General features: G+C 59.9%; 81 protein-coding genes and 5 pseudogenes. 39 read left to right on the plus strand and 47 right to left on the minus strand.

Translation table 11 applies throughout. The features are described from left to right. Positions 1-4: 4 nt before the first annotated feature. Positions 5-1,483, minus strand: coding sequence for an MAC/perforin domain-containing protein (locus tag ABDZ89_RS10390; protein ID WP_343778840.1), 1,479 nt, complete (start codon positions 1,481-1,483; stop codon positions 5-7). Positions 1,484-1,679: 196 nt separating this feature from the next. Here ABDZ89_RS10390 and ABDZ89_RS10395 point away from each other — a divergent pair, with 196 nt between their 5' ends. Together ABDZ89_RS10395 and ABDZ89_RS10400 are read left to right on the plus strand one after the other, a co-directional pair. Beyond that, positions 1,680-2,771, plus strand: a complete 1,092-nt coding sequence (locus ABDZ89_RS10395) for a hypothetical protein (RefSeq protein WP_343778841.1) — start codon at positions 1,680-1,682, stop codon at positions 2,769-2,771. A 219-nt stretch (positions 2,772-2,990) separates the two neighbouring features. Further along, positions 2,991-4,295, plus strand: a complete 1,305-nt coding sequence (locus ABDZ89_RS10400) for an FAD-dependent oxidoreductase (protein WP_343778843.1) — start codon at positions 2,991-2,993, stop codon at positions 4,293-4,295. A 207-nt stretch (positions 4,296-4,502) separates the two neighbouring features. Here the strand turns inward: ABDZ89_RS10400 and ABDZ89_RS17120 are convergent, their stop codons facing one another. Both ABDZ89_RS17120 and ABDZ89_RS10405 read right to left on the minus strand, forming a co-directional pair. Then, complete coding sequence (locus ABDZ89_RS17120; protein ID WP_425544610.1) at positions 4,503-4,697, minus strand: DUF7501 family protein; 195 nt, start codon at positions 4,695-4,697, stop codon at positions 4,503-4,505. 5 nt (positions 4,698-4,702) lie between these two features. Further along, on the minus strand, positions 4,703-5,008 hold the full coding sequence (locus ABDZ89_RS10405; protein WP_049911817.1) for a DUF7130 family rubredoxin-like protein: 306 nt from the start codon (positions 5,006-5,008) through the stop codon (positions 4,703-4,705). A gap of 217 nt (positions 5,009-5,225) precedes the next feature. Here ABDZ89_RS10405 and ABDZ89_RS10410 point away from each other — a divergent pair, with 217 nt between their 5' ends. The 3 genes from ABDZ89_RS10410 (at position 5,226) to ABDZ89_RS10420 (ending at position 9,134) form a co-directional block, all read left to right on the plus strand. After that, positions 5,226-5,651, plus strand: coding sequence for a DUF7522 family protein (locus ABDZ89_RS10410; RefSeq protein ID WP_008847019.1), 426 nt, complete (start codon positions 5,226-5,228; stop codon positions 5,649-5,651). A gap of 384 nt (positions 5,652-6,035) precedes the next feature. After that, positions 6,036-8,570 carry a CARDB domain-containing protein gene (locus ABDZ89_RS10415; RefSeq protein WP_343778845.1) on the plus strand — a complete coding sequence of 845 codons (2,535 nt, stop codon included), beginning with the start codon at positions 6,036-6,038 and terminating at the stop codon, positions 8,568-8,570. A 267-nt stretch (positions 8,571-8,837) separates the two neighbouring features. Continuing rightward, the gene (locus ABDZ89_RS10420; protein WP_343778847.1) at positions 8,838-9,134 is read left to right on the plus strand and encodes a DUF8152 family protein; all 297 of its coding nucleotides are present in this window, start codon (positions 8,838-8,840) and stop codon (positions 9,132-9,134) included. A 125-nt stretch (positions 9,135-9,259) separates the two neighbouring features. Here ABDZ89_RS10420 and ABDZ89_RS10425 read toward each other — a convergent pair whose 3' ends face one another. After that, a complete protein-coding gene (locus ABDZ89_RS10425; protein ID WP_343778959.1) occupies positions 9,260-10,366 on the minus strand; it encodes a pentapeptide repeat-containing protein in 1,107 nt (368 codons plus the stop codon). A gap of 130 nt (positions 10,367-10,496) precedes the next feature. On the opposite strand from ABDZ89_RS10425, the gene ABDZ89_RS10430 reads away from it, so the two are divergent. The 5 genes and pseudogenes from ABDZ89_RS10430 to ABDZ89_RS10445 all read left to right on the plus strand — a co-directional run. Further along, positions 10,497-11,327 carry an IS5 family transposase gene (locus ABDZ89_RS10430; protein ID WP_100050285.1) on the plus strand — a complete coding sequence of 277 codons (831 nt, stop codon included), beginning with the start codon at positions 10,497-10,499 and terminating at the stop codon, positions 11,325-11,327. A 511-nt stretch (positions 11,328-11,838) separates the two neighbouring features. Then, entirely contained in the window at positions 11,839-13,269 is a 1,431-nt protein-coding gene (sufB, locus tag ABDZ89_RS10435) for a Fe-S cluster assembly protein SufB (RefSeq protein ID WP_343778848.1), read from the plus strand. Between the two features lie 4 nt (positions 13,270-13,273). Further along, on the plus strand, positions 13,274-13,414 hold the full coding sequence (locus tag ABDZ89_RS17125) for a DUF7563 family protein (protein ID WP_425544611.1): 141 nt from the start codon (positions 13,274-13,276) through the stop codon (positions 13,412-13,414). 637 nt (positions 13,415-14,051) lie between these two features. Next, positions 14,052-14,924: a transcription initiation factor IIB gene (locus tag ABDZ89_RS10440; RefSeq protein ID WP_371153059.1), complete on the plus strand. Its 873-nt coding sequence runs from the start codon at positions 14,052-14,054 to the stop codon at positions 14,922-14,924. 66 nt (positions 14,925-14,990) lie between these two features. Next, positions 14,991-15,553, plus strand: a pseudogene (locus tag ABDZ89_RS10445) (transposase); the annotation flags it as partial. Between the two features lie 234 nt (positions 15,554-15,787). Here ABDZ89_RS10445 and ABDZ89_RS10450 read toward each other — a convergent pair. The 5 genes from ABDZ89_RS10450 to ABDZ89_RS10470 form a co-directional block, all read right to left on the minus strand. Beyond that, entirely contained in the window at positions 15,788-16,561 is a 774-nt protein-coding gene (locus ABDZ89_RS10450; protein ID WP_343778850.1) for an SDR family oxidoreductase, read from the minus strand. A gap of 267 nt (positions 16,562-16,828) precedes the next feature. Further along, entirely contained in the window at positions 16,829-17,620 is a 792-nt protein-coding gene (locus tag ABDZ89_RS10455) for a 2-oxo acid dehydrogenase subunit E2 (RefSeq protein WP_343778852.1), read from the minus strand. 358 nt (positions 17,621-17,978) lie between these two features. Continuing rightward, positions 17,979-18,347 (minus strand): UPF0175 family protein, encoded by a 369-nt coding sequence (locus ABDZ89_RS10460; protein ID WP_343778854.1) that lies wholly within the window; start codon positions 18,345-18,347, stop codon positions 17,979-17,981. A 156-nt stretch (positions 18,348-18,503) separates the two neighbouring features. Beyond that, the gene (locus ABDZ89_RS10465) at positions 18,504-18,854 is read right to left on the minus strand and encodes a type II toxin-antitoxin system PemK/MazF family toxin (protein WP_268105792.1); all 351 of its coding nucleotides are present in this window, start codon (positions 18,852-18,854) and stop codon (positions 18,504-18,506) included. Further along, positions 18,851-19,222: a MarR family transcriptional regulator gene (locus tag ABDZ89_RS10470; protein WP_343778856.1), complete on the minus strand. Its 372-nt coding sequence runs from the start codon at positions 19,220-19,222 to the stop codon at positions 18,851-18,853. The genes ABDZ89_RS10465 and ABDZ89_RS10470 overlap by 4 nt, the downstream gene beginning before the upstream one ends. 354 nt (positions 19,223-19,576) lie before the next feature. Between ABDZ89_RS10470 and ABDZ89_RS10475 the strand changes: the two genes are divergently transcribed. After that, on the plus strand, positions 19,577-21,259 hold the full coding sequence (locus ABDZ89_RS10475) for an NAD+ synthase (RefSeq protein ID WP_343778858.1): 1,683 nt from the start codon (positions 19,577-19,579) through the stop codon (positions 21,257-21,259). 345 nt (positions 21,260-21,604) lie between these two features. Here the strand turns inward: ABDZ89_RS10475 and ABDZ89_RS10480 are convergent, their stop codons facing one another. The 4 genes from ABDZ89_RS10480 to ABDZ89_RS10495 all read right to left on the minus strand — a co-directional run bounded on the left by ABDZ89_RS10480 (position 21,605) and on the right by ABDZ89_RS10495 (position 26,199). After that, positions 21,605-22,015, minus strand: a complete 411-nt coding sequence (locus ABDZ89_RS10480; RefSeq protein WP_343778860.1) for a CBS domain-containing protein — start codon at positions 22,013-22,015, stop codon at positions 21,605-21,607. Positions 22,016-22,283: 268 nt separating this feature from the next. Next, positions 22,284-22,892, minus strand: coding sequence for a rod-determining factor RdfA (gene rdfA / locus ABDZ89_RS10485; RefSeq protein WP_343778862.1), 609 nt, complete (start codon positions 22,890-22,892; stop codon positions 22,284-22,286). Positions 22,893-22,987: 95 nt separating this feature from the next. Then, positions 22,988-24,931, minus strand: coding sequence for an archaea-specific SMC-related protein (locus ABDZ89_RS10490; protein WP_343778863.1), 1,944 nt, complete (start codon positions 24,929-24,931; stop codon positions 22,988-22,990). Positions 24,932-25,221: 290 nt separating this feature from the next. Then, positions 25,222-26,199 carry a DUF368 domain-containing protein gene (locus ABDZ89_RS10495; RefSeq protein ID WP_371153055.1) on the minus strand — a complete coding sequence of 326 codons (978 nt, stop codon included), beginning with the start codon at positions 26,197-26,199 and terminating at the stop codon, positions 25,222-25,224. A 199-nt stretch (positions 26,200-26,398) separates the two neighbouring features. Between ABDZ89_RS10495 and ABDZ89_RS10500 the strand changes: the two genes are divergently transcribed. From ABDZ89_RS10500 to ABDZ89_RS10510, 3 genes are all read left to right on the plus strand, one after another. Next, positions 26,399-26,911 carry a metal-dependent hydrolase gene (locus tag ABDZ89_RS10500; protein WP_343778866.1) on the plus strand — a complete coding sequence of 171 codons (513 nt, stop codon included), beginning with the start codon at positions 26,399-26,401 and terminating at the stop codon, positions 26,909-26,911. A 1,554-nt stretch (positions 26,912-28,465) separates the two neighbouring features. Beyond that, on the plus strand, positions 28,466-29,554 hold the full coding sequence (locus tag ABDZ89_RS10505; protein ID WP_343778868.1) for a dipeptidase: 1,089 nt from the start codon (positions 28,466-28,468) through the stop codon (positions 29,552-29,554). Positions 29,555-29,695: 141 nt separating this feature from the next. Continuing rightward, complete coding sequence (locus ABDZ89_RS10510) at positions 29,696-30,487, plus strand: cyclase family protein (protein ID WP_343778870.1); 792 nt, start codon at positions 29,696-29,698, stop codon at positions 30,485-30,487. 86 nt (positions 30,488-30,573) lie between these two features. Here ABDZ89_RS10510 and ABDZ89_RS10515 read toward each other — a convergent pair whose 3' ends face one another. The 6 genes from ABDZ89_RS10515 to ABDZ89_RS10540 form a co-directional block, all read right to left on the minus strand. Then, complete coding sequence (locus ABDZ89_RS10515; protein WP_343778871.1) at positions 30,574-31,350, minus strand: SDR family NAD(P)-dependent oxidoreductase; 777 nt, start codon at positions 31,348-31,350, stop codon at positions 30,574-30,576. Between the two features lie 150 nt (positions 31,351-31,500). Next, a complete protein-coding gene (locus ABDZ89_RS10520) occupies positions 31,501-32,274 on the minus strand; it encodes an SDR family NAD(P)-dependent oxidoreductase (RefSeq protein ID WP_343778873.1) in 774 nt (257 codons plus the stop codon). Positions 32,275-32,406: 132 nt separating this feature from the next. After that, the gene (locus ABDZ89_RS10525) at positions 32,407-33,528 is read right to left on the minus strand and encodes a phosphotriesterase family protein (RefSeq protein ID WP_343778874.1); all 1,122 of its coding nucleotides are present in this window, start codon (positions 33,526-33,528) and stop codon (positions 32,407-32,409) included. Between the two features lie 105 nt (positions 33,529-33,633). Beyond that, positions 33,634-33,903 carry a creatininase family protein gene (locus ABDZ89_RS10530; RefSeq protein ID WP_343778875.1) on the minus strand — a complete coding sequence of 90 codons (270 nt, stop codon included), beginning with the start codon at positions 33,901-33,903 and terminating at the stop codon, positions 33,634-33,636. 14 nt (positions 33,904-33,917) lie between these two features. After that, a complete protein-coding gene (locus ABDZ89_RS10535) occupies positions 33,918-35,471 on the minus strand; it encodes an amidase family protein (RefSeq protein WP_343778876.1) in 1,554 nt (517 codons plus the stop codon). 113 nt (positions 35,472-35,584) lie between these two features. Then, positions 35,585-36,505 (minus strand): alpha/beta fold hydrolase, encoded by a 921-nt coding sequence (locus ABDZ89_RS10540; RefSeq protein WP_343778878.1) that lies wholly within the window; start codon positions 36,503-36,505, stop codon positions 35,585-35,587. A gap of 167 nt (positions 36,506-36,672) precedes the next feature. Here ABDZ89_RS10540 and ABDZ89_RS10545 point away from each other — a divergent pair, with 167 nt between their 5' ends. Beyond that, positions 36,673-37,668 carry a succinylglutamate desuccinylase/aspartoacylase family protein gene (locus tag ABDZ89_RS10545; protein ID WP_343778880.1) on the plus strand — a complete coding sequence of 332 codons (996 nt, stop codon included), beginning with the start codon at positions 36,673-36,675 and terminating at the stop codon, positions 37,666-37,668. A gap of 201 nt (positions 37,669-37,869) precedes the next feature. Next, positions 37,870-38,994 (plus strand): phosphotriesterase family protein, encoded by a 1,125-nt coding sequence (locus ABDZ89_RS10550; RefSeq protein ID WP_343778881.1) that lies wholly within the window; start codon positions 37,870-37,872, stop codon positions 38,992-38,994. Positions 38,995-39,090: 96 nt separating this feature from the next. On the opposite strand, the gene ABDZ89_RS10555 is transcribed toward ABDZ89_RS10550, so the two are convergent. Then, entirely contained in the window at positions 39,091-39,879 is a 789-nt protein-coding gene (locus ABDZ89_RS10555; protein ID WP_343778882.1) for a cyclase family protein, read from the minus strand. A 121-nt stretch (positions 39,880-40,000) separates the two neighbouring features. Between ABDZ89_RS10555 and ABDZ89_RS10560 the strand changes: the two genes are divergently transcribed. Further along, the gene (locus ABDZ89_RS10560; RefSeq protein ID WP_343778884.1) at positions 40,001-41,188 is read left to right on the plus strand and encodes an MFS transporter; all 1,188 of its coding nucleotides are present in this window, start codon (positions 40,001-40,003) and stop codon (positions 41,186-41,188) included. A gap of 69 nt (positions 41,189-41,257) precedes the next feature. On the opposite strand, the gene ABDZ89_RS10565 is transcribed toward ABDZ89_RS10560, so the two are convergent. Next, positions 41,258-42,250 (minus strand): NAD-dependent epimerase/dehydratase family protein, encoded by a 993-nt coding sequence (locus ABDZ89_RS10565; protein ID WP_343778886.1) that lies wholly within the window; start codon positions 42,248-42,250, stop codon positions 41,258-41,260. A gap of 335 nt (positions 42,251-42,585) precedes the next feature. On the opposite strand from ABDZ89_RS10565, the gene ABDZ89_RS10570 reads away from it, so the two are divergent. From ABDZ89_RS10570 to ABDZ89_RS10605, 8 genes are all read left to right on the plus strand, one after another. Next, complete coding sequence (locus tag ABDZ89_RS10570) at positions 42,586-44,394, plus strand: ABC transporter substrate-binding protein (protein ID WP_343778888.1); 1,809 nt, start codon at positions 42,586-42,588, stop codon at positions 44,392-44,394. Between the two features lie 394 nt (positions 44,395-44,788). Beyond that, positions 44,789-45,745 carry an ABC transporter permease gene (locus ABDZ89_RS10575; protein ID WP_343778890.1) on the plus strand — a complete coding sequence of 319 codons (957 nt, stop codon included), beginning with the start codon at positions 44,789-44,791 and terminating at the stop codon, positions 45,743-45,745. After that, on the plus strand, positions 45,742-46,725 hold the full coding sequence (locus ABDZ89_RS10580; protein ID WP_343778891.1) for an ABC transporter permease: 984 nt from the start codon (positions 45,742-45,744) through the stop codon (positions 46,723-46,725). The genes ABDZ89_RS10575 and ABDZ89_RS10580 overlap by 4 nt, the downstream gene beginning before the upstream one ends. Beyond that, positions 46,722-47,804, plus strand: a complete 1,083-nt coding sequence (locus tag ABDZ89_RS10585; protein WP_343778892.1) for an ABC transporter ATP-binding protein — start codon at positions 46,722-46,724, stop codon at positions 47,802-47,804. The genes ABDZ89_RS10580 and ABDZ89_RS10585 overlap by 4 nt, the downstream gene beginning before the upstream one ends. After that, on the plus strand, positions 47,801-49,147 hold the full coding sequence (locus tag ABDZ89_RS10590) for an ABC transporter ATP-binding protein (RefSeq protein ID WP_343778893.1): 1,347 nt from the start codon (positions 47,801-47,803) through the stop codon (positions 49,145-49,147). The genes ABDZ89_RS10585 and ABDZ89_RS10590 overlap by 4 nt, the downstream gene beginning before the upstream one ends. 240 nt (positions 49,148-49,387) lie before the next feature. Next, on the plus strand, positions 49,388-49,675 hold the full coding sequence (locus tag ABDZ89_RS10595) for a hypothetical protein (protein WP_343778894.1): 288 nt from the start codon (positions 49,388-49,390) through the stop codon (positions 49,673-49,675). Between the two features lie 260 nt (positions 49,676-49,935). Then, positions 49,936-50,586 carry an amidohydrolase family protein gene (locus ABDZ89_RS10600; RefSeq protein ID WP_343778895.1) on the plus strand — a complete coding sequence of 217 codons (651 nt, stop codon included), beginning with the start codon at positions 49,936-49,938 and terminating at the stop codon, positions 50,584-50,586. A gap of 229 nt (positions 50,587-50,815) precedes the next feature. Next, positions 50,816-51,775, plus strand: coding sequence for an acetamidase/formamidase family protein (locus ABDZ89_RS10605; protein ID WP_343778897.1), 960 nt, complete (start codon positions 50,816-50,818; stop codon positions 51,773-51,775). Positions 51,776-51,967: 192 nt separating this feature from the next. On the opposite strand, the gene ABDZ89_RS10610 is transcribed toward ABDZ89_RS10605, so the two are convergent. Beyond that, the gene (locus tag ABDZ89_RS10610; RefSeq protein WP_343778899.1) at positions 51,968-52,393 is read right to left on the minus strand and encodes an SDR family oxidoreductase; all 426 of its coding nucleotides are present in this window, start codon (positions 52,391-52,393) and stop codon (positions 51,968-51,970) included. Positions 52,394-52,586: 193 nt separating this feature from the next. On the opposite strand from ABDZ89_RS10610, the gene ABDZ89_RS10615 reads away from it, so the two are divergent. Beyond that, positions 52,587-52,934, plus strand: a complete 348-nt coding sequence (locus ABDZ89_RS10615; protein WP_343778900.1) for a cupin domain-containing protein — start codon at positions 52,587-52,589, stop codon at positions 52,932-52,934. A 117-nt stretch (positions 52,935-53,051) separates the two neighbouring features. On the opposite strand, the gene ABDZ89_RS10620 is transcribed toward ABDZ89_RS10615, so the two are convergent. Then, the gene (locus ABDZ89_RS10620; protein WP_343778901.1) at positions 53,052-54,617 is read right to left on the minus strand and encodes a tryptophan 7-halogenase; all 1,566 of its coding nucleotides are present in this window, start codon (positions 54,615-54,617) and stop codon (positions 53,052-53,054) included. A gap of 431 nt (positions 54,618-55,048) precedes the next feature. On the opposite strand from ABDZ89_RS10620, the pseudogene ABDZ89_RS10625 reads away from it, so the two are divergent. Next, positions 55,049-56,032, plus strand: a pseudogene (locus ABDZ89_RS10625) (aldo/keto reductase). A gap of 93 nt (positions 56,033-56,125) precedes the next feature. Here ABDZ89_RS10625 and ABDZ89_RS10630 read toward each other — a convergent pair. The 4 genes from ABDZ89_RS10630 to ABDZ89_RS10645 all read right to left on the minus strand — a co-directional run bounded on the left by ABDZ89_RS10630 (position 56,126) and on the right by ABDZ89_RS10645 (position 60,425). Then, positions 56,126-57,664 (minus strand): carboxypeptidase M32, encoded by a 1,539-nt coding sequence (locus tag ABDZ89_RS10630; RefSeq protein ID WP_343778902.1) that lies wholly within the window; start codon positions 57,662-57,664, stop codon positions 56,126-56,128. A gap of 197 nt (positions 57,665-57,861) precedes the next feature. Next, positions 57,862-58,245, minus strand: a complete 384-nt coding sequence (locus ABDZ89_RS10635) for a RidA family protein (protein WP_343778904.1) — start codon at positions 58,243-58,245, stop codon at positions 57,862-57,864. A gap of 186 nt (positions 58,246-58,431) precedes the next feature. After that, positions 58,432-59,445, minus strand: coding sequence for a D-2-hydroxyacid dehydrogenase (locus ABDZ89_RS10640; protein WP_343778906.1), 1,014 nt, complete (start codon positions 59,443-59,445; stop codon positions 58,432-58,434). 182 nt (positions 59,446-59,627) lie between these two features. Then, positions 59,628-60,425 carry a cyclase family protein gene (locus ABDZ89_RS10645; protein WP_343778907.1) on the minus strand — a complete coding sequence of 266 codons (798 nt, stop codon included), beginning with the start codon at positions 60,423-60,425 and terminating at the stop codon, positions 59,628-59,630. A 147-nt stretch (positions 60,426-60,572) separates the two neighbouring features. Between ABDZ89_RS10645 and ABDZ89_RS10650 the strand changes: the two genes are divergently transcribed. Continuing rightward, on the plus strand, positions 60,573-62,552 hold the full coding sequence (locus ABDZ89_RS10650; RefSeq protein ID WP_343778909.1) for a S9 family peptidase: 1,980 nt from the start codon (positions 60,573-60,575) through the stop codon (positions 62,550-62,552). A gap of 111 nt (positions 62,553-62,663) precedes the next feature. Here the strand turns inward: ABDZ89_RS10650 and ABDZ89_RS17130 are convergent. After that, a pseudogene (locus ABDZ89_RS17130) lies at positions 62,664-63,396 on the minus strand (DUF7260 family protein). 108 nt (positions 63,397-63,504) lie between these two features. Here ABDZ89_RS17130 and ABDZ89_RS10660 point away from each other — a divergent pair. Continuing rightward, positions 63,505-64,734, plus strand: a complete 1,230-nt coding sequence (locus ABDZ89_RS10660) for a metal-dependent hydrolase family protein (protein ID WP_343778912.1) — start codon at positions 63,505-63,507, stop codon at positions 64,732-64,734. Between the two features lie 74 nt (positions 64,735-64,808). Here ABDZ89_RS10660 and ABDZ89_RS10665 read toward each other — a convergent pair whose 3' ends face one another. Further along, positions 64,809-65,984: a M24 family metallopeptidase gene (locus ABDZ89_RS10665; RefSeq protein WP_343778962.1), complete on the minus strand. Its 1,176-nt coding sequence runs from the start codon at positions 65,982-65,984 to the stop codon at positions 64,809-64,811. Between the two features lie 508 nt (positions 65,985-66,492). Between ABDZ89_RS10665 and ABDZ89_RS10670 the strand changes: the two genes are divergently transcribed. The 3 genes from ABDZ89_RS10670 (at position 66,493) to ABDZ89_RS10680 (ending at position 69,426) form a co-directional block, all read left to right on the plus strand. Beyond that, the gene (locus ABDZ89_RS10670) at positions 66,493-67,254 is read left to right on the plus strand and encodes an IclR family transcriptional regulator (protein ID WP_343778914.1); all 762 of its coding nucleotides are present in this window, start codon (positions 66,493-66,495) and stop codon (positions 67,252-67,254) included. 831 nt (positions 67,255-68,085) lie between these two features. Beyond that, positions 68,086-68,361, plus strand: a complete 276-nt coding sequence (locus ABDZ89_RS10675) for a DUF8044 family membrane protein (RefSeq protein ID WP_343778916.1) — start codon at positions 68,086-68,088, stop codon at positions 68,359-68,361. 3 nt (positions 68,362-68,364) lie between these two features. Then, positions 68,365-69,426, plus strand: a complete 1,062-nt coding sequence (locus tag ABDZ89_RS10680) for a DUF4350 domain-containing protein (RefSeq protein WP_343778918.1) — start codon at positions 68,365-68,367, stop codon at positions 69,424-69,426. 23 nt (positions 69,427-69,449) lie between these two features. Here ABDZ89_RS10680 and ABDZ89_RS10685 read toward each other — a convergent pair whose 3' ends face one another. After that, entirely contained in the window at positions 69,450-70,547 is a 1,098-nt protein-coding gene (locus ABDZ89_RS10685) for a DUF1616 domain-containing protein (RefSeq protein ID WP_343778920.1), read from the minus strand. After that, the gene (locus tag ABDZ89_RS10690; RefSeq protein ID WP_343778922.1) at positions 70,540-72,141 is read right to left on the minus strand and encodes a hypothetical protein; all 1,602 of its coding nucleotides are present in this window, start codon (positions 72,139-72,141) and stop codon (positions 70,540-70,542) included. The genes ABDZ89_RS10685 and ABDZ89_RS10690 overlap by 8 nt, the downstream gene beginning before the upstream one ends. A 654-nt stretch (positions 72,142-72,795) precedes the next feature. Between ABDZ89_RS10690 and ABDZ89_RS10695 the strand changes: the two genes are divergently transcribed. Next, positions 72,796-73,752, plus strand: coding sequence for a DUF7982 domain-containing protein (locus ABDZ89_RS10695; protein ID WP_343778924.1), 957 nt, complete (start codon positions 72,796-72,798; stop codon positions 73,750-73,752). A 59-nt stretch (positions 73,753-73,811) separates the two neighbouring features. Here ABDZ89_RS10695 and ABDZ89_RS10700 read toward each other — a convergent pair whose 3' ends face one another. From ABDZ89_RS10700 to ABDZ89_RS10720, 5 genes are all read right to left on the minus strand, one after another. After that, on the minus strand, positions 73,812-74,960 hold the full coding sequence (locus ABDZ89_RS10700) for a winged helix-turn-helix transcriptional regulator (protein WP_343778926.1): 1,149 nt from the start codon (positions 74,958-74,960) through the stop codon (positions 73,812-73,814). Positions 74,961-75,238: 278 nt separating this feature from the next. Beyond that, on the minus strand, positions 75,239-76,462 hold the full coding sequence (locus tag ABDZ89_RS10705; protein WP_343778928.1) for an ABC transporter permease: 1,224 nt from the start codon (positions 76,460-76,462) through the stop codon (positions 75,239-75,241). Then, positions 76,463-77,698 (minus strand): ABC transporter permease, encoded by a 1,236-nt coding sequence (locus ABDZ89_RS10710; protein WP_343778930.1) that lies wholly within the window; start codon positions 77,696-77,698, stop codon positions 76,463-76,465. After that, complete coding sequence (locus tag ABDZ89_RS10715) at positions 77,691-78,425, minus strand: ABC transporter ATP-binding protein (protein ID WP_343778932.1); 735 nt, start codon at positions 78,423-78,425, stop codon at positions 77,691-77,693. The genes ABDZ89_RS10710 and ABDZ89_RS10715 overlap by 8 nt, the downstream gene beginning before the upstream one ends. 178 nt (positions 78,426-78,603) lie before the next feature. Then, on the minus strand, positions 78,604-80,904 hold the full coding sequence (locus ABDZ89_RS10720) for a PGF-pre-PGF domain-containing protein (RefSeq protein WP_343778933.1): 2,301 nt from the start codon (positions 80,902-80,904) through the stop codon (positions 78,604-78,606). 162 nt (positions 80,905-81,066) lie between these two features. Here ABDZ89_RS10720 and ABDZ89_RS10725 point away from each other — a divergent pair, with 162 nt between their 5' ends. Then, positions 81,067-82,008 (plus strand): hypothetical protein, encoded by a 942-nt coding sequence (locus ABDZ89_RS10725; RefSeq protein ID WP_343778935.1) that lies wholly within the window; start codon positions 81,067-81,069, stop codon positions 82,006-82,008. A gap of 82 nt (positions 82,009-82,090) precedes the next feature. On the opposite strand, the gene ABDZ89_RS10730 is transcribed toward ABDZ89_RS10725, so the two are convergent. Next, positions 82,091-83,269, minus strand: coding sequence for a glycosyltransferase family 4 protein (locus tag ABDZ89_RS10730; RefSeq protein ID WP_343778937.1), 1,179 nt, complete (start codon positions 83,267-83,269; stop codon positions 82,091-82,093). A gap of 470 nt (positions 83,270-83,739) precedes the next feature. Here ABDZ89_RS10730 and ABDZ89_RS10735 point away from each other — a divergent pair, with 470 nt between their 5' ends. Further along, positions 83,740-85,020 carry a sulfatase gene (locus ABDZ89_RS10735; protein ID WP_343778938.1) on the plus strand — a complete coding sequence of 427 codons (1,281 nt, stop codon included), beginning with the start codon at positions 83,740-83,742 and terminating at the stop codon, positions 85,018-85,020. Between the two features lie 3 nt (positions 85,021-85,023). Then, positions 85,024-86,232: a glycosyltransferase family 4 protein gene (locus ABDZ89_RS10740; RefSeq protein WP_343778939.1), complete on the plus strand. Its 1,209-nt coding sequence runs from the start codon at positions 85,024-85,026 to the stop codon at positions 86,230-86,232. A gap of 32 nt (positions 86,233-86,264) precedes the next feature. On the opposite strand, the gene ABDZ89_RS10745 is transcribed toward ABDZ89_RS10740, so the two are convergent. The 8 genes from ABDZ89_RS10745 to ABDZ89_RS10775 form a co-directional block, all read right to left on the minus strand. Next, entirely contained in the window at positions 86,265-88,433 is a 2,169-nt protein-coding gene (locus tag ABDZ89_RS10745; RefSeq protein WP_343778941.1) for a DUF2206 domain-containing protein, read from the minus strand. Between the two features lie 122 nt (positions 88,434-88,555). Further along, positions 88,556-89,647: a glycosyltransferase family 4 protein gene (locus ABDZ89_RS10750; protein WP_343778943.1), complete on the minus strand. Its 1,092-nt coding sequence runs from the start codon at positions 89,645-89,647 to the stop codon at positions 88,556-88,558. A 141-nt stretch (positions 89,648-89,788) separates the two neighbouring features. Further along, positions 89,789-90,127, minus strand: coding sequence for a hypothetical protein (locus ABDZ89_RS10755; RefSeq protein ID WP_343778945.1), 339 nt, complete (start codon positions 90,125-90,127; stop codon positions 89,789-89,791). Beyond that, positions 90,124-90,954: an IS5 family transposase gene (locus ABDZ89_RS10760; RefSeq protein ID WP_343778946.1), complete on the minus strand. Its 831-nt coding sequence runs from the start codon at positions 90,952-90,954 to the stop codon at positions 90,124-90,126. Before ABDZ89_RS10760 ends, ABDZ89_RS10755 begins: the two co-directional genes overlap by 4 nt. 62 nt (positions 90,955-91,016) lie before the next feature. Beyond that, the gene (locus tag ABDZ89_RS10765) at positions 91,017-91,913 is read right to left on the minus strand and encodes a sulfatase-like hydrolase/transferase (protein WP_343778964.1); all 897 of its coding nucleotides are present in this window, start codon (positions 91,911-91,913) and stop codon (positions 91,017-91,019) included. Positions 91,914-92,549: 636 nt separating this feature from the next. Continuing rightward, positions 92,550-93,281, minus strand: a complete 732-nt coding sequence (locus ABDZ89_RS17135; RefSeq protein WP_371153056.1) for a glycosyltransferase family 2 protein — start codon at positions 93,279-93,281, stop codon at positions 92,550-92,552. 240 nt (positions 93,282-93,521) lie between these two features. After that, entirely contained in the window at positions 93,522-95,063 is a 1,542-nt protein-coding gene (locus tag ABDZ89_RS10770) for a hypothetical protein (protein ID WP_343778948.1), read from the minus strand. Positions 95,064-95,244: 181 nt separating this feature from the next. After that, the gene (locus tag ABDZ89_RS10775) at positions 95,245-96,705 is read right to left on the minus strand and encodes an oligosaccharide flippase family protein (protein WP_343778950.1); all 1,461 of its coding nucleotides are present in this window, start codon (positions 96,703-96,705) and stop codon (positions 95,245-95,247) included. A gap of 266 nt (positions 96,706-96,971) precedes the next feature. Between ABDZ89_RS10775 and ABDZ89_RS10780 the strand changes: the two are divergent. Then, a pseudogene (locus ABDZ89_RS10780) lies at positions 96,972-97,295 on the plus strand (UDP binding domain-containing protein); the annotation flags it as partial. A gap of 536 nt (positions 97,296-97,831) precedes the next feature. Next, entirely contained in the window at positions 97,832-98,857 is a 1,026-nt protein-coding gene (locus tag ABDZ89_RS10785; RefSeq protein ID WP_343778952.1) for a fibronectin type III domain-containing protein, read from the plus strand. Between the two features lie 82 nt (positions 98,858-98,939). On the opposite strand, the gene ABDZ89_RS10790 is transcribed toward ABDZ89_RS10785, so the two are convergent. Together ABDZ89_RS10790 and ABDZ89_RS10795 are read right to left on the minus strand one after the other, a co-directional pair. Next, the gene (locus ABDZ89_RS10790; RefSeq protein WP_343778954.1) at positions 98,940-100,625 is read right to left on the minus strand and encodes a MinD/ParA family ATP-binding protein; all 1,686 of its coding nucleotides are present in this window, start codon (positions 100,623-100,625) and stop codon (positions 98,940-98,942) included. Positions 100,626-100,691: 66 nt separating this feature from the next. After that, a complete protein-coding gene (locus ABDZ89_RS10795; RefSeq protein ID WP_343778956.1) occupies positions 100,692-101,030 on the minus strand; it encodes a DUF5658 family protein in 339 nt (112 codons plus the stop codon). Between the two features lie 294 nt (positions 101,031-101,324). Here ABDZ89_RS10795 and ABDZ89_RS10800 point away from each other — a divergent pair. Beyond that, positions 101,325-102,031 (plus strand): annotated as a pseudogene (locus tag ABDZ89_RS10800) (IS5 family transposase). Positions 102,032-102,309: the final 278 nt, after the last annotated feature.

Raw genomic sequence — 102,309 nt, forward strand, 5'->3', positions numbered from 1 at the left:
CTGTCTACTCACCGAATTTCGCCACGTCGGCGTAGAAGGTCAGCTCCTCACTGTCCCATCCGTGCGCTCGATCGCGTGTATTGTAATACCAGCCCGACACGCCTTTGTGGCTTTTGTTCGGGTTCGTGTGGCCGAATATCGGGACCCCTCCCGATTCGACGCCCGAGTTTGGGTGGTAGGCGTACCAGACTGGGTCGGGCCGGTGAAGCGACCAGCCGTGGTCCTCTTTCGGGTTGACAGAGAGCTTGAACCGAAGCGGCTCCCGCGCCGAGTGCAAGTAGACGGGTACCCTGTCATCTTCGGGTTCCGTGGAGACGTAAAAGAACGGGTGGGGCTGCAGGACCCAGCCCCCGCTGCCCATCTCGGATCGGCTCCGGGAGAAGTACCAGCGTTTCGGCTCTTTGACGGAGTAGCCGTTCTTCGGTTTCTTCGTCGAGTACGCGTAGACCGGCGCGATGGTCGGCTCGGGTAGCGACTCGAACCGCTCCGCGTACTTCTTGAACGCCGCCTCGATTTCCTCCCGACGTTGGTCGTCGTCACAGAGCTCCCAGATCGGCTGGAGGGGACGGTTGCTGTTCGAGGGGTCTGGGTCGTTGGTGTGCGGGAGCGCGACGACGGCCAGGTTCCCCTCAATACTCTCGGTCCACTGCTCGTAAGTACCCTTTTCGATGATACCGTTGCCGTACTCCACCTTCCCGCCCCGTGTCACCAGGTGGAGGAGGGAGTGCCGCTGCAATTCCCGATGGCGCTCGCGGTACTCGGCGGCCGCCTCGGCCTTTACCCGCCCAGTGAGGTATTCGTATGACATTTTAGCTGCCACATCGATATCCATGTCGTCGCTTATCTCTGCCGTGTTGGTCGTGACCCTGAGCTCGGCCTGTGCCCCGATGATCAGACTGCGGAGGAAGTGCGTGCCGTACTTGTCGAACAGGTCCATGGGGGGCATCCGGGCCAAGTCCGACCTGGCCTCGTCGGTGAGCAGGTTCCGGAAGCCGCTGGGCAGGCGCAACGTGGCCTTGTGGATGTTATTGTGGCGCGAAAGGAAGTACGCCGAGGCAAGCTGCATGTGCGACGTCGCGAACTGGGCGCTGATGGCCCCGCTCAACAGCCCGAACCCGACCGCGGACTCCCCCTCAATGCCGACCGACACTGCGAGGTTCCGCTGGTATTCCTGTACGGTTAGCCCCTCAGTCTTCGTGAACTCTCCCAGGCCTCTCGGCAGTACGTCCACTCGCTCCCGCTTGTAGTACTTCCGATCGTTCAGCGTCGAGTCCTCCTCGTACTCCCCCAGGTCGAAGAGGGGTTCCCTCATCGCGTTCGCGTCCGGCAGGTAGTCGCCCTCGAAGACGTTGTAGCCGCGTCCAACCTGATCCGTCCCCGGAAGTTTGACGCCGTCGCGCCAGCTCTCGAGATCCTCGGGCGGTTTGTACTCGGAACTCACTCCGGATTCTATCACACTCATATTCAGAGCCCTAAATGTCATACTACTAAATGAACTTAGCGTCGGAAAAGTGGACGAGATATCCATCCGACACCGGGCTACAAGGTCGAAAACCTACTGGGAAGCCGCGAGCCGCGGAGGGGTGATCGCGCTGGAGTCGCGTATGGAGTTCGTGGCGGTCGAGCGTATCTAACGCGGACGATACGGTTATGCTGTGTGATGACGTATCTATCGAATCATGAGTCCCCCCGATCAGGCATCGGCTATACAGAAACGGCCTCTTTCTGCCACGGGGTCGGGCACGCCCGTCGACGCACGAGACCGGTTCACGGGGCCAAGATTCCTGACCAGGGGATTCGTCAACAGAGCAGCCTATGTGAGACTCCATGCCGAACTCTCCACGGCTCGCCCGGAGTTCGAGCTCTTGGCCGAGCGGACCCGCTCGGAAGACGATTCGTGGGTCGCGTACGGGCGTGAACTGCTGGCGATGGCTGAAGCGGACTTACGTTCGGGCGCCCTCGACGAGGCGTGGCGCCATCTCCACACCGCGAAACGGCTCGAAGTCTACGGCCTCGAGAAGCTCGAGGGAATAGACAGTAACCACGACCGTGGCTCGGAACTCAGGACTCGGGCTGCCGTCATCCGCGGGGAGGCACTCGATGCGCTCGGCGGCTGGCCGAGACAGGCAGTGGTTGATCTGCTCTGTGACGAGACGGAAGCTCTCAAGGACGAGATCACCGGCGCGGAGCTCCGAGCGGCGAGCCGGATCCTCGACGATCAGTACGAGAGTGTCTACTTGAACCGGAGCGAGCGACAGCGTCAGTTCAACCAACTCGTACTGATGGGTGCGCTCTCCGGACTGACGTTGCTCGCGCTCACGCTGCTCGACTGGGTGTGGAACGGAACGTCGGGGCTCACCGGCAGCGTGGCATCCCTGCTCGAAACACCGTGGGGAGAACCAGCGACTGCAACTCCGGGGTTCGCGGTGTTCATGATCATCGCCGGTGTGATGGGTGCGTCCCTGTTCGGGATGCGTTCGCTCAGGAACCGATCACTCTCGACGAAGATCCCACAACAGATCAATCAACTCACTGTTACGGGCGCTCGTGGTGTGATCGGAGCGATCTCCGCGCTCCTGTTCTACTTCGTCCTCCAGACGCCCCTGTTGCAGAACGGGACGATCATCGCGGACGACGTGATTACCGCACCGATAATGGTTGTTATCGGGTTTGCGGCAGGGTACGCAGAGCGGATGGCTCCGAATGTGGTCGCAACAGTCGCCTCAGTAACGGAGCCGAGCGAAACTGCAGAGCAGAACTCGAATCAGTAACGTCCGAATGAGAGATCAAGCATCGCTGTCGAACTGATTGTCCCGAGTTCGGTGGTCTCGTTGCCGTCATGCTTATTGACGGCGAGACTCGTTGTTCGAGAGGGGTTTTTGATACGAGGGTGCATCTCACACTACCCGTGATTCCGCAACTCAGGACTGCAATTACTGCGTATATGTGTATTCGGTTGATTGATAGCCAAACGCTGCTTATGCAATTCGATGACTTCACGCACGATCGGAATTATCGGGTCGGGAATCGCCGGATGCTCAATGGCGTACCAGGTCGGGACACAGTCCGGAGAGCCCGCGGAGATTGTGGTCTTGGAGCGAGCACCAGAGATCGGGGGACGAATCAAACGGATCTCCGTAGGTGGCCAGTCCATTAATGCAGGAGGAAAGTACATCCACTCGTCAAACGAGTTGTTGCTAGGACTGGCGAACACACTTGGACTGAAACTTTCGAAACCGATGAAGCCCAAACACGGGCCAAGTGGAATCTGGAACGGACACCGGTTCGTCGTCCGAACCGACGGTCCTGCGTGGCGAGCGAATGCGTCTATTGTCAGGCGGTACGGCCTCTCGATTCTGAGAATCCACTGGGTGACTCAGGCGTTCTTACGCCGGTTTAGACGCGTGTATCGTCTCCCGGTTTCGACGGCCGGATTCGAAACCCCAACGGATTTGTTACACGCGATTGGTCTCGATCACCTGCTCTGGATCCCAGGTGACGAATACCTCAGGGATAAGGGAATCTCAGACCGGGCAATCGACGAATTCGTGAGTGCAATCACACGAAATTTTTATGCACAGAACGCCTCTGAAATCCACGCCTTCGCCTGTCTCGTCGCGCTCGTGGGGGGAGGGACGGTCGGATCGGTGTACACAGTGGACGGAGGGACGATCCAGTTCTGTCAGCAGCTCCTCGAACGGTCGAACGCCACGGTAAAAACCGACATGGAGATTCGCTCGATCGAAGCGGATGGTTCCACCGTCTCTGTTGCAACCGACACAGAAGACTTCGAATTCGACGTATTATGTATCGCGGCGCCGCTGGAACCGGCTGATATCTCGATCGGTAGGTCCCTCGAGGGGGTCGACTTCCCGGAGGATATCGGCTTCGTGCGGCTGGAATCGCAGTTCGTAGCCGGGGAGTGCTCACCGGAATACTTCGGGAGTACCGATGCTCCACCCGGATCCGTAGTTACGACGGCGGATTCGACGGAACCATTCTACGACCTACACCGCCAGCCTACCGATGGAGAAACCGGAACGTACGTTTTCGCCCTAGCATCGCGAGAACCATCGGTCCCGGTAACCGAAACGGATATATTCTACGACGTCACCGAAGTGCAGACGATTCCATGGAATGCATATCCGGAGTTCACGCCACGGTCGGACACCGCTCCGTTCCGGCTCCACCCCAACGTCTATTACATAAACGCGATGGAGCCGGTTATCTCGGCGATGGAGACGCAGGTAATCGCGAGCCGGAACGTATGGAATTTGATGAAAGAGACCGATTAGTCGCACATAGTTGGCACACAGACCGCCTGACGGTCGTCCGACGACGCTGGTTTATGAAAGTTCGGGTGCGATAGGCCTCGTGTTCACTCGGGGACTCATCGCCGAACAAGCTCTCTGTATCTTGCACGTCTCACTTCGACCTATATTGGAATGTGTCAGCAATCACTGTGCAAGACTCAGAGGATAGATACAGCAGGCAAACCGCAGTTACCCACCCCATTCCCCACCGATGTCGTCTCGAATTTGTCCTCGCCAAGCTTCGAATCGCTCTTCACATCTGGGGGCGTCCGCAATGTGATCGATAAATCCGACCCCGCCGTCCGACAGGGCCGCACCACAAAACGGACACAGGTCAGGGTTGTTCCACTCCGGCGAATCGCGTGGGGGGTGATCCTCTGACATACGTGTTAATCCTCTAGGTAGGCGTAGAGGGTTTCTCTGCTAGCTCCACAGCTTGGACAGTGGTCGGGAATCTGGTCGATATCACCCAACTCCCCACACTCGCTGCACCGCCACACAAGATATCCCTCGCCGAGATTAACGGTGGGAGCGCGCCTGAGCGACAACGTGTCAACGTCACTGTTGGTGTTGACTTCGACCCCAGTTTCCGTGATGGCAGAGATGACGCCGATGGTCCGGCCGTTCCCGTCGTACACCTGCTGTCCCGGTTTGAGTATTCGGTCCTGAGATACTACCTCACTGTCTTCGGGCATACACAGTATTGGAGCGGACTCTACCTAACTGTTACTTCGTCTATAATTACACAAGTTTTCGGTTCCAATGGGGCGATTAGAACCGAATACGCCATCATGGGAGCAGCTCTCGATGCGGAAGACAGTGTGTACAGCAGATCTCGCCGGAACGCCAGGGCTGATTTTCGGATATCGCCGTAGAAATGCTTCTTATCACCGGACGCGATTGCTACGTTGTATGAACTCAGAGACATTCGATACGAGTATCAGTGACGAGACGGCCAAACAGATCCTCAGTGCCACCCGAACTAGCCTCGGGGACACCCTCCGGAGCGTCATGTATTTCACACCGTCGTCGTTCGATCTGTTGTACGTACGGCGGGACCTCTACCCGTCTGATGAGGCCGCGCAAGAACGGAAAGCGCAATTGGTCCAACTCGAACAAGTGGGGTTCGCGGAACGGTCAGCCCGAACCGAAATCGCACACAGTGACGACGGTTCGAACATCGGCCCGTACAACTTCACCGTCCGATTCCACGACAACGGATTCGTCGTCAGGGTGCTTGAGGGCGATGTTGGCGTCCTCTTTACTGCTGACTCCATGGACGTTCGTTCGTTCAGAGAGGCAGTCAGCGCGATCCGAGGAGTGCTCAGCGGCGAGTGATACCTGTGACAAGCCTGGTTAGAGACGGGGAGTAGTTTTTTCGCACTCCCTTGCTTGTCCGACCTGTACTGAACGAGCCACCTATTCTGACGAAGGCCTTGTGCGAGATACGTACCCTGTATGCAGCACGACCGCTGAAACCTATCACCGATTAATGATTTCAACGGAGCCGTTTATTCGAGTCTCGATTTTGAAAGCGTTCTCCGTAGATAAGTATATCTTCGATTAAGCCGTTCTACACGTGTCAATTGCTACCAGTCGTAGTTCGACACGGAGTTCGCAGCCATGTCCGATTCAACACGCCGTGAGGCGCTCCAGAGGAGAGGTACAAGCCGTACGAACGTCATCCGGGCCGCAGTAGTAGTCCTCGTGACTTTAGGGGTCGTGACAGGCGGGTTCGTCGGGCTGGCCACGCCGGTCGCGGCCGCCACCACCGACGTCACTACCTGCCGAGTCATCGACTCGCCGGGAGTCTACCTCGTGCAGAACGACCTCTCCGTCCTGCAAAACGGAATTATCCTCGACGACGGGACGGACGTCTGCATCGACATCCGATCCTCGGACGTCGTCTTGAATGGACAGGGGTACGCCCTAACGGGCACAAACTTACCGTTCGACCCGTCGATCGGCGTGCTCGTAGACGGGACGACTGCCGGTCCCTACACGAACGTCACGGTCCGGAATGTCACCACGAGCGGCTTCACCGTCAACACGTTCCAGTTCGTCGAGACCACCGATGTCCGACTCGAAAACGTCGTCATGCAGGGTAACAGAGCATCCTTCGAGGCGAGCACCGACGTGACGGTCGCCGGCGTTACCCTCCGTCGGGCCGCCGTTGTCGGGTTGTCCGACATCGATGGGGCAGTGATCACGAATATCGTCGAGGAGACGTCAACGTCGAACGGCATCGTCGAGGGCGGTGGTGCCGTGGAGCTTCGCGCCGTCCGGAACGCGGCATTCACCGATAGCAAACTCTCTCTCGGGGATATCACCGCGAGCGGACTCGGAGGCAGCCCGCTCGACAGCGCGCTCACAGTGGTCGGGAGCGACGGCGTCTCGGTGCGGAACGTCGCGGTCTCGAACACCCTCATCGGTGTCGACATCGGGAACAACGCGAACGCGGCGTTCGAGGACCTCTCTATCACCGATGTCAACACGGGGGTTAGCGCCAGAGACGGCACGTTCGGCGCACCTTCTCACAACGTCGCCGTCCGGAACGTCGGGGTCTCTGACGCCCTCGTAGGCGTCTCCATCCGGAACAGCGCGAACACCACGCTCGAGGGCCTCTCGGTTAGCAACGCCCAGACCGGGATCAGTGTCGGGGACGATAGCGTGGGGGAACCCTCCGACAATGTCACTGTACGGAACAGCACCGTCGTGAACAGCGGGTTCGAGGACGTTCGCGTCGGTAGCAATCCCTCGCTATTCGACAACAACTCGACGGCGATCGCCTTCGAGAGCTTGGAGTTGTCGTCGGCGACGGTTTCCTTTACGGGCCAAGACGTTCGCGTCAGCGACGTCGAGGCCTTGCCGGCGACGCCCACTGACCGGACGAACGTGGGCGGGTTCTTCAACGCGACCGCGACCAGCACGACTGGCCTGAGTTCGTCACTCCTCAACATCACCGTCTCCTACGACGACGCCGACGTGCTCGCCAGGGACATCACCGAATCGACGCTCGAACTGTGGCAGTACGACGGGGCGGCCTGGGCGCCGGTCCCTGGGTCGATGGTCGACACGACGAACGACACCGTCTCGGCAAGCATCACCGACTTCAGTGTCTTCGCCCCGCTCGGGACCACCGGGCCGACGGTCGACGTAGACGACTCGGGTGACGGCTCGAACGTCACCGTCATCGGCGCCATCACGGACGAGCCGGTGACGATTCCGCTTGACGACCCGGTGACCGAGAACGTCACCCTCGATTCGCTCGCGGTCACCACCGCGCTCGATACGACTTACGCGCTCAACGTGACGACGGGCGAGACGGCCCCGCCTGGCACGACCGACCTCGCCGTCGTTGGCCCGAACGGGACCGTCCCGTTCGGCTACCTTACGGTCGAGACGAGTCTTCTCGACGCCGAGGTCTCTGAGGTCGTGTTCCGCTTCAGTGTCGACGCGGACGCGCTCGCCACGGCGGGCGTCGCCCCCAACAACGTGGCGCTGTTCCGCTACGACGATACCACGGGAACGCCCGAGGCGCTCCCCACGACGGCCCTCGGGCTGAACGCCACGTCGGATGCGTACGAGTACAAGGCCGTCTCGCCCGGCCTATCGGTGTTCGCGATCGGCGGGCTGGTCCCCCAGATCGTCGTCATCGACGCCTCGGTCGACGAGAGCGAAGTACTCGTCGGTGACACGGTCGCTGTGACGGCCACCGCGAGAAACGGCGGCGGCGCCGCCGGCTCCGAGACGCTGAACCTCACGGTCGACGGGGCGGTGGTGGACTCGAGGGCGGTCACGCTCGGCGTCGGGGAGAAGACGACCGTGACGTTCGACTACACCGTCACCGCTGCGGGGACGTTCGATCTCGCCGTCGAGAGCGCCGCTGTCGGCACGGTACTCGTCAAGCTCCCCGTCGAGGTCGACGTCCGGCCGGGCGATACGGCGAACAAACTCCCGCCGAGCCAACGCGCGGCAGTCCCCGTTGCCGTCCTCGGGAACGCGGACTTCGACCCGACCACTATCGACGACTCGACGCTCAGGTTCGGGTCCGAGACGACGGTCGCCGCCGGCGGCGGGGCGACAGCGTTCGCAACCGACGTCGAGGACGTAAACGGCGACGGATACGCCGACCTTGTCGCGGTCTTCCGCCTCTCCGACGCCGGTTTCGAGGCTGACGACACAATCGCCGTCTTCACCGGCCGAACGACCGGAGGACTGACAGTGTACGGGACCGACTCGGTGGTGATCAGGTAGCAGGGAGCGCGACGAGCACGTCACCCTCTCCTCGCTCGCTCACCGACCACACAACGAAGTCGGGGAGATCGACTTCCACCATACTCGACGTTCTCGGCCGCGTATGGGTTTGTGTCGTCTGGTGTGGCTCTCGAACGATACCGGACAGACACTGAGGACACGTTGCCACTGACTGACAAGGGGTTGTGCTAGGCTGGAGACGTTCTCAAGAGTCTGGAGTGTCGCTTGGGACAACAATTCTTCACAGTGGGTGTCAATACACTAACGATGACGGACGAAATCGACATCCCAACCGAGCCGCGGGCTGCAGTCGACGCACTGGCGACTCATCTCACTGCGACCGCAGATCGCCCAGTACCGCCAGCGACGAACCGATGGCTCGGAGAGGCTGAAGCCGTCGCCCGCGACGCTACCAGTGACGATCTTGACACTCAAACCAGACAGAAACGGGTTCGTCAGGTTGCCACACTGCTTGAATCGGCTGACGAAACGGACGATGTGATCGCCGACCGCCACATCGAAGCAGCGATTGAGTGCTGTCGAGTCGTTCTCGCTAACGAGTGATTTTGATCCGGATTGTACGGAATGGCCCTCAATGCCACATATTAATAGGGATTAGCAAAAGTCCTCATATTTCCAACGTAACAGGGCTCTGACTTGCTAAGATTGGCGTGCGAGATGCAGAGTGTCTATCTTGCAGCGCGACGGCCCAACACAAAGATCAGCAGCGCGAGGAGGATTGGCCCTGTGGCGCGTAAAGATATTGTCAGTACCTGTCCGAGCGTTCCGGTCGGAGAGAGGGGGCCAGTACCGGCAAAGAACACTGAGAGGCTGTGGTACAACGTTTCCCAGACCAGCAGCTGATCGTCAACGACAGCCCCAGCGGTCACGGCTGTTCCGTCGGTCGTCTCGATGGTCCCCGTCGTGGTGAACAACCCCCAGAACAGGCTGACAACGAGCGCCGATATTGAGAGGACGCGACGAAAGCTTTCTCCGTAGACGAATAGCCCCCGCTGGAGCTCGGCGAAGAGCCAGCGCGTGCGCTCTCCCTGTTCACGAAGCAGGTGTCGGCGCATCTCCTGGCGGCGCTTGAACATCCGACTCTGAAGGGTTGGAAATCCGTTCTGCCGGCCCAACCCCTCTAATCGTTGGTAGACGCTACGGGCGCGGCGTAACTGGATAACCCGCGGTGAGTCGGGGGTTGCCTTGAGATCCTCCGGGTCCATCGCCAGCGACGCCTCCGGTCCCTCTGGCGGCGCGTCGGGATCGTACCGGCACCGCTCGGTCACCGTCACATCGCCGACGCCACCCTCTACGACAAGTTGAGTCGCACTATCAATACGTGCTCCTCCTAATCGAGCCCCGAACAGGTAGGCACTCGTAAGATTCGTGTCTACGAGGTCTGCATTCTCTAGTGATGCGCGAACCAGCACTGCATTCTCGAATTCCGCGCTTTCGCAGTCCGCTCCCACCAGTGATGCTTCTGCTAGATTCGCGCTGACAAAATCTGCGCCATCTACATCGGCTTGCTGTAGTACCGCTTCTTGTAGGTCCGCATTCGAGAGGTCGGCGTCCACGAGATGCGCGTTCGAGAGTTTAGCACCCCGGAGATCTGCACTCGAAAGGTCGGCGTCCCAGAGGTTCGCATCCGAGAGGTCAGCAGACATGAGCTCCGCGTCCGAGAAGTCGATATGCATGAGGCTTGCGTCCGAGAGATCGGCACGATTGAGGTTCGCATCTGAGAGGTCCGCATCTCTGAGATCACTTTCACGAAGTGCGACATGGTAGAAATTAATCCGGTCTTTTAGGTCAAGACCAGATAGTTTAGCTCCATCGAGTAATTCAGAGTGAGCTGCTCTGTTGAATTCGCAGAAGGCAAAGGGATAGCGTCGCTCTGAAGGTGGAAGCGAAGCGGAAGAGCCGAATGTGACTAACCTACTCTTCCGCTTCGTTAAGCAAGCCGCGTCGCTGGCTCAAAAGCGCTGTGCCGCCAGTCCAACGGCGGTGAGTGATCCGACTGGCAACGGATTTCCCGGGTGGAAGCATGTCACGCTCCACTTTTTGCGGGTTCACATGGATGCGACGTACCGCGAGATCGTCGATTGGGCGAGTGAAATGGATCGTGTTCGTGGTCTGTTACAGCTCGCTCGAACGGCATTTCCCGCACCCTCAACGCTGTACCGGTCGTTTGAGAGGGTGCCCATGTCCGTGTGGCGCGGGTTCCTTCGGGAGTCTGCGACCATCTGCGATCCGGGCTCGCACGGTGCCATCGATGCCACGTTCTTCGACCGCGAAACGGCATCGAGACACTACCAACACCGCTCGGATCGCCACATACGCACGCTCAAAACGACGGCACTCGTCGATACAGATTCGTGTGCCATCCTCGATATTCACTGCTCGGCACACTGGCCTCACGACACCCAAACTGGCCGTCGAGTTGCCCTTCGCAACACCGAGAAAATCGAGAGTCTCGCCGGCGACAAAGGCTATGACGACCAATCTCTCCGGGACGCCCTCCGTTCAGAGGGCGTCCGGCCGTTGCTGCGTCACCGGTTGTTCGCTGCGTACGATCACGCGCACAACGCACGGTTGGACAGCGAGCTATACGGCCAGCGGTGGATGGCCGAGACCGCCTTTTCGGCCATCAAGCGTCGGTTCGGCCCCGCTGTCCACCCTCGCGCGTGGTACCGCGAGTTCCGCGAACTTGTGTTGACCGCCGCAGTCTACAACCTCGAACAGGCTCTCAAACAGTGACCCCGACGCCGTCATCGGATTCAACAAAGCAGAGTGAGCCGAATTCTGCTCACGAATCTCTGGTGGGGCGCGTGCTTCCCGTAACGTTTCAACCGACTTCGAGACTTCGTTTGAATCGGCGTGCCAGATACAGGAGTCGCTTTCTTCCATCGTCTCCCGCCAGCAGCAACTTTGGGGACTTGGATTGTGAACAACTCCATTATCTTCAGGCCACGTGTATCCGCATCGGTCTGATGATAATTCATCCATATTCGCTTTCTTTCAGTCCAGTCTAAGAATTCTTGCTCTGATGGATGTGCGCGTTGTATCTATCACGTCGGTTCTGACAGGGATTCGAGAGTAGTTGATTCTATGTGCGGACTCTTTTGCTAATCCCAATAAGTTCCATCAAGTAGTGAAACCAAATTAAATCTCATAAAGTTATCTTCTCCCATTAAAGAAACCAATATAGGTTACAAAATTATATTCTAACGCATCACACTTATATTCGTAGTCTCTGAAGAATACTTTGATGAGTTCAAAACAAGACGATCTCAAGGAGACGAACACCGAGGCCCGCTTCGAGTTTAAGAAGGAGGAGAAATCCGCCTTCCAGACCGAGAAGGGTCTCACCGAGGAGACGGTCCGCGTCATCTCGGAGGACAAGGACGAACCGGAGTGGATGCTGGAGCGGCGCCTGCGCGCGCTCAAGCAGTTCCAGGAGATGCCGATGCCGACCGACTGGCCCGGCCAGCCCGACCTCAGCGAGGTCGACGTCGACGAGATCATCCCGTACATCCGGCCGGACGTCGACGTCCGCGCCGGCGTCGACGACTGGACGGAGCTCCCGGACGAGATCAAGGACACCTTCGACAAGCTGGGCATCCCCGAGGCCGAGAAGAACGCGCTCTCGGGCGTCGGCGCCCAGTACGAGTCCGAGGTCGTCTACCAGAACATGCAGGAGCGCTGGGAGGAGAAGGGCGTCATCTTCTGTAACATGGACGAGGCCGTCCAAGAGCACGAGGAGCTCGTCCGCGAGCACTTCATGACGAAGTGCGTCCCCCCGAGCGACAACAAGTTCGCGGCGCTCCACGGCGCGATCTGGTCCGGCGGCTCGTTCGTCTACGTGCCGGAGAACACCACCGTCGACATGCCGGTACAGGCGTACTTCCGGATGAACTCCGAGGGGATGGGCCAGTTCGAGCACACGCTCATCATCGCCGAGGAGGGCTCGGAAGTCCACTACATCGAGGGCTGCTCGGCGCCGAAGTACTCGGCGTTCAACCTCCACTCCGGTGGCGTCGAAGTGTTCGTCGGCGAGGACGCCCACGTCCAGTACTCGACCGTACAGAACTGGTCGAAGAACACGTACAACCTGAACACGAAACGCGCCATCGCCGAGAAGGGCGGGCGCATGGAGTGGATTTCGGGATCGATGGGGTCGAAGGCGACGATGCTGTACCCGTCGACGATCCTGAAGGGCCGCGGCGCCTCCGACAACCACATCACCATCGCCTTTGCGGGCGAAGGCCAGAACATCGACACCGGCGCGAAGGTGTACCACAACGCGCCGGACACCAAGTCGACCGTCGAGTCGAAGTCGATCGCGAAAGACGGCGGCCGTACAAACTACCGCGGGCTCGTCCACATCGCCGACGGGGCAGAAAACTCCTCGACCGCGGTGGAGTGCGACGCGCTGATGTTCGACAACGAGTCGACGTCGGACACGATGCCGTACATGGAGATCAACGAGTCGAAGGTCGACGTCGCCCACGAGGCGACCGTCGGCAAGATCGGCGACGAGGACATCTTCTACCTGCAGTCGCGGGGCCTCGACGACGACGACGCCAAGCAGATGATCGTCTCGGGCTTCATCGAGCCCATCACGGAGGAGCTGCCCATCGAGTACGCCGTCGAGCTCAACCGGCTCGTCGAACTCGAAATGGAGGGCTCGCTGGGGTGATCTGATGCCGGAGTGTACACATTGTGGAGCACACGTCTCACAACAGTTTGTGACCGTGTTCGGGTTAGACGATGGTGACGTAGTTGCCTGTCCAGCATGTTCTAATAAGGCGAACATCGCAGAGACAGTGCTAGCCCGTCGCTGACAGCGAACTATGGAACACTGCTTCGCGTGTGACACCGACTATGGGTACCTTGGAACGACGCCGCACGAAGGGTCCTGTCCAGCCTGCGGCTCATCGGTCGTTACGCCAGCAGGCGACCTCAATATCGCCGACACGACAACGTGGGAGAGTGCGAACGGGCTCTCAACGATTCACGTGACAGCGACCGACGACCGGTCACGTTGTTTCGAATTTGTCATTGCGGCGCGGCGGGGACAAGGGAAGCTCGTCTGTCTCGCGATTGATGGGGTAACCGTACCCACCGAGACAGTGTGGTCAGTTCCATCTGCCGTCGCTACGAGAGTTACCGCGCACGGAATCAGGATCAGCGACTCGACGCCGGCTCAGATCCCATGATGAACAGTACAGGTCAGACACGCGGTGGAATGCGTCTGTTCCGTCCCGGTCACGAGGGTGATGCCACGTGATGAACGAGCGCACTGACGGAGAGCAACCGGACACCGTTTCTCGCAGCGATAGGACCCACGGGGCCTCATCGAGCGAAACCGGCGACGGACAATCTGTTACCGACTCCGTTTCCGAGGAGAATAGGGACGGACGGCACGGTCGGACCACGTGTCCGGAGTGTCACGGACGACTTCGTCGAGCCGATGATGGCGTGGATGCGGTCTGTGACGACTGTGGACTCGTCGTTTCAGACGCGACGCTTGATACGAGTGTCACGCTGTACACGCCGAACGGCACCGGCGATCAGGACTCTCGCGTCGGACCAGCAAGCACGAACCTCTTACACGATAAGGGGTTGTCAACGATGATCGGGTGGCAGAACACCGATGCGAAGGGGAACGCGCTGTCTGGAGAACGGCGACAACAGATGCGTCGCCTTCGACGGTGGGATGAGCGCTTCCGACGACGCTCATCTACGGATAGAAATCTCATGCATGCGCTTGGTGAGATTGATCGCATGGCTTCCGCGCTCGGCGTGCCCGACAGCACCCGAGAGACGGCAGGCGTCATCTACCGTCGTGCACTCGCGGACGGACTCCTTCCGGGTCGAGCTGTTGAAAGCGTCGCCACTGCGGCGCTATACGCGGCGAGTCGCATAGACGGTGTCCCGCGCTCTATCGACGAGGTCTCGGCAGTGAGCCGCGTCGAACAAATTCGCGTTGAGCGGGCATACCGACACGTCTCACGTGAACTCGGGTTGGAAATTGCTCCACCAGATCCCCGCTCGTTCATCGGACGGATCGCGTCGGACGTGGGGTGTACGGACGCGACAGAGCGAGAGGCACGACGTCTCGCCGGAATAGCGGTTGAAAACGGCGTTCACAGCGGGAAACATCCGGTAGGCATCGCCGCTGGGGCGCTGTACGCGGCTGCTAAACGATGCGATGAGTCTCTCCGACAGGCAGATATCGCTCATGCTACAGGCGTGAGCGAGATGACGATACGGAACCGGTATCCTGAGATTTTGGCCGCAGCGGATACTGAGGATGAGCCTTGTTTAGACGAGGAGAGTCGCTCAGTCTGAATGATGTGTGACTAGTGTCGTCTTGCTAGTAGCTCCGACAAAGTACCAAATCTACTAGGAAGTCCGATGAAGCGGTGGCGAGCGATCCTCGACGGGTCGGTCGGACTATATGAACTCGGAGATATTCAGGCAATCGACGCAACCGACGTGGATCGTATTCAAGCGAGCCAGCACTACGCGAAACGGACGGATTACACCTTTGAGTCGGTGAAGACCACGCTGCTCATCGGTTGTAAAACGAGTGCGATTCTAGACATACACTGTTCGATGAAACAACCGCACGATACACAGGTCAGCTGGCAATGTTAGTGCGGAATCTCGACGATCTGACGGCTGTAGCGGCTGATTAAGGATACGACTGGGAAGCACTTCGGACGAGGTTGCTTGCTGAAAGTATCACACCGTTGATTCCGCAACGCGGCCCAGGTTTCCGAGGATGGGCGAGAAACTTACTCATCCATGATCGGGCGTATAACCAGCGTTCGAATGCTTATTCCGTGTTTTTCGGATTTCGGTAGCGATACGGTGAGACGTTGTGGGTGAGAACGTGGTTCGGTCAATTCCGCGAACTTGTTATGAAATCAGCGGTGCGAAACCTCGAACGCGCGATCGAGGGGACAGACCGCTGAACGCTGGCGTCTAAACAAGGCCCAGAGGATGTAGTCAGCACAAGAGCTTCGATATTTTCTCTAAATTAATCCTGAATCAGCCGAGAGAATGTCCCTGCGAATCGATTACTGAGTTCCGACCAGAAATGGCTGACCTCCGTCTGTAAATCGACGGTAAATAGCGGCCCACGTGATACGGTGATAGGAGAGAATAATCCGACGGCCACTCCCTTCTTTGTGGCCGTTGTTTCGTATCTACTGTGTATTCGTCATCCCGCCGTCAACGACGAGCGATTCACCGTTCACGTAGTCTGAGAGATCACTTGCGAGATACAGCGCTGCATCCGCGACGTCTTCAGGCTGGCCCGCCCGCCGCGATGGGATTGCCTGTAAGAACTCTTCTTCAGCATCCGTCCCCATAATCGGGTAGTCATCGGTCGTCATCGTCGTCTCGATCAGCCCCGGATGGATAGCGTTCACCCGAACGCCATCGGGCCCCAGCTTCGCCGCCATCGAGTACGTGAGTAGTCGCACGGCACCTTTCGTCCCACAGTACGTGATGAACTCGCCGGAGCCCTCGAGACCGGCGACCGACGAGAGGTTGATTATCCGCCCGCCCCCGGCTTCGACCATCCGCTTTGCGGCCGCCTGTGCGCCGAAATAGACACCTTTGACGTTGATGTCCATCATCCGATCGAACGCATCTTCGTCGACTTCCAGGAACTCCTCGCCGTGGAAGATCCCCGCGTTGTTCACCATCACGGTGATCCCACCGAACTCCTCGGCAGCCTCGACCGCCGCCTCGAGATCGTCGACGTTCGTGACGTCACACTCGACGAACGTCGCCCTCGCCTCCGTTTCGGCCTCGATCAGTTCGTGCGTCGGGTCCCCGCCCTCGCGAGGCGACTCCTGAATATCCGCGATAACGATGTCGGCCCCTTCCGAAGCGAACCGACGGGCAATCGCGCGTCCATTTCCGCTGGAGCCACCGGTAACAACCGCCACGTTGTCTTTGAGTAATGTGGACATCACACACAATCTTGGTCAGGAGAAGAAATAACTGTATCTCAACTGTGCCCTGTTGAATCCGCATAACGCCGCGGCCTAAAACTGTACTCACGATTGAGAAATACGAGGACAATGTTGATCGGTCCAACATAGATCGAATCAAGAGATACTTGTGTGTGAGAGAAGCGCTCTGTATGCAGCAGCGCCGTTTCGAACTCTCTCCCGCCAGTCAGTAAGGGTGTGACCGATACAGAGGGTATACCCAGCAAACCGGAATCGATAGCTCAATCATTCGGTGGATATAGTATCAAGCCCGTGACTGGCTTCTATGTGTTCGCAGAGGCGTTGGACGAATCGTGTGGCTGGCGCTCCGTCAACGACATCGTGGTCGAACGTGGCGGTCAGGCTCAGGAACTCCCTGGAACACAGTTCGCCGTCTATCAAGCGTGGTTTGGTGCCGATCCCGCCGACGGTTAGTTGGAGGGTGTAGTTAGTGGGACTAATAGCCCAGCCGTTTCCGGTGCCGAACATGCCGATAGAGGTGACCGCGACACTGCCAGCGATGTGCTTCCAACGTGTCGGGAACCACTGGGGAAGCCGCCATATTTGACGGCGCAGAAAGCCGGGAAGGCGGCGTGCGAATCTGGCGACGCGGGCCTCTGGACGGTTCGTCGTGTCTGCTTTGACACGTCGAATTTCGTCGTGAATCGACCGAATCGTCCGCTGGTTCGCTTGGCGAATGACATACGGGATGCCGATTTGGTCACCATCGGTTTCCCGTTCGATGAGGACGTTCACATCGACATCCTCGAACTCGTAGATTCGCCCTCGCCAATCACGGTACCGTTGAACGTGAGGCTGTTCATCAACAGTGGCGGCCAAACAGGATACGATGAAAGCAGTGAACGAGAGTTTTGTTCCGGTCTCTTCCTCGATGGTCCGGATGCGCTCTCTGGCATCGGTAACGTCAATCTCGACGAGTCCGTGAATGTTGCTCCGGTGTCCCGCCATCTGCATGTAATCCACCGTCAGCTGCTGCTGTGAAGTCACACGCTCGCGGTCAGTGCCAACTTTGCTCATAGTTGATCATGAAGCGCCAGGACTAAATCCGTACTCGCCTGCGAAAGTCACGCCCTCGAGAACCAGTTGAACACCAATGTCACCCCTCACCATACTTTGATGTTACATCTCCTTATCAGTCACGATGTGCCGGAAAACGACCGGCAGCATGAGGAGTCGTCCTTCTGCGTTGGTCATTTAGACTGTGTCAGTCAGCGTTGAAGTGGGATTTATTTCGAGAGCGCTCATTGGTAGAGGAACGACCGGCACCGTACATATTCCTGAGAGTCCTGAAACCACCCACAACTGGTCAATGCATGCAAAGTTCGAGAGAACGGTCGTATTGAGAACGCTTGGGTCCACAGAATATCGGTAGTCGTCATTGCGAGTCCGAGTTATCGTTATCAGCAGGCTCATCATCGAATTCGAGTTCCGTCGCCGCCTCCGCTTCGTAGGCCGCATCCTCCTCATCCACGAGCCCGAGCCGGAGTTCTACACCGTGCTCACAGAGAATATCCCGCATCGTCCAGCGATCGACATGGGCGAGTCTCGCAGCATCACCGAGCGTAATCCGCTCGCGTTCGTAGAGGGCGACTGCAGCAGCGGTGCGTTCGTTTTCGTGGTCCTCGAAGTACTCACGCACGAATTCACGCAACGCATCGCTCTTGCCCCCAAACACACCAGCCTCGACAGCACCCTCGATGAGGAGGTCGAGATCGTCTGGATAGGAACCGGTGATTCGTGCCATCGTTCTATCCCAAACTACGTCTTCATACTATTTATGAACTGCGCCAGACTGCCATATGCCTTGAGAAAGCTGGCCTCAACTACTGTGCAACGGTGGGGAAGTTGAGACTATGGTCAGGAATGGATGTACACGTCGCACGTGAGTGCTCGAAAGTGGCTACCGAAGTTCGTCGACGAGAGCAGTAGTTGCGGTATCGACGAAATCGTCTGTGAGACGGCCCTGCCAGAAATCGATGTCCTCGTGGCCAATCGATTGTACACCCCATGGAACGACCCGGCTCTCGTCTGGCGTACCGCCACGAAGCCAACTCTCTTCGGGAATGTCGATGAGGCCGTCCATCCAGGATTTCGACGTCAACGTCAGCGCGATGTATTGTTCGCCGTAAAACGGCCGTCCCTTGTGGTTCGAGAGAATGAGCCAGGGTCGAGCGTCCTCGTCACCTTTGAACGGATCATCGCCGTAGACGACGTCTCCACGCTCGAAAATCGGAGCGCCTCCGTCCGTCACTGTTCGTCCTCGACATTGGGGTGCGGCTCGCTGGGCGCGTGTTCCCGCCAAGACTCCTTGTCTTCTGTATCGAGTCGCTGGTTGAACAGGGCGGTCGCTCGTTCGTACCCGCTGTATCCGTCGAGTCGCTCTGTGTCGTCGGTTATCGCCCAGTACGTCGCTTTGTGTTCGACGAGATCGCGGTCCTTCAGTCTCGAGAGCGCGGTGCTGACCGCGCCCTCATCGAGACCGATCTGAGAGGCGATTTCGCGGGCCTTGAACGCGCGATCATCGTTGGCGGCGAGAAATCCGAGGACCTGATCCGGGACGGACAGTTCCTCGAGTTCGTCCTCGCTCGTCTTCTCGAAGGTATCTCGGTCGATGGACATCGTTGAACAGAAATACGGTGTCAATCGTAATGAGTGTTAGGTGTGAAAGCGACGAAATTGCTGAAGGGGATACTCCGCCCGTAGCCTCGTCGAAGCAGTTCGAGAATCGTATACATTGAGACGGCCAGTCTCAACTACCATGACTACGGTGAAATTCCATACTTTCGGAGGATGGGCCAGTATTGAATCGAATCAACATGAGTTCGTGGTGATTCGAACCGTCTAGCTTCGAGTTTGAATCTATACTGCTGAACTACAGGGCGGGCGAACTGACAAGGGGGAACTCAGTAATTGACTATACACACCAACCTATTCTAGTTTTTATTAGTGTTCAGTCAAACTTTCTCTAGAAGGATGGAAAAAGAGCTAAAGATAGGCATTATACAACACAATCCGATAATTGGAGATGTCCGCGGGAATTGTAACAAGGTCACTGACGAGTACGGAGAGCTACTGGCTACTGATCCGGATCTCGTTGTCACACCCGAGCTCTCGTTGCTGGGGTATCCACCCCGCGACCTGCTCCACCGGTCGGGGATACTCGATGCGCAGGAATCTACACTCAACGACCTCGCTTCAGAGACCGAGGACGGACCACCACTGATTGTTGGGGCTGCGGTCAGGACGGACTACGAGACCGGCGCACCGATCCACAACGCGGCGATCGTGTTACGCGATGGGGAATGGAGTGAGACGTATCACAAGCGCTTACTCCCGACCTACGACGTCTTCGACGAACATCGCTACTTCCGCCGCGGGAGCGAGCCGTTGGTCGTGGACGTTGGCGGAACATCGGTGGGAGTCACGATTTGTGAAGACGCGTGGCAAGACGCCAAGGTAACCGGAACACAGCGCCACGACGAGACGCCGCTACAGGACACAGCTGCGAGCGGCGCGGAACTCATCGTCACGCTATCAGCGAGCCCGTTCAGTCTCAACAAACCGTCTCGCCGTGAGAACCGCTTCACGACCCACGCGGCCGAGACGGGGTGCCCGGTCGTCTTCGCCAATCAGGTCGGCGGCAACGACGAGTTGATTTTTGACGGCCACTCGCTAGTCACCGTTGACGGGGCAGTCCACGAGCGGCTCGCGGGATTCGACTCCGACACAGCGGTGGTAGATGTTCCGATCACTGGTAGCGCGGCCGCTCGGACGGGCGAGTCAGAAACTCGTGCTGCGCAGGCTCGCGAGGCACTCATGCTTGGGGTGCGTGATTACTTCGAAAAGACCGGGTTTGAGGAAGCGGTAATTGGCTTATCAGGTGGAATCGATTCCGCCGTCGCAGCCGCGCTCGCGGTTGCCGCGCTCGGCAAGGACAGCGTCTACGGCGTGTCGCTTCCGAGCGAGATCACGAGCGAACAGAGCGTCGCTGACGCCCGCGCAGTGGCGGCGAACCTAGAGATTGAATTCGACGTAATCCCAATCGGGGCGATGGTAGAGACGATATCCGGGACGCTCGAAGCGAACGACGCATCGCTCACCGGTGTCGCAGCTGAAAACATCCAAGCGCGGATCCGTGGCGCCATCCTCATGGGGATCGCAAATCAGCGCGATGCCCTCGTGCTTACGCCCGATAACAAGAGTGAGGCCGCCGTCGGCTACTGTACGCTGTACGGCGACGCCGTGGGTGCGCTCGCCCCGCTCGGTGACTGTTACAAGCAACTGGTGTACGAACTCGCAGAGGTGTTTAACCGGACGCTTGCGTCGGCCGGGACGTCTCCGGTCATCCCGAGGTCAGTAATCGAGAAGGAACCGACCGCAGAGCTACGCGCGGGGCAGGCTGACGAGGAGGAAATTCCGGCGTATGAGGTTCTAGATCCCATTCTAAAACAGTACATCGAGGGGGGTGGTAACGCCGAATCGATCCAGCGTGGGTATCCTGACCACGTCGTTGACGAAGCCCTCAGACGGGTAACGCACGCCGAATTCAAACGACGACAGACACCGCCGCCGCTCCGTATCACGCAGAAGGCACTCGGACGCGGGTGGAACTATCCGATCGCCGCGACGTACGACCACGTGCTCGACGGTCACTGAGGCACCTACCTCTGGGTGTACAGGCGGTCGAGGCGACTGCCCCGGGGCTAGACTCCGGGGTGAGTTCACAACCGTGTTGTCGGGTCGTTTTCGGCAGAGTTCGGCCACACGTCTGGAAGCGGTGGCTCAGTATGCGAACCCCCTCGGGTCAAGCCCCGGGTCACTCGGCCTGCTCAGGCCGTAGAATGACGACTTAGAAACAAAGCTTAGATATTCGTCTAAGACTACTATCTTAGATTCTCAACTTAGATCTGTAGTCGGTTACACGCGGCCGACCTGTCGGACCCCGCCCGCGAAATCAACATGAGCAACTCCGAGACGTGCGTGAGAGTAGTCTCAGAACAGTTAATCGGTTCCACTGCTGCCCATGTACGTCAGTTGCGCCGTGAGATCCGTCGCAGACAGCATTCCCACGATTTCGTTGCCGTCACCGGCGACGGGGAGGTGCTGGACGTCTTCTCGTATCATCTTGACCGCGGCATTGTAGAGCGTGGCCGAAGAGGGAACCGTGAGAACGTCTTCCGTCATGTAATCGCCGACGACCCCAGTGTACGAGGAGTGGTTTGTCGAGACGACTGTAACGAAATCAGTGCTTGTCAGTACTCCTGCGAGGTTATCGTCGGCGTCTAAGACGATCAGTGACCCGACACCCTCGTCGAGCAAGATATCTGCGGCTTTGTTGATGTCGGTGTCGGGTGTAACGGTCAGAAGGTCAGTGCTCATCAATTTTTCAACCGGAGTGTTGTCTACACCCATGGTACTGGTACACGTACTGCTGCTGTATACTAATTGCGGTCGATCAGTTGAGACTCTCTCAGCGTACCGGACGCGGGCTTGCTTATTATACAGTATTAATCAATATAGTTGGACGAGTACGGAGAAAGTGCGGGACCCTCAGTAGGAGTGGACTCAAACGGCTTGTCAGATTGCCGGCCACCCGCCGCAAATCAATCATATAGATATTTTGTTATATTTTTTATCAGCTAAGGCATAATAATTGAGAGAGTATATATTGCGAGCTTTGCTACGCCGAGTCCCCGCAGTCACAGCCACCCTGACGCAGGAGTTCACCGGCATCGTACGTCGAGCCGCAGGCCGAACAGACGACTTGCACGTCCACGATGACGTCGTAATCGACACGGTTCAGTTCTTCATCAGGGAGTGTCGATTCGATCGATGCCTCGGTCACCACTGCGGTGCGGCCCTCTAACTTCTCGATTGTCTCCGTGCGCCGTTCGACCGCGTCTTCGCCCTGGTCTGGAAGCGACGCGTTACGGGCGTCCGTGAGATACGTGTGTACGGACTGGTGCGTTACGAAGTCGCCGGTGAGTTCCTCAACGTCGACTCCCTCCCGTTCGAGCCGTCGACGAGCGCGGGTTTCGTCAGATCCAGACCCGTGCCGAAGCGCCTCATACGTCCCGGCGACCTCGAAGTTGGAGAGCGATATTCCGTTTTCTTTGAGTGTCGACCGGAGGACCGTCTCGTTGAATTCGTCGGCGAGGTCGCGGAGGCTCGTTCGCTCGCCGTCGTCACCGATCCACGCTGCCTCTAGCTCTGCCCCCTTTCCCGATAGCTCGTACTTCTCGATGAGCCGCGCGACTTTCGTCCCGCGCTTGCGTGACTCGTTGCTCATGTCTAATGTACCGTATCGAGCGTTACAAGCTTACCGATGTAATTTGTCGGAGTGCTGGTAGTACTGCGCCCACGGACCCGCAGGACCAGCGGGCGTTAGGAGTCGATGCTAGTGATGTAGGTGTAATCGTCTGAGAGCGCGGCGGCGTCCTCGGGAAGGAGCGCTACCGTAATGTAGGGGGCATGAGTCCGGAAGTACTCGACGAGCCGCGCGATCCGGTTCGAATCGATCGCCTCCAGCGAGTCGAGCAGGATGAACGGCAGCTGTTCGTGGACGTCATGGACTAGGTACCCGGCCAGAGCGAACACCAGTCCCGTCACTTCACGTTCGCTCTCCGAGAGGTGCTCGATAGTGTCTTCATACGCCGTACCGTCGGTAGCCGACCGCACGATATGGAGATCGAATCGGGTCTTCTCGACTTTCCGACGGCCTTCCCTGACCCGTTCCTGACGTCGTTCGATCCAGATCCGGTCGAGGTTCTCGTACTCGAGGATATCGAGAAGGGTCTCCATGTGCGTGTTGAACGCTTCGACCGCCTCCGCTTCGAGATCCTCGATGCGCGTTCGGAGGTCAGTGAGCCGCTGTGAGACGTCCTCGCGGTCGGCTTCTAGCTCGTCGCGCTTCTGGATCGCCTCCTCCCGTTCAGCGATCTTCGTATCGAGCGTTTCGAGATCTGACTCGAGATTTTCGACTCTGAGCTCCAGTTCGTTCGACTCGCGGTGGAGTTCGAGCAGGTCCTCGTGGTCGTCGACCTCGATCGACTCGGTTTCGGCTTCGAGCTCCGCTACCTCCTCCTGTTTGGATTCGATGCGCGATTCGAGATCGCTGATCCGCTCTTGCGTGGCCTCGATTTCGGACTCGACGGTCTCTAGTCGGTCTTCGGCCTGCTCTAGGGCGTTGCGCTGTTCGCGAAGGTCGGACCGCTTCTCGGAGAGTTCATCGATGTCTGATTCGACCCCTCGGCGTTCGTCGAGCTTGTCGGCCCGAAGGCTGCGGAGCCGATCGAGCGTGGTAGAGAGTTCGTCAGCGGAGACCGACGACCCACAGGTCCAACACGTCATTTCGTCGGCGGCGAGGAGCTCGTCCGTCGGAGCCCCGCTCGAGTCCTCGTCAGCTAACTCCACGCTAACGCCCTCGTCCTCGAGCATCTCCTCGTTGAAATTAATGACACTGCCGAGCTCGCTGATCGTATCGTCGATCTTGCGCTTCCGGTCTCGTAGCTCTTGAATACGACCGGTCAGGCGGTCGGGACTCTCTTCAGGTTCGTCGGCAGTGGCCAGCGTATCCTCGAGGTCTGCCTGTTCGGATTCGAGTTCTTCGAGCGTCGACCGATCCGTTTCGAGGTCGAACTCGAGGTCTTCGAGCTCCGATCTCGCGTCCCGAACGCGCTGAAACGCCGCTTCGAGCTCTTGTTTCTGCGAACGGCTCTGTTCAATGTCTTTGTCGTACGCGTCTATCTCGTCTTGAACCGCGTCAAGCTCTTCCAGCGTCGAGTCGAGCTCTTCTTTCGTCTCTTGCCGTTCTTCCTCGAGCTCGGGGAGCTCATTCTCGATCCGGTCTAGCCGTTCCAGCTCGTCATCGATCTCGTCGCGTTCGCGTTTACAGGAGTCTATTTCGGCGTCGATCCGGTCGGTGTCGACGGGACGCATGATGAGTTCGCGGAGGTCATCGCCCCTCGCGATGGTCCGTCGCGCTTCGTTGCTCTCGAGGAGGAACGCGAAGAGTTCGGCGAGCTCCGGGTCGTCGAGGAACGGGTCGCCCCCGAATGTGACCGTCTCTCCCTGTCGCTCCACCGTTCGGGTGTACGTCGTGCCGTCGATTTCGAGCGTGACTGAACCGCGCTCGGCGTCGCCTTTCAGCGATGCCCGTTCACTCCCGAGACCGGCCATGATGGCGGTGAGAAACGATGTCCGATTCGTCGCGTTCTCACCGGTGAGCACCGAAACACCGGGTGGGAGGGTACTGCTCGCTTCGTCGATTCCACCGATGTTTTCGACTTCGACGCGAACGGCGGACTCGGTGACTTGATTCGTAGCCATGTACCCTATGCTAAATTCTTCTCATAATTGAATGTGTTTATGTCTGAGTGGCTGAGCGACTCACGAGACGTATAATTCAAATATACTCACATAGAAAGGAGAGACTATTTCTAATCTATAATGTAGAGTACTGTTTTAGTATTTTTATTTTGTCATAAGCTAGCGTGGGCGCGACACGACAGTGGCCCTCCGACTCCGGCATCAGGCGTTGATATCAATATTGGTCAATACACACAAGACAATAAAAAGTAGTCACCCAAGACGGTCAGTTTGGATAGTCAGGAAGACGTTCACTCGGCTTGGTGCTCCGTAACCGACGCAAACTGTACATCTCGAGTTGAGACCCATTCGAAGATGACGACGAGGCCGACGCCCACAATTGCGAACAGAATGAACGACTGAATCCAATACCGCGTCCAGTTCAGTCCCATCGCGGCTAGCTCAACGGACGCCTGTTCGACGGGGGCTCGGAGTGCGCCGAAGATCAGGCTAACGAGGAAAGCAACGGTCATCTCACGGTTCCGTTTGAACGCGGCCCGAACCGCATGGGCAACGGATAGCAGCCCGACGACCGCACCGAGGAGGAAAGTCACGACGGGAACGGCGCTCTGGTAGACGGCTTCGGCGCCGCCACCCTGTAGCGCGGCAAGAAGCGCGTCGGTGAATCGACTCAGCGCCGTCGACATGTACTCGTACTGGCCAAGGACGAGGAGCAACAGCGATCCGGACAGTCCCGGGAGGACCATCGCGCTGATCGCAACGGTGCCAGCGAGAAACAACACCGGGAGCGACGTGCTGATCCCCGTCGCCGCGTAGCCGGAACCGACGAAGGCGAGGAAGAATCCGACGATGACAGCGGCTCGCTTCCCCCAGGTCTCCAGCGAGACGTCCCGGTAGAGGATGATGGCGGAAGCACCGATCAACCCGAAAAAGAATCCGTACACCTCAACCGGCGAAACGGTCAGTAACCAACTGATGAGTCGCAAGACGCTCACGACGGCGGTAGCGATTCCTGTTCCGAGGACAACGAGGAACCCGATATCCAGCTCAGTGAGGGTCCGAACGACGGCCTGACGATTTCCGTCGCGGGCGTCGTGAGCGAGTCGGCGAATCCTACTCACGGTGAGAGCCGTGATGGCGGTGATGAGTCGCTCGTAGATGCCGGTGAGGAGTGCTATCGTCCCGCCGGAGACGCCAGGGACGGCGTCGGCGGCCCCCATACAGAATCCTCGGAGATAGATCCCGAGTATCCGACGCGTAGTCGTCATGGTCACAAATCCACGGTGGAATCGGACATAGCTATTGGGGTTGTACGCGACGAATCCAACGGAGCGGCATTGTGTGGATCGGAGATGAACTCGACGAGGTGGCGTCACACGGTATCGACGGCACGATGGGTGGGAGTCGTAGAGAGTCTAAATCGGATCAACGATGACGTTTTTATCGTTGAAATGAACAGGTGAAACGATGCGACCGATCGAACACCTAATTGTCGCGCTTCTATGCGTGGGCTGTTACGTGGCTCTCGTGGCGCGACGATTCCCGTCGCTCGAGCTCGCGGCCGTGGCGTTCGTTGGGAGTCAGTTCCCGGATATCATCGATAAACCGCTCGCGCTGGAGCTGGGTGTGTTACCGACCGGCCGCGTCGGTATGCACTCGCTGCCAGTTGCCGTTCCAATCTGGACACTTGCCGTTCTATACGGGTGGAAGACCGACAGGTTCCGAGCAGGGATCGCGTTTGCCATCGCGTACGCCTCGCATCTCGTCGCGGACAATTACGCTGCGCTATCAGCAGGTCAGATTCCGAGTGATCTATTTTGGCCGCTCACTCCACCGGTCCCGAGACCCGCGATCCCGTATTGGGCCGGTCCGCGGTCGATTAACATCCATCTGTTCACGCTGTTTTCCGTCGGATTCCTCGTCGTCACGGGGTATTATATTCTCGTAGACGTGTTTCGTCACGCTCAAGCAGGAACCTGATCCGTGGTGCGGTGCTTCGCAACCGGGACGAGCACATACGCAAATTGGTATAACCAAACATTACATTGGCTAGCTCAGCCATTGTGGCCTTTCAGTCGCAAAAAAAGGTTTGGCCTCCATGAATACCTCACGAACTGGGTGAACGCGGACCGTCAGGCCGGAAGCGCGAGTTCGACTGTGACAAACAGTTGGTTACTACCGTATTCTCCGCGGTATTTCAGTGACTGATCTCTTATGCGACGATGGTAATAGAATCTCCACTTTATTTCTCATACACCAGTATTTGTCTTCTCAAGATTGTATCGAACCGCCAACAGATTATGATTTGATCATTTACGCTACTACAGGCGTAATAGTTATATTGATTATATTGTCGCCACAGCTATCTTTACACGGATACAGATGTAATGTATAACCATGTAGCTAGTTAACACCAGTCAGATAACATATAGTTGTGAACGCTGGCGGGAGTCCCATCGGGTACGTAACACATTAACGCCGATATATTTCCCGAACATGCTGGACAAACACCGTACAAACGTCGTTTTATTCACCCCTTGCGCGCTCCGCGCAGACCACCTCCGGTGTTACGGCCACGGCCGCGACACCTCGCCGGTGCTTGACGAGTTCGCGGCTAAGAGCCTTCGCTGCTACTACAAACACCCGCGCTACCTCCACGACGAGATCACCCACGTACCACTGTTCGTCCTATTCCCAGACAGGTCGAACACCGTAAGCTATGGCTCAGGCCGTGGCAGCGCTTGGTCGAAAGATAGGTACACCATCTCGACGAGGCGGACCAAACATTCATCGCGGCGTCCGGCCCGCTCAGGATTTAGTAACAAGTGTTTTTCTCTTCCAAACAAATGAACGATCAGTTCTGGAATGGCAGGGGCGTCTTAGGGCTAATTCGACCGTGAGAGGCCCAAATGGTGGGTTTTATCGCTATCGATCCTTGTTAACTCCCAACACAGTTGTTTCACTCATCCAAACAAAATATGTCGTTGGTACCGGTCCGTAGCTCTCCGTCGGCCCCGGGATCGACACCGGGTCGGTGGGGCGCCGACGGGCCACACCCGACTCCGAACAGCCCGGGGCGGTACCGGTCGGAGCTAGAGGGTTCTGGGGGCACCCGGTCACTGCGGGTCGACACGGCCCTCGACGGCCAGTCGAGCGGTATCTGTCCAGTGCGACGGAGGAAGATCACCGTCCCTCCGGTGAGGTGGATAGCTCCTACCGTCGGCCCAGGGAACGCCCCAGGATCGCGGGGGGGCTTCGAGGTTATGAGGGGGTCACCGCACGCCGGTTCCGAGATGCCTCCATGCTCCGAACGAGGCTGGACACGTCGGGTGATCCGTTCCCCAGGTCCAAACGTCGTCCCTGCCCGCGATTGGCAAGTCCGGGGCCTCTGTCGGGCGGTGACCCAAGCGAGCGTACCGACGTCGGTTCCGCCGGATCAGGTACATCGCCTCCGGGCGGCCGGTGACATCGATCAGCCGGCACCTGGATCTCCCGGGCACCTGGTTTTAGGTGCTCCGGGGAGATAGGATAGCTATGGCGACCACTACCCCCGACGACAGCCGAGAGTTTTTCGAACTGACCGACGAGGAACAGGCCCGAGCGGACGAACTCCACCGCAGTACGACCATCGTGGACGGCCTAATCGCCGGGACCTACTACCTCGACGATTCCGACTACCGCGACCGCCTGCCCGAGGCAGGGATCGCCGCGGGGAACCTCACCGTCGGCGGGTCGGACGACGACTTCGAGGCGACGGTCGACGGCGTCTGCGAGGTGCGGGAACGGATCCGAGCTAACGCCGACAACTACTTTTTGATCGAGTCGGTCGAGGATATCGATAGCGCCGGAGACCGGACCGGGATCGTCCTCGGGTTCCAGGGGGCAAACTGGGTCGGAACTGACCTCGACCGGATCCGGGTCGTCGACGAACTCGACGTGAAGGTGATTGACCTCGCGTACAACCGGGCCAACACGCTCGGCGACGGCTGCTGCGAGGGCCGCGACGCCGGACTCACCATGCTCGGTCGGGAGGCCGTCGAGGAGCTCAACGACAGGGGGATACTACTGGACGTCTCCCACACAAACGACGCGACGACGATGGATGTCGTTGAGCACTCGGCGGACCCGGTTATCGCCTCCCACATCGGCTGTCGGGCCTTGGCGAACTCCCAAGGGCGGGCCAAGACCGACGAGCAGTTGCGCGCCGTCGCCGAAGCCGGTGGTGTCAACTGTATCACGCCGTTTCCGCCAGTGATCAAACGTGACCCGGATACTCACGAGGTCCAGCCGGCGACGGTCCACGACGTCCTCGACCACGTCGACCACGCGGTTGAGGTTGGCGGCATCGACAGCGTCGCCTTTGGGGGCGACATGAGCGACCGGACCCTGAATTCGGGGTCGATCCACCAAGGGTCGAACCTCAACGTCTGGCGCAAGACGCACCCCGAGGTGTACGGCGACGGCCCGACCGACCGGATGGACCCCTACCCGGAGGGCCTGAACCGGTACACGAGACTCGGGAACCTGACCCGGGGCTTGGTCGACAGGGGCTACGACGACGACGAGGTGCGGAAGATCCTCGGGGGCAACCTCCAGCGCGTGTTCGAGTCGGTCTGGGAGTGAGTCCCGGCGCGTCGGTCGGTCGGGGTCCAGATGATCCGGAACGCGTTCGGGGGAGTTCGGCGGCGTACCTTCTGGTCCCGGTTGTGTTCGGGCCCGACCCGGGGTGTGGAGTTATGTACCGGGCCGTCGTGGGTGGGTTCGATGTCCGAGCTGATAGACCTCTCCGGGTACATCGAAGAGAGTCAACCACTAGCGGAGTCGGCCGACGAGACCCAGCTGTTCACCGGCTACACCCACGCCGAACGCGCCTTCGAGGTCAAAAAGAAGCGTGAGGAAGCGGGCTACGAGGGCGAGAACGAGTACGTCGAGCGCCACATGCGCGGGGTGCGGGCCGGCCAGGACGAGAAGCCGATCAACCAGACGCTGTACGTCAGCGAGCACGGCCCGACCCACGTCGACTCGATCGACCACCTCGACCCCACCTCCGACCTCTCCATCGACGAGATGCCCCTGGAGTGGTTCCGCGGTCCGGCGGTCTGCCTGGACGTCTCGGACGTGACCTACCCGGACCCGATCACGCCCGGGGACATAGAGCGGGCGCTTGAGGCGTCGGGGCTGGAGATCCGGGAGGGAGACATCGTCCTGCTGGACACCGGGAACTACCGACGGAACTACTCCCTCGAGGACCGGGAGCGAAAGCGCCGGTACGAGTCGAAGTTCGTTGGGATGGAGGGCTCCGCGGGTGAATTCCTGATCGAGGGGGGCGCGAAGGCCATCGGCATCGATGCCATCAGCGTCGACCACCCGCCGAACATCTTCCCGACCTACGACTTCCCCATCCACTCGCTGTGTGCTGGCGAGGAGGTCGTCATCTATGAGAACCTCGCGAACCTCGACACCGTCGCCGGCCGGCGGTTCACCTTTTCCGGGCTCCCAATGAAGGTTCGCGAGGGGACCGGGTCGCCGGTCCGGGCCCACGCGATCCTCGATTGAGGGGGTTAGAAGGGTCCAGTCCGACCACGAGGATCCGACACATCAACCCGAAACCCAGGGACTGAGACACTCTCCGATGTGGTCGATCAGCTGTAGAAGTCCCCGGCCAGCCACCCGCCGTCGACCAGCAGGTTGTGGCCGGTGATGTAGCGGGCATCCTCGGAGGCCAGGAACACTGCCGCCCGACCAATGTCCTGAGGTTCGCCTGTGAACGAGGTCAGCGTCTTCTCGTCGTATCGGTGGCTGATCTCGTAGTCGCGGTGTTCCTCCTTAGCGTTTTTCGTCCGGATCGGCCCCGGACAGATTGCGTTGACCCGGATATCGTACTCGGCGAGGTCGACCGCCATCTGCCGGGTGAAATGCGAGAGCGCACCTTTCAGCGTGTCGTAGGCCGCGTTGCCGGGCCAGGCGACGAAGGCGACCTGCGAGGAGATGTTGATGATCCGCGGTTGGTCGCTCTCCCGGAGGTACGGCACCGCGAACTTCGAGCCCATGAACGGGCCCGTCAGGAGGACGCCGATCATGGTGTTCCAGTCCTCTAGGGAGAGCTCCTCGACTCTGCCACGCAGGTTTATCGCCGCGTTATTGACGAGGATGTCGATGCCGCCGAACTCCTCGCCGGCGGTCTCGATAAGCGCCCGTACGTCGGCTTCCTTCGAGACGTCACACTCGCAGTAGACAGCGTCTCGACCGAGGTCTCGGACCACCTCGGCGGTCGTCTCGTCCTCGTCGGCCCCGAGCGGGGTCTCCCGGACGTCACCGACGACCACGTCGGCGCCCTCCTTGGCCATCTCGATCGCCGTGCCGCGGCCGATGCCCGAGGCCCCGCCGGTGATCACGACGGTTCTGTCTTCGAGTCTCATTGTGGTTCTTCAGATCCCCCTTCCCCGGTTCGAAACAAAAGTGTACTGGTGCCCCTGACGCCACTACCGAAGCGAGGCCACCGTGGCTGGACCCGGCGGCCGTCTCGACCGTCCCGCGAGCCACGAGTACCGCGTTCTCTACTCATCGATTCACTCCGCGAGGTCGTTGACGGTCCAGCCGCCGTCGACGACGAGGTTGTGTCCCGTGACGTACCTAGCGTCCTCGGAGGCCAGGTACACCGCCGCTCTCCCGATGTCCTTCGGTTCCCCGACTGTTGAGAGGACGACCCTGTTGTCCATCCGGGACGGCAGGATCCACTCCTGGGTTGTCTCTTTCATCCGTTCAGTCTTGACCGGTCCCGGGGCGATTGCGTTGACGGTGACGTCATCCGAGCCCAGATCGACCGCCATCTGTCGGGTGAGGTGTGACACCGCGGCCATCGTCGTCGCGTAGGCCGCGCTCCGGGGGCGGCTCACGAACGCGACCTGCGAGGAGACGTTGATGATCCGGGGCTGGTCGCTCTCTCGGAGGTGGGGGATGGCGTACTTCGAACAGAGGAACTTCCCGGTGAGATTCACCGCGATGGACTCGTGCCACTCCTCCATCGAGAGGTGCTCGACGGTGCCGGGTCGGGAGATGGAGAGGTTGTTCACGAGCACGTCGATGCCGCCGAACTCCTCGGCGGCGGTCTCTATCAGCGCCTCGGCCTCGAGTTGGTCCGAGACGTCGCACTCGACGAAGGTAGCCTCCGCACCGAGGTCCCGGAGTTCCTCGACGGTCGTCGCCTGGTCGGACCCCGGCGGGGCCTCGTCCGTGTCGGAGACGACGACGTCCGCGCCCTCCCTGGCGAGTTCGATCGCGATCCCGCGGCCGATGCCCGAGGCCGCGCCCGTCACTACTGCAGTCCTGGTATCTAGTTTCATCGTCCGGCCTGGGTGCTGGTACTCCCGTCCCGATCATAAGTGTACTGCTCGGTCCGCCGACGGACGGCGCGGTCCCACCCGGGGAGCCGCGCTAGTCTCGGCCGGCTACGAGGAGGGATCTCGGGAGATCGGTCACGACTCTGGCTCTTGGAAGGTTAGGACCCGCTGGGGGTTATCTATGAGCATCGTGTCGAGGACCGACCGCTCGACGCCCATCTCCGAAAGCAGCGGCACGATGTTCTCGAGGATGTGGGAGTAGCCGTAGCCGCCGTACTTCTTCAGGAGGTACTTCAGGAACACGTCGTGGGAGAGCAACATCCGGTCGGCGTAGCCGTCGTCGATCATCCCGATGAGGGCCTTGACTCGGTCCAGATCCGAGGGCTGGGCGTCGTCGACCGCGGCGTGGTAGAGGTCGTCGTGACCGAACAGGTCGAACTCGACGTAGGCCCCGCGTTCGGCGATCTCCGTGCGGTAGGTCCGATCGGTTTCCTGCCACTTCGACTGGTCGCGGTGACAGAGGATCAGCCGCTCCATCGGGAGGCCCTCCTCGCTGGCCACGTCGAGCACCTCTAAGGTCCGCCGGGAGGTGGGATACTCCGGGTCCCGCTTGGAGGGCGGGTGGACGCTGACCGAGGCCCCGGTGCGGAGTGCGGCCCGGACCCCGCCCCGAAGGACCTTCTCCTCTTGGGGGTGGATCCAGTCGCAGTACGCGTTGTCGTCCTGTTCGTGGCCGGTGATCCCGATCTCGCCGATGACCCCTGCCCGCACGTCGGTGTCGCCGATGCCCTCCCGGACGTCGGCGACGAACTCTTCGGCAATCTCGTCGGCGGTCATCTCCGCCACGCGGTCCGGGTGCGAATCGCGGGTGTAGAAGGCCGTGCCGTGGACAAACGTGACCCCCGTCTCCCGGGCGACGGCCCTGACATCCTCCGGGTTGCGGCCCGTGCCCTTGGGGGAGACGTCCACGATGGCGTCGCCGCCCGCGCGGTGGTAATGGCCTACCTCCTCGACGGCGTCCTCGAAGGAGTCGAGCACGAGGTTGTCCTTGTGGTTCCAAGGGTTACGCCTGACCCACCAGTAGTTTTCCAGGGAGATCGGTTCCTCGGCGATCCGTCGCTCGACCGCCGAATCCGGCGGTTCGTAGAGGCTGTCGACTGCGTTCCCGAATAGGTGCTCGTGGGGCAACGTGACCCCGAGTTCCTCTGGATCGATGCGACCCTCGACGGTGACGACCGTACCGGTGTCCTCACTCATGGGGGTTCCGTAGAGCGAATCACTCCGGGCCCTCGTATAGTTCTTCCGGAGGTCCGACCGGGGATCCACACGGGTCCGGTGTCGGCGGTGGGACCTCGTCACCGCTCACTCCATCTCGCCTTCGATCGCGTCGGCGAGGTACCGTACCGTCTTGTGGACGGTCGTCCGGCCGGTTGCGCGCGAGGCCTTCTTCCTGTCACTAATGACGCCGTTGTCGCTGACGGCGTCTAGGCCCTCGCGCTGGAGAGGTTCCCCGTCGACCTCCCCGACGTAGCCGCGAGAGAGTGTATCGCGCTGGACCAGTTCTGGGTGGGTCTCCACCACGAAGGAGGCCTCGGCCGCCGAACGCGGGTAGCCCCAAACGATTGAACTCAACGGTCGACCCCCTGTTACGACTCCCAGTCGACCGCGCGCTCGAAGGCGTCGGCGGCCCGGAAAAGGGTGCGCTCGCCGAAGTGCTCGCCGACAAGCTGGAGCCCGACGGGTAGGTCGTCGACGGTCCCGCAGGGGATCGTCAGCGCGGGGTGGCCGCTCACGTCGAACTGGCTGGTCGTCGAGGAGGTGTCGGTGTCCCATGCCTCCCGCGTCGCTTCGACCGTCTCATCGTAGGATTCCGTCGCGTTGAGTTCGGGGGCGACGTCGTCCCAGGTTGGCAGGGCCAGGACGTCCACCTCCTCGAGGGCCTCGTCGTAGGCCGCGGTCAGTTCGCGGGCGAGGTTCTGGGCCTTCGCATAGTAGCGGTGCTGGTAGCGGTCGCCGAGGTAGTCGCCGATCACCGTCATGTATTTCACCCGCAGCGAGACGTCGCCACCGCGGGCCCGCCGGGCCTTCCCGAAGCTCTCGGCGTAGCCGATGTCCTGGTAGCCTTGGGAGAATGGGGTCAATCCCTCGTGGCTGACCTTCATGGCGACTCCCTCGGTGAGGATCGCCGTCGAGAGTAGGGCACCGTCCGTGTGCCACGGGACTGAGACCTCCCGGACCGTCGCACCTAGGTCCTTGAACCGGTCGACCGCCTCCCGCACGGTCTCCAGGACCGCCTCATTGGGGTCGTCGGTCTCGAACCCCTCAGCGAGGACACCGACCGTGAGGTCCTCGACGCTCCCGCCGACCGCCCCGGTGTAGTCGTCTGTCTCGAACCCGGGGTCGTCGGCCGGCGTTGGGTGGCGGTGGCGCGGGTCCAGCGGGTCGTAGCCGGCGATAGCCTCCAGCGTTCGGGCACAGTCGCCGACAGTCCGGGTCATCGGCCCGACGTAGTCGATGGTGTCGTCAAGGGACTGGATCCCGGTGTAGGGCACCAGCCCGCGGGTGGGCTTCAGCCCGACGCAGCCACACCACGCCGCGGGCTGCCTGATCGAGCCACCCTGGTCGGCGCCCAGAGCGACGTCGACGTCGCCGGTGACGACGGCGATCGCCGACCCAGTCGAGGACGCCCCCGCGTCCCGCGTGGGGTTCCGAGGATTCATCCCGGGGTCGTGGAAGCTGTCGCCCACCGAAAACGGCGTCATCGTGAGCTTGCCGGTGATCGTCGCCCCGACGTCGAGCAACCGTGTGACCACCGTCGCGTCCCGCTGGGGGACGTAACCGTCCATGATCGGCGATCCAACGGTGGTCTCGACACCAGCGACGGCGACGTTGTCCTTGAGCCCGACGGTGACCTCCGAGAGCGGACCGTCCTCGGCGCCGGGGATCCGGCACTTCCTGACGAAGGCGTTGTGCGGGTCCTCCTCGGCGTCGGGGCGGTATCCCGGATCCCGGTCAGTGTAGCGACGATCCGATTCTTTGGACGAGATCCGGTCGATCCGTCGGTAGACGTCGAGGTTCGACCGGATCGCCTCGTGGATGTACTCGACTTCAGCTTCGCTCAGGTCGAGGTGGTTCGCCGCGGCGCGCTCGCGGATCTCTGCCCGGCTGGGCGGATCTACGAATCTGACTGGGCCTCCCATACACCCACAATGCGGTGGCGGATCTTAATATTGGGTCCTCGCTGCCGGATGCCAGTTCCGGTATCTCCCGGTTACGGCGAGGAGAGGGTCGAGGGAGAGAGACCCCGGACTGCCTAGTGCTTCATGAACGAGGTGACGACGTCGACGAATTCGGGGGCCTTGTCGGTCTGGGTGTGGTGCTTGGAGTTCTGCCAGATGTGCATCTGTGCGTCGTCAAGTTGCTTGAAAAACTCGTAGGTCGCGTCGGGGCTGCCGGCGTCGCGTTCGCCCTCTTGGTCGTCGTAGTAGCCGATCGAGAAGTACGGCTTCGTGCTCCAAGCGAACAGGAGCGGGACCTCGAAGTTCTCGGGCTGTCTGGCGATCGGCTTGCCATCGTAGGCCAGCGTGCGGTTGTAGTCCCAAGCCGTCTCCCGGATCGCCTCGTCTCGGGCGTTGTTGAACTCCCAGTTGCGCTTCTTGAGCTCGTAGAGGTACTCGATCTTCCCGTCGGTGAGCTCGTTCCAGAACGGGTGGTACTTCCTCTCGGTAAAGTACTCCTCGGCCAGTCGTTCGGCGTCCTCCCGCACCGTCTCCATGGTCGGCTCCTCAACCCTGGTGTGGGGCGAAGGCGAGCCGAACTCCCGGACGATCGTCCCGCCGTTACAGAGACAGATCCCGTTAACGAGGTCGGGCCGCCGGAGCGCGACGTGGCTCACGAGCGTCGACCCCTCGCTGCCGCCGGCCAGGGAGACGTCATCTAGGCCCAGCTCCTCGATCAGCTCGATGAGGAACTTCGCCCGCTCGGCCGGGTAGTAGTCCACCTCGCCGCGCGGGTCGGTGTGGCCGAACCCGGGCTGGTCGGGAGCGATCACCCGGAAGTGCTCGGCGAAGCGATCGATCACCGCGCCCCAGTTCAGTGCCGCGTTGGAGGTCAGGCCGCCGCCGTGTACCAACACGAGGGGGTCGCCCTCCCCCTCGTCGAAGTGGTTGACATCGACGCCGTCGACCGTCACGGTCGTCGTCCGATCTCGGAACTCCTGCCATTCGGGAGTCATCGTAGTGCCTGTCGAGTGCGGTCCTGATAAGCCTTCGTGCCCCGCGTTTGCCCGTCGAGTACGAGGAGACGCCGTCCACGCCACCGGATCGACGACGAATTCCATCGGGAAAGGGGGTCACCCGGGGGAACGATTATATTTGGCGGGGGGAGTAGGTGCGCACGGCGATGTCAGCGACTACAACGGAGACCGAGCGACTCACACTGGCACGACTGCCCTCGGGGACGGAGGTCACAACCCGGCTCCACACGATCAGCGGGCCGACCGAGGGGCCGACGGCGTACGTCCACGCCGCCGTCCACGGCCGGGAAATAAACGGCGTCGAGGTGATTCGGCGGGTCCACCACAAGCTGGCCGACCGCGAGTTCGCCGGCGAAGTGCGACTGGTGCCGGTCGCGAACCCGCTGACCTTCGACCTCCAGCGGTACACGCTCCCGACGGCACTGGACCACACTCACCTCTGGACGGCAAACATGGAGCGCACCTGGCCCGGCGACCGCGACGGAAGCCTCCACGAACGGATGGCCGCCCGGCTCTGGGAGCACGTCCACGACGCCGACGCCGTCGTCGACCTACACACCGGGTCCCCGGCGACCCACCCACACTCGGTGTACACCGACGACGACCCCGCCTCGCGGGAGCTGGCCCGCGTCTTTGGCACCGACTTGGTGATGCCCTCGGCGGTCGCCCCACGGACCCCAGACTGGCCCACCGACCGGGACGTCTCTGGCACCCTCCGGGCGATCGCCAGCCACGAGGGGATCCCGAGCATGATCGCCGAACTCGGGGAGGCCTACCGGGTCGAAGAGAACACCGTCGCGATGGGGGTCACCGGTGTCCTGAACGTCCTCAAACAGGTAGGGGTCCTCGACGGCGAGCCCGTCGAGAACGGCGAGGCCCTGCTCGTGACCTCACCGATGCACAGCAACCGGAGCGACTCCTTTGACGCCGCCGCCTCGGGCCTGTTCGTCACCGATCCCGACGTCTGGCCGGGCAAACGGGTCTCGGCGGGGCAGTCCCTAGGGACGGTGTACCACCCGACGACATTCGAGCCGGTCCACGAGGTGGAGACCTCCCAAGACGGGATCCTCTACCACCTCCGGCGGCGGGGAACCGTCACCGGCGGCGAGCGCCTCGCAGCGGTGGCCGTCGAGAAGGAGTGAGTACGGAAGGGCGTCACGTTTAGCGAAGAGATCCAACGGACTCGCAGGCGGTAGCGAGTATGACCCGCCGATGGCTTTCGACGTCTCCGGAGCGATCCGGGCGGCGGATCAGGGACCCCGAGTGTATCAAGCGCTACAGTTGACACCTTCGTAAGAACCTCGCCCCATCGTTATTTGTACCCTGTCTGGGAAGGAGATCCCATGGCGGACGAGAACGGCTCGATCCTGACAGTCGAGGGACCGATAGACCCCGACGAACTCGGGGTAACCTTGCCCCACGAACACGTCTTCGCGGACTGGAACGCCGACAAGTTCACCGAACCGGACTCGGCGGTCGAACGACGCCTGGCGCGCCAAGAGATGTCGATGGACAACCAGTGGCGGGTCAGGAAGGACCCCGTGAGCAACCGCGACAACCTCCGGCTCGACTCCTTTGAGGACGCCGTCGAGGAACTGGTCCGGTACCGCCGGGCGGGCGGGGACGCCATTGTCGACGTGACGCCAAAGAACGTCGGCGGGGACCCACAGCGAGTCCGGGGAATCGCCCGGGAGACGGGTGTCACTATCGTCCACGGGACTGCCTTCTACATGCGGAGTTCGCACCCGCCACGAATCGACGAGATGAGCCGCGACGACATCGCCGAGGAGTTTGTCTCCGACGTCAGGACCGGTATCGACGACACGACGGTCCGTGCCGGGATCATCGGGGAGATCGGCGTCACCGACACCGCAGACGGTGACGATGGCGGGATCGACCACGAGTTTCACGACGCCGAACTGAAGGTGCTCCGGGCGGGCGTCGACGCGGCGTTGCGCACCGGGGTCTCCCTCAGCATCCACCCGCCGTTCCGACGCACCGAGGAGTACCCCACTTCTCGGCGCTGTCTGGAGATCCTCGACATTATCGAGAAGGAAGGGCTGGCCCCGGACCGGGTCGTCTTCTGCCACCGCGACCAGTCCAAGTGGCTGGAGAGCGACCTCACCTACCAGAAGGAACTTGCCGAACGCGGCGCGTACGTAGAGTTCGACCTCTTCGGCCACCCGGAGTCACCCCGCCCGACCTACGACGATGCCCAGCCAGGGGACACCGACCGCATCAAGTGGATCCGCGAGATGATTGCTGAGGGGTACGACTCCCGGCTGTTGCTCTCCCACGACGTGTTCCTCAAGCGGTGTCTCGTCAAGTACGGCGGCGACGGCTACGATTACATCGTCTCGACGATTCTCCCCGCTCTCCGAGAGTACGGCGTCGCGCAGGCGGACCTCGAGACGGTCGTCGAACGGAACCCGCGGGATGTGCTGACCCTGGCCGAACCGGAGACCTGATCCGCGACGTCCGGTCGAAGGGATGTTCCGGGAACCGGTGAGATCACCAACTGGGGTTCCCTGTCACCTGTCCCCCGGTCGTCACCCGAACGGTGGTTACTCGAAGATCGCGAACGGACGGACCGGTGAGCCGGTCCCGTTGCGGATCTTTAGGGGCATCCCACTGAACGTGAACGACTCGCCGGCGACGGCCCCGAGGTTGGCGAGGTTCTCGTAGATGACGGTGTCCTCCCGCGAGGCCAGCGCGTGGACCGGGAACTCGTAGTTGGGCTCGATGTTCTCCAGGTTGTCGACGCTGATGGCGTCGATCCCGATGGCCCGGGCGCCGGCGTCGACGACGAACTCGGCGGCCGCTTCGGTCATCCCGACCCACTCGCTCTCGTAGCGGTGTTTCTTGTCGTAGTTCGTCGTCGAGTAGTTCGCCTCGTAGTGGCCGGTGTCGAACAGCACCGTTCCCTCCTCAGGCACCTCGAGGCCCGACTCGTCGAGTTGGGCCTCGATGTCGGCCACTGTGATGTGGTCCGGGTATTCCACCTCTGAGAGGTCCAGACAGATCGCGTCGCCGTAGAACCACTCCATCGGCATCTCATCGATGGACAATTCCGAGGTGGGATCGAGGTGATCGATCGAGTCGACGTGAGTCGGTCCGTGCTCGCTGACGATCATCGTCCGCGTCATCGGCTGCTCCTCGTCGTAGCCCTCGTGCTCGGCACGGAGGTGCCGTCGTACGTACTCTGATTCGCCGTCAAGCCCGCGGCTCTCCAAGTCGCGTTTGACTTGGTGGCCGCGCTCGGCGTGGGTCAAGGTAGTGTATAATACCGTCTCGGACCCGACGCCCGGTTGTCCCTCCTCTATGTAGCCGGAAAGGTCGAATAGCTGCGTCATGCGTGCTAGCTCTATCCTGTAACAAATATAAATCAAAGGGGTGAGAGAGCCGTGTGTTGAGGCAGGTAGAGCCCTCTCAGACGTGGTGGGGTTTCAATAGCTCTGCTTCTAAGTAGTAGATGTGATCGGTTCGATAGTCCCACAGAGCCTGTTTTTCCAGCAGAGCAGAGGGCTCAAACTGGGGCTGGTCACCACTGGGACGTGTACATTCTCGATTGGCAGGTTCGTGCTGTCACCACTGTTACCCACAATCATCGATTCGCTTGCCATTTCAGCCTTTGCGGCCGGAATCGGACTTACGATGATGTCCGGGATTACCGCCCTCGTTAGGTATCCCGGTGGTCGATTTTCCGACGACCTCAGTCGGAAGACGGTGATTGTCAGCGGCCTGCTCGTCTCGATGATCGGATTTGGTGTCCTCGCAGGGGTAGGGAACTACCCTACGTTCTTGCTGGGGGTCACCGCCGTCGGCGTCGGTGTTGGACTCTACTCGACGGCGGCGTTGGCCTGGCTCTCGGACCTATTCGGCGACCAACAGGGATTGGCGATGGGTGTCAACAACGGCTCGATATACTTGGCAGGGATCCTCGGGGCGGTACTCGCGAACGCAGTAATCACTACGACGGCATGGCGGTCGGCGTTTCTCCCCGTGATCGTGGCGTTGATCATTCTCGTCCCTGCGTTTCACTTCGGAAACAACGAGCCCTACCGGTTCGAACGACCGGATCTCGACATCCGTTCGACGTTCCTTCGGCTAATCCGGTCGGCTCACGTTCGCCGGATGCTCTTGATCGGGGCGTTGTTCGGAGTCGCATGGCAGGGGGTTATCACCTTTCTTCCGACCTTCCTCCAGAATAAAAAGGCCGTCTCCCCGACGCTCGCGAACAACCTGTTCGCACTCCTGTTCACCGTTGGTATCGGGGCGAACCTCCTGTCGGGGAGAGTCTCTGACCGCGTCAGTGTCCCGGGACTAATCGCCGGGGTCGCGACCACCACTGTCATAGGGCTGTGTATCGTCGTCTTCGCGGACGGTACCCCCGTTCTCGTGGGAGGAATCGTCGTCCTCGGGGCGGGACTTGCTGCGATCTGGCCCGCGCTACAGTCGTACATGATGAACTACTTCCCTCAAAAAAGCAAGGGCGGCGACTACGGGGCGTTCAGTGCGATTTACGGCGGAATCGCCGGTCTAGGTCCGAGCATTGTCGGGTTCTTGGTCGATACGTACAGCTTCACCGTCGCATTCCTCTGTCTCTCAGTCTGTCTCATCTTCAGCGCAGTACTTTCGCTGGCGCTCGCGTACGGACGCTGACGCCGGTGGGTCGAAGCGGTCGATAGGTATCGGTCGGAGGGCGTCAGCATGACGGTAGCCCATGCTCTGTCACAACACGCCGGCACTCTGAGCCCGCCGGAACCAATCACGGTACTCGGCGAGTCCCTCTTCGAGGGATAGTTTCGGTGTGAACCCCGTCTCACGGGACAGCCGCGTGGTTCTCAGATGCCCCCGACGGCTGGACGAGCTGACCGGGACGTTCGCCTCGAGTCGGCTGTCTACTCGCCGGGTCTTGATCCCTTCGAACAGATCAGCAATCCGGTCGACCACTTGACGCATCGGATACCCCTCCCCGGCGGTGAGGTTGTACACCGGTTCACCCAGCGAGTCAGCCGCCAGCAGGGTCTGAAGCCCCCGTGCGACGTCGCGACTATGCGTCCAGTCGCGTAGTCTGTCTGGATCGTTAATCCGGATATTTTCACCCTCGATGGCGGCGCGCATCGCGTTGTAGACCGAGGACATGTGTTGTCGGGAGCCGGTGGGTCGTTCCATATGACCGTACACCCACCCTAGCCGCGCCGTCACCGTCTCCAGCCCGTATCGGTCCTCATAGAGCCGGCACAGTTGCTCGCTGCCGTGTTTACTGATCGGGTACAGGCCGTCGAGGTCTAGGGAGTCGTACTCGTCTATCGCCTCCAGTTCGCTGTTGTTCCGGTATACCGCGCCCGAACTAATATAGACCACCCTATCGACGCCAGCGTCCCGCGCCGCATCAAGGACGTTCGCCGTGCCCAGTAGGTTCACGTCGAGAATAGTCCTTGCTTGGTCGCGCTCGGCCTCGGGAGTGGGCGTTATCGTGGCGGCATGGACGATACGATCGACATCGTATCGCTCGACCGCCTCTCGGAGGTCCTCAGGGTCCGAAACGTCGCCCTCAACCTCGTCGATTCGTTCCCTCGCGTCCTCAAAGTACCACTCACGTAAACGGTCGCTATCGCCCGCATCTCGGTCGAAACACACTGTCTCCCGACCGCCCTCGGCCATATGCCTGACGACGTTCGCTCCAACGAACCCAGCCCCTCCTGTGATTAGTACTGTCATAATTAGTTTACTTGTCCGGACTAATACGTTTAAAACCAAAGTACTTGCGGCGAACTCCCTGGCTCAGCTTTTTTGCCCGCGCCCCGCTGTGCTTGGTCCCCCCACTTGTGCCGCGGTCGGTTCCCGCACTGTGTCGGGCTCTGTCTCTACTTCTTTGCTCGAGTGAGGTGGTCCCGACACGTTCGCTGTCTTCTGTCTGTACCGAATAACTCTAATTGTTAATATGAGATCTCGATTGGATTCCATCCAATTACTACTTAATGTACGAATTGTTCATTATCTATCTGTCACTGAGCAGCACAAATTATATATATAATAGCTTCCATTTGTGCGGTATGTCATCAGACAGCACTCTTGAGAAACTAGGGCTGACTGCTGAAGACCTCAGTGGACCCAAAGTTGATCGGCGGACGACCATGAAGTTGCTTGCCACTTCCGGCGTTGGTATCACCAGCACTTTGGCAGGCTGTACAGGCGGGGGTGATGGTGGCGATGGCGGTGATGGTGGCGACGGCGGTGATGGCGGCGATGGGAGCACTACGAACGAAGATGGCGATGTCCAAACCGGCGGGACGTTACAAGCAGGTGCGATGCAAGGGGAGTGGGACAACGTCGAGCCCCTGCGTATCGCGGCCACTCAGGTTCAGCAGTGGATGCGGAACTACGCTCACGGGGCCGTCCGTGCGAACGAAAACCTCGAGGTGGTCCCAGAACTTGCTACCGACTGGACCGTGGAAGAGGACCCATTCAGTATTACGATCGACATCAGGGAGGGGATCCAATTCCACTCCGGGCGAGAAGTGCTGGCGGAGGACTTCGTCTTTGCCGCCGATAGAGCTCGTAACCTCGAAACTAGCAACATCGTCGGCGAGACATCGTTCCTCAAAGACCCGGTCGACGGTACCGGCGTTGAGGCCTTGGACGACTACCGGGTCCGGTACAACTACAAAGAGCCGTACGCACCGGGTCTTCTTGCCCTCACCTCAAGAGGTCGAGTCGGGACTCCCCTCGACCAGAATGCGCTTGAGGAGATGGGCGATGATCAGCACAACCTGACTCCGGTCGGGACAGGGCCGTTCGAGATTACCGAACACTCGCTGGGAGACACTCTCCGGTTCGAGGCGTTCGACGACTTCTACATGACTGATGATGACGGGAACCAACTACCGTACCTCGATGAAATCGTTGTCAACTTCATTCCCGAGACAGGGACGGGAATCAACGCCCTACGCGCCAATGAAATTCAGTTTATGGACAACGTCACACCGGGGCAGGCCGGACAACTGGAAGGGGCGAACGACATCCGCCTAGAGGTCAACCCATTCCTGCGGTATGAGGCACTGGTCATCAACCATGCTAAGGACTTCGCCTCGTCGGTGGAGGCACGCCGGGCGATTGCGAAAGTCATGGACAATGAGCAGTTTGTCGAACAGGCTCTCAACGGCTACGGCACGCCAAATCAAGGACCTATAACGCCCGTCCATGGATGGCTTTATCGTGATGAATTCGCCGAGCCGGGAGCTGAGCCGGGCGGACCTAAGAGAGATCCAACCCAGAACTTCGACCCCGAAGGTGCCATGGAAATCATAGAGGAAAACGACCTAGGGGGGATGGAATTCACGATTGAGGTAACAGATGGGAACGAGCGTACTGCTCGGATCACTAAATCGATTATTGAGGAGAACTCCAACGGCGAAATAACTGTCAATGTGGAACTAATCACCTACTCCCAGTTGGTTGACTACCTCGCCCCACCCCATGACTACGAGGCGACGTTCCTAGGCGGGGGAGGGTACGATCCCGACGGGATGATGTACAACTTCTGGAGGCTCCCTCCTGAGGAGGACTACCCCGAAATCGCCGACGAAGGGCTCTCAGGGCCCCAAGAAGAAGGATATGATGGCATCTGGAACGAAGAGCGGTTTACCAACCGGCGAGTCCACGAGCTGCTTGGCGAGCAGCGCACCGAACCTGACCGTGAGGAGCGCAAGGAGATGCTCTGGGAGATCGAAGACATCTGTATCCGCGAGGTCGCTCGGTGCTTCACTAGCGTTGACGATAGTATCCAAGGCATCAGAAATAGTGTAAAAGACTTTTCAATTCGCGTCGAGAATCAGGACTTCCACCAAGTCTGGATGGAGTAGTTGTCTCCCAACTCGTTCCGTCATCTGTGTAGTGGCCCACTCTCTCCTTCCAACAGGTATCGAGAGCCAAGCGCGGGTCTGAACGTACCGGGTATACAAGTACACTCACCTCAAGGTAATATTGTACCATACGATACAGCACAAGCTTCGAAAATTAATGGTATGGATAAATATTCGCGTTAGTGTGATAAGTGGATTTGGTGTTACAGGCAGTATGGGGCTCGCAGAGTATAGCTAATTTCTAGAGGGCATAGGGACTAATCAGGTCAAAGTAGATAATATTTGAGAGTTGGGAAATGTAATACCTCTTATGTAAACCGGTATTTTGAAGTACTCTAAATTCATTGTGATACCCAATCACACATATGAAAAGTAGAGAGTGTGCCCTTCAGAGATGAAGCGATACATAATCAAACGAGTTGTACACGCGGTTTTTGTGGTTTGGCTGGTAGCTACAGCCGTTTTCTTCGCGGTTCGGTTGGTCCCTGGGGGGCCGGCACGGGCAGTGTTCGGCCTTCAGAGCCGTCCGGAAGTGGTAGCGAGGTTCAAAGAGCAGTACGGTTTAAACGACCCGCTGTACGAGCAGTATTTCAATTGGATGTCGAACCTGATCGTGGGTGACCTCGGACCGAGCATGACCCAGAGTGCACAAGTGAGCGACTTGATCATGCAGACCGCACCTAGGACACTCTCAATTGCGATAGTGGGGCTCGTAGTGGGTATTTCCATCTCGATCCCGGCCGGGATTCTCAGCGCGACGCGCCGACGGACTATGGTCGATTACGTCGCCACAGTGGCCTCATTCGCAGGGATATCGCTGCCGGCCTTTTTTATTGGCATCCTGCTCGTCCTGGTGTTCGGTGTCTGGACAAATCTCCTACCAACATTCGGATATGTTCCGATATCTGAGGGGTTGTACCCTTGGTTTAGGGGTATCATTCTCCCCGGAATCGCTGTCGGAGGGCCGTACGCTGCGATAGTGATGCGGATGATGCGCGGGTCGTTGATCGACGAAATCAGAGAACCGTACATGCGCACTGCACGTGCCAAAGGACTGTCCAGTCGCATCCGGTTCTACAAGCATGCTCTACAAAACGCGATGATGCCAGTCGTTACGATCGCAGGGATTCAGGTAGCACTAATAGTGACCGGCAGTGTGACCGTTGAACTCGTATTCGGGATTAAGGGCCTGGGACGACTGCTCGTCAATTCAATGTTACAGGCGGACTACGCGACCGTTCAGGGGACAATCATCCTCGTTGCAATTACAATGGTAACAATCAATCTGATCGTCGATCTGACCTACGCGTACCTCGATCCACAGATCGGCTACGAGAGTGATGTTGCATGAGCGATGAAAACAGAACCGACGGGGGCCTCGGTGACGTTTACGGCGCTGGCGAGGTTCCACAAGAATATGAAACGGAAGAGAACGTCCCCGACCACGACTCGACGTTGGATCAGATCCTTCAGGGGATGGTTAATGATAAGCTCGCAACGGTAGGAACGATTACGGTTGGCCTTTTTATTTTCGTCGCAGTCTTGGCGCCGTACATCGCCCCACACGACCCGGGCACCACGTTCGATTTCTTAGTTGGACCGGGCGGCTCGTCCGAAGTAGTTGTTAACGGCGAGACCAAGCAAGTGTGGCATCCGCTTGGGACGGACGGGTTCGGCAAGGACCTGCTCAGCCGGATTATATACGGAGCGCGCATTTCCCTACTGGTGGCCGGTGCGACGGCTATATTTGCGTTTACGATCGGTACGACGCTCGGCGTGGTGGCTGGATACTACCGGGGCGTCGTGGACGATGTGCTGATGCGGTTTATCGACTTCCTCTGGGCGTTTCCGGCACTGATCCTCGCCATCGGAGTCTTGGCGTTCTTTGACGGGCTTGGAACGCTCAACGTAATTGTAGCTATCGGAATCGCGTACATTGATGACTTCACCCGCATCGCTCGTAGCGAGATTCTCAGCATCCGAGAAGAGGAGTACATAACAGCCTCAAGATCCGTTGGAATGAGTGATCTGCGGATTATGTTCAGCGAGATCCTGCCAAACGCGGTAGGTCCACTGCTCGTCCAGCTGACGCTAATGATACCACTAACGATCCTCGCAGAGGCCGGATTAACATTCTTGGGGATCGGCGTTTCGCCAACAACGCCGAGCTGGGGCCGCTCGCTTAACGAGGGGCAAGGGTACATTACGACCGCTTGGTGGATCAGTCTGTTCCCCGGATTGGCCATTATGATCACTGTGCTCGCATTCAATCTATTGGGCGATGGGCTCCGTGACAGCCTCAACGCTGGTGATGAGGTGAGCGAACGATGACGTTGCTTGAAGTTGAAAACCTACAAACCGAGTTTCAGACCGATCGAGGCACCGTCAGGGCAGTCAACGGCGTCGACCTATCGATAGATCGAGGCGAAATCGTGGGGCTCGTCGGCGAAAGTGGCAGCGGGAAGTCCGTCCTGGCTACCAGCATTTTACAGATGGTCGAAGGGAACGGTGAGATAGTGGAAGGAGATGTCCGGTTCGAAGGAACATCATTGCGTGACAAAACCGAGAAAGAGATGCAGAAAATCAGAGGCAACCGGATATCGATCGCCTTCCAAGACGCCGCTGGTGGGCTGAACCCGACCTTGACCGTCGGCGAACAGATCGCCGAGTCAATCCGCCTCCACCAAGACACCGGGGAGTCGACGCGGCTGTCGGCCGAAATCAAGCGCAAAATCCTCGGTGCTTCGAAGAACACAGAGTCCTGGCGGCGGGCCATCGAGATGCTAGAATCGGTTCAGATTCCGGCACCTGAAAGCAGGGCCGACGACTACCCCCACGAGTTCTCCGGGGGGATGCAACAGCGTGCCATGATCGCAATGGCGCTGTCCTGCGAGCCGGATATCTTGATCGCCGACGAGCCGACAACCGGGCTCGACGTAACGATACAGGCCCAGATATTGGAGGAACTCAAGTCGCTCCGCTCCGAGTTCGAGACTGCGATTCTGTTCATCACCCACGACTTAGGGGTAGTTTCCGAAACCTGTGACCGGGTTAACGTCATGTATGCCGGCGAGATCATCGAGAAAGCCCCCACGAGAGAACTGTTCGACAACCCGCAACACCCCTACACCCAGCAACTTCTCCGCAGCACACCGCGGCTTGACGACCCACAAGAAGAACTAACGGCTATCACCGGCAACGTCCCCGACCTAATCGACATTCCCTACGCATGTCACTTCGCTCCCCGGTGTGGGGAGTCAACAAAAGAGTGTTTTGAGATCGAGCCGAAAATGCGTGTGGTGGGCGAAAACGAGGATGCCAACCATATAGCTGCCTGTCACTACCGGGGAATCTCGGAGAGCGAGCGTCCAACGTCAACTCACGAGGCAGTGGTGGGTGAGGACCAATGAGTCGTTCTTTCACCACTTCCCGCGAGGGGGTTAGCGACCCGAGCCGAGAGACGATCCTAGAGATCCGGGGCCTGAAGAAGCACTTCGACTTGGGTGGAAGCTTCCTTGATAAGCTTCTCGGAGAGCGCGGGACAGTTCAGGCCGTCGATGGTGTCGACCTCAACATCTACGAAGGAGAGATCCTGGCCGTCGTCGGAGAGTCTGGTTGTGGTAAGAGTACGCTGGCCAAGACGATTCTGAATCTAGAGGAGCCGACATCGGGGTCAGTCAACTACCGGGGCGACGATATCACAGGGCTGGAAGAAAAAGAGATGCGTTCGTACCGGAAGGAGATGCAGATGATCTTCCAAGATCCTGGTGGGTCGCTCAACCCAAGAAAGACCATCGGAACCATCCTGACGACTCCGTTAAAGGTCCACGGAATCGGCGACAGCAAAGAGGAGCGCGAGGAGATTGCCAAGACCGCATTAGAGGACGCGGGGCTCGAAGCCTCCCACTTCAACCGGTATCCACGACAGTTCAGTGGCGGCCAACAGCAGCGGGTCGGTCTCGCGAGAGCGTTAGCCTTAGAACCGGACCTGCTGGTGGCCGACGAGCCGGTCTCGAAACTGGACGTTAGCGTCCAAGCACAGATACTCAACCGCCTCCTGGATCTTCAGTCAGAGTACAACCTCTCGATGATGTTCATCGCCCACGACCTCAGCGTCGTGCGCCACATTGCCGACCGGGTCGCAGTGATGTACCTCGGACAGGTGGTCGAGGTGGCGCCGGTTGAGGAGCTCTTCGAGAACCCACAGCACCCCTACACGCGGTCATTGCTCAGCGCGGTTCCTCGGGTTGACCCCAGAGCCGGGGACGACCGGATCACTTTGGAGGGGACCGTTCCAACTCCGATCGACCCGCCTTCAGGCTGCCGCTTTCATACCCGATGTCCGGCCGTGATCCCCCCGGAGTCGTGGACCCACGACCAGACGCTATTCAAGGCCGCCTTCACCTACCGGATCGCCCTCGGAAACGAGGAGGTTGAGGTCGGGTCGATCAGGGACCGGATCGAGGTCGGCGACAGGGAGGCCTCCGACGACGAGGTCGTCCAGTACATGCTGGAACACACCTACTCAGGGGAGTTGGATGCGACGCCGAGTGGAGTGCTCGGCACGCTCAAGTCGGCGACCGAACGGTACGTCGACGGCGAACGGGAGACAGCCACGGAAATGCTCCGTGAAGCGTTCTCGAGCCCCTGCGTTGACGAACACCCATCGATGGTCGAGGCCCTAGACGGCCACGTCGCCGCCTGTCACCGGGTGGACACGGAGGCACCGGGCGAACGTTACCCCGACGCCTGAGACTGGCCGACCGACCGCGGCTTGCCCCTCCCCCGAAATGGCTCCGACCGCCCCCGGCCAGTCTTCTTCGCAGTCGTCGTTTCCCGTTCACCGTCGTCATCGCTCCCCGACGTCTTCGATCCCCGGTAAGCCTCGATCCGGGCTCCCGGCTCTGAACTCCCCGAGAGCCGTCGTCGGTCATCCCCAGCGGAACAACAATTACGATCCGGTGGTGTCAGTACCGGAACGCCGCTCGAACACATGCGAACACGCATCACAGGCCGGTTGGTCGTTGGCTTCAACGCCGGCGGTCACGCATCGTTCGATGGGGAGGTCGTCTACGAGGACGGCAAGATCGACTACTATAGCATAGACTATGAGAGCCCGGTCGACCGCACCGCCGACGCGACAAACCACGTGGTGATCCTGGGTCTGGTCAACCTCCACTACATGGCCAACACCGACGTGGAGGTCTTGGGGGCCCGACGTGAACTCGCCGGTGTCTCCCAAATGCGAGGTGCTCTGGGAGAGCGAGGAAAGAAGTCCTAAACCAGCGACGAACCCGCGTCAGCGCTCGCCACGCGCTCGCGACGGCGCTGCGCTGTGGGTCGACCACCGTCGGCGCGATCACGACGGTGGCGACGAAACGCTTGGGACTGCCGGACTACGAACCGCCCGCGATCGCCGCCCCGATGGAGGAAGTGGGGCTCCGGGGGTGAGTCGCCCACGAGTACCACTCCCGCTCGCACCGCGACGTCGGGAAGATTACCGCCCACGTGGAACACAGGCGGGCAGAATTGGAGCGGGCGGTGGGCTTCGCCGAGACCGTCCGGGAGATCGGCTCCGACCGGGTCCGGCCCTACCTCTTCCCCTACACCCTCGACACTTGCTCGCCGGAGCTGTCTCAGCGGGCGAACGCCGAGGCCGACCGGCTGGGGATCCACCTCCGGATGGTGTTTGTCCGCCGTGGGATCGCGTTGGATCCGTTCTCCCGGTACCGCGTTGGGGTGAACATGGCCATCGGCACGGATACCTTCCCCCACGACCCGGTCTCAGTGCTCCGGTGGACGGCCTCTGCCGGCAAGACCGTCGAACAGCGTGCCGACATGGCGATCGGCCGGGAACTGTTCGACAATGCGACTCTGGGCGGCGCGCGAGCGTTTAACCGCTCGGACCTCGGCCATCTCGCCCCCGGCGCGAAGGCCGACGTCGTCTGTATCGACCTCTCGCAGCTCCACACCGCGCCGGTCTACGACCCGATCTGGGCGTTGATCCACTACGCGACGCCCACCGACATCGCCCAGGTCTTCATCGACAGCACCCACCTCGTCGAGGACGGATCGATCCGCGGGCTGGACGAACGGCGGGTTCTCGCGGAGGCCGGCGAGTCCATGAGAAACAGGGCCGGACGTTCGCCGACTGTAAGGGTGCCGACGGGCTCTCCGAGACCTTCCCCCTGAGCTACCCGGTCGACCCGAGTTCGAGCGAAAGGGGTAGTCGGCGTCGGGACGCCGGGATCTGATCCCCGGAATCTGCCGCCTTGGATCCGTGCGAATCCCCGGAGACCTTGTGGACCCCGCACCTTGGAGAACCCGGCGGCGACCCGTGGCTCCGGGTCCCCAGGACACCCTGGCGGCCTCCACGGGATGCCAAACTATAATTCGGCCTCGGTCGTTAGTAGGCCCGTTCATGACCACGCCGACAGTCGACCACACGGTTCCCGCGACCGACGAAAACCTCCACTCGAAGTGGGACGGCGGGATGGACCCGGTGCTAACGGTGAGTCCCGGTGAGACGGTTCAGTTCGAGTGTCGCGACGCCTGGGACGGCCTGATCGAAGCCGACATGGAACCGGCGGACGTCCCGAAAGCGCTGGAACAGCGCGAGGACGGGATGCCGATCACCGGTCCCGTCGCCGTCGAGGGGGCCGAGCCCGGCGACGCCCTCGTCATCGAAATCCTGAACGTCGAACACGACGACTGGGGCTGGACGGTGTTCCGGCCTCGGGAGGACGAGTTCGGCCTACTGTACGAGGAGTTCGAGGACTGGGGCCTACACTACTGGGAGCTCGACGACGGGGTGGGAAAATTCGTTGACGGGATCGAGGTACCCCTGGATCCGTTCCCGGGGACAATCGGTCTCGCGCCGCCCGAGGGCGAGATCCGGGGGATGGCGCCGCCCCACGACGCGGGCGGTAACATGGACACCAAGCACCTGACCGGCGGGACCACGCTGTACCTCCCCGTCGAGGCCCCCGGGGGACTGTTGAGCATCGGCGACGGCCACGCCGCCCAGGGCGACGGCGAGATCTGCGGCGGCGCGATCGAGACACCGATCACGGTCGACGTCCGCATCGACATCGATCGGGGCCGAGGGATTGAGCAACCCCAGTACCACATGCCGGGCGGTCCCTCGCACCTGTCGGACTCGCCCACCTACTCGACCATGGGAATCGACAGCGACCTCATGGAGGCCGCCCGGAAGGCCACCAGCAGCATGGTCGCCCACCTCGACGAACGGAGGGGACTGTCCCGACACGACGCCTACATCCTCACCTCCGTCGCCGCCGACCTGAAGATCAACGAGATCGTCGACAGGCCCAATTGGGCGGTGTCCTCCCACTTCCCTGAGGACGTCTTCCCGGAGTGATAACGGACGACAGGAACTCCCGATCGAGGGTGTCAGGTTTAGCAAAGAGAACGGGAAACTCGGTAGACGGCAGCGAGTGGGAGGCGTCGAAAGACCTCGGCGGCCGAACAGCAATCGAGGGTGTGCCCAAACGGTTGACGCCCTCGGATCGAATAGGTCCTTCGCGCAGGGTCGGCCGTCCGCCTGGGCTCGCTAGAGGTTCACCCAGCCGGACCCGCCGTCGATCACGATCGACTGGCCGTTGACGTTGCCGGCCTGTTCCGAACAGAGGTAGGCGACGGTGTCGCCGAGTTCCATCGGGTCGCCGACCCGTCCGATAGGGATGCTCTCGCCGCGGGCCTTCATACCCACCTCGTAGGAGTCGGACTCACCGCGCTCGACCGGGCGATCGACCATCGCCTCGATGTCGGCCTTCTCGGTCAGGTCGCCCTGCTGGGTGACGGCCGAGCCGGCCGCTACCTCCTTGATCTCAGCTCTGACCTCGGCGAGTCGGCCCCCGTCACGACCGTTGATCACCACGCCGACGCCCTCACGGGCCAGGGCGGTGGCTGAGGCCTCCCCGAGACCGCTGCTCGGTGCCGTCACCAGTGCCGAACCGCCATCGATTCCGAGGTCCATACATCCCACAGCCACACCCCATTACAAGTGCGTTTTCACTCCGGCGGCCCCGGCGGCCGATCCACCGGTCGACCGCGCCGCCCGCGATCTGTGCTGCCGGCCGGTGGCCGACAGGACTCCCGATCGGAACGGTAGCCGTCGGCCGGAACTCACGATCCGAAGATTGATTTGCTCCGGACGTGAGGCCGTGTTCATGGAACTCGTTAGCTTCGACGATGCGGAGACGTACGAGCCGGAAGACGGCTGGCGGCGCGTCTCGATGGCCGGCAGCGACGCGTTCACCTTCGAGTGGTTCGAGAAGCCGCCGAGCCACTCCTCGCCGATACACGACCACGAGAACGAGCAGGTCTGTCTCTGTCTGGAGGGGGAACTCACCCTCTACACCGAAGAGGAGGCGGTAACCCTAGAGCAGTACGACTCGGTCTGGCTGGAGTCCTGGGAACCCCACCGCGTCGCCAACGAGGGCGACGAACTCGCCGTCGGGCTCGACGTGTTCGCACCCGGTCGCGGCTTCGACTTCTGGACCGACCGGGACAACTGACGCCCGCGTCTCCCGGTGACCGTCTCGGGCCGTCCTCCCGACTCCCGCCGGTGTCAGGGGGCCGATAGTGTCCCGGAGCTCCGCCGACCCTGCTGCTTCCCTCGGGGCCGGTGGGGCTCAGGTCAGGAACTTGTCGTCGTCGGTCCCATCGACGGGGTCCTCTCCCTCCGCCGTGGGCTCCCCGAGGTACTCCCCGGAGTAGACCTCCGGGTACGTGAGAAAATCCTCGACCACGCGGTCGATCCTGTTCCCGAGGTCCTCGATGCGCTCGCTGGTCTGGTCGCCGACCTCGACGTCGCCAGACTCGTGGAGGTCGATCGGCACCCCGAGGTCGTACATGGTGTAGTCGGTCTGGTACACGTTGAACACCGACCCGAAGGTGATCTTCCGGTCGGCCTTCGACCTGGACAGCAGGAACCCGGCGCCGCTCTGGTAGGTGTCCTCGTAGGCCGCCCAGTCGGCGTCGTCGCCGACGGTCCGCATGTGCGCCCAGAACGGCGTCTCGCCGCGGGAGTACCGGTAGAAGGCCGTCAGGAAGTCGTAGATCTCGGTCCAATACTCGTCGACGGTGCCGTCGACGATCCGGCGCAGCCCCTCGTGCATCGTCCAGCTGTTGTCCGCGAGCTGTTTGACCACATCGTAGGCGATGTGAGCGTGGGTCGACAGCGAGGTGGCCTGGAGCGGCTCGACGAACGCGAAGGCGTCGCCCGCGACCAGACAGTTCCCGACCCATGCGCGGTCGAACCGGCCCGAGGTGAACGAGTACGAGGTAACCTCGGCCGACTCCGGGATATCGTGGCGCTCCCTGAAATCCCGTTCGGCGGTCTCGCGGTCGGCGTACTCGGAGGCGTAAACGTAGCCCAGATCCCGGGCCTCGGTCGTGTCTATCTGCCAGGTCCACCCGCTGTCCAGCGTCCTGATGACCGTCGCCGGGACAATATCCTCCAGGTCGATCGGCACCTGGGTGACCACCGCGGCGTCCAGCGGGAAGTCGTACTCCGAGAACTCGACAGGGAGCTCGGAGGCCAGCACCCGCCCGAACCCGGTTGCGTCGACGTACAGGTCTGCCTCGTATGTCCCCTTCTCACCCTCGATGTCCGTGATCCACTCTCCGTCGGTCCCGACCGATCGGATCCGGTCCTCGACAACCTCGACCCCGCGCTCTTCCAGCAGCTCCCGGAGGTAGCTGTCGAAGTCGTAGACGTTCAGGTGGTAGGCGACGTACGGGTAGGGCCGGTCGAAGTCGACCCCGCCGTGTTCCTCGACGAACGGGGTTTTTTGATCCGTCGTGGAGACCTGATTGATCGTCTCGAAGCTGTCGTTACGGTAGCGGTAGTGGACGTCCTCGAGGGGCCGGTCGGCCATGTCGAAAACGTCCTTCAGGTCGAAGGGGGTAAACAGCTCCTCGCCGGTCCAGTCCTCGAAGTACACGCTGTGTTTCCAGACCGGGGTGACCTCCCTGAAGAAGTTCTCGCGGTCGATCCCTAGGTGATCGTGGAGGATCGATGTGATGCTGGAGAACGTCGACTTCCCCACCTCCTTGGGCGGTTCCGCGGGGTCGTCGATCACACGAACGTTCAGCGACGGTTCCTCAGCCTGGAATATCAGCGCGGCGAGCTTCCCGGCGTCCCCGCCGCCGACCACGGTGACGTCCTCAACACTCGTTGGCCCGTGTTCTGTCATCAGTATACCTAGGAATTGGCGGTGATCTTGTTAAACCCTCGCCGTGAATCCGGGGAGCGATGGCAACAGTAATATCGCTCGGGGCTGTGGCCCCGAGTCAACGTTTGGGAGCGGGGAAGCCATCAGGAGTCCCCGAGCCGCTCGCGGACAGTCATTCCACTCCAGCGCGAGCGACCATCGCTCTTTCACCCCCCCCAAGGGATCGACTCCTGACAGACTGAAAAGGCGAATCGAGCTCTAGGAACCCGGGTGGTGTTGCTCACGGCGGCGTAGCCGCCGTTCGCACGGCCCGAGGGACCGGAGCCCGCGAGGAATTTCGACGCGTTCCGCTCCCGGAATCTGACGGTTCTCAGGCTTCCCCTGCCAAACCTGACACCCTGGTTCGCTCCCGCTCGGGAGATTTTTGTGGTCTGCTCCTCCGGATCCCGGATATGGAACTCGACGCGGTCCGGCTCGGTTCGACGGGCCTCCAGGTGGGCGAACTGGCGTTTGGGACGGCACGGTTTGGGAACGAACGCGAAGACGAGACGCTCGAAATCGACCGGTCGACGGCCTACAAGCTGCTCGACCGGTACACGGCCGCGGGCGGGAAATTCCTCGACATGGCCGACGTCTACGGCGGCGACGACGACGAGACCTACGTCGGCGACTAGCTCGACGGCTGGGATCGCGAGGAGTTCGTCCTGGCCTCGAAGCTGTACTGGCCGACCGACCCCGACGACCCCAACGCCCGCGGGCTCAACCGCAATCACCTCCGACGACAGCTCGACCGGATCCTCGACCGCCTGAGAGCCGACTACATGGACCAGCTGTACGTCCACCGGTGGGACAAGGACACCCCGGTCCGGGAGTTCCTGCGCACGCTAGACGCCTTCGTCGAAGCCGGTCACGCACACTACCTCTGGGCCTCAAACCGCCCCACAAACGCCTGGCAGGTCGCCCACGCCAACGGGATAGCCCGTCGCGAGGACTACGATCCCTTTTCGGTCACATAGATCGGTTTCAATTTCGTCGACCGACAGGTCGAACCGGAGGTCCTCCCGATGGTCAAGGAACTCGGGCTGGGCCTGATGCCGTTCTCGCCGCTGGCGGCCGGGTTCCTCGCTGGCAAGTACGAGCGTGGGGAGTCACCGCCGGCCGGATCGCGAGGGGCACACGAGGAACGGTTCCAGGACCGGTACCTCACTGCGGGGAACTCCGACACCCTGGAGACCGTCGAGGCCGTCACCGAGGACCTCGACTCCCCGCCGGTGGCGGTCTCGCTGGCCTGGCTACTCGCCCACCCGGCGGTGACCAGCCCGGTCGTAGGGCCACGGACCATCGCGCAACTGGAGGAAAACCTTGCCGCGGCCACGCTGAACCTCGACGTGGACACCTTCCATCGGCTGGACGGGGCGATGCCGGCGCCGTACTGAGCACGGTCCGCAAACCCCGGGACACCCGGAATGGAAGTCGCTGGGCCCCATTTTCCGGCCGTCGGTCGTCCGGATCGGGGACATCCGGCTGCCTTAGAGGTCGTACAGTTCGCCGTACTTTTCGCGGGCGTAGTCGACAAAGTACTCGGCGGTCAGCGGTTCGCCGGTGGCGCGCTCGATCAGCTCGTCTGTCCGGTAGCGTTGGCCGTGGCGGCGGATCCGCTCGGTCATCCAGTCGTGGATAGGTTCGAACTCCCCGGTCCGGATCAGGTCGTCGACGGCCAGGTCCTCGCGCATCTTGGCGTCAAGCTGGGCGGCCAAGACGCTCCCGATGGTGTAGGTGATGAAAGCGGGGATCTGTCCGGCCCAGTGGGGGTCCTGGAGCGGTCCCTGGGCGTCGTTCTCCGGTCGGATCCCGAGGTACTCGTCGGTCTTGTCGGCCCACATTTCTGGCACATCCTCGACACCGATTTCGCCCGCCACGAGGGCGCGTTCGACCTCGGTCCGGAGGATGATGTGCATATGATAGGTAAGCTCGTCCGCCTCGACCCGGATGTAGTTGTCGTCGTACACCTGGTTGACCGCCTCGTAAGCCTCCTGGGGGGAGACGTCGGCCAGTTGTGGGAAGTGCTCCCGGAGAGTGGGCATGAACAGCTCCCAGAAGGGCTCGCTCCTGCCGACGTGGTTCTCGAAGAACCGCGACTGGGACTCGTGGACGCCTAGCCCCCGCGGTTCGCCGATGGGGTCACCGTAGTGATCCTGCGGGAGGCCGTGGGTGTAGGCGGTGTGACCAAACTCGTGGAGCACGCCCTGGAGCGCGACCATCGGCGTCGCCTCGCTGAACCGGGTGGAGATCCGCACGTCGTACTGGGTGCCATACGAGAACGGGTGGGGCGCCTCGTCCAAGCGTGCCCGGTCCCAGTCGACGCCCAGGAGATCCAGCGTGTCCTCACACAGAGAGTGTTGGGCGTCGACGTCGTAGGGATCGTTCGCGGTGAAGGCATCCGTCGCCAGGTCGGCGTCGCTGTCGTGGATCTCGGCGATCAGCGGCACCAGTTCCTCTCGGAGCGTGTCGAAGATCTGGTCGACGGTCTCCAAGTCGACGTAGCGCTGGGCGTGATACCCCGAGCGCTTCGTCCAGAGCGTCTCGAAGGGGTCGTTGTCGGGGTCGACGTGGTCGGCCCACTCGGCCCAGGCATCGACGACCCGCTCCATCGTCGGGGCAAACGCCGACCAGTCCTTGGCCTCCTTGGCCCGCTTCCAGTCCTCATGGGCGCCCGAGGTCACCTCGGAGATACGGTCTTGGACCTCGCTGGGGACGCTGGTCTCGACGTCGTACTCCCGGCGGACCTCCCGGACGATCGCCACCTGGTCGCGGGTCAACTCGGCGTCTTCGAGGATCTTAAGCGCCCGCCCGAGGTCCTCGTCGGTCCGGTAGCGGTGCTGGGCCGCCGCGATTGACGAGCGCTGGCTCGCCCGGGCGGGCCCGCCGCCTTCGGGCATCATCACGTCCGAGTCCCACCGGAGCATAAAGTCCGCCTTCTCTAGGTCGAGGATCCGCTTGCTCTTTTCGAGGACCGTCTCGAAGGCCGCCTCCGTAGAGAGGTCATCCTCTTGACTGTTAGTCGCCATAGCCTCTCTTCCGGTCGGGCCGTTATAAATCCCGGTGGGATCCGGGGCTCAGGCCGATGGCTCCGGAGCGGCCGACCCCGCGACGACCCCACTGGCGGTACGTCGACGATCGGCGAATGTGCTTGGCTTACAGGGGCCTCGCAGCGAAACCGGAAAGAGTGAACTGCGGACGGAGTGGATCGTCGATCGGCGAGGCTCTACTCGATCGCGGCGATCACGTCAATCTCGACGTCGATGTCGGGACTTGCCATCTCAGCCTTGACCGCCGTCCGGGCGGGGTAGGGTTCGCTCATGAACTCCTCGTAAACCTCGTTCATCTCTCCGAAGGCGTCCATGTCGGTCATGAAGACGCCGGTTCGGACGACGTTGTACATCGAGGTGTCGGCTTCCTCCAAGATCGCCTCGACGTTCTCAAGGACTTGGCGGGTCTGAGGACCGACACCACCCTCCACGAGTTCGTTCGTCTCGGGGTCGATCGGGACGTTGCCAGAGACGTAGAGGGTGTCCCCGTGTCGGATCGCCTGGGAGAGGGGTGCGCTGCTTTCGAATGCTTCTCTGGTGCGGATCTGCTCAATCGGCATGCGACCAAATCGACGGTATCAGGGGTAATGAAACCCCGGTGCCGACCGCGGGCTCGGGGGACAGTGGAACGCCATATGGACCCCGGGGGCGAGAGACGGACGACCCTGAGACCACCCGTCACCTCGGGGCGGTCCGGGACCGAGGAGGAACAGATCGACCGGTGACCGTTGGGAGTCGACCGGGGGTCACTCCTCGTGGGTATTCATGCGGACGTCGGGGGCCAGGTCCACGGGATCGTTGACCTGGTTGCGAAAGCTCTCGACCTCTCCAGTCTCGAGTCGGTCGACGTTCGTCGCGAGGATGTCAGCCAGTCGATCCCAGTGTTTCGGCGTATGCCCGCCCATGTGGGGGGTGATGGTGACGTTGCTCATCCGCCAGAGAGGATGGTCCGGCGGGAGCGGTTCGGGGTCCGTGACGTCCATCGCGGCGCCGGCGATGTCCTCCTTCTGGATAGCCGTCAGCAGCGCGTCGGTGTCGACGATCCCGCCACGGCAGACGTTGACGAGATAGGCGCTGGGCGGGAGCGTATTCAACTCGGCTTTGCCGATCAACCCCCGGGTCGTGTCTGTCAGCGGGGTGGAGAGCACCAAGTAGTCGGTTCGCGAGAGCGCCTCGTGGAGGTCGCGCTCGTCGAATCCGAAGACCTCGTCGGTCGGACCACCCTTCTCGGGGGTGTAGCGCACACCGATGGTGTGGACGCCCATGCCCGACAGGCGGTCAACGAACTCGGTGCCGATAGCACCGAGCCCGATGACGGACACTGTCGAATCGGTGAACTCATCGGCTTTGTAGTGGCGCCACTCCCCGCCCCGCTTTCGCTCCCAGCCCTCGTGGATCCGCCGAGCGAAGGAGAGACAGTAGCCCAGTGCCTGCTCAGCGATCCCTGGGGCGTGGATACCCGCTGCGTTGGCGATGACGATCCCTCGGTCGGTCATCCGCCCGACCGGGAGGTGATTATAGCCAGAGGAAGCGACCACGAACATCCGGAGGTTCTCGGCGTGGTTGAGATGGGTCTCGCTCAGCGTGACGCCCGTGGCGACAGGGGCCTGTTCGATGAGGGTGCGTTCCTGATGGGGAGTCTTGGCGTGTACGACGTCGTGGTCTGGGAGTCGATCACGGATGCGGTCCGCATAGTCCGCCGTCGAGAGGCCCTCAGTGTTCTTCCGAAGCACGACCACGTCGGGGTTGTCGTCAGTCATGATTGATAGAGTTGTTCTGTTTCACTGATTTTACAGTGATTCTACATCCCTAATTAATACGATTTATTATAATAGCTTTGATTAGGTGGCACGTTTTTTAAAGAATCCGGGTATCAGCTGGACGACCCCCGTCACACCCGCCGGACGGGGGCGTTCGGTCGTGGTCGGCTGGGTGGAGGGTCTCAGTCGTCGAGGATCGCCACGGGCCTGATCGGCGACCCGGTCCCGTCGCGGATCTTCAGCGGGAACGCCGAGAATGTGAACCGCTGGCCGGTTACCTCCCAGAGGTTGGACATATTCTCGTAGATCACGATCTCCTCGCGGGAACACAGCGCGTGGATCGGGAAGTCGTAGTTCGGGTAGATGTTCGCGGGGTGGTCGACGCTGATTGAGTCGATCCCGATGGCCTTGGCGCCCTGGTCGACGAGAAATTCCCCGGCCGGCTGTTCCAAGCCCACGAACTTACTTGTGTAGCGGTGTTTCTTTTCCTTGTCGGTCGTAGAGTAGTTGTTCTTGCGGTTGCCGGTCTCCAGCAACACCGTATCGTCCTCACGTATTTCCAAGCCGGACTCCTCGAGCTGGCCGCGGATCGCCGCCACGGTGATCGGCTCGGGGTGGTCGACGCCAGAGAGGTCCAGACAAACTGCGTCCCCGTAGAACCACTCTAGGGGCATCTCGTCGATCGACAGCTCCGAGGTGGGGTCGAGGTGATCGATCGAATCCACGTGGGTTGGCCCGTGCTCGCTCATGATCAGCGTGCGGTTCATCGGCTGTTCCTCCTCATAGCCCTCGCGCTCGGCCCGGAGGTGCCGGGTGACGTACTCGGTCTCACTGTCTAAGCTCTTCTCCTCGAGTTCCTTTTTAACCTGGAACCCGCGTTCCTCATGAGTGAGCGTCGTGAAGATCCGGGTGTCGTCGGCCGACCCGGCGAGGGGCTGGTCCTCCTCGATGTAACCGGAGAGGTCTATCAGCTCTGACATCGTTTCCGTTTAGCCCCGTGCCGCACTTAGTTCTACGTCTCCGTCGATCCGCGGGGTCGGGTCACAAGGTCTGTTCTCACAGACTTCGACGGCCGGGTCGACCCCGACAGTCGAACGTATTTTACTCCCTCCGGTCGGGATCGGACCATGCGGATCACTGGAAGCGACTACCACGACCTCGCCTCGCCCGAACACCCCCGCCTGTCGCCGACCGGCGAGTCCGTCGCGTTCGTTCGCAAGCGCCCCGTCGACGACGAGTCATACGAGTCGACCGTCTTCGTGGGGCCGGCCGATGGGAGTGAGCCACCGACCCGGTTTACGATCGCCGGGGACCTGGACTCGGCCCCGGAGTGGAGCCCGAGCGGCGACCGTATCGCCTTCGTCAGCGACCGGAACGACAAGGTCCCCCAGCTCTGGGTCCTGCCGGTCGACGGTGGCGAGGCCCGGAAAGTCACCGAGGTTGTCGGCGGAGTGACCAATCCGACTTGGTCGCCCAACGGCGACCGGATCGCGTTCGTCCAGCGGGTCACCGCCGAGGAGCGCGAAGCGGGACACGACCGCGAGCGAAGGGTCGACTACGAGCGCGAGCAACCAGACCCGCGGGTAATAAACCGGCTGGTCTACCGCGCCCACGGCGAGTACTTCGACGGCGTGCGGAGCCACGTCTACACCGTCGACCTGGCTGAGGACGCTGTCAAGCGGGTCACTGAGGGTGAGTACGACTTCGAACACCCCGAGTGGGGCGACCCCGAGACCCTGTACTACTCGGTCCGGCGCACCGGCGTCCCGGACGACACCCTAGTGCACGACATCGTGGCTCACGACCTGCCCGCCCACGCGGAGACCACCGTCGTCCAGACGACGGGGTGGCTCCCGGCGTTTTCCGCGACGACCGACGGGCGGGTCGCCTACCGGTACAGCCGGAACGAGGAGCCCGGGTCGGCGATGTACTCGACGCAAATCAAGGTCCACGACCAGGAGACTGGGGAGACCGTCACGCCCACGGCCGGGTTCGAGCGACGGGTCTACCGCGGGGCGAAACCGCAGTGGGGACCCGAGGGTGACCTCTACTTCCTAGCCCCTGACGAGGGGGCCGTGAAACTCGCCCGGGTCGCCCCAGAGGAGGCGGCCACAGTCGAGATTGTGCTGGGCGGGGACGACCGCCACGTCGACGCCCTCGACGTGACCGACCGGGGCGCCGCGTTCGTCCAAAGCGAGTGGAATCACCCCGGCGACGTGTTCGTGACCGACTTCTCCGGCGCGCCGACCCGCGTCAGCCGGCTCAACGAGGCCTACCTCGACGACCACAAGATCGCCCGGCCCGAACCGGTGAGCTTCCGGGCCGAGGACGGCCCCGAGATCGAAGGGTGGGTGCTGACGCCACCCGACTTTGACCCCGGGGAAACGTATCCGATGGTCGTCGAGATCCACGGCGGCCCGACGATCATGTGGACCACCAGCGGGACGATGTGGCACGAGTTCCAGACGCTGGCGGCTGCCGGCTACGTCGTCTTCTGGTGTAACCCGCGCGGGTCGACGGGGTACGGCGAGGAGTTCGCCACCGCGATCGGTGAGGACTGGGGCGCCCTGGACTTCGTCGACGTCATGGCCGGCGTCAACGAGGTCGCCGCGCGGGACTACGTCGATGAGGACCGCCTGTTCGTCACCGGGGGGTCCTACGGCGGGTTCATGACTGCCTGGACGGTCGGCCACACTGACCGGTTCCGGGCCGCGGTCGCCCAGCGGGGCGTCTACGACCAAGTCGCCCAGTTCGGCGCCACCGACTGCTATCATTCGAACGAGTGGCAACTCGGCATGCCGTGGGAGGACCCCGAGGGCTACTGGGAAGCCTCGCCGATCGCCTACGCCGACGATGTCAACACCCCGACGCTGATCATGCACAGCGAGAACGACTTCCGGGTCCCGGTCCACAATGCGGACGTCTTCTACCGCTTCTTGAAGAAAACCGGCGTCGAGACCGAGTTCGTCCGCTACCCGCGGGAGACCCACGAGCTCTCTCGGGCGGGAGAGCCGGGCCACGTCGTCGACCGCTTCGAGCGGATCCTCGCGTGGTTCGGCGACCACGGCGGGGTCCCGACGGGCGAGGACAGGGATCCGGATGGGTAGGGGGCCGACGACGACCATAGAAATCGCCGAGCCAGCGGACCGGCGACCCACCTGCGACGGGCCGTGATCCCCGGTCTCGTCGACACCGACGAGGTCTCGTTCGACAGCCACTTAAAAACGTTTGACGGCCGCCTCCGTCTCGGCGACGGCGGCCAGCACCGGGAACGACACGGCGCAGTCCCGGTAGAGGCAGGCGACGTACTCCAGATGGTCGTACTCGGAGCCCATCCACTCGTGGAGCAACTCCTGTCGGTCGACAGCGAGTCGGCGACACGCCCCCCACAGTTCGCCCAGCCGCTCGTAGTGGCCGAACGACCCGTCCGCGGGGGTGTCTGGGGGACGCCTCGTACTCGGCGAGTTTCTCGCAGATCGCCGCCAGTTCGGAGCGGTACGAGCGGAGGCCGCACTCCTCTCGGTCGCCCCTCCGGATCGTCTGCCGCCGATTCTCAAAAACGCCTCGGACGGCCCGCCGGAGCAGGGTCCGCAGGTTCGGCGTCGGGTCAGCGGAGCCGTAGATCGCCGCGGCGAGTTCCGGGGCCAGGTCCGCGGCCATCTGCGTCGTGGGCTCGGCCTCGTGCTCGTCGGCGGTTGGCGCCTGCCGCACCGTCTCCTCGAAGAGGGTCCGGGTCCCTACGTCGACGCCGAGGGACCGGGTGTCCGGAGCGGGACCCTCGTCGTGGCCCCCGCTAGCGGGCTGGATCGCGGCGGCCCCGGCTTCGGGAGTCTCGGAGAGCCGGCGAGCGAAAGCGGCCAAGGCCTCGATCTCCTCTGTCGTCACGTCGCGTTCGGCGGCGATCGCTTCGACGGCGTCCGCTAGCAACGGCTCTCCCCGGCATTCGGTCATACGTCGGGACCACCTACAACGAAGACGGAGCTGAATCTTGGGACTGTCTCACAACCTCTGCCCCTGCAGTGGGAATTTTTAATCCGCTGTTGGGCGTTGGGGCCGACGATGTCCGAGAAAACCGCCATCGTTTGCGGGACGCTGATCGACGGGCTCTCCGACGAGCCGAGGAGCGACGCCGTGGTCGTCTGCGAGGGCGACCGGATCGTTGAAGTCACGCCCCAGGAGGAGTTCGACGCCGACGGCGCGGAGGTCATCTACCACTCGGGCAAGACTGTACTGCCGGGGCTGATCGACGCCCACCTCCACCTCAAGGGGTGGCCCTCGATGGACCAGTCCGACTACCTGAGCTACGATGTCGCCGCGGGGGCCGCCCGTGCGACGGTCCACCTCGAACGACTGCTCGAGGCCGGGTTCACGACGGTCCGGGACGTGGACTCTCGGACCGGACTCGGCCTGCGAACCGCCGTCGAGGAGGGCGCGATCCGGGGCCCAGAGATCCACACCAGCCACCGCGCGATTTACCAGACCGGGGGCCACGGCGACGCCCACTTCCTCCCCTATGAGTGGGTCACGGAGTGGAACCCTTACGACCCTGCCCTCTGTGACGGGGCCGACGAGTGCCGGAAGGAGGCCCGCAAGCGGATCCGTGATGGCGTCGACCTGATCAAGATCGGCACCACTGGGGGCGTGCTTTCGGAGAAGGACCACCCCGGCCAGAGCCAGATGACCGACGACGAGATCACCGCTGTCACCCAGGAAGCCCACCGGGTCGGGATCCCGGTCGCCGCCCACGCCCAGGGTGCCGAGGGGATCAAAAACGCCCTCAGGAACGGGGTCGACACGATCGAACACGGCATCTACATCGACGACGAGGGGATCGAGATGCTGCTGGAGACCGACGGCGTCCTAGTCCCCACCCTGGCCATCGTCGACCGGATCTGCGAGCACGGGGCCGACCACGGAATCCCCGAGTTCGGCCTAGAGAAGGCCCGAGAGGCCAGAGAGGCCCACTTCGATGCCGTCCGGCGGGCCGACGACGCCGGCGTCACCATCGCCTTGGGGACGGACTTCGTCGGGCCCGACCTAGTCCCCCACGGCGAGAACGCCGACGAGGCGGTACTTTACGTCGAAGAGTGCGGCATGGACCCGATGGACGCGATCAAGGTGGCGACGAGCGAGGCCGCCAGGGCCCTCAAGAAGCAGGACGTCGGGGTGATCGAGCCCGGCCGGGCGGCGAACATAATCGTTCTGGAGGCGAACCCGCTGTCAGACATCCGCGCCCTCACCGACTCCGTCGGGACGGTTTACAAGCACGGCGAGCGAGTCGTCGGGTGATACGGAGACTCCCCCCGGAACCTTCGCTCGCGGATGGACACCCACCGGGAGGACCCGGCGGACCGACAGGGGACTCACCAAGTGACGATGTTCGATTCCAGGTCCCGGCCCCAGTAGTTGAGCAGTTCGGTGCCTGAATCGGTCACGACGACGGGGTCGGAGTGGCGAAACCCGCCCAGGTCCTCGACGTATATCCCCGGTTCGACGGTGAAGACGTGGCCCGGTTCCATCGTCGCCTCGCTCCCGCGGTCGACGTAGGGGGGCTCGTGGGTCACCATCCCCAGGCCGTGGCCGACGTGGTGGAAAGCCAGGTCCTCGACGCCTTGTTCGACCATGTAGTCCCAGACCGCCTGAGCGACGGTGCTGTATTCGACGCCCGGGCCCGCGGTCCTGATGGCGGTGGTCTGGGCTTCGAGCATCACCTCGAAGTAGTGGCGTTGCTCGTCGTCGGGGTCGCCGACAAACATCGTCCGCTCGATCTCCGAGAGGTAGCCGTCGACGTCCGCCTCGGCAGCGGTGATGATCGTATCGCCCTCCCGGAGCTTCTGGTTGGCCGGGTATGGGTGGGGTTCGGCCGTCTGTTCGCCGCTGTGCATCCCCGTGTGGGTCGGACCCTCGAAGTAGATCCCCGTCCTCGGCACATACCGGGTCCCCAGCGTGTCGAACATCGCCCGCGAGGCCTCCATCGACGCCCGCTGGCTGACTGTGCCTTGTCTTGCCCCTGGTTTTATCTTGTCGGCGAGGTACCGGTGGGCGAGGTGTGCCCACTTCGAAGCCTCCCGCATGACGGCGAGTTCGGCGTCGGACTTCTCCCTGCGTAGCCAATCGATCCAGGACTGCCCCTCCACGTCGACGAAATCCGAGAGCGCCGGTCCTTGGTAGCCCATCACGCCGGGCGCGCCGTCCATATCGGCGGCCACCCGCTCGACGCCGAGGTCCTCGAGCATCACGACCGCCGTGGCGATGGGGTCGCCGCCAGGGTAGTCGAAGTAGTGGTACGCCTCGTCGATCAGGGGGTTGTCCCGGACACGGATGTGCTCTAGTTTCGGGACGGTGATCCTGACCTCGTCGGCGGTGACCGCGAGCACGACCGGGCGCTCGGTCTGAGCGTGGTAGAAGTGCGTGAGGTACTCGATGCTGCGGGCGCCGAACCAGACGCCGGCGTCCGCGTCGGTTTCACCGATCCAATCGCGAACCGCGGACAGGCGACGCTCGAACTCCGATCGTGGGAGTGAGGGACTGGCTTGCATTGTCGACACCGTCCTCTCCAAGAGGAGCAGGAAAAACGTTGGTACACGGCTGAGGCTCCAACCTGCCCCACAGGCGACGGGACAGGCGCGACCGCAGTCAGCGACGAGCCCCCCTGACCCCCGGTCGTCGACACCCCGAGCAGAATCTCGATGGCCCGCGCAACACCGTTTGGTTTCACCAAACAAATTAGGGAGAACCGGTCGGAGACGAGATGTCCGTGAGTCCGGGTCTTACGGTGACCTGCCGCTCCGGGAGTCCCGGGCGACCCGACCGCTTCGTTCCCCGGGCACAGCGCTTGGGGAATCTCAGAAAGGATACGTTTGGTATCGTAAAATTTTCATGTTGCTGTTTGACACACCTCCATATCGGCCACAGAGTTCCCAGATATAGGTTCTGCCTGCCGAACTGGGATCTGAAAGCTCAACGTATCTCGGGTCGATCACCCAAATCTGTTACACCAGGCGAAACAATTTTTATATAGCAATATACTAGAATGTGTAACGTAGTATGAAAAAATCAAAAAACACCGTCCGTTCCAGCGAAAAGACGCTACGGATCCTGGAGGCGATCCACGAACTGGAAGGCGGTGGGGTGACCGAGATTGCCGACCACCTCGGGATGAGCAAGGCGACGGCTCACCACCACCTGAGTACGCTTGAGGACAACGAGTACATCATCAAAGACGGTTCGACCTACCGGTCGGGACTTCGATTGCTGGAGATGGGGGAACAGTCACGGCGACAGACCGGCGTGTTCGACATCGCGAAAGGCGAGATCGACAGCCTAGCCAACAATACGGGGGAGTTGGCCAACCTAATGATCGAAGAACACGGCCGGGGGGTCTACGTCTACATCGCTGCAGGGGAAGAGGCCGTCCACCTCGACACCAAGGTGGGGACGCGGCAGTACCTTCACACCTCCGCGCTTGGGAAGTCGATCCTCGCCCACATGCCCAAGGAGCGCTTCGAGGAGGTGATCGACAGACACGGCCTCCCCACAAAGACGCCAAACACCGTCACCGACAAGGACACCCTCGAGGGCGAACTCGAGGAGATTCGCAACCGGGGCGTGGCCTTCGACGGCGAGGAGCGGGCCGAGGGGATCAGGTGCGTCGCCGCTCCGATCACCGACAACGCTGGCAAGTTAATCGGGGCCGTCAGTGTCTCCGGGCCCTCGACCCGGATGAAGGGCGACCGGTTCCGCGAGGAGATCCCCGAGATGGTCCAAGACACGGCCACCGTCATCGGGATCAACGTCTCCTACTCGTAGCGGGGTTTGCCCTCGCAAAACGCCGTCGGGCTCGACGGCGACACCGATCGCCCGCCGCCTGTCTCGGAACCCCGTGCCGTAGAGGGAACTCGGGGAATCCGCGTAGTGAGTACCTCCGACGGCACCGGCGATGGGGGCCCCTAGGCCGCCGGATTTCGTCAAGCCAAATTTCTTGATGCGGTTCACACGACCGGGGACCCGGCACTCCACCCGGATCCGACGACAACCCGCGTTCCTTACAATTTAGGGAGCGTATCACGATCGCGTTAAGTTAAGCAAAAACGCAAGACAGCAAGAGTATTCCACGGCTTCGAGAAAACCAATTTATATACTCAAGACAGGTAGTTACTCCGGGAGAAACAAGATCTCAGTTCTCCTCCCCGTTGATCGTCAGAACACGATCAGCTACAACATTCTAGAACACTTCAGCAAAATCGCATGACAGCAGCCATTTTGATACTAAATTAACGCGACCCGTATCACAGGATTCTTGTCACACCGTTGGCCGCTCACTCCACCGGTCCCGAGACCGGCAATCCCCTATTGGGCCGGTCCGGATTCACTCAATATTCATCTATTCACGTTGTTCTCAGTCGGCGTCATCTCGATCACGGCGTATTACTGGGTCGTAGATCTGGTCCGTCACGCGCGGGCCGGCACATAACCCCGGAGTTCAACGCTGGAGCAACAGACAGAACACATACTTGAGTTGGTATACGTAAACATCATGCCACTGTTTGCGGTGGTCGTACTCATCGCGCGAATCAAACAGCGGTGTTCGATTTTGCGTAAACCGAAGCTACATATTTGCGTACACTCTGGGGCACGATAATGAGTGTCGCACGGCAGTATCAGTTCGTGTCGGGCGTGCTCGCGTGGACGCTTGCCGGACTCTTCGTGCTCGTCGCAACGGGGTGGCTCACGTACGAGCTGTTTTTCGTTGTCTCGCTCATCGGCGTGCTCATCGTCGTCGAGTTTACCTCGCCGATCCACGTCCGGCCGCCGTGGCGCAAGCGGGTTCGCTGGCTGATTCTCGTCGGAATCGCCGGGTTTCTCGTCGTGCTCGCGAGACGGACGGCCGCCGTGTTGCCGGCGGAGGTGATCTAACCGATGCGCGTGCGTGAGTACAAGTTGACGTATCCGCGGGTGGTGTTCGCCGCGGTTCTCCTCGTCACGCTGACGACGTTGGCCGTCGGGGTCGGAACCTCGGCGACGGCCTACGGGCCGTACAACTACGACTGGGACGGGACGAGCGATGTTCGCTCGGTCGCCGCGGACGCCGGTGCCGACGTCGAGATCGTGCGTTCTCCGGCAGGATATCGGGAGGCGAACGCCGAGAGCGCAACCGCATTCGTTCTCGAACCGACAGAGAGGTACTCTGACGCGGAGTCAGAGGCGGTGGCGTCGTTCCTCGACCGTGGCGGGACAGTCGTCGTCGCGGCCGAGGGCAACGGCGAGGCGAATCGACTGCTCGCGGCGCTCGGCGTCGAGTCGCGGTTCGACGGCCGACCGCTCCGAGACGAGCAGCGGTTCTACCGGAGTCCCGCGTTGCCGATCGGGACGCCCGTCCGCGAGACCTCCACCACGCGTAACGTCTCGGGAGTGACGCTCAATCACGGGACGACGGTGAACGCGTCGACGACCGGGACTGTGCTCGTGAACAGCTCCGCGTTCTCGTACCTCGACGCGAACGGCAACGATGAGCTCGACCCGGTGGAGCCGATTCGGGAGCGTCCGATAGTCGTCCGCGAGGACGTCGACGACGGCAGCGTGATCCTCGTCAGCGACGCGAGCGTCTTCATCAACGGGATGCTCGACCGGACGGACAACCGGCGGTTCGCAGCGAACCTCCTCGGCTCGTCGGATGCTCTGCTCGTCGACCAGCAGCGCAGGCCCGCGATTCCCGACGGGATCGCTTTCGTTTTGACGACCGCCGACTCGCCGCCTCGCCTGTTTGTAATCTCGACGTCGCTCATCGCCGTACTCGGCGTCGCATGGTGGAGAGTGACGACCGGCAACGATCGAGAAGAACCTGATCCGACCACTGCCGAACTGTACTCGGGGGGCACGGTCGAGGAAGCGATCGACGAGCGACAGCCGGACTGGGACGCCGAGCGGGTTGAACGCGTTGCGGGGGAGATCAAGACGGACGAGTCCGGACAGAATAGCTAGCGTGACAATGGCTCACTCGAACGCTACGACTGCTCAGCGCTGTCCGAGACAGTGATCCACAGGTGGGTTTCCCGGTAGGCCTCGTCTGTCGTCGGCGCCGACGGCGGGTCACCTTTGAACAGCATGAACGAGAGCCGTAGTCGTTCGCCGGACATCTCCGGGGTCACGTTCAGTTGGCTCTCCCACGTTTCCTCATCCGCCAGGGTGAGCCGCTGCCGAGACAACTCGACGCGGTCGTGAACCTGTGTCGAGTTGTTCACGACCGTAGCGTCTTGTAGCTCGACGACGAGCGAATACTCGACACTTTGGTGTTCGTAGTTACCGACGCCGACGACGAGCGACTTCGACTCACCGCTCACGAACTCGGTCGGGTAGTTGTCGGCGACCAACTCCCCGTCGTCCTGTTCTGTGACGAGATAGAGCTCGGTGAACGCATCTGCCTCCTTCGGCACGGCGATTGCGTATCCAGCACTCGTCACCGCCAGAAGTAGCGCTACGACAGTGACAACGGTTAGTAGCCGGTCCAAGTTGGACTCATGCCCAGAGAAGACGCCGGCGACCGACCGACTCCACTGACGATACGGCACCGAGAACCGTTCGTTCGCAGGAATCTGAATCCGACGGTACGCCGCGAAGCCGGACGCCGCGAGGGTTACCCCCGAAACCGAGATCAGGACCGGGGCCAGCCGAATCCCAAACGGGGTGAGATTCAACACTAGTCCGATGAGCGGCACGACCGCGATGCTCACGCCGAACGACAGCGCGGCTCGCTCAACGTACGTGAGTCCGGGGCGGACGGCCCGCTCGGACCCGTCCGTCTCCTCGCCGGCCTCGCCGTCGCTCACACCTGCTTCCGGGAACAGGACCGCGACGATTGCGTAGCCGGGAATGAACAGCACGAACGGAACGGTGAGTACGGAGCGGAGCCCCGTCGATCGGACCCCGGGAAGAGCGACGGCAGCGCACGTAAGTATTGTGACCAGAGTGATCGCGGTCAGGTCCCCCGGGAGCGAGACTTTTGAACCCGAAGCGCCGTCGACGTTGTCGTCGTCAGTCCTGCTGGCTCCGTCCGCGTCCGGCTCGGTGTCGTCGTCTCCGGTAATGGGGTCTCCGTTAGTCATGGGTATCCTCCGGTCGCTCGGGGCCCGGTGACGCGTCCGTGTTCGTCCCGGACTCGTCGCCATCGGTAACGAGGGGGACGGCGACGACCGCTGGGTCGGTCGAGGTCGGTTGGACCGCATCAGTTGGTAGGCCACCCGAGGAATCGCCATCGCGTCGGTATCGGTAGACCGTGAGTCCCCCGACGAGGATCGTAACGAGACCGACGGCTAAAGCGAGCGTGAGCGTTCGGGCGTCGATCAGAGCGCCTTCCCCGGGCGGCGTGAGCGCGGCGCTGACGGCCGCGGAGCTCAGGCTCGTGTCGCCGCCATTAAATTCGGCCCGAACCGATACTGCGCTCGATGCGTTCGTCGCGTTCGACAGTTCGACGGTCGCCTGATAGTTCCCGTCGGCGGCCGTCTGGACGGTCGAACGCCGTTCACCGTCGACCGACACGACGACCGCCTCCCCGCCAATGCCGGTCTCCGCGTCGGTCACCAGTCGGCCGGCGACGTTCACGACACCCTTGCTCCGGACCGCGGACAGCGTCAGCCGTGTCGGCGTCTCTTCGATCGTCAGTTCGGCGTCTTCGCTCACCGGTACCAGCGCAGTACCGGCGCGGCCGACGGAGACGGACAGCGTTCGCGTTCCTGCGGAGACGTTCGCCGGTAGTCGAGTGTCGAATCGATAGGTCCCGGTGTCGTCGGTCCGCGTCTCGGCCAACGCTCGCTCGCCGACCCGGAGGGAGACTGACGCGTTCGGAACGGGAACTCCGTCGACCGTGACCCCTCCGGCGGCGGTGACCGACGATCCGGCGCTCGCACGGACAGACGAAGACTCTATCGAGAGTGACGGCGTCGACTGCGTAATCCTCGTCGAGACGGTAGTCTGTGACGGGAGGTACAGTGCCGCATCACCGGGCGCGTAAGTGAGCGAGACTTGGGCCGGCCCCTCGTTCGCTGTGACGGGGCGATACGGCAGCACGAAGGTCCCGTCCGGTTCGATCGTGGTCGTGACGGTCTTCCCGTTCACACGGAACGAGACGTTTCCGCTCGGCGGGTCGGTTCCGGCCGCAGTCAGGCGACCGGTGAGACGAATCGGATCGGCGAACGACCCGCTGGGGCTGGCCTCGGCGGTCACTTCCGTCGCCGTGTACGTCGATTCAACGCGCGCCGCCGTTTGTCGCGTTCTGTCAGCTGTCGTGGCCGAGACGATACCGTTCGCAGTCTCGACCGAACCGTCCGTCGTCTCGCGCAGTTCCTCATACCGTGGGACGAGCGACCGTTCGATCCGACGGAGGTCGCCCGTGATGTTCTGTAAGTCGCGTGCGCGTCGCTGCGCGCGCTCGCGATCATCTGCTTCGACGGCACTCTCGTAGTCGGTTGCGACGCTCCGGTACGCCGAGAGCCGCTCGGCGTATCGCCCCTGTAACGCTGCTGTCTCTGCGAAGAGCGCCTGCCGCTGTTCGACGCGCTCGAGGTCGGCAGTGACCGCCGTCCGATACACTTCCATGTACAGCGCTAATTGCCGGTCGTATCCGGCCGCCAACAACTGCTGTGCGGCATCGTACTCTCCCGCCTCGATGCTGTCTGCGCTCTCCGACAGTCGATCGGTCAAGCCAGCGGAGAGACGTCGCTCAAGCGCCGACGGGTTTCCGGACTCTCTCTCCCTGTCCAAGCGCTCGTGCCGGATCTCGGTCGCATTCGGCCGGGGTCCCTCGGTCTGTGCTTCTGTCCGATCGATCTTAGCTCCCGTATCCGCCGTTCCGGCCGTTACGCCGACGACCGCCACAGCGAGTACGACACAACAGATGGCGAGGAGACGGCGGACGAGAGAGCGTGGCACACAGCACCGGTATCGATGTGTATTCTTATACTTTATCGTGTTTGGAGCGTGTTTAGTGAATGTTTAGTGTGTGGTATGTTCCATCAGTGTGTATACAACGTGATTTTGACGTATTTTCAGCAAAATAAGTACAAAATAGGACATTCTGTTATCCACACCAGTAGCTTCAATTAGCGACAGACACGTCCGTGCGCTAATGGAACCGCCACAACCGCAGGACAGCCTTCGTACTAAGCGTGATGGGCGTTCGACGGCTACAAACCGCTGGCCAGTGCCGAAAGATAGCCTGCTGGCCGACGGTCGAAACCCGCTAGCGAGTTACCGACGTATCGGGAGGAGAGCGTCGATGTCCGCCGTAACGCCGGCGGAAGCACTTGGCGTCCAGGAGACCGACGTGATGGCAGTCGAGCGTACCACGGAGTAGAGATGAGCGCACCCAATGCGAACAACGACGATGCGGAGGCAGTAGAACAGCTTAATCGAGGCGGTGATCCGACGACAACGCTACGATCAGCGAATACTGAAGAAACAAGAAAAGACGGACACGTACCGAGTGGTTCCACGGACGAAGCAGACTCGTTTAACGCCTCCGAGCGGATTACAGAGTTAGAAACGCTCGTCGACGTGCTAAAGGCAGAGAACGAGCGGTTACGAACGGATTACGCTCGGGCTCGCGCAGTTACTTACCGGGAAACCGCGTTGGCACTCGCAGTAATCGGCCTCGTAGCGGTGCTCGGAGGCGTGGCTCTTCCAGACGTCCGTGCGGTGTTGTTTGTCACTGGGGCCATCGGGCTGTTCGGCGGGACAATGACGTGGTACCTGACTCCTGAGCGGGTCGTACCAATCAGCGTGAGCGAGAGCGTATACGACGGCGCGATGACGACGCTAACCGATCTCAAAAGCGAACTCGGACTACAGCCAGTGACCGTGTACGTCCCCGTCGGTGATCAAACGCGAGGATTCATTCCGCGGGATAGCAGCTTCGAGACGCCAGAGAGCTTGTCGCACGTGTTCCCAGACGATGCGAGCGGATCAGAGGGGATAACCTTTACACCCACCGGCCAGCAGATGACGCGAGAGGTTGACGAAATTCGGACGACGCAGGCACCTGAGACAACGCTTGGCGCGGTCGAACAGGTCGCTGATTCACTCGTGGAACACTTCGAAGTGGCCGATCAGATAACGGTCGAGAAGAGCACAGTCGCTAGGGAAGTCATCATTTCTGTCGACGAGCCCGCCTTTGGTCCGCTGTCACGGCTTGACCATCCAATTGTCTCGGCGCTTGCGTGTGCTGCCGCACAAAGCGTGAATTCGCCGGTTACCGTCGACTCAATCGAAGACACGAAGGTTACACTGTCGGCAGGCGCAGAAACAAAAAAGTGAATCGAGAACGGCACTGTGCCGTCGTGGCTGATAAGGCGTGAAGGTAGCACAGGTTCAACTCAGTTCATCAGGCCTTCGAGTATCTCTAGTTCTTCGTCTTCTGTGATCTGATCAGAGTTCATACAGGCGTGAACGACTTTATGTAGTAGATCAGTATCACCGAGTGGAGGTTCCTCGTCGGCTTCACTCGAGTTGTCTAACTCCTGTTCCATAGTCGCCAGCTGCTGGGCGAGCTCATCTAACTGGTGTGACATCGCCTCGACCGTGTCACCCGACTCGGCCGCCATGCTGTCCGTAGTACCGTCTTGGTCGCTAGGCTCCGGATCCGAGGGGGCCGGACCGTCCACAACGCCGTCATTAGTGGTGTTGTGCGGATTCCGGGGAGCCGAGTCACTGACGCTAGGGTCGGCACTCGCGCTTGGCGCACCGTCGGTGACGACTTCTTTTCCGGCGTTTTGTGCGGCTACTGAATCGCCACCGTTGGCCGGACTCACGGAATCGCCAACGGTCAACTGCTCGTCAAACAGTTTGTCGACGAACGACCCGCGATCTGCCCAGTCAAATCCCGAGATAGCGTTGACACGGTTCGATACTGTGGCGCGGGAAATACTGAGCATATCCGCGATCTGGTCCTGCGTCGCGGTCGGCTCGTAGAAGATCGCTCGGAGCGTCTCGCGTTCCTTCTGCGTGAGGTCTTCGGGATCGGGAGTCGTGTCGTCGGCCGAGGAGACCGTATCGGTATCGTCAGCAGTCACCTCCTCCGCGTCGTTGTGTAGTTCAGGCTTTGATTCGGCTACTGAGCCGGCCGGCTCGGCGTCCGTGTCCGAGTCCATTGGTGGAGTATCGTCGGGCATATCGGTCAGCGATGACTCGTCAGGTTCTTGCTCAGCCGGAGGTTCTAGGTCGTCAGTCTGGTTAGTCTGCTCAGGTTCGGGATGGTCCTCGGGATCGTCCGTGGAATCAAGACTCTCATCCTCCATCGAAGCCGAGGTCGGTGACTCCGGCTGTGAGTCGTCTGCGTCCGAGTCGTCGGACGCCGCGGGGTCGCCGTACCGATCGAGGACGCGGTCGACATGGTCGGCTGAGGCGCTCGGAATTTCCTCGGCTATCTCCGCGAGTGACGCCCCTGGGTTCTCGGCGGCGGTTTCTAATATCCGTTTCTGTCGGATCGACTTGGGCTGAATTGAGGTGGATTCTGATTTGCTCATAATGTACTCCGTCTTGTTTCACTTCACAGTCATGAATTTCATACCAGATGTATAACTCTTTTTTCGTAACACTATAGACAGTATTCACAATATAAGGTATTAAGGAAGTATTACTATAAGACACATCAATATACCCGGTTAAGATTGAGTTATGGACACGATACAAGCTTATAACTAAAATATTTAAATAAGTTAGTTTGTTGATTCGGTAGAATGACTTATTGTTAACACTTTCAGCGACATGGAGTTGCGATTCCGTCCGATAGTAATAATTTGCCTCATCTATCAAGAACCGCCAGCGGCTCCGTGCCAGCCGTCCGCCAGCCTGCTAAAATAGCGGTGAGGACGCCCGCGAAGAGAGCAGTGAGAGAGCCTACAGCGAGTATCCATGGTGAGATACGAACTAACGTGTTGAACCCGAACAGGGACGCCGCGATGCTGTTCAGCAGTGTCGCGAACGGCACTGTGATCGCGATGCCCCCGACCGCCCCAAATATGCCGTAATAAACGCCCTGTGTGGCAATCACGCCGGCGACAACTTCGCGGGAGAGGCCGACGGCCCGGAGGGCGGCTATCGTGGTCTGCTCTTGGGCGACGAGCAGGGATAGCAGATTAGCAGAGAGCGCGACGCCGGCGACCACCGCAACCACGGTAAGGACGACACCGGCAGCAACGACCAAGATTCGGTTACCGATGATACTCTCTAGCTGTTCTGCGTTCGTCCGGACCGTATATTCCGGATACTCGGCCTGTACCGTCCGCTTGATATCGGCGGCATCGGTGTCGTCGGCGACATCGATCGTAAGCATCGACGCGCGATCGGTGTGTGCGTTTCCGGTCATCGCCTGTAACTCGGCGAGCGGCAACGCGGCGGTGTCGGCGCCGAGAAAGCGTGAGAACGTCGGCGATGTCCCGACAACGGTGTACCGCGTTTGCCTCGCGTCGCTGGTCGTGCCGCCGACATAAACTGTCTCACCGACAGCGACGCCGAGGGTAGACCGAATCCCGTCGCCGAGGACGATCTTTTGCGACGCAGTCCCGTTGTACCCGCCGTCGTTGTAGAATCCGTTGTCCCGACCGAACCCGTCGCCACCCCGTACCTGAAACCCCGCACTGGAGGTTGCGCCGACGCCAACGACCGTCCGAAGGGAGTTCGGCGAAGCGCCGACGTAGATCGTCTGAAACAGCAACGGCGACGCGGTCTCAATCCCCGGCGACGACGCGAGTCGCCGACTGGTTGCGTGCGCGTCGACGATTCCGCCTTGGAACCCACCAACGGTCCCGGGAGCAATGCGCAGCGGGCCCCCCGAGACCCAGAGATCACGGTCTGCCGACTCGAACTTCTGTTGGCCGGTCTCGACGACGCCGACGCCGAGGCTCCCGAGCATCGTCACGGCCACCACCGCGAGCGACACAGCGCAGACCGCGAGCACCGTCCGGGCTCGATCACGCCGGACGCGGACCGCAGCAAGCCCGATGACCGCGCGGAAACGGTCGAACATCTATGCGCTCAACCCCGCTTTCGCCGTCTCCCTGCTGGTCAGCCACAGCACGTACGGACCGGTTATGACGACGACACCGGCGGACACGACGAGTCCGGCGAGCGCAACCTCCGGACTGAAGACGGCCACGGTCGTCTCGTCGACGTACCGATCGACGCCGGCGTTCGCTACGGCGATAGCGATCCGCCCGAGCCCGATTCCTGTCAGGCCCCCAGCTAGGGCGACGAGACCGGTCCGGACGAGGACGACGATAGCCCTGCTGGAGGCGCTGAATCCGAGGGCCGATAGCGTTGCCCAGAGCCGTCGGTCGCGACGAATTTCCAGCCCGGTGGTGGTGGCGACGAACAGCGAGCCGACGACAAGAGAGACGACGAAGCCGGCGCCGCCGACGGCGAGCGCGAGGTCGCCGTCGGTGCCGACGCCGGAGGCTGACGACCGCGCGACGACCTCGGTCCGGTCGTACAAGGTCTCGAGATCGTCCCGGACGGCAGGTGACTCGGCTGCGACGACCAGTTGATCCGCGGTGTCCCGTCCCGTGTCACCCGTCGCTGTCTGGAGCTCTGAGAGGTGAACGAGTGCGACCGGGACGCTGTCGAAGGCCGGCGTACTGGCCACACTGACGTTGGTCACTGTCATTCGTGCCGTCTCCCGACCGGCGCCGCTGGGGCTTTCCAACAGCACTCGTTCACCCACTGTTGTGCCGAGGAGATCGGCAGTCCCGGTCGAAACGACCATCTCGTTCGTCTTCGGGCCACCGTACGTCCCGTTTGCGTAGTGCGGGTCTCCGGGCGTCAGCGGTTCGGAACTGAGCCCACCGGCCCGCAGACCCGGATGCGCAACGACGCCGAACACGAGGACGTGCTCCGTCGTGTTCCCGTGAGTCAGCTCCGCGAGTGTGACTGCGACGGGCGACGCGTACCGGACGTCGTCGCGCTCACCGAGTCGGGCGCCCACCTCGTGAACACCCCCCAGTTGCGGTCCGCCGACAGACACCGGTAAGGTGGCGCTGGATTCGGATTCGGGGACGATCCGGTAGTCCGCGTTCGATCCGACGGCCGCATCCCCTGTCGCGAGGCCGATACCGATCCCGGCGACGAGGACGAACAGCCCGACAGCGAGCGCGACGCCGAGGATGGAGTACGCGATACGACGCGGTGCGGTGTGGCGGAGTCGCTGAATTACCATTGCCACCCCGAGCTCGACGCCCCCACGGAGGCGGGCGGATCGCTCACCCATCGGTTCGACCTCCGTCCCGCAGCGTGATCACCTTGTCCGCAATGTCGAGTGCCTTGCGGTCGTGCGACGCGAGGACGATCGCCGTGTCCCGGGCGGCCGCCTCGGTGAATAACGAGAGGATCCGGTCGCCCGTCGCGGTGTCGAGCTCGCCGGTGGGCTCATCGGCGACGAGCAGCGAGGGCTCCGTGATCAGGGCTCTGGCGACGGCGACGCGCTGTTGTTCGCCGCCGCTGAGCTGGCGCGGCGTGTGCGTCGTGCGGGACGCAAGCCCGACGCTGTCGAGCAATCGTTCGGCGTGCTCGCGTCGCTCTCGCTTCGGGACGCCCAGTTCGACGAGTGGCAGCGCGACGTTCGCCCGCGCCGACAACGACGGAAACAGGTGGAACCGCTGAAAGACGATGCCGACGTCCTCGAGACGAAGCCGGGTTCGCTCCCGTCGAGAGAGGTCGGCGGTGTCCGCACCGCACACCGACACCGTACCGTGGGTCGGGACGTCGAGCGCCGCGAGGAGGTGGAGGAGGGTTGATTTCCCGCTGCCGCTCGGCCCCTCGATACCGACGACCTCACCGCGGGACACGGATAACGACACGTCCTCAACCGCTGTCGTTGCCGGCCGCTCACCGTCGTCGCGAAGCCGGTCAACCAGTCGCGCCCCGCCGGTGCCTCGATACGTGCGCGTGACGTGTTCGCACCGAATGACCGATTCGGCCGTCGTCTCTTGTGACATAGTTACCGAACGCCTCGACACCGTTCCATCCGGAGGTGTTTCGCCGCAAGACGTGTGAGGTGCGTGATTGTCCCGGCGTTTGTCCACTGTGTGTCGCGTGACTGGCGTCGTGAGAGCGCAGGATCTCTCCGAGAGCGTCCGATCCGCCAGCCCCGTCGACCAGAGAGAGCGGCGCGGATCATACGCCTCCGTACCGACGGTAATACGCGATCCCGACGACGGCGATGACTGCCAGCACAGCGAGGAGAATGGCTCCCCGGCCGCCGAGATCGATACCCGCCTCCTCGGTGGCGGGCGCGTCGTCGTTCGACTCCGCAGTAGTGGTGTTCTCATCGTCGTTCGAGGGAGCGGTCTCGTTCGGGGGATCGGCCGAGCCCGACGGCTCCTGATCGGCCTCGGGGACGCTCACCGTGACGCTCCCGACAGTCGCCTTCTCGATGCTGACGTTGTACGTCCCAGCCGTCGCGCCGAACGAGTGTGTGAATCGAAGCGTCCGCCGCTCACCGGCGGGGACCCGGACCGTTCGGTTGTCCACGGATCGGTTGTCTACAAGGAGGGCCTCGGTGAAATTCCCCGGGCCCGTTCCGTGATTCGTTACCGTCGCGTTTACCGCGACCGATTCGTTGGCGAGGACCGCAGTCCGGTTGAGCGACGTCTCGTTGAGTTCGAACCGCGGCCGCGCCGATCCGCTCTCGGCGATGGCGTACACCGACAGGCCCGGGGAGTCACCCACAAAGTGGTAGCCGTGTCTGGTCTCCTCGGCGAACCGGGTCGGGAGTTCGGTCCAGCCGTCGGCTTCGAGCCGGAAGAGTGCGACAGCGTCAGGGTCGATGCCTGCCTCGTCGAGCCGGCGCTCGCTCACGAGGAACGCGTAACTCGCGTTCGAGACGCTGTCAGCTGGCATCGAGTGGTCGATGACGACGTAGCCGATCTGCTTGTCTGCGGAAACTGGCGGAACGCCCGCCTGGTCCGGCGTCGACACCGAGAGGTCGCCCTCGAGATCGCGAGTGAAGTTCGCCGTCACTCCGGTGACGACGTACCCGCTCTCGGCCAACTGGGAATCGTGGACGGGGATCGTCAGCCGGACCGGTTCGCCGGGCGTCGTCCCCGCGAGCGTCACCTCGACTGAATCTCGGGTCCGGGTTACCCTCGATCCGAACGCCGCGTTTTCGAGCTCGGGGCGGTCGTTGGAGACAGAGAAGCCGCCCCCCGAGTCGGACGCGACAGTGAGGGTTCCCGTCGCCGTCCGCAGGTCCGCCGTCCGATTGCCGTCGGTCGTGACCACCCAGCGGTACGAGCCCGCGGTCCAGTTGCCGCGCGTCGGGACCTGGACGGTCGTCTCGCCAGAGACGTTGCGTTCGGCGACGACCGACGCGTCGAGCCGGGTCCCGTCGCCGATAACCGTCGTTTTCGGCCCCTCAACGGCCGATTCGTTCCGGTTCACGAGGAAGTCGACGAGTTCACTCGCCGTCGTCTGCGAGAGCCGGCCGTCGCCGTATGTGATCCCCGTGACCGTCACCGGTCCCTCGACGGCCGTGTGGCCGTTGATCTCGTCGATAGAGTGCCCGACCGTCACGTTCGGCGGACCTGTCGATGCGGAGAATCGCTCGGTGACCGTCACGGCGGTCCGCGAGTTCACCCACGTCGGTTCGTGGTAGAGGGCGACTGAGACGTTCGTCTCGTTGGTCGCCGGGGCCACGGTCACGCTCGCGTTCGTCCCCGGGTCGACACGGGTCGACACGTCAGTGACAGTTGCTGCCTCACGCTCGACGATTGCTGTGTCGACGCCGACAACGGTTCCAGGGCCCTCGACAGAGAGGTCGCCGGCAGTCGCGGAGAAGTTGCCGCCCGTCGTGAGGAACACGACGTAATTCCCGGGGCGGTCGAACTGGACAGTGGCATCGATGCGACCGTCGGAATCGACGGTGCCTGAATCGGTGACGGCGTACGTCGCGTCGAGCCGATCCGAGTCAGGGTCGATGAGCGACCGGACCTCGTCGAGCGATCCGAACACCGGGCTCGGGGAATCGCTCGCAGAGGCGTTCACCCGTGCGATGACGAGTTGTGCGTCTTCGCCGGCGAATGCGCTCGTTCCGGCGCCGGTGACACTCTCGAACGACGCGTTAACGGTTCCCGGTTGATACATCGCGGTCGCCGTTCGGCGGGCGTCGAGCTGTCCCGTGTTCTCCGGCGTGTAGTCGACGGTTACCGCCCCGGTTGGAATCATCGTCGCGGCGTCGGTGTCGTCAATCCGGAACGGAAGGGGCGCCCGGTCCCAGACGGAGACGTTGTCGGTGACGTTGACGGTCGACACTGAGGCGGCGGCCACGCCCGGCCCAGTAGCGGCTGGCGGCCCCATGTCTGCGTCGGCGTCGACGGCGGCACCCCCGCTGGCTGCGACCGGTCCGGCGACCAGCGACAGACACAGCAGCGCGACGAAGACGGACAGCCGTCCGCGTCGGGGCGCGGTCGCACTCATTACCTCGACGGTCTCTTGTCACTGTCATATGTTTTATGCCTGAACTTCACAAAAACCGACCGTGAGCAGTTTCGATGCGGCCCGCGCGACCGGTTGCGGCCGCTCCGATAGACGGGTTCCCGTCATAAGTCAGCGGGCATGCCGAGAAGGAACCTACAGACAATGTACCGGACGCTACTGATCGGCTTCGTGATCGCCTGTCTCGTTATTGCCGGGGCAGGGAGCGCGGCGGACCACGCCGTGACGGTCGACGGGGCGATGGAGATTCCCGAGCGAACCATAAGCGTCGGCGGGGAGTCGTATCAGGTATCGTCGCTCATACGAGTGCCGCGCGGCGAAGTGCTGCGAGCACGGACGAACGGCGACGAGACGGGGTATCGGGTGTATCTCCACGACGCCCGCGGCAGCGTCGTCGACCAGCGGTACGTCGCGCCGTCAGCCGACGGGACGGTCGCCTTCGACACCTCGACGTACGATCCCGGCAGCTACGTGCTGTCATTGTACCACGACGGGACTTACTACGATCCACAACCGGTCGTGATCCCTGCGTACGACGTCAGCGTCGACACTCCCGGACCCGGTCGCGACGGCGACGAGATCAGCACCATCTCAGTCGACCTGACGGAGCGTGAACCCGGGCACACCGTCCAAGGGGTGACGGTCGTCGTTTCGAACGCATCGGCGACGCGGCGGTACCCAGCGTCACGTGTCGACGGCGAGTACGTCGTTTCGGCCGACGAGATACGGCTCGCACCGGGGACGTACTCGGTGTACGCGGTGGCCGGGAACGGGAACGACGCTCCGGGACCGACGAACGAGCTTATCGGGATTTCGGACAGCTCACAGATCGACCTGACGGAGGATACAGCAGGGGCTGAAGAGAACGCCTCCGCCGACGGCGGCGAAGAAAACGAACGGGTGAACGCTACTACGTCTTCGAACGCGACGCCACCCGGTCAGTCGGAGACGACGGTTATCAGCCCGAATCACTCGGCAAACGGAACGATCAAAGAGACATCTACTGACGACGAGGCCGGCGGCACGCCGTTCGCGCTCTTGTCGCTGGGGGTAATTATTGGGTATGTTGCGGTCCGAAGACCCTAAAAAGGGAGTGAGCGCCTCGCATTTCAGGCGCCGACAGTTCTGAACAAGCGGCCAGCGGATGTAAGCGGTACGTGGAGCGTGCTTACGTCGGCGTCGTCGCGTCCGAGATCGGCTCGGCCGTCGCTGACTCGCTGTCGATCACCCGTTGATAGATCGTCTCCGCCTGCGACGCGACCGCATCCCAATCGAACCGTTGCGCGCGGTTAACAGGGTCGGCGGGGGGGCTGTCGTCGTCGAGCGAACTCTCGAGCGTCGCGGCGAGCGCGTCCGCGTTTGGCGGCGTCAGAAACCCGGCGTCACCGATCACTTCGTCGGCTGCCGAGTCGGGGTGGTCGGCAGCGATGACCGAACAGTCAGCGGCCATCGCCTCCGCGAACGTGAGCCCGAACCCTTCGCGTGTGCTCGGAGAGGCGAACACGTCCGCCGCGCGCATGTGGCCCAGGACATCTTCGTACTCGTCGAGAAAGCCGAGGAACTCCACGGCGTCCGCGTTCGACAGCGACTCGCACTGGGATTCGAGCCGCTCTTTCTCGGGTCCGTCGCCGATGATCCCGAGGGAGAGATCGCGTCCCGCACAGACCCGGTCGAACGCCTCCAACAGGAGGTCGACATTCTTGTGTTCGATGAGCCGGCCGGCGAACAGCACGTCGTACCCCGCGTCGGGGCGCGGCGCCGTCCGTATCTGCTCGGTGTCGATGCCGTTCGGGACGACGGCGACGTCGTCGTAGCCTGGGCCGATCTCCGCGAGCCGGTCGGCCGTGATCCCCGAGATAGCGACCGGGTGCTGCGGGGTCCGTGCGGTCACGCGCTCGCTTACTTTGCCGAAGACGGCCAGCGAGCCGAGGTACTCCTCCCAGTAGTCCCCCCAGACCTCGTGCCAGGTTGTGACGAGGGGCGTTTCCGTGCCGAGGGCTGCGAGTTTGGTCGAGAGCACGGGAAAGTACGGGAAGACGCTAGCAACGACGATATCGTGTTCGCCGTTGCGAAGCCGCCGTCGGAGCGAGGGGAGTGCCCGCGCGGCGAAGTCGAGCGCCTCCGTGATCGACCGCTTGTCATCGCTGTACAGGTCCGCCTCGGGAGCGACCGCACGGAGCGTCATGCCGTTGTTCATGATCTCAGGTGGTCCGTCCCAGAAGTGGCGTCCGTAGACCGTCACGTCGTGGCCCCAGGCCGCGAGCCGCGACCCGATCTCGTGGATCCGCTTTTCAGCGCCGCCGGTGACGTACGGATACACGACGTTGGAGACGAAGGCGATATGCATCGACTCCGAGAGCGTGAGTCAGCCATTATGAACTTTCGTTTGTATGAAAAGATTTGCTCTCTGATCACCTGACGATCTGTGTAAACGCGGACCGTCGAACCGAACGTACGAGTCCGAACGCGACGGGCAACCGGATATCACCGTATCTTCTCCTGTATTTCAGTGAATTCCCACTCTTGTTCGCGGATACAGCAGTTGTAATTCCACTTTTACCACATTTAAACTAACAGTTGTATTCTCAGGGAGGCATAGACCCACCGACAGTTTAGGATTTGATCATTTACACTCGTAAAAGCGTAATAGTTATATTATCTATACTATCGGCACAGCCGCAATTTTACACAGATACAGGTGTAATGTATAACCATGAGGTTCGATGACAACAGTCAGATAGCGTATCAGTGTAAACGGTGGCGGGAGTCCCGTCGGGCACGTAACACATATACTGCCGCGTATGCTTCCCGAACACGATGCGCAAAGACCGCCCAAACGTTGTTCTACTGACCGCTGACGCGCTCCGCGCGGATCATCTCGGGTGCTACGGGTACCACCGCGACACCTCACCGGTGCTCGACGCGTTCGCGGACGAGAGCCTTCAGTATACGAACGCGTACAGCGCGAGCTCGCACACGCGAGAAGCGGTGCCGGCGCTGTTGACCGGAGAGTACCCCGACGTCGCCATCGGGTCGGACTACCGCCTCGCGACCGACACCGTGGCGTCGACGCTCTCCGAGGCGGGGTACGCGACCGCAGGTTTTCACTCGAACCCGTTCGTCTCGCGGGCATACGGGTTCGATCAGGGGTTCGACACCTTCGACGACGACCTTCATCTCGGTCAGCACAGGCTGATCGCGCTCGCGCAGCGCGCGGTCGACAAGCTGCGAAATCGACACTACGCCCGGGCCGACGAGATCAACGAACGGTCGCTTGAGTGGCTCGACGCCCAGACCGTCGACGAACCGTTCTTTCTGTGGAATCACTACATGGACACGCACGGCCCGTACGAACCGCCTGGCGAGTACGCAACGCGGTACGCGGACCGGGAGCTGAGCGGCCGCGAGGCCCAGTCGTTATACCAACGCGCGATCGACGACCCCGAGTCGATCACGGAGTCGGAACGCGAGCTGTTGATCGACCTGTACGACGCCGAAATCCGGTACAACGACGAACAGATCGGCGCGTTTCTCGACGCGCTGCGCGAGCGACTCCTCCTCGAGGAGACAATCGTGATCGTGTCGGCCGACCACGGCGACGCCTTCGGCGAGCACGGCTACTACGAACATCCGCGCTACCTCCACGACGAGATCACCCACGTGCCGTTGTTCGTCCGGCTCCCCGACGGAACGAGCGAGACCGTCGAGACGCCCGCGAGCACGCTCAACATCGTCGCGACGATCGAAGGGATAGTCGGCGACGAACTGGAGTTCTCGCTGTTAGATCCGCCGGACGAGGACCGACAGGTGTTCTCGCAGGCGCGCGGCGAAGACGATCACAGCCACCTCCGACGGTACGCACTTCGGACGCGCGAGGAGACCTGTTTCTGCGAGCGTGACACGGAGACCGGCGCGATCGAACACACCGCGTCGACGGACCCGTCGCTACGCTCGGCGTTGGAGGCGCACGTCGAGGAACGAGTGCGCATCGAGAACGGGACTGGTGGCGCGGGCAACGAAGATGGGGGCGACGCAGACGAGGACGACGCGGTCGGCGAGGAGATCGAACAACGGCTCGACGCGCTGGGGTACAAGTAGCACATGCCGGAGACGCTACGCGTCTGTCTCGTCTCGAAACAGTTCCCGCCCGGCGTCGGTGGCGGCGAAACGTACGCGGTCGAACTCGCGAACGGTCTCGGAGAGCGCGGGCACGACGTCGACGTGTACACGCAGTGGATCGACAGCCCCGACGAGGAGGCCGACGTCCACGAGAACGTAACGGTCAACCGAATCTGTAAAGCGCGGCGGAAGCTCGTCACTTTCGAGACGCTCTGGTTCAGTTACAAGGCGCGGCGGGTGATCGATTTCGAGGCGTACGATGTCGTTCACGGGACGATGATGCCCGCCTCGACGATCGGCGTGACGCCATTCAACGAGATCGAGACACCGGTCGTGTTGACGAGCCACGGGACCTCGCTCGGGGAGCAGGGAGCAGTCGCCCTAGAGACGCCGGCGGACTACCTACTGAAGTACTTTTTCCATCCGATGAACGTCGTTATGGACTACGTCGCGAGCCGGGACGCGGACCAGGTGATCGCGATCAGCGACCACGCGTACGAGCAGTTGACGACGAGCTATCAGTTGGACGAGGCAGACGTAGAAATGATCCCCCACGGGGTCGATACGGATTGGTTTTATCCGCGGGAGGAGCGGCATCCAGCCGTGACTGAAGAGAAAACGACATTGCTGTACGTCGGGCGGTTGGGGGCGAGAAAGGGGCTCGATCTGGCGTTGCGAGCGCTCGCGAAAGCCGACGTGCCGGAGTTCGAGTTCCTGATTGCCGGTACAGGACGTCACGAGGAGACTCTTCGAGAGTTGGCTCAGGAGTTAGAGATCAGCGAGCAAGTTCGGTTCCTCGGATACGTGCCGGACGATGAGCTTCCCGCGCTGTACTCGTCGGCAGACGTGTTCGTCCTTCCCTCGAAATACGAGGGATTCGGGCTCGTCGTGTTGGAAGCGGTTGCGTGTGGGACGCCCGTGATCGGAGCAGACGCCGGGGGGATTCCGACTGCGATCGACGAGGGGGAGACCGGAGAGACAGTTCAACGGGAGATAGAGTCGTTTGCTGAGGCACTCATTTCGGTCCAAATAGAGCGTGGTAGGTGGGCGGAGATACCCGTGCGATCCAATGAGGGTGTCGACTGTGATTCTTGGCTAGATATTTCAGCCACTGTAGAGGAGTTATACGAAGAATTACAAACGTATGAAGAGCGTAAATCACGACAACGGGTACACGCTGAGGAAGGATGATCCGGTGAAGGAGTTATCCTGAGATAGAATTATTATCTGTCGTAATGGATTTTGTCTCGTCCGGTCGTATAGACAGTGTTCGATTCGGTGTAGGACGGGAGGGGCTCATGCGAGTAGAAAATGAACCCAAGATGGCTTACCGTATTCACCCCAGTAACCGTGTCCGGTTCGCTGAGATACACGTATCCACTTGGTGACTCCACGGAGCTATCGATACCAACAGACTGGATATTAGCGTATCTGTCTCCCTCATAGAACACTGAGATGAATTTGCCGAGCGCTGTTCTGTGAACAGTTGCTCCATCGGGGAAGTGCCCTAAAATAAAGTTTGAAGCGATAACACTGTTACGCGAGGCCGTCGCACGATAGTAGGAGAACTGTTCCTGATTCGAACCGTCTTCAATGATTCGGTCACCGTCGATGATCGGTTGGGGAGAGACGTCGTGAGTCGCCGCCGCCGAGACAAATCCAGACGTGACTAACAAGAATATGACAATCAAGGTTAGCGCAGGTTTGGCTCCTATTCGTTTGACCCGAACCGATCTGAGAACCAGTATCGGGAACGGGGCAAGGATAATCATCACAAGTGCGAATAGTCGTCCGGGGCTCAGGATCTGCGGTCCAGCTGAAAGCGGGAAAAACAGGAACATCCCTACGGCGAGATGGACATAATTCGAGTCCTCGAGAACGTCATCCGAGAGACCGGGGAACACGTTCCGGTCTATCCAGTGCTGTATGTTGAGCAGGTAGGGAATTCCGTGACCGAAGTATCGAAGATACACGAGACTGATACCAATCGAGGTGAACACTCCGAGCAGGGCGTGCCCGATAAACAGGATTTCGTAAGATCCAGCGGGCATTCCGAACGCGCCCCCAGTCGCTTCGCCTGTCGCGATGTTTACCGAGCGAACGGCCGTGCTTTGCGGCGTAAAGAACAGCGAGCCGGAGATCTGCCTGTAGATGGAGTTGGCGATGAAACTGAACGTCCCATTCGTCAAGAACCCGTACCAAACGACGATCAGGGTTGTGAAGAACGCAACTCGTGTCAGCTGGAGCTCAGACGGTCGTTTTCCGTCTAGGAGAATCGATGCTAACACGTTCAATGAATACGCAACGACGAGAGCAAACACCACTAGTGGTCCAACTCCGTAGTGAGACGTGATCACACTCCAAAAGAAGGCGAGAACGAGGAGCCTCCGGAAGCGGTCCGGAAGGTCAGTGTTCAAAAGAGCGAGAAACAGGAACGAAGTAAAGAAGATTGCAGCACCTGTTCTGGTATTCCGACTGATTATCGTGTATGTCTGGGGAAGAATGATGTACAGTATGCCAGCTAAGAACGCGATGTCTTTCGAAAAGTATCGCGAAGCGAGAAGATAGGTAACGACTGGAACTATGGCGAACAACAGCGGATGAAAGAGTTTGAATGTCCATAGCAGACTTGTGTCAGTCAAGAGTGAGTAGGCGGGCTGAAGCACTCCAATCCGCGGCATTGCGTCTTTAGCCGCACCGGGGATCCAGTATCCGTTTTCAAGAACAGTATCTGCTATCACATACTCCGCCCGCCCATCGCCACGGTTGAGGTACGTCATAATGACCGTGTTCTGTAAAAGAAGGGCGAGTGAGACGGCTGCGATTGTCACCGGATAGTACTTTCCACGCTCGTCAAAGTAGTACACTAACACCGGAACACTCGCGGTACAAGCAATAGCGAGAAGTGTAAGCTGATTAAATCCATATTGGTTGATGAATACGGCGCCACTGACGGCGAGCGTCGGGACGAACATCAAGAGCAAGAGAATTCGTACATCGTAATCTGAGAGTCGATCGACGAGCGATTGGGTGTTAGCTTGTTCGGTAGCGGTCCAGACGAAGCCGGTCAACACTGCGGAGGCGGCGACGTAAATCATCGACATCGTCGGCTGGGTAAACGGAGCTAGATCGGTGGAAAATCCAAGATAAGCCGCGTTCGCCGAGGAACCAATGAACATCGAGAAGGCGACGCTGAATCCAACCGCGTAGAGGAAACCAGTGAGAGTGAACCGGTCTAGGACGTAGCTGACGAATAAGAAACCGGGAATGAATGAAAGGATCAGAAACCCGGTTACGCCTTGAATAATCGAGATACCTGGCAGGTTCACAGGAAGTAGCGTCAGCAAATGGAGCGAAAGCACAAACAGCGAGAACCGGACCGAATCCGGCATTATCGGCGCTCTGATCCAATTGTTACGAACAGCAAGTGCCTGGCGAATACTCATAGTAACGTACTGGAATCTCGTGAACGAACGTTGTGTGGGTATAATTAACTTACGTCGATATCGTCTGGTCAAGCCTGGTTCAAATGCTGTCTGATTGCGTCTTCTAATTTGGCCTCAAAGTCAGCTTGGTCACCATCGGTCGCTAACACGGCGTTCTCGATTGATCGAACTGCTGGAATGGAGTCGTACGCAACAATCGTAGTACCGAAGCGGTTCGCCTCCGAAAGTGGAAGGCCCCAGCCCTCAGAGAGCGAGCACGTCGCGTAAACATCGCTGATATGATAAAAACCGGCGAGGATCTCGTCCTCAACGAAGCCGGTAAGGATCACATCCTCACTCGCTTTCTCGCGAACGGTATCGGCGTACTCGTCCATTGTGTCTTTGCCGACTAACACAAGCTTGTAATCGACGCTGTCGTTCTTTATTTTCTTGAAAGACTCAATGAGTTTGTCAATCCGTTTCCGGGGTGTGATACGACCAACATGTAGTATAACCGTATCAGTTGGTTCGATATCATACCTATCTTGGATCGTCGCCTGAGACGCAACTTCGGGGAATCGGGACTCCGGAATAGTGTTTGGGACGTAGATAGCATCACGGTCTGTTTTTGAATCGATATACGATTTCGACTCCTCACTGACAGCACAGATATAGTCCGCATCCCGTACGGTGAAATGTCCCGTTTCCAGATGATGTTGGATCTTCGCCCAGATTCTCGCCGCGCCGTCAAATAGATCATCAGATGACTGGGAGGGATGTGACCAAAACACGTAGGTCGTTCCCTGAACGCGGGAAGCAAGGTAGCTCAGTATCGAAAAAGGGAATCTGTGAGCAATGACAAGGTCAATGTTGTCCATCCGGGAAATAAAGTTTACACCACTAGGAGTCACTGTTGAGATAATCTTATCAATCTCTTTATACGGAGTTGTCTCAAACCGGCCGATTTTATATAGTGTAACACCATCTGGCGGTTCTTTGTTTCCATCAAGTGTGTCGATCTCGACATCGAAACCGTGCTCAGAGAGTGCAATCGCCTGCTGTTCAATTACACGTGCGACACCGCCAATGTCAGTGTAAGAAGCTCCACAAATCGCGATTGAATTGATATCTGCCGAGAGTGATTCAACGAAATCGACAATAGAGGGATAGTTATCGTTCATTTCTGGGTCTTATGGCATAATGATACGAGTGGGTGAGAATAAATAACTATTGGACTACCTATTTAACCGCCAATGTTTGAATTTCTAGCGCAATTTGAAATACAATAATACGATTCACTATTTACATTCAGAGGGGAGATATCAAAATAGAAGTATTGTTGAATACTTATACCCAAGCGCTTTTAATTGCCCTTCTACCATTGTAGAAGTCTCAGTAATTAAATCTACGTCGTCCCAGTGGTCTGGTAAGCAATTTAGTAGGTCTTGGATCGTTTCAGAAGAGAGTGTATCAAACTGCTCACCACTTCCTTCATAGACAGTTGCGTCGAGAGTAACATCGTCAGTCTCTGAGCGAATTATTTTGTTATTTCCTCTGTAGACAGCTTTTCTCTCGGTTCCGTACCCAGTAGCCTCACAAAGCACCTCACGATCATTTAGAATAGCCTGCTTTGTTGAATCCGATGACGGCGTCGGGGTCACTGTTTGAGCGCCTGTTCGAGGTTGTAGACTGTGGCGGTCAACACGAGTTCGCGGAACTCGCGGTACCACGCGCGAGGATGGACAGCGGGGCCGAACCGACGCTTGATGGCCGAAAAGGCGGTCTCGGCCATCCAGCGTTGGCCGTATAACTCGCTGTCCAACCGTGCGTTGTGTGCGTGATCGTACGCAGCAAACAGCCGGTGACGCAGCAAAGGCCGTACGCCCTCTGAACGGAGGGCGTCCCGGAGAGATTGGTCATCATAGCCTTTGTCGCCGGCGAGACTCTCTATTTTCCCGATGTTGCGAAGAGCGACTCGACGGCCAGTTTGTGTGTCGTGAGGCCAGTGTGCCGAGCAGTGAAGATCGAGGATGGCACACGAGTCTGTATCGACGAGCGCCGTCGTTTTGAGCGTGCGTATGTGGCGATCCGAGCGGTGTTGGTAGTGTCTCGATGCCGTTTCGCGGTCGAAGAACGTGGCATCGATGGCACCGTGCGAGCCCGGATCGCAGATGTTCGCGGACTCACGAAGGAACCCACGCCATATCGACATGGGCACCCTCTCAAACGACCGATACAGCGTTGAGGGTGCGGGAAATGCCGTCCGCGCCAGCTGTAACAGACCACGAACGCGATCCATCTCACTCGCCCAATCCACAATCTCGCGGTACGTCGCGTCCATGTGAACCCGCAAAAAATGGAGCGTCACATGCTTCCACCCGGGAAATCCGTGGCCAGTCGGATCACTCACCGCCGTTGGACTGGCGGCACAGCGCTTTTGAGCCAGCGACGCGGCTTGCTTAACGAAGCGGAAGAGTAGGTTAGTCACATTCGACTCTTCCGCTTCGCTTTCACCTTCAGAGCGACGCTATCCCGCTGCCTTCTGCGGATTCAACAGAGCAGAATAGCCTCAAACCAGCTCATTCCCCCGAAAGACGAATCCTCGATTCCGAGGCCGGAAGATACTGTTTTCGGTAGATCTCTACCGCTAAGACAACCACGTTCTGAGGCGTTTAGATCGCGATTGGGATGACGGATCGCGGCCGGCACACGCGCTATCATATGGAGTTTCCCCGTGTCCAACGCCGTACTTCGGCCTAGAATCAGCGAACTGTTGATCCAACTCGTAGTGTTCCCACATCCCTCACCGTGGTCTCCAATGACGATCAGGAGGGTATCATTCATTAGATCACTAATTATTTTTTGAAGAATGTCCTCAATGTATTCAAGCGCTACTTGATAGAGAGAAAGACGTTGTTCTCGCCAGTCGCTAGGGGCCTCCTCGAAATTATTTGCGTACTTTTCGAGCGAGGACAGACCATCTAGCGAGCCATCAACACCATTCTTGCGAGCATACTCCGCGGGGGGTTCGATCGGTGCGTGGAGACCACTCAATTGTAGGTACGCATACGTTCGTTCTCGGCTGGTCCGCCAGTCTTGATAATCAGTAATAATTGTTTCCGCATCAGCGTCACCATAGACACGATGGGTTTCAAACCATCCTTGAAGAGCGAGAAACGGGTTGATGAAACCCGCACCGAGATATGTATCAAAACCGGCCTGCCCCAGGAAAGCTGGCAACGTCAGAGATCCGTCGTACTGCTTAGGTAATGCCAGTGCCTCACCGTCGTTGGGATCGTTATGTGCGACCGCTCCGTGTTCGTGTGGATATAATCCAATTTGTATCGAGGTAACAGAAGGGAACGTCCACGTACCGGAAGCGATCGCCTTGGTGAATTTCAGCGGGATATCTGGAACAAAGTCGGGACGAAGCGCATCGATAGTAATGAGTACTTATTTCAACACCTTCGTTTGTGTATTAATAACTTTTACGTGGTGAACCTAATGTTGAACAAACTAAGTTGAGAACAATATAAACCACAAAATGTGTCCCACCACGCGCGCATAGCCTTATCCGCAACGTGCCGCGGTGAGATGGTCCTCTCATCGTCGTTTTAGCCGTCATGCTACACTTCTACCAACCGGTAAACGCATCGGCTTCGAGGTCACTTTTCGAGAACACATACCCGGTAGCATAGGTTGTACCACACGTATCAACGTTACCGATCGTGTTCGCGAGTCGCTCCTCCGAGGACCTCCCATTTGACCAGATATAATCACGCTCCGGTTGATCGATTCTCGCTACATATCTAGTTGACACGCGTCAAGAAAACAACAATATCTCACCCCTTCGAAAAGACGTTTGTCCCAATCGTCTCGACATACTAAACTCTAGCAACGACGCTTACTCCTGCGCCCACACAGATGTTGGGGATCGCGCGGTATCCGTGTGTGTTGGTCCGAACTTTTGCTTGTTGGATGGAGTCAATAACTTACTATTAGTTAAGTAACATGGAATAATAATTTGTTCCACATTCGGATTACATCCGCTTGAATTATTTTTCCCTGATGTTTCAACTGTTATTATAGATGTGTTCGTACACGGGCCTGAAATACTCTAATCAAATTTTCTGTAAACCTTGGAAAGAAAGAATAAGCGGCCGCCGCGATTTTGCCAGTGTGCTTACTAACTATCGAGTGTGGGTGATCTAGAACAGTGAAATATCGTTTCGGATACCGCGCTCGAAATTTGCGTTCGATCTCGCGGTCTACACTAGTACGTAGAGGGCCTTGGTGTTTTACTTCCAGTCTCGTATCCTGTTGACAACGCTCTAAGCTGTATTCAATTTCCATCCGCCAACCAAAATCTGTATCGGCTCTCCAGCCATCCAGCTCGGAGTCAAAGCCTCCTATATCGAGTGCCAGATCTTTTCGATACGCAAGATTCGCTCCAGGATAATTCCGAGGTGGTACTTGATGCTTATCAAGTGTACTCTCTACGAGTACTAACTCAGGATTATTGTTGAATTTCTTGTATATATCTCCTACCCAGGTCTCAGGAGGGATACAGTCGTCATCCGTCTGTGCGATGATATCAGCCTCGGCCGCTTCCATTCCCTTATTCCGGGCTTCACATCGGTTCAGTTCTGCGTCAGAGATAACGACTACCTCATACGCATTGAACGATTGGTTTCGTAACGGCTCTGGAGGTTCGTAATCGTTCTTTGGAAGTGTGGGAATAGCAACTGACACTTCTGGATTAGGATGTGTAATCGGCTTTATTACGGACACAATCCTGATATGCGATATACACATTATAAATGTATCTTTCAGACGATTTTTTACCTGTTTCTTTTGATCTTCTCTGATGTATTAGCAGTAGTGAAGTTTATATAGCTATCTAGTGATAAAATGTTTAATCTTGTAAATAACAAATTATAGTAGACATATAATAATTGTTTGGAACTGTTTTAAATTCCTACCATATTATTCTTGTCCGCTACATCCTCATTGTGCCAGCCATGGTGACTAACATTCCGTTCCAAGGAGCGTATACTAAAACGAAGTTGAATACTCAAATATTGGCTTCCAATTGCCGTCTGTGTCATACGCAACTAGTGCAGCGTTACCACTTCCCGTTGGGTCCCAATTACTGCCATCAGCAACTGCGAAGGTCGCCTCTTTCGGAAAGTCGGGTTTCGATTCGTGTATTTTCAGCCCGAATGTGGTTTGCGGCGAATTGCGATTTCCTCCCACACGGTACACGCCGTCTTCGAGCGGATTAATATGTGTTATCTCGTGGGGTAAATAAGATCCATCTTCAACTGTAACATCGTGTGGTGAGATCACTTGTATTCTAGCCGGCGCATCTTTTTTTATTGTCATGTCAGTAAATGGCTGGATTCTTACGTTCCTGGCCTGTGTCTGGATATTAAGCGTATTAAATGCAGAAGTCCCGAGGAAAGTGGTAGCGCCGACAGAGTTGCCGGGGCCGTCTCCAGAATCTTCTAATCCAAACTGGACATCATAGTGATTATCTCTACCGCTATCACCCTCTGTTGACATTCCACCCATAAATCCCCTTCCTGAATCGCAGAAACAAACATTATTCGTATAATAGTCATTTCGGAATTCTCTAGCATTAGTAAATGAAACGCCCCCAGTTATGCTCCACGCGCCACTCTTTATATACGCTGCTGAGCGGGAAGCTTTTTTTGAGGATAATGTCCCTCCGAACATCCCAAACGTTGCTCCACTAAATAATCCTGCGTAGCGGTCGTAGAGTTGTTCTCCAGTTTCATTATCTGCTTTCCCAATAATAGGAAACAATCTATCGCTCCAATTAGCGATATCAACGTTAATCAGCAAGTTCCGAAATCCATCTAATGCTATTGGGCCAGCACGGCTCACGACATCGCGCACGATCCAATTTGAAGACAAGGCATTACGCGTGTTTGGATTTTCAATATCTTTTGCTGCGAGGATACAAAAGCCGGGATCAGAGGCCTTTCTGTCAAAAAATATATTCTCTATTAAAACTCTGTCAGTAAAGTCTTCAGCCCTAATTACAGCTTCGTGTGTTCCAGGATCGTTAATTGTCTGGAATTGTCCAGCTCCAACTCCTGATAATCTAAATCTGTCAGTTGGGTCATATCCCTCACCTTGGCGTTCATCCTTTGGTACTTTTGGGATAGTTATGCCTGCCTCAGTTATTTCTTCAGCGAGTATAATATCTCGAAAACCCTCATCAATCGCTTTCTGTATACTATCAAATGCGCTTGAGACTGAGGGCGCAACAACGGCAGTCGAAGAGTTCCCAGCCTTAAGATGTTCACCGGTTACTGAACTACCTGACTCTAACTTCTTGACCTTCCGGTCTGCTAACACCCAAGCGGTCCCATTACCGTAGTACACCGCACCAGAGTCAGTCGCTTCGTACTTTGTGCCCTCTTTTGGTTCGTATTCTCCTTTATTTTCCTCAAGCGCGCGAATTTCGATGTCTGAGTCGAGTTGCTCAAAGTTATCGTTCAGCGGAATATTCCAATCTAATGTACCTTCACTTGGCATATTATAATTATGACTTGGTGTTTTTGCCATATATAAATTTGAATCCGGACCCATATATATACCTATCGTTAATATTATCAAGACCAGTAATTCCAAATAGTTAATTACAATTCAAGTATAGAATAATATAAATATAGATGTTGATCTAAGATTGTGATTTTAATGTTTGTAGAATCGTTAATATACTATCTTACACAGCAATCAATAAAGTCTAATTTGTATATTTACTAATGATATTTTCAGGAACTAACGGCTCAGCGAGTTCCCACATAGATTCTCGGATAGGCCTATATACAAGTAGGACTACAATGTAAAGAACTGCTCCCAGAGTAACAGAGAGCAAGAGGTCAATAAGAGAACGGACACCAAACTCAATCAAGGTCAACCGAAGAGCAATGCCCATTATTACACTGGAGATTACGCTCCAAATGAGCTTGTTAACTGGGATATTTATTGTGATAAAATTAGTCATATAGTATACATTAATAACTGTTCCTACGAGAACAGCAGCTGCTGTTCCAATTGCGGCCCCTGTAATCCCAAGAGCATATATGAGCGATATATTTAATATAAGATTAGTTGTAACTGCGAAAATAGTCGCAATCATCGTAAGATCTGGGCGATCAAAGGCGTCTAACACTCGGCCATATACTCCATCAATAACTTCGAAGAACCGGAGTCCAACTAGGATAATCAGCGCGGGGGCAGCGACGGCAAATTCATTTCCGAATAAGTATATGAGTATCTCATCTGAGAGTAAAACTACACCCACTAACGCAGGAGTAACTACCACTAATGCGGGAACAAAAGCCTCCGACAGTACTTGTTCTATTTTATCTTTTTTATTTTCTGTATGCCACTTGCTTATTTGTGGAAAAAGAACTTGTGTAATTGACCTACTAACAAATGTCACGAGCAGCGATACTCGCCATGCGTTCTCGTATGCTCCGATTTCAGCGCGTGCTACACCAAGCTCTAAACTGACAAACATCGTAATAATGAGAACATCCATCCAGCTATAGATAATTCCCCCAATAGAATTCACAAAAGTAAACTTACTAAAATCAAAAAGGGATCTTAGATGCTCCCAGTGCGGAACTGCTGGATAGATTGATATTTTCCACGTTGCAGCCACAAACACTGCGATTCTTCCGAGTATATGACTGTATATAATGGCTTCAACTCCATAACCAACAGATAACAATGTGTACCCGACAGTTAGCCAAGTAAGTGGTTGTATCATACGGATTAGAGCCGTTTCTCCGACCCGTAATTCGCCATTAAGAATCGCGATCGAAAAGCTGCTACCAATTTCAAGCCAAAGCGCTATCAACAGTATCCCTGCAACATTAGCACCGATATAATTAGCTATCAAGTCTTGATACAGATATACCGGAACAGAAAAAAGAGCTAATAAAAGGAACCGCATTAATATACCGGCGCCAAAGAACTGAGAACGCTCTTTTCCTTCGCTTATCCGCTTTGCGACAGCACGAGAGAGTCCAAAGTCTATGGGTAACGACAAGATCCCCAACAACGCGACGAACGGATAGTATACGCCTAGGGGGTCAGCACCTAATACCTGAGAAAACACCACGGTAGCGACGAAACTGGCCAGACTTGTAACCACCTTCGCTAAAAATATCTTCACAGAAGCTCGTGCCAAGTTCATTAGACTCGTATATTCATTCTCTAGCTTAATAAAAAATCTAGTGGTTAGTATTTTAGATCTGCGGGCTAATATCACACTATTAAACAACTATAACAAGAATATGTATAAGATATAAATTATAGAGAGATTCCTAGAAAAGCTAAATCTGTATTTTGTGTTTCTAGTAATAAATTAATAATTAATTGTATATTATCTAGTTTAGTTTGTATATTATTAATCCATCTCCCCGTCGGCCCCATACTCCAAAGCACACGGACCACGGTCCCGGACTCGCGTTCAAACCGGGCACCGACGTTCTGCGCAACCCACATGCTACCTGGGGTCCGCGGGCTCCCAGAGCGCGGCGGGACCGTGACTACGTACAATCCGGTCTCAACCGAAAACGCCAGAGAGTACCTCAATGACATCGACTACAGCGAGTCCGCGGAAGCCGCACTCGCCGGTACCGACGGCGCTGTCGTCGTCACAGAAGTGACGAATTCGCGACCCCCGACGAGGAGTTCAGCTTGATGGCCGACCCGGTCGTGGCTGATGGACGGCGAATCATCGAGCATAGTGACGGAATCACGTACGAAGAGCTAACATTGTGACCGCCGAAATTCAGCGAGAACTCTCCACTCAATCCCTCACTCTGTGACCGACAAGTAACTGTTCGAAGCCCGCTACAGTCGCTAACTCCCTCGACCGTACGATACATCTGCGAACATTCGAGCCGCGACACCCTCCGACTCGCTGATATTTATTAGAACGATAACCAGTCAGAGATAGACCGGATCCGGACCAGGTTGAGTTCAAACACGCAGAACAAGATCGTTAGACAATTGCTGTCCGTCGGCGGAGTGTATTGTTCAATCTATTTCGCCACGACAGACGAGCGGACCGATATTGCCTGATCCCCACACAGCGGAGTTGTGTAAGCGCCTCAGAAGTCGGCCTCCCGACCGGATTACTCGTGTCACAGATGATAGATTCCGAGTATTCGAACACAACTACCGACGAGAGTCAGCCCCAAAATTGATAATCTGACCCTAGTGCTCATATACTCTATTAATTTTTATAATATATGTCAAAGAAAGAAACGACAAGCGAGAGACAGAACAGTCGGACGCGCCTTTCCCGTCGATCGGTGGTCAAATCGCTCGGTGCCGGTGCCGCCGCCGTCGCGCTCGGGTCGGGGACTGCGACGGCCTCATCGGACGGCTACGGCGACGGCGGGTACGGCACCGGGGTGTACGGAGGCCCTACCGGAACGCTGACCGTCGCGACCGACGGGGCGCGCGACGTCGGAGAGACAACGGCGACGCTCGACGGATCGCTGACCAACCTCGGCACCGCCGCCTCCGCGAACGTCGCCTTCGAGTACCGGAACACCGGCGACGCCACCTGGACCGCCACCGCCGCGCAGACGCTCTCGTCGACAGGCGGTTTCAGCGCGTCCCTCTCGGGACTGGGTGACGGCGACGAGTACGAGTTCAGGGCGGTGGCGGTAGGAAGCGACGGCGAGTCGACGACCGGCTCGACGGCCGCCTTCACGACCGTCGAACACCTGGTGAGCGCTTCGACCGACGGAGCGACAAGCATTGGGGAGACGAGCGCGACCATAGCGGGCTCGCTGCCCGACCTCGGCAACGCCGATTCGGCCGAAGTCTCGTTCGAGTACCGCGACGCTGGGAGCAGCACCTGGGAGGCGACGGCGACACAGGCGCTGACCGCGACAGGAGGCTTCAGCGAGACCGTAACCGGTCTGGCAAGCGACACGGGCTACGAGTTCCGAGCGCACGCCGTGGCGAGCGACGGCGACACGGCGACCGGGAACTCGGTCGCGTTCGCGACGACGGTCGCGGAAAGCGACCCAGTGATCGAGACGTTCGACGTTTCGGAGGCCGGATCACCGAACCCGCACGCGGAGATCAGCGTCGACTGGGTCGTTTCCGACGCAGACGGTGACCTAAATGCGGTCTCCGTCCGGGTCGACGACGCTGACGGCACGATGGTGAGATTCAGCGAGACCAGAGTCGGCGGCGGTAGCGCCTCTGGCTCCGAGTCGTACAAGATCAAAAAAGGGGGCGGAGAGGTCTACGATGTCACGCTCCGCGTGAAAGAAGACGCCGGCAGCGCCGTCAGCGAGACGAAATCGGTGAGGGGCGACTAGCCCCGGTCGCCCACGCGTTCACAGTAGACCGGTCCTCCCGCGACGCGATGGGCGGGCGGCCGGACGCTCGCTTCCGGACGGTTCACGCGACGCCGCCGTACCCGCCTTGCCCGTAGCCGACCGTGCTGAGCTCCCCGTCGCCCGGCTCCGACGGCGACGTCTCGTCCGTCGTGTCGTCGCCCCCGCTGCCGTCGTCCGTTCCCGTGTTCCCCGTGCCTCCCCCGTTCGTGGGAGACGAGTCGTCGGTATCTGTCGAGCCATCGTCCAAGTCCTGACCGGTGTTTAGGTCGTCGCTAGGGTCGGTCGTGTCGGTGACGTTTCGGGGAACTGTGGTGTTGGTATTCTCAGGGTCAGTCGTGTTAGTGACGCTGCTGGAGTCCGTCTTGTTGTCGACACCCCCGGTTTCCGTCTCGTTCGCTGTCGGGTCTTCGTCCGAACCGCCGTCCACCAACTCGACCGTCTGTTCCGTCCGGTTGACGCCGCCGGCCGAAATCGACCCTGTGTCCGTCATGTTGGTCGTCGCGTTCGCCGCTCCCGAACCGGTCGACATCACCGGCGCCCCGCCGTAGCCGAACCCCTCGATCGTCGGCGTCTCGCGCGTGTTCAGTATCCCGGCGGACACGCCCCCCACGGCGGCCGTGAGCGCGGCCAGCGCACCGCGGCGGGTGAGTTTGGTCCCACCGGAATCATCATCGTCCGGTTCTTCACCGGACGCGTTCGTCTCGGCAGCGGAATCGGTCGTGTCACCTGTAGCCGCGGTCGTTTCCGAAGGAGTCTCATCGGTGTCCACAGATCCGTCACGCGCTCCAGCCCCGTCGTCCGAAGACGTGTCGCTGTCGCCTAGGTCTCCGGTTGAGACGGCAGGCGTGAGGAACGGATCGGCGGGTTGTGGAAGCCAGATCGAAGCATTCGGCGTCGTCGCCCGATCAACTCCGGCTCGAAGCCGTCGAAGGACGATTTGAGCGAGGTTCCGGTAGCTTTCCACACCGGGGTCCGACGGAGAGTCGAGCACCGCTGCTGCCCCGGCCGCGACCGCATCCGATTCGGGTATCGCCGCGAGTAGTTCGCAATCCCAGTCCGCCGCATCTGCGTTGCCGTCGACGCGCGTGAGTGCGGTACCGATCAGTGGCCGTCCGTTTGTACGGAGGGATTCGTGAAGCGTCGCCACGTTCCGCTTCACCGCGTCGTCGAGAGTCGAGACCATGACGACGCCGTCCGCAGCGTCGAGCGCTCCCTCGGTCGCGTCGCTGAACGGGTGACCCGTGTCACAAATAACGAGGTCGTAGTCGGTGAGACCGCGGACGAAGGCGTCAAACCGCTTCCGGGCGACCGCCACGCTTGCGGCAGAAAGAACCTCGGCGCCGGCCGGACCCGCCTGAACGGCGTCGTTAATCGTCGACCGACCGGCGATTACCTCTTGGAGCGTCGAGTTCGGCTTTTCGATGTCCAACTGTTCCGTTAGAGACGGTGTATCGAGGTCACAGTCGACGAGCAGGACGTCGTGGCCGGCGTCGGAGAGCAGGCTACCGAGCGCGACGACTGAGGTCGTCTTGCCCGTTCCGCGCGTGCCGCCCGTGACCGCCACCGTATGATTCATCTTGGATAATTGTCTCTCCCAAACGGGAACATATATCTCCACGCACCAAATTATCAAAGCTGAATTCATAATGTAAATAAAATCAGATTTCGGGGGGTTCTCGTCGTGTAACGCGGTAGGGAGATGCTTATCAGGTCTAAGGAACGACGGCAATATATCGAACCAATCCAAAATATGCGTACTGTCTGTTCGGTACTGATTCGGATTGAACTGCGCGAACGGAGGAGGTGAGAGAGCCTATCCGTGGGTGACAGCCAGTACGAGCCCGTTCCAAATCGTGACCAGGATGCCGACCGTTGCTAACCCAAGCGGGATTCCGATCCGTTCTGGGTGAGGAAAGAACTTCCAAGCGGCGTACGAGAGACCCAACACACCGGTTTTTAACGCGACCATCCCATACATTCCGTACCGATCAACCACGGGGTCACCGAGTGGGCCTGCCTCGGCGATTCCGCCGGAGGCGACTCCGATTCCGGTCGTGAGCAGGTCCCCCACCAGAAAGAACGAAACTGTAAGAACCCAGAGTTGGCGGTCATAACGCGCGAGAAAGCTCGAAGTCTCCTTTGTCCCGCTCATGATCGAGGGAGCGACAAAAGCGGTTGGGGGCCTACGCGATTTCGCGAACGCTTTTGTGTCATATTCTCGGTGGAAGTACAGGTGGCAACGGTATAAATAGACTGAGCCGCGGCGTCAGACCACCGCCCGGTCCGGCGCAGTATTGACCCAGAAGCGAAACGGGCCTCCTTATGTGATTCGTACGCATGTGATGGACGCGAGCGAACCCCGCCAGCCTCAGCAAACAATAGTAAAAAAATCCCGGCTCTGTTGAAATACTCAGGGATTTACATGTTCACCATATAATTCGACGAGATGAAGTCTCTCCCGGAGTCGCAGATTCTCCGGTTTACTGAGAAGGCGATTCATCTGGCGCGTCGAGCTGTCTCTCAATACTCCTCAAAGTTCGGAAGAACACGACCTATCGTGGTCTGCTTGATGAACTGATTGAAATGTTACGCGTCCATCGTGTTCCCAGGGTAACCGAGCTTCCTACTGCTTCAACGCTCTGTCAGGCGTTCAACCGGCTTGATATGGCTGTGTGGCGTATCATTTTGACACCCTCAGCGACGTCACTTCCGACAAGCGGAGTTGCTGGTGTTGATGCGTCGGGGTTCGACCGTAGTCACGCTTCGAAACACTACACGAAACATGCTGAACTCACGATTCACCAGCTCAAGGTGATGTTGCTAGTCGATGCGAAGGTGAACGCAAGTCTCGATCTCCACGTGACGACGACTCGAAAACACGATAGCCAGATCGCTCCGTCGTTGATCAAGCGCAGCCCCGGGTGTACCGATATTCTCCTCGGAGACAAAGGCTACGACGATCAGAAGATCAAACGGCTCGCCCGGCAACACGGGGTTCGACCACTGATTAAGCATCGTGAGTTCACGTCACTCCACAAGGTATGGAACGCGCGCTTAGACGCTGATCTCTACGGTCAACCGAGTCAATCCGAGACTGTGAACTCAACGCTCAGGCGAAAGTACGGTGCGTCCGTCCGCTCACGATGATGGTAGAGACAGTTCCGTGAACTCACCATTGCTTGACTCATTCGTAGTGTAGACCGATCACTCTGAGCTGTTAATACAGATGAAGCACAGATCGCTCAGTACAGGGTACTCACGAACTGCTCGGTATAGTCCACATGTTGTTATCAGACACACAGTTGCGAAAAAAGTCATTTATCTTATATTCTCTGCTGACAGAGGTGTCCAATGACGATATGTGTGAGACTGCTCTGTTGAATCCGCAGAAGGCGACAGGATAGCGTCGCTCTGAAGGTGGAAGCGAAGCG

Source organism: Halorubrum ejinorense (assembly GCF_039522565.1).
In the GTDB taxonomy this organism is placed as follows: Archaea; Halobacteriota; Halobacteria; order Halobacteriales; family Haloferacaceae; genus Halorubrum; species Halorubrum ejinorense.

Coding starts and splice junctions, on each gene's coding strand:
- ABDZ89_RS10545 (WP_343778880.1), top strand. CDS start 36,673: ATGTCAGCGACTACAACGGAGACCGAGCGACTCACACTGGCACGACTG.
- ABDZ89_RS10775 (WP_343778950.1), bottom strand. CDS start 96,705: ATGAACTTGGCACGAGCTTCTGTGAAGATATTTTTAGCGAAGGTGGTT.
- ABDZ89_RS10610 (WP_343778899.1), bottom strand. CDS start 52,393: ATGGACCTCGGAATCGATGGCGGTTCGGCACTGGTGACGGCACCGAGC.
- ABDZ89_RS10570 (WP_343778888.1), top strand. CDS start 42,586: ATGTCATCAGACAGCACTCTTGAGAAACTAGGGCTGACTGCTGAAGAC.
- ABDZ89_RS10635 (WP_343778904.1), bottom strand. CDS start 58,245: ATGCCGATTGAGCAGATCCGCACCAGAGAAGCATTCGAAAGCAGCGCA.
- ABDZ89_RS10590 (WP_343778893.1), top strand. CDS start 47,801: ATGAGTCGTTCTTTCACCACTTCCCGCGAGGGGGTTAGCGACCCGAGC.
- ABDZ89_RS10420 (WP_343778847.1), top strand. CDS start 8,838: ATGACGGACGAAATCGACATCCCAACCGAGCCGCGGGCTGCAGTCGAC.
- ABDZ89_RS10390 (WP_343778840.1), bottom strand. CDS start 1,483: ATGACATTTAGGGCTCTGAATATGAGTGTGATAGAATCCGGAGTGAGT.
- ABDZ89_RS10660 (WP_343778912.1), top strand. CDS start 63,505: ATGTCCGAGAAAACCGCCATCGTTTGCGGGACGCTGATCGACGGGCTC.
- ABDZ89_RS10510 (WP_343778870.1), top strand. CDS start 29,696: ATGTCCGAGCTGATAGACCTCTCCGGGTACATCGAAGAGAGTCAACCA.
- rdfA (WP_343778862.1), bottom strand. CDS start 22,892: ATGAGCAACGAGTCACGCAAGCGCGGGACGAAAGTCGCGCGGCTCATC.
- ABDZ89_RS10745 (WP_343778941.1), bottom strand. CDS start 88,433: ATGCCGGATTCGGTCCGGTTCTCGCTGTTTGTGCTTTCGCTCCATTTG.
- ABDZ89_RS10505 (WP_343778868.1), top strand. CDS start 28,466: ATGGCGACCACTACCCCCGACGACAGCCGAGAGTTTTTCGAACTGACC.
- ABDZ89_RS10685 (WP_343778920.1), bottom strand. CDS start 70,547: ATGACTAACGGAGACCCCATTACCGGAGACGACGACACCGAGCCGGAC.
- ABDZ89_RS10500 (WP_343778866.1), top strand. CDS start 26,399: ATGCGACCGATCGAACACCTAATTGTCGCGCTTCTATGCGTGGGCTGT.
- ABDZ89_RS10620 (WP_343778901.1), bottom strand. CDS start 54,617: ATGACAGAACACGGGCCAACGAGTGTTGAGGACGTCACCGTGGTCGGC.
- ABDZ89_RS10565 (WP_343778886.1), bottom strand. CDS start 42,250: ATGACAGTACTAATCACAGGAGGGGCTGGGTTCGTTGGAGCGAACGTC.
- ABDZ89_RS10470 (WP_343778856.1), bottom strand. CDS start 19,222: ATGTCCATCGACCGAGATACCTTCGAGAAGACGAGCGAGGACGAACTC.
- ABDZ89_RS10475 (WP_343778858.1), top strand. CDS start 19,577: ATGGAAAAAGAGCTAAAGATAGGCATTATACAACACAATCCGATAATT.
- ABDZ89_RS17120 (WP_425544610.1), bottom strand. CDS start 4,697: ATGTCAGAGGATCACCCCCCACGCGATTCGCCGGAGTGGAACAACCCT.
- ABDZ89_RS10615 (WP_343778900.1), top strand. CDS start 52,587: ATGGAACTCGTTAGCTTCGACGATGCGGAGACGTACGAGCCGGAAGAC.
- ABDZ89_RS10740 (WP_343778939.1), top strand. CDS start 85,024: ATGCCGGAGACGCTACGCGTCTGTCTCGTCTCGAAACAGTTCCCGCCC.
- ABDZ89_RS10680 (WP_343778918.1), top strand. CDS start 68,365: ATGCGCGTGCGTGAGTACAAGTTGACGTATCCGCGGGTGGTGTTCGCC.
- ABDZ89_RS10675 (WP_343778916.1), top strand. CDS start 68,086: ATGAGTGTCGCACGGCAGTATCAGTTCGTGTCGGGCGTGCTCGCGTGG.
- ABDZ89_RS10670 (WP_343778914.1), top strand. CDS start 66,493: ATGAAAAAATCAAAAAACACCGTCCGTTCCAGCGAAAAGACGCTACGG.
- ABDZ89_RS10735 (WP_343778938.1), top strand. CDS start 83,740: ATGCGCAAAGACCGCCCAAACGTTGTTCTACTGACCGCTGACGCGCTC.
- ABDZ89_RS10795 (WP_343778956.1), bottom strand. CDS start 101,030: ATGAGCGGGACAAAGGAGACTTCGAGCTTTCTCGCGCGTTATGACCGC.
- ABDZ89_RS10585 (WP_343778892.1), top strand. CDS start 46,722: ATGACGTTGCTTGAAGTTGAAAACCTACAAACCGAGTTTCAGACCGAT.
- ABDZ89_RS10405 (WP_049911817.1), bottom strand. CDS start 5,008: ATGCCCGAAGACAGTGAGGTAGTATCTCAGGACCGAATACTCAAACCG.
- ABDZ89_RS10535 (WP_343778876.1), bottom strand. CDS start 35,471: ATGGGAGGCCCAGTCAGATTCGTAGATCCGCCCAGCCGGGCAGAGATC.
- ABDZ89_RS10730 (WP_343778937.1), bottom strand. CDS start 83,269: ATGCATATCGCCTTCGTCTCCAACGTCGTGTATCCGTACGTCACCGGC.
- ABDZ89_RS10770 (WP_343778948.1), bottom strand. CDS start 95,063: ATGGCAAAAACACCAAGTCATAATTATAATATGCCAAGTGAAGGTACA.
- ABDZ89_RS10750 (WP_343778943.1), bottom strand. CDS start 89,647: ATGAACGATAACTATCCCTCTATTGTCGATTTCGTTGAATCACTCTCG.
- ABDZ89_RS10495 (WP_371153055.1), bottom strand. CDS start 26,199: ATGACGACTACGCGTCGGATACTCGGGATCTATCTCCGAGGATTCTGT.
- ABDZ89_RS10395 (WP_343778841.1), top strand. CDS start 1,680: ATGAGTCCCCCCGATCAGGCATCGGCTATACAGAAACGGCCTCTTTCT.
- ABDZ89_RS10525 (WP_343778874.1), bottom strand. CDS start 33,528: ATGAGTGAGGACACCGGTACGGTCGTCACCGTCGAGGGTCGCATCGAT.
- ABDZ89_RS10555 (WP_343778882.1), bottom strand. CDS start 39,879: ATGACGCAGCTATTCGACCTTTCCGGCTACATAGAGGAGGGACAACCG.
- ABDZ89_RS10575 (WP_343778890.1), top strand. CDS start 44,789: ATGAAGCGATACATAATCAAACGAGTTGTACACGCGGTTTTTGTGGTT.
- ABDZ89_RS10400 (WP_343778843.1), top strand. CDS start 2,991: ATGACTTCACGCACGATCGGAATTATCGGGTCGGGAATCGCCGGATGC.
- ABDZ89_RS10640 (WP_343778906.1), bottom strand. CDS start 59,445: ATGACTGACGACAACCCCGACGTGGTCGTGCTTCGGAAGAACACTGAG.
- ABDZ89_RS10705 (WP_343778928.1), bottom strand. CDS start 76,462: ATGTTCGACCGTTTCCGCGCGGTCATCGGGCTTGCTGCGGTCCGCGTC.
- ABDZ89_RS10695 (WP_343778924.1), top strand. CDS start 72,796: ATGAGCGCACCCAATGCGAACAACGACGATGCGGAGGCAGTAGAACAG.
- ABDZ89_RS10460 (WP_343778854.1), bottom strand. CDS start 18,347: ATGGCACGAATCACCGGTTCCTATCCAGACGATCTCGACCTCCTCATC.
- ABDZ89_RS10455 (WP_343778852.1), bottom strand. CDS start 17,620: ATGAGCAAAGTTGGCACTGACCGCGAGCGTGTGACTTCACAGCAGCAG.
- ABDZ89_RS17125 (WP_425544611.1), top strand. CDS start 13,274: ATGCCGGAGTGTACACATTGTGGAGCACACGTCTCACAACAGTTTGTG.
- ABDZ89_RS10515 (WP_343778871.1), bottom strand. CDS start 31,350: ATGAGACTCGAAGACAGAACCGTCGTGATCACCGGCGGGGCCTCGGGC.
- ABDZ89_RS10595 (WP_343778894.1), top strand. CDS start 49,388: ATGCGAACACGCATCACAGGCCGGTTGGTCGTTGGCTTCAACGCCGGC.
- ABDZ89_RS10605 (WP_343778897.1), top strand. CDS start 50,816: ATGACCACGCCGACAGTCGACCACACGGTTCCCGCGACCGACGAAAAC.
- ABDZ89_RS10550 (WP_343778881.1), top strand. CDS start 37,870: ATGGCGGACGAGAACGGCTCGATCCTGACAGTCGAGGGACCGATAGAC.
- ABDZ89_RS10710 (WP_343778930.1), bottom strand. CDS start 77,698: ATGGGTGAGCGATCCGCCCGCCTCCGTGGGGGCGTCGAGCTCGGGGTG.
- ABDZ89_RS17135 (WP_371153056.1), bottom strand. CDS start 93,281: ATGTGTATATCGCATATCAGGATTGTGTCCGTAATAAAGCCGATTACA.
- ABDZ89_RS10645 (WP_343778907.1), bottom strand. CDS start 60,425: ATGTCAGAGCTGATAGACCTCTCCGGTTACATCGAGGAGGACCAGCCC.
- ABDZ89_RS10630 (WP_343778902.1), bottom strand. CDS start 57,664: ATGGCGACTAACAGTCAAGAGGATGACCTCTCTACGGAGGCGGCCTTC.
- ABDZ89_RS10410 (WP_008847019.1), top strand. CDS start 5,226: ATGAACTCAGAGACATTCGATACGAGTATCAGTGACGAGACGGCCAAA.
- ABDZ89_RS10650 (WP_343778909.1), top strand. CDS start 60,573: ATGCGGATCACTGGAAGCGACTACCACGACCTCGCCTCGCCCGAACAC.
- ABDZ89_RS10665 (WP_343778962.1), bottom strand. CDS start 65,984: ATGCAAGCCAGTCCCTCACTCCCACGATCGGAGTTCGAGCGTCGCCTG.
- ABDZ89_RS10720 (WP_343778933.1), bottom strand. CDS start 80,904: ATGAGTGCGACCGCGCCCCGACGCGGACGGCTGTCCGTCTTCGTCGCG.
- ABDZ89_RS10700 (WP_343778926.1), bottom strand. CDS start 74,960: ATGAGCAAATCAGAATCCACCTCAATTCAGCCCAAGTCGATCCGACAG.
- ABDZ89_RS10450 (WP_343778850.1), bottom strand. CDS start 16,561: ATGTCCACATTACTCAAAGACAACGTGGCGGTTGTTACCGGTGGCTCC.
- ABDZ89_RS10725 (WP_343778935.1), top strand. CDS start 81,067: ATGTACCGGACGCTACTGATCGGCTTCGTGATCGCCTGTCTCGTTATT.
- sufB (WP_343778848.1), top strand. CDS start 11,839: ATGAGTTCAAAACAAGACGATCTCAAGGAGACGAACACCGAGGCCCGC.
- ABDZ89_RS10490 (WP_343778863.1), bottom strand. CDS start 24,931: ATGGCTACGAATCAAGTCACCGAGTCCGCCGTTCGCGTCGAAGTCGAA.
- ABDZ89_RS10540 (WP_343778878.1), bottom strand. CDS start 36,505: ATGACTCCCGAATGGCAGGAGTTCCGAGATCGGACGACGACCGTGACG.
- ABDZ89_RS10715 (WP_343778932.1), bottom strand. CDS start 78,425: ATGTCACAAGAGACGACGGCCGAATCGGTCATTCGGTGCGAACACGTC.
- ABDZ89_RS10580 (WP_343778891.1), top strand. CDS start 45,742: ATGAGCGATGAAAACAGAACCGACGGGGGCCTCGGTGACGTTTACGGC.
- ABDZ89_RS10520 (WP_343778873.1), bottom strand. CDS start 32,274: ATGAAACTAGATACCAGGACTGCAGTAGTGACGGGCGCGGCCTCGGGC.
- ABDZ89_RS10480 (WP_343778860.1), bottom strand. CDS start 22,015: ATGGGTGTAGACAACACTCCGGTTGAAAAATTGATGAGCACTGACCTT.